This window comes from Amycolatopsis sp. NPDC049159 (assembly GCF_040648295.1).
GTDB lineage: Bacteria > Actinomycetota > Actinomycetes > Mycobacteriales > Pseudonocardiaceae > Amycolatopsis > Amycolatopsis pretoriensis_A.
The window spans coordinates 113260-225026 of record NZ_JBEZDL010000016.1; the positions used below are offsets into that span (position 1 = coordinate 113260).

Annotated in this window: 110 protein-coding genes and 2 tRNA genes (2 of these 112 only partly in view); 57 read left to right on the top strand and 55 right to left on the bottom strand. The window is 71.1% G+C overall.

Annotation, left to right across the window (positions count from 1 at the left end):
* The 3 genes from AB0B33_RS28115 to AB0B33_RS28125 form a co-directional block, all read left to right on the top strand.
* Nucleotides 1-61 carry the final stretch of an arginase family protein gene (locus tag AB0B33_RS28115; RefSeq protein WP_360777139.1) on the top strand. It extends 797 nt beyond the left edge of the window, so 61 of the gene's 858 nt are visible here — the last part of the coding sequence; its start codon lies off the left edge, out of view; it ends in the stop codon at nt 59-61.
* Nucleotides 58-720: a dienelactone hydrolase family protein gene (locus tag AB0B33_RS28120; protein WP_360777141.1), complete on the top strand. Its 663-nt coding sequence runs from the start codon at nt 58-60 to the stop codon at nt 718-720. Before AB0B33_RS28115 ends, AB0B33_RS28120 begins: the two co-directional genes overlap by 4 nt.
* An 82-nt stretch (nt 721-802) precedes the next feature.
* A complete protein-coding gene (locus AB0B33_RS28125) occupies nt 803-1264 on the top strand; it encodes a phage tail protein (RefSeq protein ID WP_360777143.1) in 462 nt (153 codons plus the stop codon).
* Nucleotides 1265-1270: 6 nt separating this feature from the next.
* Here AB0B33_RS28125 and AB0B33_RS28130 read toward each other — a convergent pair whose 3' ends face one another.
* The 4 genes from AB0B33_RS28130 to AB0B33_RS28145 form a co-directional block, all read right to left on the bottom strand.
* The gene (locus AB0B33_RS28130; RefSeq protein ID WP_360777145.1) at nt 1271-1798 is read right to left on the bottom strand and encodes a hypothetical protein; all 528 of its coding nucleotides are present in this window, start codon (nt 1796-1798) and stop codon (nt 1271-1273) included.
* 139 nt (nt 1799-1937) lie between these two features.
* A complete protein-coding gene (infA, locus tag AB0B33_RS28135; RefSeq protein ID WP_086862560.1) occupies nt 1938-2159 on the bottom strand; it encodes a translation initiation factor IF-1 in 222 nt (73 codons plus the stop codon).
* Nucleotides 2159-2905 (bottom strand): GNAT family N-acetyltransferase, encoded by a 747-nt coding sequence (locus AB0B33_RS28140; RefSeq protein WP_360777147.1) that lies wholly within the window; start codon nt 2903-2905, stop codon nt 2159-2161. Before AB0B33_RS28140 ends, infA begins: the two co-directional genes overlap by 1 nt.
* Nucleotides 2906-3086: 181 nt before the next feature.
* Nucleotides 3087-4481 (bottom strand): hypothetical protein, encoded by a 1395-nt coding sequence (locus tag AB0B33_RS28145; RefSeq protein WP_360777149.1) that lies wholly within the window; start codon nt 4479-4481, stop codon nt 3087-3089.
* A 122-nt stretch (nt 4482-4603) separates the two neighbouring features.
* On the opposite strand from AB0B33_RS28145, the gene AB0B33_RS28150 reads away from it, so the two are divergent.
* Genes AB0B33_RS28150 through AB0B33_RS28160 form a run of 3 tightly spaced genes read left to right on the top strand, consistent with a single transcriptional unit; the run spans nt 4604 to nt 6736 of the window.
* Nucleotides 4604-5224 carry a glyoxalase gene (locus AB0B33_RS28150; RefSeq protein ID WP_360777151.1) on the top strand — a complete coding sequence of 207 codons (621 nt, stop codon included), beginning with the start codon at nt 4604-4606 and terminating at the stop codon, nt 5222-5224.
* Between the two features lie 40 nt (nt 5225-5264).
* Nucleotides 5265-5903: a hypothetical protein gene (locus tag AB0B33_RS28155; protein WP_360777153.1), complete on the top strand. Its 639-nt coding sequence runs from the start codon at nt 5265-5267 to the stop codon at nt 5901-5903.
* Nucleotides 5904-5941: 38 nt separating this feature from the next.
* Nucleotides 5942-6736 (top strand): DNA-formamidopyrimidine glycosylase family protein, encoded by a 795-nt coding sequence (locus tag AB0B33_RS28160; RefSeq protein WP_360777155.1) that lies wholly within the window; start codon nt 5942-5944, stop codon nt 6734-6736.
* On the opposite strand, the gene AB0B33_RS28165 is transcribed toward AB0B33_RS28160, so the two are convergent.
* Nucleotides 6733-7215 carry a DinB family protein gene (locus AB0B33_RS28165; RefSeq protein ID WP_360777157.1) on the bottom strand — a complete coding sequence of 161 codons (483 nt, stop codon included), beginning with the start codon at nt 7213-7215 and terminating at the stop codon, nt 6733-6735. The two genes, AB0B33_RS28160 and AB0B33_RS28165, sit on opposite strands and share 4 nt — an antisense overlap.
* Nucleotides 7216-7303: 88 nt before the next feature.
* Here AB0B33_RS28165 and AB0B33_RS28170 point away from each other — a divergent pair, with 88 nt between their 5' ends.
* Complete coding sequence (locus AB0B33_RS28170; protein ID WP_247020003.1) at nt 7304-8098, top strand: PIG-L family deacetylase; 795 nt, start codon at nt 7304-7306, stop codon at nt 8096-8098.
* A 6-nt stretch (nt 8099-8104) separates the two neighbouring features.
* On the opposite strand, the gene AB0B33_RS28175 is transcribed toward AB0B33_RS28170, so the two are convergent.
* Nucleotides 8105-8503, bottom strand: a complete 399-nt coding sequence (locus tag AB0B33_RS28175) for a RidA family protein (RefSeq protein ID WP_360777159.1) — start codon at nt 8501-8503, stop codon at nt 8105-8107.
* 47 nt (nt 8504-8550) lie between these two features.
* On the opposite strand from AB0B33_RS28175, the gene mtnA reads away from it, so the two are divergent.
* The 3 genes from mtnA (at nt 8551) to AB0B33_RS28190 (ending at nt 11024) form a co-directional block, all read left to right on the top strand.
* Nucleotides 8551-9516, top strand: a complete 966-nt coding sequence (gene mtnA / locus AB0B33_RS28180; RefSeq protein WP_247019999.1) for an S-methyl-5-thioribose-1-phosphate isomerase — start codon at nt 8551-8553, stop codon at nt 9514-9516.
* 63 nt (nt 9517-9579) lie between these two features.
* Nucleotides 9580-10188 (top strand): TetR family transcriptional regulator, encoded by a 609-nt coding sequence (locus AB0B33_RS28185; protein ID WP_360777162.1) that lies wholly within the window; start codon nt 9580-9582, stop codon nt 10186-10188.
* A gap of 74 nt (nt 10189-10262) precedes the next feature.
* A complete protein-coding gene (locus AB0B33_RS28190) occupies nt 10263-11024 on the top strand; it encodes an alpha/beta hydrolase (RefSeq protein ID WP_360777164.1) in 762 nt (253 codons plus the stop codon).
* A gap of 67 nt (nt 11025-11091) precedes the next feature.
* On the opposite strand, the gene AB0B33_RS28195 is transcribed toward AB0B33_RS28190, so the two are convergent.
* Complete coding sequence (locus tag AB0B33_RS28195) at nt 11092-11307, bottom strand: ferredoxin (RefSeq protein WP_360777166.1); 216 nt, start codon at nt 11305-11307, stop codon at nt 11092-11094.
* A gap of 2 nt (nt 11308-11309) precedes the next feature.
* Nucleotides 11310-12500, bottom strand: a complete 1191-nt coding sequence (locus tag AB0B33_RS28200; protein WP_360777168.1) for a cytochrome P450 — start codon at nt 12498-12500, stop codon at nt 11310-11312.
* A gap of 175 nt (nt 12501-12675) precedes the next feature.
* On the opposite strand from AB0B33_RS28200, the gene AB0B33_RS28205 reads away from it, so the two are divergent.
* From AB0B33_RS28205 to AB0B33_RS28225, 5 genes are read left to right on the top strand one after another with little or no spacing between them, the layout of a single operon-like run.
* Entirely contained in the window at nt 12676-13185 is a 510-nt protein-coding gene (locus AB0B33_RS28205) for a PadR family transcriptional regulator (RefSeq protein WP_247019989.1), read from the top strand.
* A complete protein-coding gene (locus AB0B33_RS28210) occupies nt 13182-14396 on the top strand; it encodes a cytochrome P450 (protein WP_360777170.1) in 1215 nt (404 codons plus the stop codon). Before AB0B33_RS28205 ends, AB0B33_RS28210 begins: the two co-directional genes overlap by 4 nt.
* 4 nt (nt 14397-14400) lie before the next feature.
* Nucleotides 14401-14598 carry a ferredoxin gene (locus AB0B33_RS28215; protein ID WP_360777172.1) on the top strand — a complete coding sequence of 66 codons (198 nt, stop codon included), beginning with the start codon at nt 14401-14403 and terminating at the stop codon, nt 14596-14598.
* A gap of 43 nt (nt 14599-14641) precedes the next feature.
* Entirely contained in the window at nt 14642-15205 is a 564-nt protein-coding gene (locus AB0B33_RS28220; RefSeq protein WP_360777174.1) for a TetR family transcriptional regulator, read from the top strand.
* Nucleotides 15206-15235: 30 nt separating this feature from the next.
* Nucleotides 15236-16138 carry an aminoglycoside phosphotransferase family protein gene (locus tag AB0B33_RS28225; protein ID WP_360777176.1) on the top strand — a complete coding sequence of 301 codons (903 nt, stop codon included), beginning with the start codon at nt 15236-15238 and terminating at the stop codon, nt 16136-16138.
* On the opposite strand, the gene AB0B33_RS28230 is transcribed toward AB0B33_RS28225, so the two are convergent.
* A complete protein-coding gene (locus AB0B33_RS28230) occupies nt 16115-18850 on the bottom strand; it encodes an FAD-binding and (Fe-S)-binding domain-containing protein (RefSeq protein ID WP_360777178.1) in 2736 nt (911 codons plus the stop codon). The two genes, AB0B33_RS28225 and AB0B33_RS28230, sit on opposite strands and share 24 nt — an antisense overlap.
* 94 nt (nt 18851-18944) lie before the next feature.
* Between AB0B33_RS28230 and AB0B33_RS28235 the strand changes: the two genes are divergently transcribed.
* Nucleotides 18945-19757, top strand: coding sequence for a PHP domain-containing protein (locus tag AB0B33_RS28235; RefSeq protein ID WP_360777180.1), 813 nt, complete (start codon nt 18945-18947; stop codon nt 19755-19757).
* A 3-nt stretch (nt 19758-19760) separates the two neighbouring features.
* On the opposite strand, the gene AB0B33_RS28240 is transcribed toward AB0B33_RS28235, so the two are convergent.
* The gene (locus AB0B33_RS28240; RefSeq protein WP_360777182.1) at nt 19761-20795 is read right to left on the bottom strand and encodes a Glu/Leu/Phe/Val dehydrogenase dimerization domain-containing protein; all 1035 of its coding nucleotides are present in this window, start codon (nt 20793-20795) and stop codon (nt 19761-19763) included.
* Nucleotides 20796-20872: 77 nt separating this feature from the next.
* Here AB0B33_RS28240 and AB0B33_RS28245 point away from each other — a divergent pair, with 77 nt between their 5' ends.
* The 3 genes from AB0B33_RS28245 to AB0B33_RS28255 all read left to right on the top strand — a co-directional run bounded on the left by AB0B33_RS28245 (nt 20873) and on the right by AB0B33_RS28255 (nt 22333).
* Nucleotides 20873-21331, top strand: a complete 459-nt coding sequence (locus tag AB0B33_RS28245; RefSeq protein WP_360777184.1) for an Lrp/AsnC family transcriptional regulator — start codon at nt 20873-20875, stop codon at nt 21329-21331.
* Between the two features lie 137 nt (nt 21332-21468).
* Entirely contained in the window at nt 21469-21726 is a 258-nt protein-coding gene (locus AB0B33_RS28250; RefSeq protein ID WP_247019972.1) for a hypothetical protein, read from the top strand.
* 40 nt (nt 21727-21766) lie between these two features.
* Nucleotides 21767-22333, top strand: coding sequence for a GNAT family N-acetyltransferase (locus AB0B33_RS28255; protein ID WP_360777186.1), 567 nt, complete (start codon nt 21767-21769; stop codon nt 22331-22333).
* Nucleotides 22334-22415: 82 nt separating this feature from the next.
* On the opposite strand, the gene AB0B33_RS28260 is transcribed toward AB0B33_RS28255, so the two are convergent.
* Nucleotides 22416-23372 (bottom strand): NADPH:quinone oxidoreductase family protein, encoded by a 957-nt coding sequence (locus AB0B33_RS28260; RefSeq protein ID WP_247018269.1) that lies wholly within the window; start codon nt 23370-23372, stop codon nt 22416-22418.
* A 42-nt stretch (nt 23373-23414) separates the two neighbouring features.
* Here AB0B33_RS28260 and AB0B33_RS28265 point away from each other — a divergent pair, with 42 nt between their 5' ends.
* The gene (locus AB0B33_RS28265) at nt 23415-23948 is read left to right on the top strand and encodes a QsdR family transcriptional regulator (RefSeq protein ID WP_247018268.1); all 534 of its coding nucleotides are present in this window, start codon (nt 23415-23417) and stop codon (nt 23946-23948) included.
* On the opposite strand, the gene AB0B33_RS28270 is transcribed toward AB0B33_RS28265, so the two are convergent.
* Together AB0B33_RS28270 and rsmI are read right to left on the bottom strand one after the other, a co-directional pair.
* Nucleotides 23941-24156, bottom strand: coding sequence for a hypothetical protein (locus tag AB0B33_RS28270; protein ID WP_360777189.1), 216 nt, complete (start codon nt 24154-24156; stop codon nt 23941-23943). The two genes, AB0B33_RS28265 and AB0B33_RS28270, sit on opposite strands and share 8 nt — an antisense overlap.
* Entirely contained in the window at nt 24153-24992 is an 840-nt protein-coding gene (gene rsmI / locus AB0B33_RS28275; RefSeq protein WP_247025504.1) for a 16S rRNA (cytidine(1402)-2'-O)-methyltransferase, read from the bottom strand. Before rsmI ends, AB0B33_RS28270 begins: the two co-directional genes overlap by 4 nt.
* Nucleotides 24993-25072: 80 nt before the next feature.
* Here rsmI and AB0B33_RS28280 point away from each other — a divergent pair, with 80 nt between their 5' ends.
* Nucleotides 25073-26641 carry a phospholipid carrier-dependent glycosyltransferase gene (locus AB0B33_RS28280; RefSeq protein ID WP_247018264.1) on the top strand — a complete coding sequence of 523 codons (1569 nt, stop codon included), beginning with the start codon at nt 25073-25075 and terminating at the stop codon, nt 26639-26641.
* Here AB0B33_RS28280 and AB0B33_RS28285 read toward each other — a convergent pair whose 3' ends face one another.
* Nucleotides 26642-27355: a helix-turn-helix transcriptional regulator gene (locus AB0B33_RS28285; protein ID WP_360777359.1), complete on the bottom strand. Its 714-nt coding sequence runs from the start codon at nt 27353-27355 to the stop codon at nt 26642-26644.
* Between the two features lie 76 nt (nt 27356-27431).
* Between AB0B33_RS28285 and AB0B33_RS28290 the strand changes: the two genes are divergently transcribed.
* On the top strand, nt 27432-28001 hold the full coding sequence (locus AB0B33_RS28290) for a class I SAM-dependent methyltransferase (RefSeq protein WP_360777191.1): 570 nt from the start codon (nt 27432-27434) through the stop codon (nt 27999-28001).
* On the opposite strand, the gene AB0B33_RS28295 is transcribed toward AB0B33_RS28290, so the two are convergent.
* A complete protein-coding gene (locus tag AB0B33_RS28295) occupies nt 27998-29761 on the bottom strand; it encodes a serine/threonine-protein kinase (protein WP_360777193.1) in 1764 nt (587 codons plus the stop codon). The two genes, AB0B33_RS28290 and AB0B33_RS28295, sit on opposite strands and share 4 nt — an antisense overlap.
* Nucleotides 29762-29944: 183 nt before the next feature.
* Here AB0B33_RS28295 and AB0B33_RS28300 point away from each other — a divergent pair, with 183 nt between their 5' ends.
* Both AB0B33_RS28300 and AB0B33_RS28305 read left to right on the top strand, forming a co-directional pair.
* On the top strand, nt 29945-31816 hold the full coding sequence (locus tag AB0B33_RS28300) for a propionyl-CoA synthetase (protein WP_360777195.1): 1872 nt from the start codon (nt 29945-29947) through the stop codon (nt 31814-31816).
* 65 nt (nt 31817-31881) lie between these two features.
* The gene (locus tag AB0B33_RS28305) at nt 31882-33450 is read left to right on the top strand and encodes a beta-N-acetylhexosaminidase (RefSeq protein WP_360777197.1); all 1569 of its coding nucleotides are present in this window, start codon (nt 31882-31884) and stop codon (nt 33448-33450) included.
* Here the strand turns inward: AB0B33_RS28305 and AB0B33_RS28310 are convergent, their stop codons facing one another.
* Together AB0B33_RS28310 and AB0B33_RS28315 are read right to left on the bottom strand one after the other, a co-directional pair.
* Nucleotides 33451-34047, bottom strand: coding sequence for a TetR/AcrR family transcriptional regulator (locus tag AB0B33_RS28310; RefSeq protein WP_360777199.1), 597 nt, complete (start codon nt 34045-34047; stop codon nt 33451-33453). It lies immediately after the preceding gene.
* Complete coding sequence (locus AB0B33_RS28315) at nt 34037-34720, bottom strand: MOSC domain-containing protein (RefSeq protein WP_360777201.1); 684 nt, start codon at nt 34718-34720, stop codon at nt 34037-34039. The genes AB0B33_RS28310 and AB0B33_RS28315 overlap by 11 nt, the downstream gene beginning before the upstream one ends.
* 55 nt (nt 34721-34775) lie before the next feature.
* Between AB0B33_RS28315 and AB0B33_RS28320 the strand changes: the two genes are divergently transcribed.
* On the top strand, nt 34776-36134 hold the full coding sequence (locus tag AB0B33_RS28320; protein WP_360777203.1) for a M20 family metallopeptidase: 1359 nt from the start codon (nt 34776-34778) through the stop codon (nt 36132-36134).
* On the opposite strand, the gene AB0B33_RS28325 is transcribed toward AB0B33_RS28320, so the two are convergent.
* Together AB0B33_RS28325 and AB0B33_RS28330 are read right to left on the bottom strand one after the other, a co-directional pair.
* Nucleotides 36103-36471, bottom strand: a complete 369-nt coding sequence (locus tag AB0B33_RS28325; RefSeq protein WP_360777205.1) for a DUF779 domain-containing protein — start codon at nt 36469-36471, stop codon at nt 36103-36105. The genes AB0B33_RS28320 and AB0B33_RS28325 overlap by 32 nt on opposite strands.
* Nucleotides 36471-37994 (bottom strand): aldehyde dehydrogenase family protein, encoded by a 1524-nt coding sequence (locus tag AB0B33_RS28330; RefSeq protein WP_360777207.1) that lies wholly within the window; start codon nt 37992-37994, stop codon nt 36471-36473. Before AB0B33_RS28330 ends, AB0B33_RS28325 begins: the two co-directional genes overlap by 1 nt.
* A 113-nt stretch (nt 37995-38107) precedes the next feature.
* Between AB0B33_RS28330 and AB0B33_RS28335 the strand changes: the two genes are divergently transcribed.
* Entirely contained in the window at nt 38108-39586 is a 1479-nt protein-coding gene (locus tag AB0B33_RS28335; RefSeq protein WP_360777209.1) for a GAF domain-containing protein, read from the top strand.
* A 4-nt stretch (nt 39587-39590) separates the two neighbouring features.
* Here AB0B33_RS28335 and AB0B33_RS28340 read toward each other — a convergent pair whose 3' ends face one another.
* Nucleotides 39591-40568 (bottom strand): NAD(P)H-dependent oxidoreductase, encoded by a 978-nt coding sequence (locus AB0B33_RS28340; protein ID WP_360777211.1) that lies wholly within the window; start codon nt 40566-40568, stop codon nt 39591-39593.
* A gap of 97 nt (nt 40569-40665) precedes the next feature.
* On the opposite strand from AB0B33_RS28340, the gene sigJ reads away from it, so the two are divergent.
* From sigJ to AB0B33_RS28370, 6 genes are all read left to right on the top strand, one after another.
* Nucleotides 40666-41520 (top strand): RNA polymerase sigma factor SigJ, encoded by an 855-nt coding sequence (sigJ, locus tag AB0B33_RS28345; protein ID WP_360777213.1) that lies wholly within the window; start codon nt 40666-40668, stop codon nt 41518-41520.
* A 110-nt stretch (nt 41521-41630) separates the two neighbouring features.
* Complete coding sequence (locus AB0B33_RS28350; RefSeq protein ID WP_360777215.1) at nt 41631-42428, top strand: SGNH/GDSL hydrolase family protein; 798 nt, start codon at nt 41631-41633, stop codon at nt 42426-42428.
* On the top strand, nt 42407-42964 hold the full coding sequence (locus tag AB0B33_RS28355) for a TetR/AcrR family transcriptional regulator (protein ID WP_360777217.1): 558 nt from the start codon (nt 42407-42409) through the stop codon (nt 42962-42964). The genes AB0B33_RS28350 and AB0B33_RS28355 overlap by 22 nt, the downstream gene beginning before the upstream one ends.
* A gap of 431 nt (nt 42965-43395) precedes the next feature.
* Nucleotides 43396-44115, top strand: a complete 720-nt coding sequence (locus AB0B33_RS28360) for a DUF2786 domain-containing protein (protein ID WP_247018234.1) — start codon at nt 43396-43398, stop codon at nt 44113-44115.
* A 53-nt stretch (nt 44116-44168) separates the two neighbouring features.
* A complete protein-coding gene (locus AB0B33_RS28365) occupies nt 44169-44906 on the top strand; it encodes a Long-chain-fatty-acid--CoA ligase (RefSeq protein ID WP_360777219.1) in 738 nt (245 codons plus the stop codon).
* A 99-nt stretch (nt 44907-45005) separates the two neighbouring features.
* Nucleotides 45006-45914, top strand: coding sequence for a DMT family transporter (locus AB0B33_RS28370; RefSeq protein ID WP_360777221.1), 909 nt, complete (start codon nt 45006-45008; stop codon nt 45912-45914).
* Here the strand turns inward: AB0B33_RS28370 and AB0B33_RS28375 are convergent.
* Together AB0B33_RS28375 and AB0B33_RS28380 are read right to left on the bottom strand one after the other, a co-directional pair.
* Nucleotides 45857-47980, bottom strand: a complete 2124-nt coding sequence (locus AB0B33_RS28375; RefSeq protein ID WP_360777223.1) for an EAL domain-containing protein — start codon at nt 47978-47980, stop codon at nt 45857-45859. The two genes, AB0B33_RS28370 and AB0B33_RS28375, sit on opposite strands and share 58 nt — an antisense overlap.
* A 13-nt stretch (nt 47981-47993) precedes the next feature.
* A complete protein-coding gene (locus tag AB0B33_RS28380) occupies nt 47994-48758 on the bottom strand; it encodes an SAM-dependent methyltransferase (RefSeq protein WP_360777361.1) in 765 nt (254 codons plus the stop codon).
* Between the two features lie 232 nt (nt 48759-48990).
* Between AB0B33_RS28380 and AB0B33_RS28385 the strand changes: the two genes are divergently transcribed.
* Nucleotides 48991-50292, top strand: coding sequence for a cytochrome P450 (locus AB0B33_RS28385; RefSeq protein WP_360777225.1), 1302 nt, complete (start codon nt 48991-48993; stop codon nt 50290-50292).
* A 54-nt stretch (nt 50293-50346) separates the two neighbouring features.
* Nucleotides 50347-51288 (top strand): alpha/beta hydrolase, encoded by a 942-nt coding sequence (locus AB0B33_RS28390; protein WP_360777227.1) that lies wholly within the window; start codon nt 50347-50349, stop codon nt 51286-51288.
* Between the two features lie 78 nt (nt 51289-51366).
* On the opposite strand, the gene AB0B33_RS28395 is transcribed toward AB0B33_RS28390, so the two are convergent.
* The 5 genes from AB0B33_RS28395 to AB0B33_RS28415 all read right to left on the bottom strand — a co-directional run bounded on the left by AB0B33_RS28395 (nt 51367) and on the right by AB0B33_RS28415 (nt 55343).
* Nucleotides 51367-51439 (bottom strand) — tRNA-Ala (locus AB0B33_RS28395).
* Between the two features lie 54 nt (nt 51440-51493).
* Entirely contained in the window at nt 51494-52333 is an 840-nt protein-coding gene (gene glpR / locus AB0B33_RS28400) for a gephyrin-like molybdotransferase receptor GlpR (protein WP_360777229.1), read from the bottom strand.
* A gap of 162 nt (nt 52334-52495) precedes the next feature.
* Nucleotides 52496-53164: a GNAT family protein gene (locus AB0B33_RS28405; protein ID WP_360777231.1), complete on the bottom strand. Its 669-nt coding sequence runs from the start codon at nt 53162-53164 to the stop codon at nt 52496-52498.
* Nucleotides 53164-54441 (bottom strand): gephyrin-like molybdotransferase Glp, encoded by a 1278-nt coding sequence (gene glp, locus AB0B33_RS28410; protein WP_247018206.1) that lies wholly within the window; start codon nt 54439-54441, stop codon nt 53164-53166. The genes AB0B33_RS28405 and glp overlap by 1 nt, the downstream gene beginning before the upstream one ends.
* Nucleotides 54438-55343, bottom strand: coding sequence for a UTP--glucose-1-phosphate uridylyltransferase (locus tag AB0B33_RS28415; protein ID WP_247018204.1), 906 nt, complete (start codon nt 55341-55343; stop codon nt 54438-54440). The genes glp and AB0B33_RS28415 overlap by 4 nt, the downstream gene beginning before the upstream one ends.
* 24 nt (nt 55344-55367) lie before the next feature.
* Here AB0B33_RS28415 and AB0B33_RS28420 point away from each other — a divergent pair, with 24 nt between their 5' ends.
* The 4 genes from AB0B33_RS28420 to mscL all read left to right on the top strand — a co-directional run bounded on the left by AB0B33_RS28420 (nt 55368) and on the right by mscL (nt 57559).
* The gene (locus tag AB0B33_RS28420; RefSeq protein WP_360777233.1) at nt 55368-55958 is read left to right on the top strand and encodes a 5-formyltetrahydrofolate cyclo-ligase; all 591 of its coding nucleotides are present in this window, start codon (nt 55368-55370) and stop codon (nt 55956-55958) included.
* Between the two features lie 86 nt (nt 55959-56044).
* A complete protein-coding gene (locus AB0B33_RS28425; RefSeq protein WP_247018200.1) occupies nt 56045-56356 on the top strand; it encodes an FmdB family zinc ribbon protein in 312 nt (103 codons plus the stop codon).
* 131 nt (nt 56357-56487) lie between these two features.
* Nucleotides 56488-57114 (top strand): SAF domain-containing protein, encoded by a 627-nt coding sequence (locus AB0B33_RS28430; RefSeq protein WP_360777235.1) that lies wholly within the window; start codon nt 56488-56490, stop codon nt 57112-57114.
* A 31-nt stretch (nt 57115-57145) separates the two neighbouring features.
* Nucleotides 57146-57559, top strand: a complete 414-nt coding sequence (gene mscL, locus AB0B33_RS28435; protein ID WP_086678717.1) for a large-conductance mechanosensitive channel protein MscL — start codon at nt 57146-57148, stop codon at nt 57557-57559.
* 6 nt (nt 57560-57565) lie between these two features.
* Here the strand turns inward: mscL and AB0B33_RS28440 are convergent, their stop codons facing one another.
* Nucleotides 57566-57739, bottom strand: a complete 174-nt coding sequence (locus tag AB0B33_RS28440; RefSeq protein ID WP_247018196.1) for a hypothetical protein — start codon at nt 57737-57739, stop codon at nt 57566-57568.
* 75 nt (nt 57740-57814) lie between these two features.
* Nucleotides 57815-58315, bottom strand: a complete 501-nt coding sequence (locus AB0B33_RS28445) for a MogA/MoaB family molybdenum cofactor biosynthesis protein (RefSeq protein WP_086861534.1) — start codon at nt 58313-58315, stop codon at nt 57815-57817.
* A 123-nt stretch (nt 58316-58438) separates the two neighbouring features.
* On the opposite strand from AB0B33_RS28445, the gene AB0B33_RS28450 reads away from it, so the two are divergent.
* The 3 genes from AB0B33_RS28450 to AB0B33_RS28460 all read left to right on the top strand — a co-directional run bounded on the left by AB0B33_RS28450 (nt 58439) and on the right by AB0B33_RS28460 (nt 60113).
* Nucleotides 58439-59500, top strand: coding sequence for an NAD-dependent epimerase/dehydratase family protein (locus AB0B33_RS28450; RefSeq protein WP_360777238.1), 1062 nt, complete (start codon nt 58439-58441; stop codon nt 59498-59500).
* A gap of 113 nt (nt 59501-59613) precedes the next feature.
* Nucleotides 59614-59856, top strand: coding sequence for a type II toxin-antitoxin system prevent-host-death family antitoxin (locus AB0B33_RS28455; RefSeq protein WP_229907886.1), 243 nt, complete (start codon nt 59614-59616; stop codon nt 59854-59856).
* Nucleotides 59853-60113: a Txe/YoeB family addiction module toxin gene (locus AB0B33_RS28460; protein WP_360777240.1), complete on the top strand. Its 261-nt coding sequence runs from the start codon at nt 59853-59855 to the stop codon at nt 60111-60113. The genes AB0B33_RS28455 and AB0B33_RS28460 overlap by 4 nt, the downstream gene beginning before the upstream one ends.
* Before the next feature lies 1 nt (nt 60114).
* Here AB0B33_RS28460 and AB0B33_RS28465 read toward each other — a convergent pair whose 3' ends face one another.
* The 3 genes from AB0B33_RS28465 to AB0B33_RS28475 are packed head-to-tail and all read right to left on the bottom strand — an operon-like array spanning nt 60115 to nt 63273.
* Complete coding sequence (locus tag AB0B33_RS28465) at nt 60115-61164, bottom strand: HAMP domain-containing sensor histidine kinase (protein WP_247018190.1); 1050 nt, start codon at nt 61162-61164, stop codon at nt 60115-60117.
* Nucleotides 61161-61862, bottom strand: a complete 702-nt coding sequence (locus AB0B33_RS28470) for a response regulator transcription factor (RefSeq protein WP_360777243.1) — start codon at nt 61860-61862, stop codon at nt 61161-61163. The genes AB0B33_RS28465 and AB0B33_RS28470 overlap by 4 nt, the downstream gene beginning before the upstream one ends.
* A 10-nt stretch (nt 61863-61872) precedes the next feature.
* Nucleotides 61873-63273, bottom strand: a complete 1401-nt coding sequence (locus tag AB0B33_RS28475; RefSeq protein ID WP_360777245.1) for a hypothetical protein — start codon at nt 63271-63273, stop codon at nt 61873-61875.
* Between the two features lie 159 nt (nt 63274-63432).
* On the opposite strand from AB0B33_RS28475, the gene AB0B33_RS28480 reads away from it, so the two are divergent.
* The 5 genes from AB0B33_RS28480 to AB0B33_RS28500 are packed head-to-tail and all read left to right on the top strand — an operon-like array spanning nt 63433 to nt 67169.
* Nucleotides 63433-64077, top strand: coding sequence for a glycosyltransferase family 2 protein (locus AB0B33_RS28480; RefSeq protein ID WP_247025501.1), 645 nt, complete (start codon nt 63433-63435; stop codon nt 64075-64077).
* Nucleotides 64074-64754, top strand: a complete 681-nt coding sequence (locus AB0B33_RS28485) for a DUF2064 domain-containing protein (RefSeq protein ID WP_360777247.1) — start codon at nt 64074-64076, stop codon at nt 64752-64754. The genes AB0B33_RS28480 and AB0B33_RS28485 overlap by 4 nt, the downstream gene beginning before the upstream one ends.
* Nucleotides 64754-65380, top strand: a complete 627-nt coding sequence (locus tag AB0B33_RS28490) for a class I SAM-dependent methyltransferase (RefSeq protein WP_247018183.1) — start codon at nt 64754-64756, stop codon at nt 65378-65380. The genes AB0B33_RS28485 and AB0B33_RS28490 overlap by 1 nt, the downstream gene beginning before the upstream one ends.
* Complete coding sequence (locus tag AB0B33_RS28495) at nt 65377-66498, top strand: molybdopterin-dependent oxidoreductase (RefSeq protein ID WP_360777249.1); 1122 nt, start codon at nt 65377-65379, stop codon at nt 66496-66498. The genes AB0B33_RS28490 and AB0B33_RS28495 overlap by 4 nt, the downstream gene beginning before the upstream one ends.
* Complete coding sequence (locus AB0B33_RS28500) at nt 66495-67169, top strand: hypothetical protein (protein ID WP_360777251.1); 675 nt, start codon at nt 66495-66497, stop codon at nt 67167-67169. Before AB0B33_RS28495 ends, AB0B33_RS28500 begins: the two co-directional genes overlap by 4 nt.
* Before the next feature lie 455 nt (nt 67170-67624).
* Here the strand turns inward: AB0B33_RS28500 and AB0B33_RS28505 are convergent, their stop codons facing one another.
* The 7 genes from AB0B33_RS28505 to AB0B33_RS28535 form a co-directional block, all read right to left on the bottom strand.
* Nucleotides 67625-69043: a trypsin-like peptidase domain-containing protein gene (locus tag AB0B33_RS28505; RefSeq protein ID WP_247018177.1), complete on the bottom strand. Its 1419-nt coding sequence runs from the start codon at nt 69041-69043 to the stop codon at nt 67625-67627.
* 73 nt (nt 69044-69116) lie between these two features.
* Entirely contained in the window at nt 69117-70199 is a 1083-nt protein-coding gene (gene galT, locus AB0B33_RS28510; RefSeq protein ID WP_360777253.1) for a galactose-1-phosphate uridylyltransferase, read from the bottom strand.
* The gene (locus AB0B33_RS28515) at nt 70196-70996 is read right to left on the bottom strand and encodes a DeoR/GlpR family DNA-binding transcription regulator (RefSeq protein ID WP_247018173.1); all 801 of its coding nucleotides are present in this window, start codon (nt 70994-70996) and stop codon (nt 70196-70198) included. Before AB0B33_RS28515 ends, galT begins: the two co-directional genes overlap by 4 nt.
* Before the next feature lie 107 nt (nt 70997-71103).
* Nucleotides 71104-72513, bottom strand: a complete 1410-nt coding sequence (locus tag AB0B33_RS28520) for a HAMP domain-containing sensor histidine kinase (protein ID WP_360777255.1) — start codon at nt 72511-72513, stop codon at nt 71104-71106.
* The gene (locus AB0B33_RS28525) at nt 72510-73202 is read right to left on the bottom strand and encodes a response regulator transcription factor (protein ID WP_247018169.1); all 693 of its coding nucleotides are present in this window, start codon (nt 73200-73202) and stop codon (nt 72510-72512) included. The genes AB0B33_RS28520 and AB0B33_RS28525 overlap by 4 nt, the downstream gene beginning before the upstream one ends.
* 67 nt (nt 73203-73269) lie before the next feature.
* The gene (locus tag AB0B33_RS28530) at nt 73270-73878 is read right to left on the bottom strand and encodes a TRIC cation channel family protein (protein ID WP_360777257.1); all 609 of its coding nucleotides are present in this window, start codon (nt 73876-73878) and stop codon (nt 73270-73272) included.
* Between the two features lie 4 nt (nt 73879-73882).
* Complete coding sequence (locus AB0B33_RS28535; protein ID WP_003087851.1) at nt 73883-74536, bottom strand: response regulator transcription factor; 654 nt, start codon at nt 74534-74536, stop codon at nt 73883-73885.
* A gap of 274 nt (nt 74537-74810) precedes the next feature.
* Between AB0B33_RS28535 and AB0B33_RS28540 the strand changes: the two genes are divergently transcribed.
* From AB0B33_RS28540 to AB0B33_RS28555, 4 genes are all read left to right on the top strand, one after another.
* Nucleotides 74811-74883, top strand: a tRNA-Arg gene (locus AB0B33_RS28540).
* A 253-nt stretch (nt 74884-75136) separates the two neighbouring features.
* A complete protein-coding gene (locus tag AB0B33_RS28545) occupies nt 75137-75970 on the top strand; it encodes a hypothetical protein (RefSeq protein WP_360777259.1) in 834 nt (277 codons plus the stop codon).
* A 2-nt stretch (nt 75971-75972) separates the two neighbouring features.
* Nucleotides 75973-78993, top strand: coding sequence for an AAA family ATPase (locus tag AB0B33_RS28550; RefSeq protein WP_360777261.1), 3021 nt, complete (start codon nt 75973-75975; stop codon nt 78991-78993).
* Nucleotides 78990-83885 (top strand): hypothetical protein, encoded by a 4896-nt coding sequence (locus AB0B33_RS28555; protein WP_360777263.1) that lies wholly within the window; start codon nt 78990-78992, stop codon nt 83883-83885. Before AB0B33_RS28550 ends, AB0B33_RS28555 begins: the two co-directional genes overlap by 4 nt.
* Before the next feature lie 289 nt (nt 83886-84174).
* Here the strand turns inward: AB0B33_RS28555 and AB0B33_RS28560 are convergent, their stop codons facing one another.
* Genes AB0B33_RS28560 through AB0B33_RS28575 form a run of 4 tightly spaced genes read right to left on the bottom strand, consistent with a single transcriptional unit; the run spans nt 84175 to nt 90562 of the window.
* Nucleotides 84175-86694, bottom strand: a complete 2520-nt coding sequence (locus AB0B33_RS28560) for a DUF262 domain-containing protein (protein WP_360777265.1) — start codon at nt 86692-86694, stop codon at nt 84175-84177.
* Nucleotides 86695-86721: 27 nt separating this feature from the next.
* Nucleotides 86722-88971 carry an SNF2-related protein gene (locus tag AB0B33_RS28565; RefSeq protein WP_360777267.1) on the bottom strand — a complete coding sequence of 750 codons (2250 nt, stop codon included), beginning with the start codon at nt 88969-88971 and terminating at the stop codon, nt 86722-86724.
* A gap of 13 nt (nt 88972-88984) precedes the next feature.
* On the bottom strand, nt 88985-89929 hold the full coding sequence (locus AB0B33_RS28570; protein ID WP_360777269.1) for a hypothetical protein: 945 nt from the start codon (nt 89927-89929) through the stop codon (nt 88985-88987).
* A 39-nt stretch (nt 89930-89968) separates the two neighbouring features.
* On the bottom strand, nt 89969-90562 hold the full coding sequence (locus AB0B33_RS28575; protein WP_247018160.1) for a hypothetical protein: 594 nt from the start codon (nt 90560-90562) through the stop codon (nt 89969-89971).
* Nucleotides 90563-90710: 148 nt separating this feature from the next.
* Between AB0B33_RS28575 and AB0B33_RS28580 the strand changes: the two genes are divergently transcribed.
* Nucleotides 90711-93602, top strand: coding sequence for a tetratricopeptide repeat protein (locus AB0B33_RS28580; protein WP_360777271.1), 2892 nt, complete (start codon nt 90711-90713; stop codon nt 93600-93602).
* 46 nt (nt 93603-93648) lie between these two features.
* Here the strand turns inward: AB0B33_RS28580 and AB0B33_RS28585 are convergent, their stop codons facing one another.
* Together AB0B33_RS28585 and AB0B33_RS28590 are read right to left on the bottom strand one after the other, a co-directional pair.
* Nucleotides 93649-93831 carry a hypothetical protein gene (locus tag AB0B33_RS28585; RefSeq protein WP_360777273.1) on the bottom strand — a complete coding sequence of 61 codons (183 nt, stop codon included), beginning with the start codon at nt 93829-93831 and terminating at the stop codon, nt 93649-93651.
* Between the two features lie 90 nt (nt 93832-93921).
* Entirely contained in the window at nt 93922-95172 is a 1251-nt protein-coding gene (locus AB0B33_RS28590) for an MFS transporter (RefSeq protein WP_360777275.1), read from the bottom strand.
* A gap of 83 nt (nt 95173-95255) precedes the next feature.
* Between AB0B33_RS28590 and AB0B33_RS28595 the strand changes: the two genes are divergently transcribed.
* Nucleotides 95256-96104: a LysR family transcriptional regulator gene (locus tag AB0B33_RS28595; RefSeq protein ID WP_360777277.1), complete on the top strand. Its 849-nt coding sequence runs from the start codon at nt 95256-95258 to the stop codon at nt 96102-96104.
* Here AB0B33_RS28595 and AB0B33_RS28600 read toward each other — a convergent pair.
* Nucleotides 96094-97299: an amidohydrolase family protein gene (locus tag AB0B33_RS28600; RefSeq protein ID WP_360777279.1), complete on the bottom strand. Its 1206-nt coding sequence runs from the start codon at nt 97297-97299 to the stop codon at nt 96094-96096. The genes AB0B33_RS28595 and AB0B33_RS28600 overlap by 11 nt on opposite strands.
* Nucleotides 97300-97313: 14 nt before the next feature.
* Nucleotides 97314-97829, bottom strand: a complete 516-nt coding sequence (locus AB0B33_RS28605) for a heme-binding protein (RefSeq protein ID WP_360777281.1) — start codon at nt 97827-97829, stop codon at nt 97314-97316.
* A 155-nt stretch (nt 97830-97984) separates the two neighbouring features.
* Here AB0B33_RS28605 and AB0B33_RS28610 point away from each other — a divergent pair, with 155 nt between their 5' ends.
* A complete protein-coding gene (locus AB0B33_RS28610) occupies nt 97985-99085 on the top strand; it encodes a sensor histidine kinase (protein WP_360777283.1) in 1101 nt (366 codons plus the stop codon).
* On the top strand, nt 99082-99705 hold the full coding sequence (locus AB0B33_RS28615; RefSeq protein ID WP_360777285.1) for a response regulator transcription factor: 624 nt from the start codon (nt 99082-99084) through the stop codon (nt 99703-99705). Before AB0B33_RS28610 ends, AB0B33_RS28615 begins: the two co-directional genes overlap by 4 nt.
* Here AB0B33_RS28615 and AB0B33_RS28620 read toward each other — a convergent pair whose 3' ends face one another.
* Complete coding sequence (locus AB0B33_RS28620) at nt 99706-100701, bottom strand: aldo/keto reductase (protein WP_360777287.1); 996 nt, start codon at nt 100699-100701, stop codon at nt 99706-99708.
* 47 nt (nt 100702-100748) lie between these two features.
* Between AB0B33_RS28620 and AB0B33_RS28625 the strand changes: the two genes are divergently transcribed.
* Together AB0B33_RS28625 and AB0B33_RS28630 are read left to right on the top strand one after the other, a co-directional pair.
* Entirely contained in the window at nt 100749-102065 is a 1317-nt protein-coding gene (locus AB0B33_RS28625; RefSeq protein ID WP_360777289.1) for a PLP-dependent aminotransferase family protein, read from the top strand.
* A gap of 103 nt (nt 102066-102168) precedes the next feature.
* Complete coding sequence (locus AB0B33_RS28630; RefSeq protein WP_360777291.1) at nt 102169-105414, top strand: GH92 family glycosyl hydrolase; 3246 nt, start codon at nt 102169-102171, stop codon at nt 105412-105414.
* Here the strand turns inward: AB0B33_RS28630 and AB0B33_RS28635 are convergent.
* The 5 genes from AB0B33_RS28635 to AB0B33_RS28655 all read right to left on the bottom strand — a co-directional run bounded on the left by AB0B33_RS28635 (nt 105401) and on the right by AB0B33_RS28655 (nt 110351).
* Entirely contained in the window at nt 105401-106330 is a 930-nt protein-coding gene (locus AB0B33_RS28635) for an RNA polymerase subunit sigma-70 (RefSeq protein ID WP_360777293.1), read from the bottom strand. The two genes, AB0B33_RS28630 and AB0B33_RS28635, sit on opposite strands and share 14 nt — an antisense overlap.
* A gap of 2 nt (nt 106331-106332) precedes the next feature.
* Nucleotides 106333-106578 (bottom strand): hypothetical protein, encoded by a 246-nt coding sequence (locus AB0B33_RS28640; protein ID WP_360777295.1) that lies wholly within the window; start codon nt 106576-106578, stop codon nt 106333-106335.
* Nucleotides 106579-106785: 207 nt separating this feature from the next.
* Entirely contained in the window at nt 106786-107844 is a 1059-nt protein-coding gene (locus AB0B33_RS28645) for a glycosyltransferase (protein ID WP_360777363.1), read from the bottom strand.
* An 87-nt stretch (nt 107845-107931) separates the two neighbouring features.
* Nucleotides 107932-109413 (bottom strand): serine/threonine-protein kinase, encoded by a 1482-nt coding sequence (locus tag AB0B33_RS28650; protein ID WP_360777297.1) that lies wholly within the window; start codon nt 109411-109413, stop codon nt 107932-107934.
* A 137-nt stretch (nt 109414-109550) separates the two neighbouring features.
* Nucleotides 109551-110351 (bottom strand): inositol monophosphatase family protein, encoded by an 801-nt coding sequence (locus tag AB0B33_RS28655; protein WP_360777299.1) that lies wholly within the window; start codon nt 110349-110351, stop codon nt 109551-109553.
* Nucleotides 110352-110380: 29 nt separating this feature from the next.
* On the opposite strand from AB0B33_RS28655, the gene AB0B33_RS28660 reads away from it, so the two are divergent.
* Entirely contained in the window at nt 110381-111079 is a 699-nt protein-coding gene (locus AB0B33_RS28660; RefSeq protein WP_360777301.1) for a creatininase family protein, read from the top strand.
* On the opposite strand, the gene ribA is transcribed toward AB0B33_RS28660, so the two are convergent.
* Nucleotides 111068-111718, bottom strand: coding sequence for a GTP cyclohydrolase II (gene ribA / locus AB0B33_RS28665; RefSeq protein ID WP_360777303.1), 651 nt, complete (start codon nt 111716-111718; stop codon nt 111068-111070). The two genes, AB0B33_RS28660 and ribA, sit on opposite strands and share 12 nt — an antisense overlap.
* Nucleotides 111715-111767 carry the 3' end of a lysylphosphatidylglycerol synthase transmembrane domain-containing protein gene (locus AB0B33_RS28670; protein WP_360777305.1) on the bottom strand. Its footprint extends 967 nt past the window's final position, so the window shows 53 of its 1020 coding nt (coding positions 968-1020); its start codon lies beyond the right edge, outside the window — the gene reads right to left on this strand; its stop codon occupies nt 111715-111717. Before AB0B33_RS28670 ends, ribA begins: the two co-directional genes overlap by 4 nt.

The following is a 111767-nucleotide window of genomic DNA, read 5'->3' on the forward strand; positions in this document are numbered from 1 at the left end:
CGACCCGGACGGTCACCAGGCCGCCCTGGTCGCCGACATCCTGGAAAGGGCGTTGCGATGACCGACCTCCCGATCTGGCACCCGCCATCCGGCCGCGGCCCGGGCCTGGTGCTGGTCCAGGAGATCTTCGGCCTGGACGACTACCTGCGCTCGGTGGCATCGGAGCTCGCGGCGGCCGGGTACGTGGTGGCGATCCCGGAACTGTTCCGGCGGTTCGCCCCGGGCTGGTCGTCGACGCACGACGAAGCGGGCGTGGCGGCATCGATGGAGGTCGCGGCGTCGTTCGACCCGGAGCTGGGCCTGGCGGACGTGCTGGAGACGATGGCCCACCTCCGTTCCCGGCCGGCGGTGACCGGCGGCGTCGGCGTACTGGGCTTTTGCCTGGGCGGTTCGCTGGCGTTCGCGGCGGCGGCCGAAGGCGACCCGGACACGGCGGTGTCGTTCTACGGCTCGACGGTGGCGTCGTCGATCGGGGACCTGCCCCGGGTGACGTGCCCGATCCAGTTCCACTTCGGCGGGAAGGACCCGTACATCCCCCGCACGGACGTGGCTGTCGTCGAGTCCGCGGTGGCCGCGCACGAGGGCGCGGAGATCCACGTGCAGGAGGAGGCCGGGCACGCGTTCCACAACCACGTGGCCCCGATGTTCCACCACCCCGAGGCGGCGGCCCGGGCGTGGGAGCTGACGACGCAGTTCTTGCGGCGCACGTTGCCGGCGTGACCGACCGCCGGACCGGGTGACGACAGCCGGCTCGCGCGTGGACTACCTTCGTCACCAGCCGCTGCCCCCGGAGGAGCCCACCATGCCCGAAGCCGTCGACTTCACCACCGTCTCGACCACCGGCCTGGAGTCGTCCCCGGTCGCGGCCGCCCTCGCCGGCCTGCGCGCGAACGAGGCCCGCTACTTCAAGAACAAGTACGACCACGTGTTCACGGTGTCCCCCGCGGGCGAGGTGCCGTCCACGGTCGAGTGGGTGCACCGGATCCTGTCGAAGGAGCGCGAGATCGTCGTCTCGTCCCCGGCCCTGGAGGCGACCGAGTTCGAGGTCGAGGGCATCCGGATGGCGTACGTGTTCTACGAGAGCGGGTTGTCGATCAACGTGATGTACACCCTCGAGGACGGCGGGAAGCGAGCGGTGGGTTTCAAGCTGTCGGAGGGGATGGAGGTGCCGGCGGAGCTCGCGGCGTTCAAGTTCGCCCGCCAGAAGTCCAAGCTGGCGGGAACGATCCGCGGATCGTACTTCGTGATCAAGAAGGAGTACTGACGGCCGTCAGCAGCGGCAAAGACCGTTGTCCCCGACGGCGATCCCGCACCCGTCGCAGTAGTCGATCTTGACGGCCGGCGCCGGGCTCGGCGCCGGCCGGGCCACCGGCTGACGACGCGGCTTGCCGCGGACCGGCTTGATCTCCTTCCGCAGTGCGGAGATCGCCGCGGCCGTGACGCCGACGTAGCCCGCCTCCTCGACCGCTTCCCGCCAATGGCGGTTGCTCGCGTTCGGGTGGGTCCGCAGCCACCGGGCGGCGAACGTGCGCCACGGCTCCTTCGCCGCGGGGGCTCGCCGCCGGTGTCCCGAGCTGCTCCGGGCCGGCCGCCCGGCCTGGTTCTTCGCCTTCGACGCTTGACTCACCTCGGCGACCGGCCGGGCCGGGCGCGCCTTCCGCCGGGAACCGCGGACCGTCCACTCCCGCTGCGGCGCCTCACCGAGGACGAACGGATCAGGCACGTCGTCGTCGGGCCCGAAGTTCGGGTTCGCGCCACGCCGTTGCGTGCTGGAGAGGTACCAGTCGTCGATGCTCACTGCGCCCGCCCTTCGCCCGTGGCCTGTGCTGGCTGGTGTCGTGCGAGTGCCCCGATCCGCTACAGGCCGGTGGTCAACTGTTATCTCCGCGGGACGGGGGTCGTCGCCGGGGCGCGGGCCCCGGCGACGACCGCAGGGACTAGTTCCGGTACCTGAACAGGATCCGCCCGCGGTTCAGGTCGTACGGGCTCAGCTCCACCAGCACCCGGTCGAACGGCAGGATCTTGATGTAGTTCTTCCGGATCTTCCCGCTGATGTGCGCGAGCACCTTGTGCCCGTTCTCCAGCTCCACGCGGAAAGTCGCGTCACGAAGGCACTCCAGCACCGTGCCCTCGACTTCGATCCCTCCCTTGCCGCCCATCAGCGCACCACCAGCTCGACGGTGCTGCCCATCCGGCGCGCCCCGAAGCCCTGGACCAACGCGATCGCCGTCGCATTGCCCTCGTCGACTTCGAACGAAACGGACTCGATTCCCCGGCGGTGCAAGGAATCCAGCACATGGGTCAGCAAGGAGCGTCCGATCCCCCGACGCTGATGATCGGCACGGACCGCGATCAACCCGATCCGGGTCTGACGCCGCACCGGGCCCAACCGGACCAAGCCTACGTAGTGCCCGGCTTCCGAAGCCACCACGTACTTCGCCAAGTCCAGGACAGCGGGACGCGGCAACACCTCGGCGGGCATGGAAGACCACCCTGCCGAAGCCTCGACCTCGGCGCGGACGACGTCGTCGAGAGAACGCAGCAGATCCTGGTCCGCCGCGGGCCCGATCGTCACCCCAGGCGGAACAGTCGCCGGGGCAGTGGCCACGACGTACTCGAACTCACGCCGCCGGGTCTTGAAACCGGCGCGCTCCCAGCAGGACTTCAACCCGTCGTCGGCCTCGTCGACCACAGTGTACAGCGGACGGGGCAACGCCGGCAGCATCGCCGACGCGAGCCGCGCGAAGTCGTCGGTGTGCCACGTGTCGATGCTCAGGAACAGGCGCCCGTCGGGGCGCCGGGACGCTTCGGCCCGGCCGACCACGCGGTCGGCAGACAGTGCGTGCCAGTGGTGTTCCGCCACCCGCGTGATGACCGCAGCGGGCTCGGAATGCGGAGAATCCATGGAAAAGCCTTTCGGGAGTGCTTACTCACAGCGCTCCCGGCGGCTCCTGCGTCAGCCGCCAGACCGTGACAACGAGGGGAGCACCCACGACGATCCAACGTTCACGGGTACCACCTCCTCGGGCAAGATCACGGTTCGACGGCAAGCTACCAAACCCCTGGCGAAGCCGTCCAACGGTTTATCACGGGTGCTCGTTCAGCCACCTCGTCGCCGTGCCGATCGGGTCGTGGCCGGCGAAGCCTTCGAGCTTCTTGGCGTGGCGGCGCAGGGACTCCGTGATCTCGGCCTCCGTGCGGCCGTGGCGGTCGGCCGCGATCTGCAGGTGGGCCGCGCTCTCCTTGACCTCCCAGGCGAGGTCGGACATCAGGTTGCCGGCCAGCGCCGCCAGTTCCTGCCACGCCGGGAACGGGCCGTCCGTCGTGTCGGAGACGCCGAGGTCGCTCGGCCGGTACCAGGCCGCGCCGCACATCGAACCCCAGTAGACGAGGTCCGCGCCCTCGTTGATCTGCTTTTCGATCTGCGGCAGCGTGTCGGTGGCGAGGAAGTGCAGCACCTCCAGGTCGACCTTGATCCCGCTGACGTCGACCGCTTCGAGCAGAGCCGGCTTCGGCATCGCGAACGACTTCGACCGCCGCGTGACGGTGTCCATGCCGTCCTTGATCTTGCCCTTGATGTCGTCCTCGCAGCCGCGGATCGTGCGCGCGAGCGTCTTCAACGCTTCCCCCGCGCTCGCGATCACCTTCTCCGGGGTGCCGCCGGCGAACTCGACCGGCTGCTTGTTCGGCTCGTCGCCCGCGTGGAGCAGCGTTTCCAGCGCCGGGAGCGCCGCGCCGACGCCGGCCAGGATCGGCTGTGCCGGGGTCGGGAACGCCGCCGCGAGGGCGAACAACGCCGTGATCGTGCCGAGGTCGGCGACGGCCGAGCCGCGGTCCTTCATGGCCGCGTGCATCTTGTCGGCGATGGCGTGGACGTCCTCGCGCGCCTTCGCCCAGATCTCCTTCTCGCCGCACAACGTCACGCCGGCCAGCAGCGCGACGGCGTACTGGCCGTGGAGCACCGTCGGCAGCGGGGTGCAGAAGTTCTGGTCGAACGCGAAGATCGTGGCGCCGCGCATGTTTTCGCCGCCGATCTTCTCCTGCAGGTAGCCGACGGTGTCGAGCGCGGCGTTGCCGACCGAGCTGACCCGGTCGGCGGCGCTCGTCAGCGACACGTACCAGGCGGCGTCGCGGACCTGATCGAGGTAGGCGTCGAAGTCCGCCGGGTCCGGGATGGACCGCCACGGGCGGAACAGGTCCCGGATCGTCGTCTCGAAGTACCCGTAGACCTGCGAACCCGCGTTCGGGCCGGAGCCGTGGTCGAGGCCGTCGGCGTACCCGGGCAGGCCGCCGCTCAGGACCTGGCCGCCCGAGGTCCGGGAAGGACGGCCCGGCGGCGTGATCTCGGCGCCGTTGGTGGCCGGCCACTGCTCGTAGTTGCCGTGGATGTTGCGCTGCCAGCCGCGCGAGGTCATGAAGAACTCGATCGCCTCGTCGATGATCCGTTCGACCGTCTCGTCCAGCTGTTCCGCGAACCCCATCGCCGTCCTCTCCGTGCCGTGCCAGGTCGGGTGGACCACGCGCGACTGGGCCGAACGGTTTAGCGCGGACCGGTCAGGAATCGAGAAGCGCCGGTCACGGGGGCGGACCTAGCGTTACCGGCATGACGAACATCGACACCATCACCCTCGAGGTGGCCGACCCCGCCGCCGCCGAACGCTTCCACACCGCCGCCTTCGGGCCGGCCCTCCCCCTGCGCTTCCGCGCCGGCCAGGAGTCGTCCACCGGCTTCCGCGGCTTCACGCTCTCCCTGGTCGTCGCCCAGCCCGCGGACGTCGATTCCCTGGTCGGCACGGCCCTCGAGGCCGGCGCGACGACGCTCAAGGCGCCCGCGAAGTCCATGTGGGGTTACGGCTCGGTCGTACAGGCCCCGGACGGGACGATCTGGAAGATCGCGACGTCGGCGAAGAAGAACACGGGCCCGGCCACCCGCGAGTTCGGCCCGGTCGTGCTCCTGCTGGGCGTCGCCGACGTGGCGGCGAGCAAGAAGTTCTACAGCGACCACGGCTTCCCGGTCGGCAAGAGCTTCGGGCGCGTGTACGTGGAGTTCGACACCGGCGAGAGCCCGGTCAAGCTGGCGCTGTACCGGCGCAAGGCGCTGGCGAAGGACGCGGGCGTCTCCCCGGAGGGAACGGGCTCGCACCGCATCGCGGTCGGGGGCGCGGCGTTCACCGACCCGGACGGCTTCGCGTGGGAGACGACCGCCGCGGCCGAGCTGTCCTGAACCGTGTAATGAGCGGAGCCGGAAACCCGACTACCTGCTCATGCCCCACGTTGCTCTGCCCGGCGAACCCGAGGCCATCCTGGTCGACCCGCAGCGGTGGGCGGCCCGGCTCCCACCCGGCGCGTGGCCGGAAGACTTCGCGCTCGACGGCCAGGTCCGGCGTGCCGACGTGTTCGCACTCGCGGATCGCTGGCGGGCGCTGGACGTTCCGACCCTGCAGTTCACGGCCGGGGTACTGGCGTGGGGCCACGGGATCCGCGGCTACGGACCCCACCGGACCAGCCGGGTCCTGGAGCAGCCGGGCGCGGCCGAACGCCTGGAAGCGGCGCTGGCCGGACTCCGGGCGGACGTCACCCCGGACGTGCTGCTCGACAGCTACGAACGGTTCGGCACCACCGCGAAGGTCCGCGGCCTCGGGGCGGCGTTCTTCACGAAGCTTCTCTACTTCGCCGGGTACCGCCGCGGCGAAGGGGGCGTCCAGCCGCTGATCCTCGACCGGGTCGTGGCGAGGCGCCTGCCCGGGGAAGCGGGCCCGGCCGGGAAGTACACCACGGCGTGGTGGAGCAGCACCTGGTCGGACTACCTGCGCTGGGCCGCCGAGCAGGCCCGGCGCCCGGAGTACGGCAACGAACCGGATCGCGTCGAGATGGCCCTGTTCACCGGTGTCTGGACGGCCTGACTTCTGCGAACCCCCGCCGCAGTCGGCAGACTGGGGCGATGCCGGAACTGCCCGAAGTGGAACTCGCCCGTCAAGTCCTCGCCGGGGCGCTCGGGCGGAAGATCCGGGAGGTCGACGACCACGACGACTGGGTCTGCCGTCCGCACACGCCCGGGGACATCCGGAGCGCGCTGCGGGGCGGCAAGCTCACCGAAGCGCACCGGCGGGGAAAAACCCTGTGGTGTGAAACCGAAAACAGCCGCGGGAAACCCGGCCCCACGCTCGGCCTGCACCTCGGGATGGCCGGGCAGCTGCGGTTCGGCGACGAGAGCGGGCCGCCCCGGCGGCGGCGTGATCGCGACGAGAAGCCCGAGTGGTTCCGGTTCGCGATCACCTTCGCCGACGGCGAACAGCTGCGGCTCTTCGACACCCGGCGGCTCAGCCGGGTGCGGCTCGATCCCGATCTCGACGCGCTCGGGCCGGACGCCGGGGAGATCTCGCGCCCGGACTTCCGGGAGCGCGTCGGGCGGGGGCGGGCGCCGCTCAAGGCCCGGCTGCTGGACCAGTCCGTCGTCGCCGGGATCGGGAACCTGCTGGCCGACGAGACCCTCTGGCAAGCCGCGCTGAGCCCGGCACGACCGGTCAACGACCTGGACGACGACGAGCTCACCGGCCTCCACAAGGCGCTGCGGAAGGCGTTGCGCGCCGCGATCAAGCACGGTGGCGTGCACACCGGCGAGATCATCGGCCACCGCCGGGCCGGCGACCACTGCCCGCGGTGCGGTGCCGAAATGGCGCACGGCACCGTCGGCGGCCGCTCGACCTGGTGGTGTTCGAAGGAACAGGCCGGCTAACGCGGCCCCAGCCCGGTGCGGCCGTCGAGCAGCTCGCGCGCCGCGTCGAGGTGGCCCGCGTGCCGCGCCGTCTCCTCGATGACGTGGAGCACCACCCCGCGCAGGTCGGTGATCTCCTCGCCGAGCGAACCCGGGTGGCGCGCCCGCGGCGGCGTCGGCAACGGCGTCGCCGCGAACACCTCGTCGGACCGGCGGCACTGCTCGCGGTAGAACGCGAAAACGGCCTCCGGACGCCGTGGCGTGGTCAGCGGCCGGTGGTCGTCCGGCCAGGGCAGGGGATCCGCCGAGCCGGTGACGATCTCCTGGAACCAGTGCCGCTCGGCGTACCCCAGGTGCTCCACCATGCCGAGCGACGTCCAGCCGGACGGCAGGACCGGCCTCGTCAGCTCCTCCTCCCCGAGCCCGTCGAGGATCGCCAGAACGCTTTCGCGCTGCGCCCGCAGGAACGCCAGCAGCGTGCTCTTCTCGTCGTCGGTCACGGGCACGGACGCTAGCGGCACCCACCGACAAAAACCGGCGCACGGCGGCGAGCGGAATTTGTCGGACCCTTTCGGTAGCGTCGCAGTCATGGCAACACTGGTCACCTTCCACGCCCACCCGGACGACGAGTGCCTCCGCACCGCGGGCGTCATGCGCAAAGCCGTCGAGGACGGGCACCGGGTCGTGCTCGTCGTCGCCACCAAGGGCGAAGTCGGCGAGGTCCCCGACGGCTTCCTCGCCGAGGGCGAAAAACTCGAGGACCGGCGGGTCCAGGAGGCGCACGCGGCCGCGGCGATCCTCGGCGTCGAACGCGTCGAGTTCCTGGGCTACCGCGACTCCGGGATGATGGGCGAACCGACGAACGACGACCCGTCGTGCTTCTGGCGTGCCGACGTCGAAAAGGCGGCCGAGCAGCTCGCGGCGATCCTGCGCGAGGAATCGGCCGACGTCCTGACGGTCTACGACGACAACGGCGATTACGGCCACCCGGACCACATCCAGGTCCACCGCGTCGGCATGCGCGCGGCCGAGCTGGCCGGCACCGGCCGCGTCTTCCAGGCGACGTTCAACCGCGAATTCATGCAACGCGGCTTCGAAGCGGCGGTCGAGCAGGGCCTGATGCCGCCGGAGGCGGCCCCGAAACCGCCGGAGAACGTCGAGTTCGGCAAACCGGAAGCGGAAATCACGGCGGCGGTCGACGTGGCGAAGTACTCGTCGGTCAAGCGGGCGGCGATGCGGGCGCACCCCAGTCAGATCAGCGAGGAGATGTTCATGCTGGCGATGCCGGACGACGCCTTCGCGTTCGCCTTCGGCACGGAGTGGTTCATCCGGTGGGGGCAGGGGCCGGGGATCACGGAAACGGACCTGATGGCCGGACTCTGACCACTTTCACGCGAGCGCGGCCGTCACGTCCAGTTCCACCAGCTGGCCCGGGAACCCCAGCTGGGCGACACCCAGCAAGGTGCTCGCCGAGCTGAACGCCTCGCCGATCGAGGACGCCGTCAGCCGCGCCCACACCGCCGAGAGCGTCTCGCGGTCGGTGGTCACCACGTAGATCACCGTGCGGACCACGTCGGCCGGTCCGGCGCCGGCGAACGCCAGCGCGGCCGCCGTGTTGGCGGCCACCTGGTCGGTCTGGGCGAGCACGCCGCCCTCGACCACCGAGCCGTCGGCGGTGAGCGGGCACTGGCCGGCCAGGTGGACCGTGCGCGTCGCCGTGGTCACCGTCACGTGGTGGTAGCCCGGCGGCGTGTGCAGGCCGGGCGGGTTCTGCCGTTCAATGGTCACCACCGCATCTTCACCAGTGCGGCAACCGGATTTCGCGGGAGGGTCTCGTGCGCAGGACGATCGACTGGGCCGACGGCGCCGTCGTCATCATCGACCAGACGGCGCTGCCCGGGGACTACCGGCTGCTCGAGCTGCGGACGGTCGGTGAACTCGTCGACGCCGTCAAGCGGCTCGCCGTCCGCGGGGCGCCCGCGCTCGGCGCCGCCGGGGCACTCGGGGTCGCGCTGGCCGCCCGGCTGGGTGGTGACGTCGAGGCGGACGCCGAGCTGATCGCGCACGCGCGCCCGACCGCGGTCAACCTCGCCTGGGGCGTCCGGCGGGCGCTCGCCAAGCTCGACCAGGGCGCGGACGCCGTCCTCGCCGAGGCGCTGGCCCTGCTGACCGAGGACGAAGAGCTCAACAAGACGGCTTCCGCGCACGCCGCCGAGATCGTGCTCGCGGAGTGCCCGCGCCGGCCGTTGCGGCTGCTGAGCCACTGCAACGCGGGGCGCCTCGCGACCGTCGGCTGGGGCAGCGCGCTCGGCGTCGTCTGGCACCTGCACGAACGCGGGCTCGTCGAAGAGGTCCTGGTCGACGAGACGCGTCCGCTGCTCCAAGGCGCCCGGCTGACGGCGTGGGAGCTGGCGCAGGCCGGCGTCCCCCACCGCGTCCAGCCCGACTCGGCGGCCGCGGCCGCCATGGCGCGCGGGATGGTCGACTGCGTACTGGTCGGCGCCGACCGGATCGCGACGAACGGCGACGTCGCCAACAAGATCGGCACCTACGGCCTGGCGATCGCCGCCCGGCACCACGGCGTCCCGTTCGTCGTGGTCGCGCCTTCGTCCACTGTGGACGAGCAGCTGGCGGACGGCGCGGGCATCGCGATCGAAGAACGCGATGCCCGCGAACTCACCGAATACGCCGGAACCCCGGTCACGCCACCGGGCACCGAGGTGTTCAACCCCGCCTTCGACGTCACCCCGTTCGACCTGATCACGGCCGTGGTGACCGAGCGGGGGCGCCTGGCACCCTAGGTCGCGTCCCGGCGGACCGTGGCACACTTCGTCGATCACGACGTCAGTCAGGGAGCACGACGCATGACCGAGCGGCCGACCAGGCGAACGCAGGAGCAACGACGCGCCGAGACCGAGCGGCGCGTGCTGGACGCGGCGATGGCGCTCATCGCGCGCAGCGGGTCCCGCGCCGTCACGCTCGCCGAGGTCGGGGAAGCCGCCGGCTACAGCCGCGGCATCGTCTACCACCACTTCGGCAGCCGGGAACGGCTGCTGGAAGCCTTGCTCGACGAGACGCAGCGGTTCGACGTCCCCGACTACCGGGGGGACGGCCTGGACCACTTGGCGCGGATCGTCGAGGCGTACCTGCGCAACGTCGTGCGGCGGACGCCGTCGGCGCGCGCGTTCCTGCAGCTGTGGGGCGAGGCGATCGCGGCCGACCCCGTGCTGGCCCCGCTGTTCGCCCGCCGGGACAGCGACTTCCGGCAGCTCCTGGCGGACGTGGTCCGCCAGGGCGTCGCCGACGGGTCCGTCCGGCCCGACGCGAACCCGGCTGCCGCCGCCGTACTGGTCGTCGCGCTGGTCCGCGGGACCGGGCTGCAGCTCATCGCCCGGCCCCCGGTGCGCAACGTCCCCGCTCTCATCCGGGAGGCGACGCGCTCGGTACGCGCGGCCTTCGCCGTCGCGCCGTAACTTCCAGCCGCGCTCGCCCCACCGGCCGCTGCTACACTTACTTGCAGACATGCACGCAAGTGAGGAGTGGAGAGATGACTGTTCCCCTGGTGCTCGTGCACGGAAATCCGGAGAACTCCGGCGTGTGGGGACCGCTGATCGCCGCACTCGGCCGGGACGACGCGGTGACACTGTCCCCGCCCGGCTTCGGGGTGCCCGCGCCGGACGGCTTCTCCGCCACCGTCGAGGGCTACCGCGAATGGCTGGCCGCCCGGCTGGAGCAGTTCCGGGAGCCCGTCGATCTCGTCGGCCACGATTGGGGCGGCGCGCACGTCGCCGGAATCGCGATGACCCGGCCGGACCTGATCCGCAGCTGGGCATCGGACGCGCTCGGCCTCTTCGACCCGGGCTACGTCTGGCACCCGCGGGCCCAGGTGTGGCAGCAGGAAGGAGCCGGCGAGACCTCGGTGAAAGAGATCTTCGGAGGCACGTTCGAGCAGCGGCTGGCGGTCGTCACCGCGCTCGGGATGACCGGCCCGTACGCGGAACGCGTGGCCGCCGGGATGGACGACGGCATGGGGCGGGCGGTGCTCTCGCTCCTGCGGTCGGCCGCCCAGCCGGTGATGGCCGACGCGGGGCGCGGCCTACCGAAGGCGCGGCAGCGGCCCGGCCTGGCCTTGATCGCCCTCGAGGACGTCGACCAGGCCAGCGGAACGCCCGCGCAGCACCGGGCCGCGGGCGAGGCCGCCGGCGCCGAGATCGCCGAACTCCCCGGCACCGGGCACTGGTGGCCGGTGACCGACCCGCACCCGGTGGCGCGCGCCCTGGCCGCGTTCTGGTCCCGGTTGGCGGGTTAGGCCGGCGAGTGCCGCGAGGTCTCCGCCGGGTCGTCGAGCCACCCACCGGAGACCTCGCCGGCCGGCCCTAGGGCCGCGGGCCGATCTCGCGGCCGCCGTCGGTCACCGTGATGGCCATCGCCGGGCATGAGTCCGCCGCGTCGAGCACCGTTTCGTCGCCGTCGACCGACGACGTCAGCGTGTGCGCGACAGCCCCTTCGAGCGCGAACACCTCCGGCATCAGGGCGGCGCACATGCCCGACCCGATGCAGGTCTGTTCGTCGATCTGCACGTCCCAGCTCATCGTCACCATCCGATCGGCATCGACCGCGGTCCGCGGACGAGCATCTGCGTCTTCCACACGATATCGCCGGCCAGGTGCAGGCCCGGCATCTCGGTGACCAACGCGCGCAGCGCCTCCTGCAGTTCGAGCCGCGCGAGGGGCGCGCCGAGGCAGTGGTGGACGCCGTGACCGAAGCCGAGGTGGTGGTTGTCCCCGCGGTCGAAGCGCAGTTCCTCGGCGTCTTCGAACTGCAGGCCGTCGCGGTTGGCCGCGCCGACCGCGACCAGCACCGGCTCGCCGGCGCGCACGAGCACCCCGCCGACCTCGACGTCTTCGGTGGCGTAACGGGCGAAGCCGGCGCCCGCGCCGAGCGGGACGAACCGCAGCAGCTCCTCGACGGCGGCCGGGATCAGGTCCGGCTCGGCGACCAGCCGCTCCCAGTGCTCGTGCTGGTCCTGCAGCGCGTAGACGAAGTTGGGGATCTGGCTCGCGGTCGTCTCGTGCCCGGCGACGAGGATGCCGACGCAGAGGTCGACGAGCTCCAGCTCGGTCAGCCGGTCGCGGACGTCGCGGGCCTCGATGAGCGCGGTCATCAGGTCGTCCTGCGGCGCCGCGCGGTGCTCGGCGATCAGGCCACGCATGTAGTCGCGCAGCTCTTCGCGGTTGCGCTCGAACTCCTCGGGCGTGAGCCCGCTGGTGGACAGCGCGGCGTCGCTCCACACGCGGAACTTCGGCCGGTCGGCGACCGGGACGCCGAGCAGCTCGCAGATCACCGCGACCGGGATGGGCAGCGCGTAGGCGTCGACGAGGTCGGCGGGCGCACCGGCCGCCTTCATGTCCGCGATCAGCTCCGAAGCCAGCGAAGCGACGCGCGGCCGCAGCAGTTCGACGCGGCGCATGGTGAACGCCTTCGCGACCAGCGTCCGCAGCCGCGTGTGGTCCGGCGGGTCCATCTGCAGGATCCCGCCGTCCCGCTGCACCGGCATGCGCCGCGGCGCGTCCTTCTCCTTCTCCATCGCGCGCGAAAACCGCCGGTCGCCCAGCACGAGCCGGGCGTCGGCGTACCGGGTGGCCAGCCACGCCGGCTCCCCGTAGGTCATCTTCACCCGGACCATGCCTTCGCCTGCCCGAGCGGCCGCGTAGGCCTCGTTGAGGTCGAGGCCCGCCTCCTCGTTGAAGGGGTACGAGAGCGGCTCGGTGTGGGTGACTGTCATGCGGAACCCCCGTGCTCCAGGTTTGTAAGCAGCTGCTTACAACGCTACACAGGACAAGGGCTCACGTCGAGCGCCGATCCGGGTACGAACAGTCACCACGGCAACGGAAAGTTTCCGCCCACCTGTCACCGTGAGCCATTGCCGGGTCACCAAGGACTAGGTTACGGTGACCTAGGTGTGGATCGAGATCCTCCTGCTGTCGAAGCTGGCCCGCGAACCGATGCACGGCTATGAACTGCGCAAAGCCGTGGAGTCCTCGACCGGGCACACCTTGTCGAACAACTCGCTGTACCCCACGCTTCGGCGCTTCGTCGACGCGGGCGCCGTGAGCCGCAGTGCCGAGGAGCAGGAGGCCAAGCCGCCGCGGCACGTCTACACCGTCACCGATGTCGGGCGGGAGCTGCTGCACGACATGCTGGCGGACTTCCCGCCCGAGCTGGCGCTCAGCCAGGAGGAATTCCTGGCGCGCGTCGGCAACTTCGGGTGGCTGCGCCCGGAAGAACGGGCGCGGGTGCTCGAAGTCCGGGAACGGGCGCTGACCGCCGAGCACCGGCGGCTGACCGAGCTCGCCGCCGGGCAGGCCGATCCGTGGAGCCGGGCCGCGCTGCGGCACGTGCTCGGGCGGTTCGACGCCGAACTCCGCTGGCTTTCCGACCTGAACCGCGACCCCAGGAGCGACGCATGACCACCACCGAACAGACGCCTCGGCTCCCCTTCTCCCGCGGCAACGCGCTCGAGATCGCGCCGGACTACGAAGCGTTGCGACGGCAGGCGCCGGTGAGCCGCGTGCTCACCCCGGCGGGTGATCCGGCGTGGCTCATCACCTCGTACGAGGAGGCCAAGGAAGTCTTCCGCGACAAACGCTTCGGGCGGTCGCACCCGGCGCCGGAGCAGGCGTCGCGGATCTCCTACGCCGCCGTGCAGGACGGCCCGAGCGGGGACTTCGAAAGCGAGGAGCGCGAGCACAAGCGGATGCGCCGGATGCTCGCGCCCGCCTTTTCCGCGCCGCGCATGCGTGCCCTCGGCGACCGGATCGCCGAGCTGACCGACCGCTGCCTCGACGACCTGCAGGCCGCGCGCGACGCCGATCCCGGCGCGCCGGTCGACCTCACCGACTTCCTCGCGTTCCCCTTGCCCGTGCTGGTGATCTGCGAGCTGCTCGGCGTCCCCTACGAGGACCGCGAGAAGTTCCGCGGCCTGTCCGAGCGGATCGCCATGATGGACGGCGGCGAAGACGCCCAGGCCGCGATGACCGAGTTCAAGGCCTACATGACGGAACTGGCCGAGGCCAAGCGCGCGGACCCGCAGCCCGACGTCATCTCCGACATGGTCGCCGTGCAGGCCGACGACCCGACGTTCACCGACGACGACCTCGCGCGGATGGGAGCCGGGCTGCTGTTCGCCGGCCACGAGACGACGTCGACGCGGATCGCGATGGGCACGCTGTTCCTGCTCACCGACACCGCCCGCCGCGACCGGTTCGCCGCCGACCCCGAGGGCCAGGTGGCGCAGACCGTCGAGGAGATCCTGCGGCTCACCGCCACCAGCGGCACCGGCCTGCTGCGCTACGCGCACGAGGACGTCGAGGTCGCGGGCACCCGGATCACCCGCGGCGACGCCGTCCTCATCTCCAGCGACGCGGCCAACCGCGACGAGGCCGTGTTCGCCGACCCCGACGAGTTCGACCCGGACCGGACGCCGAACGTGCACCTCGCCTTCGGCACCGGCGCCCACGTCTGCATCGGCGCCAACCTGGCCCGCACCGAGCTGCGCACGGTGTTCCCGAAGCTGTTCCGGCGCTTCCCGGGCCTGCGGCTCGCGGTCGGGATCGACGACATCCCGGTCCGCACCAACCGCGTCGCCGGCGGCGTCGACCGCGTCCCCGTGGAGTGGTGAGCCGATGAAGATCACCGCCGACACCGCCAGCTGTGTCGCTTCCGGGCAGTGCGTGCTGCTCGCGCCGGGCACGTTCGACCAGGACGAGGAGACGGGCACGGTCGTCCTCCTCACCGGGGAACCGGCGGCGGGCGAGGAGGAGGCGGTCCGCCAGGCCGAGCTGACCTGCCCGGCCGCCGCGATCCGCCTCACCGGCTCGTAAGGGCGGGCGCACGCGCGTCCGGTTTGCCGGTTAGCCTGCACCGGTGAGCGAACAGCCCGGCCGGAAGCGGGACGCGGCCGCGACGCGGCTGGCGCTGCTGGACGCCGCCGCGAAGCTGTTCGCCGAGCGCGGGTTCGACCGGACGACCGTGCGGGACATCGCCAAGCAGGCCGGGGTCAACCAGTCGCTGCTCTTCCGGTACTTCGGCAGCAAGGAAGCGCTGTTCGAGGCGGTCATCGCGCGCAACGGGCGCGAACAGCTGGCCGCCACGCCGCCCGAGCGGCTCTTCAGCGCTTCCTTGCTCAGCATGCTGGCGCCGGAGGGCGCGCGGAACCGGACGCTGGAAACGTACTTGCGCTCGTCGGGCAGCGACGGCGTCGCGGCCGCGATCCGGCAGGAGATCGGCGAGGAGTACGCCCGCGTGCTGGCCACGCTGACCGACGCGCCGGACGCCGAGCTGCGCGCCGACCTCGCGCTCGCCTGGCTGATGGGCATCGCGCTGGTCCGCGAGATCTCCGGCAAGGAGCCGCTGGCCAGCGCCGACCCCGAGGAGGTCTGCCGCCTCGTGCTCACCGCGACGCGCACGCTGCTGGAGCGCAGCGAATAACCGCTGGACACCCGCCCTACCGTCGGGATCATGGTGCCCTTCCCGCCCGCGACGACCGAGGCCGGGTTCGCGGCGCTCACCCGCGCCGGCCTGCTGCCCGCGGTCACCGGCCTGCTGGGCCGCGACGACGTCGTGCCGTTCACCGAGGGCTCGCTGCCGGTCTACGCCGTCGGCGACGACCTGGTCCTCAAGCTGTACCCGCCGCTGTACCGCGACGAGCTCACCACCGAACGCACGTCGCTCGAAGTGCTGCACGGCCGTTTGCCGACGCCGGCGCTGAAGGACGCGGGCGAGCACGACGGCTGGGGCTGGCTGCTGATGGAACGCCTGCCCGGACAGACGCTCAAGCAAGCCTGGCCCGCACTGTCCACTGAGGACAGGCGGCGGCTGATGCCCGAACTGGGCGAGCTGCTGGCCACGCTGCACGCGCTCGACGACCCGCGACTGGCCGCGCTCCCGCCGGCCGGCTGGACCGCGTTCGTCGCCGGACAACGCGAAAAGGCCGTCGCCCACCACCGCCGGACCGGGCTGGACGAGACGTGGGTGGCGCAGGTCCCGGCGTTCCTCGACGCCGTCGACCTCGGGACGCCGCCGGTCGTGCCGCTGCACACGGAGTTCATGCGCGACCACGTCATGCTCGACGGTGGCCGCATCACCGGCCTGTTCGACTTCGAACCCGCGATGCGCGGCGCCGCGGAGTACGACTTCGTGGCGGTGGGCCTGTTCGTGACGAGCGGCGACGGCGACCTCCTGCACCGGTTCCTCGACGGCTACGGTCAGCAGGTCGATCCCCGCCGTTGCCTGGCGTACGCGCTGCTGCACGTCTACAGCAACTTCCCTTGGTACTTCAGGGAAATGCCCGCACCCCCGGCACCTACGCTGAACGCACTGGCGACGACCTGGTGGGGCTCAGGGCAAGGCGCGCCGCAGTAGCTCGGCCAGGTGGACCGGACGGCGGCCCGACTCCTGCTCGATCTGCGTCCGGCAGCTGAAGCCGTCCGACACCACCACCGTCTCCGGGGAAGCCGCGCGGATGGCGGGCAACATCCGGTCCTCCGCCACCGCTTTGGACACGTCGTAGTGGCCGCGCTCGAAGCCGAAGTTGCCCGCCAGGCCGCAGCACCCCGAGTCCAGTGTCGTGTTGCGGACGCCCGCCGCCGCGAGGGCCGACTCGTCGGGGCCGAAGCCCAGTACCGCGTGCTGGTGGCAGTGCACCTGCGTGATCGCGTCCACGTCCAGCGCCGCGAACGGGATCGGCGCCCGCTCCAGCAGCTCCGCGAAGGTGAACGTGCGGGACGCCAGCAAGGAGGCCCGCTCGTCACCCGGCATGAGCGCCGGGAGGTCGCCGCGGAACAGCGCCGTGCAGCTCGGTTCCAGGCCGGCCACCTCGTAGCCGTCCGCCAGGTAGGGCGCGAGCACGTCCAGGGTCCGGTCCAGCACGCGCCGGGCGACGCCGAGCTGGCCCGTCGACACCCACGTCAGTCCACAACAGACTCCGCGGTCGGGGAGCACGACGTCGTAGCCCGCCGCGGTGAGCACCTCGTACGCGGCGTCGAGCACCGACGGCGTCAGGTAGTTGTTGAACGAGTCCGGCCACAGCACCACCCGGCGCTCGCCCGAGGCGCGGCGGCGCAGATCGGCCCGCGACCGGGTGAACGGCGAAGGCGCGAACGACGGCAGATCGCGTTCCGCCGCGATCCCGCCGAGCCGTTTCACCAGGCCCGCCAAGCGGGAGCGCCCGACGAAGTTGGCCAGCCGCGGTGCCCGCGCGCTGAGCCGCAGCCACATCGGGAGCCAGCCCATCGAGTAGTGCGACGCCGGGCGCAGCCGCCGCCGGTAGTGCTGGTGCAGGAACTCCGCCTTGTACGTCGCCATGTCGACGTCGACCGGGCAGTCCGACAGGCATCCCTTGCAGGACAGGCACAAATCGAGGGCATCGTGCACTTCGGACGATCGCCAGCCGTCCTTGATCACTTCGCCGTTGATCATCTCGGCGAGCAGGTGCGCGCGCCCGCGCGTCGAGTGCTGCTCCTCGCGGGTGGCCCGGTAGCTCGGGCACATCACGCCGCCACCGCTGGTGTTGCGGCACTTCCCGACGCCGACGCAGCGCCGCATCGCCTGCCCGAAACTCCCCCGGTCCTCGGGGTAGCCGAGGAACACGGCGTCCTCGATGGCCGGTGCCGCCGAGCGCACGCGCAGGTCCGCGTCGATCGCCCGGGGCGCCACCAGGATACCGGGGTTCATCCGCCCGGCCGGGTCGAAGATTCCCTTGAACCGCGCGAAGACGTCCATCATCTCGGGGCTGTACATCCGGGACAGCAGCTCCGACCGCGCCTGGCCGTCGCCGTGCTCACCGGACAGCGAACCGCCGTGCGCCGCGACGAGGTCCGCGGCCTCTTCCAGGAACCGCCGGAAGTCCGCCACGCCGGAAGCCGAGAGCAGGTCGAAGTCGAGCCGCAGGTGCAAGCAGCCTTCGCCGTAGTGGCCGTACACGACGCTGCGACGCCCGTGCGCCCGCATGAGCTCCTTGAACTCGCGCAGGTACGCGCCGAGCCGCTCGGGCGGGACGGCGGCGTCCTCCCAGCCCGGCCACGCTTCCGAACCGTCGGCGAGCCGCGTCGCGAGCCCGGCGCCCTCCTCGCGGATCCGCCACAGCCCCCGCTGCGCGGCCGGGTCGTCCACGATCGCGAAGCCCGTCAGATCGAGGGACGCCGCCAAGGCTCGTGCCCGCGAAGCCGGGTCGTCCCCGGCCAGCTCGACGAACAGCCACGCCCCACCCGGCGGCAGGTCGGCGGCGCGGCCCGGCAGCATCGCGACCAGCTCGGCGTCCACGCCTTCGACGGTCAGCGGCGACCACGGCAGGATCGCCGGCACCGCGTCAGCCGCCGCGATGTCGGACGGGAAACCCAGCACCGCCAGCACTTTCCGGTCCGGGAGCTCGGCGAGGGACACGGTCGCTTCGAGGATCGTCACGCACGTGCCCTCGCTCCCGACGAGCGCCTTGGCGACGTCGAAGCCGTTCTCCGGCAACAGGTGTTCGAGCCCGTAGCCGGAAACGCGGCGCGGCCACGTCGAGAGTTCCTTGCGCAGCAACGCCAGGTTGTCGCGCACCAAAGCCCGCAGCTCGTCGAAGATCCGGCCTTCGGTGGGCTCGTCCGGCCCGACCCGCAGCCGCGTGCCGTCGTAGAGCAGCACCTCCAGCGAGCGGACGACGTCGACCGTGCGCCCCCACGCCACCGAGTGCGAACCGCACGCGTTGTTGCCGATCATCCCACCGATCGTGCAGCGGCTGTGCGTCGACGGGTCCGGCCCGAACCGCAGCCCGTGCGGCGCCGCGACCGCCTGCAGGTCGTCGAGCACGGTCCCGGGCAGCACCCGCGCGAGCCGGGTGTCCGGGTCCAGCGAGAGCACCCCGCCGAGGTGGCGGGACGCGTCGATGACCAGCCCGGGCCCGCACGCGTTCCCGGCGACGCTCGTGCCGCCGCCGCGCGCGATCACCGGCAGGTCCCGGGCGCGGGCTTCGGCGACCGCGGCGACGACGTCGTCGACGGACTCCGGCAGGACCACGCCGCGCGGCACGTGGCGGTAGTTGGACGCGTCGGTCGTGTAGAGCGCGAGCGTGGCGGCGTCGGTGAGGATCTCCACACCCCCATTCAAGTCGACCGGGCGCCCGCGTACCTCTCCAGCGGGGTATGTCGGGAGCCACACCGGGTGCGACGGCTGTGAGATCCTCCGCCGGGTGACGATCGACCTGCACGCGCACAGCACGGCGTCCGACGGGACGACACCGCCGTCGGAGCTCCCCCGGCTCGCCGCCGAAGCCGGACTGACGGTACTCGCGCTCACCGACCACGACACCTTCGCGGGGCTGGCCGCGGCGTCCGCTGCTTCGGACATCGAGCTGATCCCCGGCGTCGAGATCTCGTGCCGGCTCGACGACGCCGAGGTGCACCTGCTGGGGCTGTTCGTCGATCCCGGGCACGCGGGACTGGCCGCCGAGCTGGAGCTGATCCGCACCGACCGCGACCGGCGCGGGGTGCGGATGGTCGAGCGATGCCGGGAGCTGGGCGCGCCGATCACCCTTTCGCAAGTGAAGGAGATCGCCGCGGGCGCGCCGCTCGGCCGGCCGCACATCGCCGCGGCGCTGGCCGCCGTGGGCATCACCGACGCCTTCACCCCGGAGTGGATCGCCGACGGCGGCCGCGCGGACGTGCCCAAGCACGTCCTGGCCACGGCGGACGCGATCGGGCTGGTCCGGGCAGCCGGGGGTGTCGCGGTGCTCGCCCACCCGCGGTCGGTCAAGCGGCGGGCCGAGGTCTCCGACACGCAGCTGGCCACGCTGGCCGAGGCCGGGCTCGCCGGGATCGAGGTCGACCACCCGGAGCAGCCACCGGAGGTCGGCGCGCGACTCCGGGAAGTGGCCGCGGACCTGGGGTTGCTCACGACGGGGTCGAGCGACTTCCACGGCGACCGCAAGCCGGTCCGCCTCGGCGACTTCACGACATCACCCGAGGTGTTCGCGACGCTGCGGGAGGCTGCCGGAAGGCCGTGAACTTCAGGGAGTACGTGGCGCCGCACCAGAAGTGAGCCGTCGCCCGGCCAGCGCGGCCGCCTCGTGCAGCGGGGTGGTCGCGTTGGCGTCGGCGGCCTTCAGGAGATCGGTGACGGTCTGCTCGATCGTCTCGACGCGGGCGAGCGCGGCCTCGTGGTCCAAGCCCTCCGCCTCGCGCGAGAGTGTGTACAGGATCCCGCCGGCGCTCGCGACGTAGTCGGGGATCCACCGCACGCCGCGGGCGGCGAGGTCGTCGGCCACGGTGCCGGCGGTGAGCTGGTTGTTGGCCGGCCCGACGACGAGCGGCGTGTCGAGCCGGGCGACCGTCTCGGGGCTGAGCACGCCGCCGACCGCCGCCGGGATCAGCACGTCGGCGGTCAGGGTGAGCGCTTTCCCGGGTTCGGTCCAGGTCAGGCCGCTCTTCTCGGCGTCGGCGCGCTTCGCGGGGTCGATGTCGGAGACGACGACGTCGGCGCCGGCCGCGTGCAGGCTCGCCGCGAGGTGCGCGCCCACGGAGCCGTAGCCGCTGATCACCACCCGGCGTCCCGTCACGTCCGCCGTGCCGAGGGCGGCCCGCAGCGCCGCGAGCACGCCGACGGCGGTCGGGCCGCTGGAGGAACCGGTTCCGCCGGCGGACTCGGGCGTGCAGAACGCGTACGGCGAGGCCTCGCGCAGCACCAGCATGTCGGCCGGGCCGGTGCCGACGTCCGGGCCGGCCCGGTACGCGCCGCCGAACTCGGCGATCAGGTCGGCGTGGTCGAGCAGGACGTCCCGGCGCTCCCCGGGCGAAAGGACCCGCCCGGGCTCCGGCGCGATGACGCTCTTGCCGCCGCCGAACGCGAGCCCGGCGACGGCGCACTTCGCCGTCATGGCCTCCGACAGCCGCAGGACGTCGCCGACGGCTTCTTCGATCGTGGGGTAGGGCTTGAAGCGGCAGCCGCCGACGGCGGGGCCGAGCGCGGTCGAGTGGATCGCGACCATGGTGGTGATGCCGGATCGACGGCCACGCCGGGCGAGGAGGTGCTCATGTGCGGTCATGGCAGCCGAAGTTAGAGTGATCGTCGGCGGTGCGGCGGTCGTACCGAACGAAATTCGGTCCCGACGAGGAGGTCACGGTGCTCGACGAACTTGATTCGGCGATCGTGCGGCACCTGCAGGAAGACGCGCGGCAGACCAACCGGGACATCGCCCGCAAGGTCGGCATCGCGCCCTCGACGTGCCTCGAACGCATCCGGCTGCTGCGCGAACGCGGCGTGATCCGCGGCTACCACGCCGACATCGACCTGGCGAGCCTCAACCGCGGCGTCCGGGCGCTGGTCACGGCGCAGGTGCGGCCGCTGAGCCGGGTGGTCATCGACTCCTTCCAGCGGTCGATCGCCGAACTGCCGGAAGTGCTCTCCGTGTACGTGACCGCGGGCAGTGACGATTTCCTGATCGAAGTCACCACGCCGGACATCGACGCGTTGCACGCTTTCCTCACCGACCGGCTGGCGCTGCGCCGGGAGATCGTGGGGTTCCGCACGTCGATCGTTTTCCGCCACCTGCGCAAGACGACGCTTGAACCGCTCGCTTAGGGGTATCCGGGGATCACCCGGAAAAGCGCGACACGCCACCCCTACGTGAACCCCTGAAATACCCGGGTTCGCACGCTCAGAGGCGGAAACTGTCGGTGGTGAGGCGTCTAATGAGCGAGACGGAAGGAGGCACCGCCATGATCACCGAATTGAACCATCGTGAGCGGGCCACGTTGAGAGCCGTGGCCGGGGGCCGCGCCGAAATCAGCTGCAGCTGCGAGCCCGACCTCTTCATCGACGGCCTGAGCTGCTGCGACCAGTCCACCGTGCACCGGCTCGCCCGGCTCGGGATGATCGCCCCGGCCCACCCGGGCAAGTGCGGCGAGCGCGTCCCCGCCCTGCTGACCGAGGCCGGCTCGCAGGCGCTGGGCGAAGTCCTCGCCATCGCCGCGTAATTTCGTTGCCACGCACTGGGGTCACTGCCAGCATCACCCGATGCACGTATTCCTCGAAACCGAGCGGCTGATCCTCCGCCGGTTCACCGAGAACGACGCGGACGCGCTCTTCGAGCTCTACGACGACGCGGACGTGATGAAGTACCTCAATGGGGGCCTGCCGGCCGACCGCACGGAGATCGTCACCCTCGATCTCCCCGCGTTCCTCGGTTACTACGAGCGTTTCCCCGGTTACGGGTTCTGGGCGGCCATCGAGAAGCGGACCGGCGATTTCCTGGGGTGGTTCCATTTCCGCCCGCGTCCGCAGGACCCGCCCGACGAGCCGGAGCTGGGGTACCGGCTGCACCGCAAGGCCTGGGGGCGGGGCTACGGCACCGAAGGCTCGGCGGCGCTGCTCGCGAAGGGGTTCACCGAACTGGGGGTCACCCGCGTGACGGCGTTCACCATGACGGTGAACCAGCGGTCGCGGCGCGTGATGGAGAAGCTGGGGATGACGTTCGTCCGCACGTACTTCGAGGAGTTCCCCGAGCACGAGCGCGCCCCGGGCAGCGAGCACGGCGAAGTCGAGTACGCCATCACCCGCGAGCAGTGGTCCAGCCGGTCGTGAGTGTTCAGGACGGTTAGAACCGCCCTGAACACTCACGAGCCGGTGGCGAGCGGGCGGTGGGAACCGCCCTGAACACTCACGACTACTTGCCGGGGTCGAGCAGGAGCTTGCCGACGGTCTTGCGGGAGCGCAGGGCCTCGTGCGCGGCGCGGGCGTCCGCCAGCGCGTACTCGCCGCCCGGGATGGCCTTGAGCCGGCCCGCCAGCACGAGGTCGAAGAGGTCGTTCAGCGCGGTGCCGAAGACGTTGCCGGGCAGCCGGAAGACGTGCGGCAGCCACATGCCGCTGATGGTCGTGCTGTGGCCGAGGACGTTGCGCAGCTCGACCGGCTTCGGGCTTTCGCGCCCGGCCATGCCGTAGAACGCGAGCCTGCCGAACGGCGCCAGCGCGGCGATGCTCTGGTCGGTGGTGGTCCCGCCGACCATGTCGAGCACGACGTCGACGCGGCGGCCGCCGTTCGCTTCGATCAGCGCGGCGGTCATGTCCCCGGCGCGCGAGTCGATCGCGACGTCGGCGCCCAGCTCCAGCGCGAGGGCGCGCTTCTCCTCGCTGCTGGCGGTGGCGATCACGCGGCCCGCGCCCCAGGCCTTGGCGAGCTGCACGGCGATGGTCCCGACCCCGCCGGCGGCGGCGTGCACGACGACCGACTCGCCCTTCTCGAGGTGGGCGTTGCGGCGCAGCAGGACCCACGCGGTGGTGCCCTGGACCAGCATGGACAGCGCGGTGAGGTCGTCGACGCCGTCGGGCACCGGGAAGGTCGTGCCCTCGGGCGCGACGGCCCGCTCGGCGTACCCGCCCCCGCCGTTCAGCAGGGCGACGACGCGCTTGCCGTCGTGGGTCCCGACCACTTCACCGCCGGGGACGAGGGGCAGCTTCGACGGCGCGAGGTAGCTGTTTTCGGCCTGGTGGGTGTCGGCGTAGTTGACGCCGACGCGATCGACGGCGATCAGCACCTCGCCGGGCCCGGCCACCGGGTCGGGCAGCTCGACCGGCGTGAGCACCTCGGGTCCGCCGAACTCGGTCACCTGCACTGCGCGCATGTCGTGTTCCCTCTCCGTCGTGGCTGTGAGACATTCTGGCATATGTCTCAGGAGTTCGAGCGGGCACGCGAGTGGTTCCTGGCCGGCCGCCGGGTCGACATGGGCGAGCTGGCGGAGGACCGGTCCATCAGCCGCGCCACCCTGCACCGCCGGGTGGGCTCCCGCGACCGGCTGCTCGGCGAGATCCTGTGGTCGCTGTCGGCGGCGTCGATCGCCCGGCTGTGGCCGTCCTGCGTGGGCCGCGGCGCGGCGGGGGTGGCGGACTTCGTGAGCGGTTACGTCGGGTTCGCGAACGACTCCCCGCCGTTCCGCGACTTCCTGCGCCGCGAGCCGGAACGCGCACTGCGGCTGCTGACGACCCGCGCGAGCGTCTGCCAGCAGCGGACGACGGCGAAACTGGTGGAGCTGCTGTCGGGCGAGGTCTCGGCGGGGCGGCTCGTCCCGCCGCTGCCGGTCCCGGACCTGGCCTACCTGCTGGTGCGGATCGGCGAGTCGTTCGTGTACACGGACGTGATCACCGGCGACGCCCCCGACGCGGCGAAGGCGCACGCCGCGGTGACGGCGCTCCTCACCTGAGCCCGGCCGCCTCGGCCCGCGAAGCGCGTGCTTCCGCCGCGGCCCACTCCCGGTCTTCGGCGAAGAGCAGGAGAGGGGCCAGCGCTTCGAGCGCTTCCGCGATCGCCACCCGCCAGGCCGCGAAGGCCGCGGTGCCGAGTTCTTCACCGGGCTTCGCGGCCCGCACCCGCCGAAGCTCCCTCAGCGCGGCGCGCAACTCCGGCGTCACTCGGCCTTCCGCGCCGCCAGCACGGCGTCGTAAAGCTCCTTTTTGGACACGCCCGTCGCTTCGGCGACCTCGGCCGCCGCGGTCTTCAAGCGCTCGCCCGCCGCGACGCGGGACTGGACCTCCGGCACCAGGTCCGCCACCGAAAACTCCCGCGGCGCGGCACCGGCGAGCACCACCGTGATCTCCCCGCGCACCCCGTCGGCCGCCCAGGCGGCCAGCTCGGGGAGCGTCCCCCGCTTCACCTCTTCGTACGTCTTCGTCAGCTCCCGGCACACCGCGGCCCGCCGCGTGCCGCCCAGCACCGAAGCCGCGTCCGCCAGCAAGGACGCCAGCCGGTGCGGGGACTCGAAGAACACCGCCGTCCGCGGCTCGTCGCGCAACGACGTCAGCCACCGGGTCCGCTCGCCGGGCTTGCGCGGCGCGAACCCCTCGAAGCAGAACCGGTCGCACGGCAAACCGGACAAAGCGAGCGCCGTGGTCACCGCGGACGGCCCGGGCAGGCACGTCACCGGCAGGTCCTCCGCGACGCACGCCGCCACCAACCGGAAGCCCGGATCGGACACACTGGGCATACCGGCGTCGGTCACGAGCACGACCGTCTCGCCCGCGCGTAACGATTCGATCAGCTTCGGCAGCCGCGCCGTCTCGACGTCTTCGTAGAAGCTCACCACCCGGCCGCGCGGGGAGACCTCCAGCGCGGACGCCAGCGACTTCAGCCGCCGGGTGTCCTCCGCCGCGATGACGTCGGCTTCCGCCAGTGCTTCCGCCAGTCGGGGCGAGGCGTCGCCGACGTCGCCGAGCGGGGTCGCGGCGAGCACGAGACGACCGGGAAGCAGCGAGGGACTCACCCGGCCAGCCTAGGCTGATCAGCGGATCCGGACGACGGACGCCCTGTCCCGCCCGTAGGATCGCCCCCGTGACCGCCGTGCTGACCCGTCCCGACGACGAAAGCGTCCGGCCGGACCCGGTCGAGGCGCTCCGGCCGCCGACCGACCGCGAAGTGACCCTGCTCGGCCGCGGCATGCCGACCGACCGGCTGCGCGGCTGGATCGTCACCCTCGTGCTGACCGTGATCGGCGGCATCGTCCGGCTGCAGAACCTCGGCGTGCCGACCGACAAGGGCAGCCCGGTCTTCGACGAGAAGCACTACGTGCCGCAGGCGTGGCAGGTGCTGCGCAACGGCGGTTACGAGGACAACTACGGCTACGAGCTGGTCGTCCACCCGCCGCTGGCGAAGCAGCTGATCGCGATCGGCGAATGGCTGTTCGGCTACAACGGCTGGGGCTGGCGGATCATGCCCGCGCTGGCCGGGACGCTGATCATCCTGCTCACCATCCGGATCGCGCGCCGGCTCACGCGCTCGACGCTGCTCGGCGCCATCGCCGGCATCCTCGTGATCAGCGACGGCGTGCTCCACCTGCAGTCGCGCATGGGCATGCTGGACATCTTCATCGCGCTGTTCGTGCTCGCCGCGTTCGCCTGCGTGCTCGCCGACCGCGACCAGGTGCGCGAGCGGCTCGCGACGGCCGTGCGCGAAGGCTGGGTCAACGAGTCCGTGTGGGGGCCGAAACTCGGCTTCCGCTGGTGGCGGTTCGCGGCCGGCCTGATGATCGGGCTCACCTTCGGCGTCAAGTGGTCGGCGCTGTACTACATCGTCGCGTTCGGGCTGCTCACCGTGTTCTTCGACGTCGCGGCGCGGCGCGCGGCCGGCGTCGAACGGCCGTGGCTGGGCACGATCCGCCGGGACGTGCTGCCCGCGCTGTGGGCGATCCTGGTCATCCCGTTCCTCATGTACTTCGCCGCGTTCTGGGCGTGGTTCGCCAGCGAGACCGCCACCGACCGGCACTACACGGAGATCAAGGACATCGCGCCGGGCGCCTTCGCGTGGGTGCCGCCGGCGCTGCGCTCGCTCGGCGACTACACGGCGAACGTCCTGCACTTCCACGAAACGCTGGTCACGCCCAAGGACAACCCGCACCCGTGGGAGTCGAAGCCGTGGACGTGGCCGATGGGCCTGCGCCCGATGCTCTACAGCTACAACGGCGAAGCCACCGGCTGCGGCGAGTCCCGCTGCATCAGCGCGACGATGCTGATCGGCACGCCCGCCATGTGGTGGGCGGCGATCCCGATGCTCGGCTGGGCGGCCTGGCGCTCGATCTTCCGCGCGGACTGGCGCTACGCGGCCGTGCTCGTCGGCTACCTCGGCGGCTACGTCTTCTGGTACACCAACATCGACCGCCAGATGTACTTCTTCTACGCGACGCCGCTGGCCGCGTTCCTGGTGCTGGGCCTGACGTTGTGCCTCGGCCAGATCCTGGGCAGCGCCCGGCGCGGCTTCGAGAGACGCGGGACCGGCCTGCTCGTGGTGTCGCTGTACGTCGGTCTGGTGGTGGCGAACTTCGCCTGGCTGTGGCCGATCCTGAACGGCATCGCGATCACGAACGGCCAGTGGGAAGCCGAACGCTGGCTGCCCTCCTGGCGGTAGCTAGCCCGCGAAGTAGGCCACCGGCGTGACCCCGACGGCGCGCCGGAACGCCGCCACGAACGCGCTCGCCGAGCTGTAGCCCACGCGGTGGGCCACCGTCGCCAGCGGCGTGCCCGCGGCCAGCAGCGGCAGCGACGCCCGCAGCCGCACCTGCGTGCGCCACGTCCCGAACGGCATCCGGCCTTCGCGGGCGAACGCCCGCGCCAGCGTCCGCTCCGACGCGCCGACCGCCCGGCCGAACTCGGCGAGCGTGCGGGGATCGGCCGGGTTCGCGAGCAGGACCCGCTCGACGTCTCGGGCGCGCGGGTCGGTCAGCGGCGGTACCGCGATCGGCACCACGTCGAGCGGCTCCAGCAGGTCGAACGCCACCGCTTCGGCACGCACCCGGGCGGCCGGCGCGACACCGGCGCCGGTCAGGTACTCCAGGAGCTCGCGCAGCAGGGGCCGGACGACGACCACCCGCGGCTCCGGCCACGACACCGGCGACAGCGCGGGGTCGGCGTAGATGCCCCGCAGCGCTGCCCGGCCGAGCGCGCCGGTGCGGTGCCGGACGCCCGCGGGCATCCACAGCGCGCGCGTCGGCGGCAGCACCCAGCCCGCGTCCCCGGACTTGACCGCGACGACCCCGCGCGCCGACCAGACCAGCTGGTGCACGGGGTGTTCGTGCCAGGGGAACCAGGTGCCGGCGGGCAGGTCGAACTCGCCGAGCAGCATCGCTTGACCGGTTGACGACATCACCTGGCACGCTATCGGCTTCCGGCCACGCCCGCGCCGAAATAGCGTCGGACGCATGCCGATGAACCTGATCCACCGGAAGATCTGCAGCTCGGAGAAGTGGGCCGCGACCGTCGAGGAGCGCCTGACGCCCTGGCTGGCGGACCGCGATCTCGGCGACGACGTGCTCGAGATCGGTCCCGGCTTCGGCGCCACGACAAGGGTGCTGCTCGAGGCCGTCCCGAAGCTGACCGTGCTGGAGATCGACCCCGCGTCGACCGAGCTGCTGCGCGCGAAGTTCGGCGACCGCGCCGAGGTCGTCGAGGGCAGCGGCGCCGAAATGCCGTTCGAGGACGGCCGCTTTTCGGCGGTGGTGTGCTTCACGATGCTGCACCACGTGCCGACCGCCGAGCTGCAGGACGCGATCTTCGCCGAAGCGGCCCGGGTCCTGCGCCCGGGCGGCACCTACTGCGGCAGCGACGGCCAGCTCAACCTCAGGTTCCGCCTGCTGCACGTCGGCGACACGATGAACGTCGTCGACGCGGCGACGTTCCCGGCCCGCCTCGAGAAGGCGGGCTTCGAACAGGTCGACGTCCGGCTGGAGCCGAAGCAGCTCGTGCTCTTCGAAGCGGTGAAGCCTGGCTAGCGGCGGGGCACCTGGCCACCCGGCTGCCGCGGCACCACGCGGGTCACCGGGCCGTCCGCGGACTTGCCCGCGCGGGACAGCCAGCCCTCGACCTCGCGGCGCACCGAGGTCAACGTCGGACGACGCCGCGGCTCGGGGTCCAACGAAGCCGCCAGCAGGCGCGCGTGCGCGCTCCGCTGAGGCAGCCGCGACACCGGCTCCGCACGGGCCGCCGCCATCAACGCCGCCATCGGGGTCTCGCGCGTGCCGCGCGGAGGCTGGCCGGAGAGCGCGTAGCTGATCGTCGCCGCCAGCTGCCACGCGTCGGACGCCGGGGACGCCGCCGAGCCCATGGCCTGCTCCGGGGCGACGAAGTCGGGCGTGCCGATCATCATCCCGGTGGCCGTCATCTTCGAATCGCCCTGGCTGCGCGCGATGCCGAAGTCGATCAGGTGGGCCAGGCCGCTCGGGTCCAGCACGATGTTCGACGGCTTGATGTCGCGGTGCAGGACGCCCTTCTCGTGCGCCGCGGCGAGCGCGCCCGCCATCGTCGCCCACAGGCGGCCGGCGGCGACGTCGTCCAGCGGGCCCTGGCCGTCGACCAGCTCGGCCAGCGGACGGCCTTCGAGGTATTCCATGACCAGCGCGAGGCCGTCCGGTTCCTCGGCCAGGTCGTACACCTTGACGCAGTTCGGGTGGCTGACCACGGCCAGCGCGCGGGCCTCGCGCTGCATGCGCTCGGCGGTGTCGCGGTCCGGCGCGTGCGCGATCTTCAGCGCGACCGTGCGGTTCAGCTGCGTGTCGACGGCCTGCCAGACCGTGCCGAAGCCACCCGCGCCGAGCTGCTTGACGCGCCGGTAGCGGCTGCCGCCGGCGTTGCGGGAGCCGGGCGGCGGCGGGATCGGCCCGGGGGCCGCGGCCAGCGCGCCCGCCATCGGCGGCGGTTCCGGTGCCGACGCCAGCGCCGTCTTCGGGTACGGCTTGTTGACCGGCGGCGGCGGTGGCGGCGGCGGGGTCGGCCGGGGCTGCATCTGGGACGGCGACGGGGGCGGCGGCCGGTACGGCTCGGGTTCACGGCGCGGCGGCGCGTCCGAGCGGTTGATCACCGACCACGGCGGTGGCCCGACCATCGCGACCGGGATCAGGCCCAGCACGCTGAACGGCAGGAAGCCGAGCCAGAAGTGCAGCGCGGTGTTCGCCTCCATGCCGACGCTGAACGCGAGCATCGCGGCGAACGGGATCCAGAAGAACCGGGACGGCCACTTCGGGCCGCGGCGGAAAGCGGTGCGGCCCTGCAGCATCACGAACAGCAGCGAGCCGGCGGGCAGCAGGATGAACGCGGCCACGTACACGAAGGTCGGCAAGGCCGCGTTGTTCTTGTAGAACAGCACCTCGTAGACGTTCGGGCCGCCGCCCAGGTACTCCTTCTGCGTGTCCACCCAGCAGGAGCCGCTCGCCAGCGTCGCGGCCTCCGCGCGCGGCAGCCCGGACTTCGTGCCCGCCCGCTCGGCGCGGAAGACACCCGAGATGCCGTTGGACAGCAGCCACGGCAGGATCAGCGCGCTGACCAGGCCGATCGCCCCGAACACCGACAACGTCGTGGCGTCGTAGCGGTTGCCGGTGCCCTTGCGGATGATCGACACCGCCAGCGCGCCGATCGGCGGGAGCAGCGCGACGAGCGCGCCGGCCGCACTCGTGGCCCAGACCCAGTCGCCGGGGCAGAAGCCCGGGCCGAACAAGGAATGGGCTAGCGAGAGCAACGCGCTCGCGAGTCCGTTCACCGCCGGATCCCCTCACTGTCCGTGTTCACTTCTCACCGTCTCGCGGCATTTCCCCGCGGTCCAGCTTAGGACGCAGCCGGCGGCCGTGGGGTTGCCGGGTCTTCAGCGTGCCTGGAATCCGGCGGGCTCGCCGCTCGCGCGCCATGATGGGGTCCGGCGGACGTTCGACGCGAAGGAGCGGCAATGGGCGCGTACTCCGAGGCCTACCGGCACAGCCTGCGGGACCCGGAAGCGTTCTGGCTGGCCGCGGCCGGTGCGATCAGCTGGACGAAGCCCCCGGCCCGGGCCCTCGACGAGTCGGACCCGCCCTTCTTCCGGTGGTTCCCGGACGCCGAGCTGAACACCTCGTACAACGCGCTGGACCGGCACGTCGAGGCCGGGCGCGGGGGCCAGGCCGCACTGATCTGGGACTCTCCCGTGACCGGACGGCAACGCACCTACACCTACGAAGAGCTCCGCGACACGGTCGCGCGGTTCGCCGGCGCGCTCAGCTCCCTGGGGGTCACCAAGGGTGACCGCGTCATCGTCTACCTGCCGATGGTGCCGGAGGCGGCGATCGCGATGCTGGCCTGCGCGCGGATCGGCGCGGTGCACTCGGTGGTCTTCGGCGGGTTCGCGCCCAAGGAGCTGGCCGCGCGGATCGAGGACGCGAAGCCGAAGGTGATCCTGGCGGCGTCCTGCGGCATCGAGCCGACGCGGGTGGTCGAGTACCAGCCGATCATCCGGGCCGCGCTCGAGCTGACCGAGCACCAGCCGGACCACGTCGTCGTGCTGCAGCGCGAGCAGGCCCCGGCGACGCTCGAAGGGCGCGAGCGGGACTGGCGCGAGCTGGCCGCGGGCGCGGACCCGGTCGATCCGGTGCCGGTCGCGGCCACCGATCCGCTGTACATCCTCTACACGTCCGGCACGACCGGGAAGCCGAAGGGCGTCGTGCGCGACACCGGCGGCCACGCGGTCGCGCTCGCCTACTCGATGGACGCGGTCTACGACGTCCACGCCGGCGACGTCTGGTGGACGGCGTCCGACGTCGGCTGGGTCGTCGGGCACTCCTACATCGTCTACGCGCCGCTGCTCGTCGGCGCCACGACGGTGGTGTACGAGGGCAAGCCGGTCGGCACGCCGGACGCGGGGGCGTTCTGGCGGGTCATCGCCGAACACGGCGTCCAGGCGCTGTTCACCGCGCCGACCGCGTTGCGGGCCGTCAAGAAGGTCGACCCGGACGCGCGCGAGCTGGAGAAGTACGACCTGAAGGCGTTCAAGACGCTGTTCATGGCCGGCGAGCGGCTCGACCCGGAGACCCTCCACTGGGCGCACGAGAAGCTCGGCGTGCCGGTGATCGACCACTGGTGGCAGACCGAGACCGGCTGGCCGATCGCCGCGAACCCGCGCGGCCTCGAGCCGATGGCCGTCAAGCCGGGGTCGGCGACCAAGCCGGTGCCCGGCTGGAACGTCCGGATCCTCGACCAGGCGGGCGAGGAGCTGCCGCCCGGCCGCGAAGGCGCCATCACGGTGCGGCTGCCGCTGCCGCCCGGCTCGCTGCCGACGCTGTGGGGCGACGACGAGCGCTACCGCGAGGCCTACCTCTCCCGCTACGAGGGCCACTACCTGACCGGCGACTCCGGCTACGTCGACGAAGACGGCTACCTGTTCGTCATGGGCCGCACCGACGACGTCATCAACGTCGCCGGCCACCGGCTGTCGACCGGGTCGATGGAGGCGGTGCTCGCCGCGCACCCCGCGGTCGCCGAGTGCGCCGTGATCGGCGTCGCCGACCAGCTCAAGGGCCAGCTGCCCCGCGGGTTCGTCGTGTTGAAGGCGGGCGCGGACATCCCCGAGGAGCAGCTGCGCGACGAGCTCGTGGCCATGGTCCGCCGGGACATCGGGCCGGTCGCCGCGTTCCGCGATGTGTCCATTGTGGACGCGTTGCCGAAGACGCGGTCGGGCAAGATCCTGCGCAAGACCATGCGCGCGATCGCCGACGGCCGCGACGAAGCCGTGCCGTCGACGATCGAGGACCCGAGCGTGCTGGACGCCATCCGGCAGGCCCTTCGTTAAGGATAGTTCCAAATGCTCCGGCTGGTCTGTACCTTTGGGAGCAGTCCCCGACCGGAGGTGCACTGATGCGCTTGTCCAGAGCCGTCTTGACCGCGGCGATCGTGAGTCTCACGGCGGCCGGCCTGCCCGCCTCCGCGGCGGCGGCTTCCCCCGCCGCACCGGAACGCAGCGTGACCGACGTCGTCCCGGCGCCTGTGTCCGCGAAGGCCGACCCGCGCGGCGACTTCCGGCTCACGCCGTTCACCGTGATCACGGCCGACCGCGGCGCCGGCCAGGTCGCGGACTACCTGCGCGGCCTGCTCCGCCCGGCCACCGGCTACCCGCTGCCGGTCGTACCGCACAGCGTGGGCCTGCCCGCGATCTCGCTGAAGCTGGGCCGCGACGCGCGGATCGGCACCGAGGGTTACGAACTGAAGGTCGCGCGCGACGGCGTCACCCTGAAGGCGAACACCGCCGACGGGCTCTTCGACGGCGTCCAGTCGCTGCGGCAGCTGCTGCCCTCGGCGATCGACGCGAAACGCGTGCAGCACCGGACGTGGACCGTCGCCGGCGGCACGATCCTCGACTACCCGCGCTTCGCCGAGCGCGGCGCGATGCTCGACGTCGCCCGGCACTTCTTCAAACCGGACCAGGTCAAGCGGTACGTCGACCAGATCGCCCAGTACAAGGTCAACACCCTGCACCTGCACCTCGCGGACGACCAGGGCTGGCGCATCGAGATCAAGAGCTGGCCGAAGCTGGCGACGGTCGGCGGCAAGACGGCCGTCGACGGCGACCCGGGCGGCTACTACACGCAGGCGCAGTACCAGGACATCGTCGCGTACGCGGCTTCGCGGCACATCACGGTGATCCCGGAGATCGACATGCCGGGCCACACCAACGCGGCGCAGTCGACGTACGCCGAGCTGAACTGCGACGGCAAGGCCGTGCCGGTGCGCACGGACACCGAGGTCGGCTACAGCTCGCTGTGCATCTCCTCGCCGATCACGTACAAGTTCGTCGAAGACGTCGTCCGCGAGCTGGCGGCCATCACCCCCGGGCCGTACCTGCACATCGGCGGCGACGAGGCGCACTCCACTCCGCCCGCGGACTACATCGCGTTCGAGAAGAAGGTGCAGCCGATCGTCGCCGAGTACGGCAAGAAGGTCACCGGCTGGCACGAGATCGCGAAGTCGGACCCGCCCGCGTCGGCCGTCCCGCAGTACTGGGACTTCGGCGGCGACAACCCGAGCGTCGCGGCGGCCGCGGCGCGCGGCAGCAAGATCCTGATGTCGCCGGCGAACTACGCGTACCTGGACATGAAGTACGACGCTTCGACACCGCTCGGCCAGGACTGGGCCGCGCTGATCGAGGTTCGCGATGGGTACAACTGGGACCCGGCGTCGCTGGTGACCGGCGTCGGCGAGCACCAGATCGCGGGTGTCGAGGCGCCGCTGTGGACCGAGACGCTCCGCACCAGCGCCGACATCGAGTACATGGCGTTCCCGCGCCTGCCGGGCATCGCGGAGATCGGCTGGTCCCCGAAGTCGACGCACGACTGGGACGCCTACCGCGCGCGGCTGGCGAAGCAGTCCCCGCGCTGGGTCGCCCAGGGCATCAACTTCTACCGCTCCCCGCAGGTCGACTGGAAGTAGTTACGCGCCGGCCAGGCGGGCGCGGATCGCTCGCCTGGCCAGCTCGTACGCCTGCGTTCCACCGTTCAGCACCGCGTCGGCGTTGGCCGCGCGGCCCAGTGCGTGCAGCTCGAACGCCAGGACTTCCGCGTCCGCGTCCAAGTGACCGAGGGCGACTGCTTCGCGAGCTGACTCGCGGATGAACGCGGCGAACGAGCCGCTCGCCGCGGCCACCGCGTCGTGGACCCGGCCGGGCCGCGCGTCGAACTCCGCGCCGACGTTGAAGAAGAAGCACCCGCCCGGGAACACGCGCTTTTCCGAGTACTCCAGCCAGTTTTCGCAGATCGCCCGCAACCGCGGCAAGCCGGGCTCGGCCGAGAGCGACGGCGTGACCACGTACGAACGAAAGATCTCCAGCGCCGCCTCGATCGTCGCCAGCTGCAGCTCCTCCTTGGAGCCGAACAGCGCGAACACGCCGCTCTTGCTCAGCTCCAGTTCGGTGGCGAGCCGGCCGAGGGATAGCCCATCGAGGCCGTCGACCGACGCGACGTCCACCGCCCGGCGCAGCACCAGGCGGCGGGTCGCGTCGCCGCGGGCGATCCGGCCGTCAACCGGCACGCCGCGCCCGCCAGCGGTCCACAGTGGACTGGATGCCCGCGCTCCACGACACGGCCAGCTCGGGCGTCGCCAGCACGCGGTCGGCGAAGTCCAGCGCCGCCTCGACGCGCTCCGGCGGCAGCTGCCCGTAGTTCGCGAAGGAGATGACGTAGACCTCGGCGATCGTCGGCCCGGCCGCGCGCTCGACCAGCTCGACCGCCCCCGACGTCGGCACCGTGCCCGGCCGCAGCACGCGCAGGTACCAGCCGCTGCGCCCGGAGTCGATCATCGCCGGCGTGATGTCCTTGCGGCCGGTCTTCATGGCGAGCTTGTAGCACGGCGACCGCGGCTGCGAGACCTGCACGAGCGCGTCGCCCCAGGCCCAGACGTCCCCGATCCGCACGTCGTCCTCGGTGATCCCGGACAACGAAATGTTCTCGCCGAAGTCGGCCGTCTCGACCTCGAAGCCGTCTTCTCGCCAGGCCGCGTAGTGCTCGGCCGGGTAGACGTAGACGGCTTTGTCGGGGCCACCGTGCACGGTGAGGTCGGCCTGCCGGTCACCGTCGAGGTTCAGCTCGGTCAAGGTCAGCTCCGGCGCCGCGACCCGCGCCTTCGTGATCCCGCTCAGCACCGGCTGCTCCCGCCGGTGGCCCAGGACGCTCGGTTCCCCCACATACACGCCGTCGACGTTCATGCCCCCGAAGATAGCACGACCGTTCGTATAGTTTACCCCCTTTAGGCTGGCGGGCATGGATCTGCCCGGCAAGGCCCGCGCCCACGTCGACTCCGGTGCGCTCTTCACCGAACTGGCCCGGCTGGTCGCCTACCCCACGGTGAGCGACGCCCCCGAGGGCCGCGCCGCCGTCCAGGCGTACCTCGACGAGGTCCTGACCCCGGCGCTGACCGGCCTCGGCTGCGACGTCACCCAGCACGCCAACCCGGACCCGGCGGGCGGCCCGTTCCTCGTCGGGGTCCGCACGGAAGGAGAAGACCTGCCGACGCTGCTGTGCTATGGCCACGCCGACGTCGTCGGGGAAGCCGGGCAGTGGCGCGACGGGCTCGACCCGTGGACGCTCACCGCGGACGGCGACCGCTGGTACGGCCGCGGCACCGCGGACAACAAGGGCCAGCACCTGATCACCCTCACGGCGTTGCGGCTGGTGCTGGCCGAACGCGGGAAGCTCGGCTTCAACCTGAAGTTCCTCTTCGAGACCGGCGAAGAGATCGGCTCGCCCGGCCTCACGGAGTTCGCGGCCCAGGAGAAGGACCTGCTGAGCGCCGACGTCCTGATCGCCTCCGACGGCCCGCGCCTCGACGCGGCCACACCGACGCTGTTCCTCGGCGCCCGCGGCGGCATCCGGCTCACCCTCGACGCCGACCTGCGCCCGGACGCCCGCCACTCCGGCAACTGGGGCGGGATCCTGCGCAACCCGGCGACGACGCTCGCCGCCGCGATCGCGACCCTCGTCGACGGCCACGGCCGCATCCGGGTGCCCGGACTGCTGCCGCCGGAACTGCCGGACACCGTGCGCGCCGCACTGGCCGACGTGGTCGTCGACGCACCGGACGAGGGCTGGGGCGATCAACGGCTCACGCCCGCCGAGCGGCTCTACGGCTGGAACACCCTGGAGGTGCTGGCGCTCGACGCCGGGAACGCCGACCGCCCGGTCAACGCCATCCCCGGCCGCGCCCGCGCGGTGCTGCAGCTGCGGTACGTCGCGGGCACCGACGTCGACGGCGTCGCACCCGCCATCCGGAAACACTTCGCCGCGCACGGCTTTCCGATGCTCGACGTCCGAGCCGACGCGAGCTTCCTGGCCAGCCGCACGCCGGTGGACGACCCGTGGGTCGGCTGGGCCAAGTCCACTTTGGACGCGGTCGCGGAGAAGCCCGTCGCGCTCCTGCCCAACTTCGGCGGCGGCCTGCCCAACCACGTCTTCACCGACGTGCTCGGGCTGGCCACGCTGTGGCTGCCGCACTCCTACCCGGGCTGCCTGCAGCACGCGCCGGACGAGCACCTGCTCGCCCCGGTCGCCCGGGAAGGGCTGGTGCTCGCCACGGCGTTGTTCGACGCCTTCAGTTCAGCGCCGCGGACTCCTCGTCGGTGAGCAGCCGGGAGCGGATCAGGAAGCGCACGCCTTCGGGCGCCTCCAAGGAAAACCCGCTCCCGCGCCCGGGCACGACGTCGATCGTCAGGTGCGTGTGCTTCCAGTACTCGAACTGCGGCCCGGACATCCAGACCGGCACGTCCTCGATGCCTTCCACTTCCAGTGCACCGAGGTTGACGTCGGACTGCCCGGTCTTGAACTCACCCGCCGGGTAGCACATCGGGGCGCTGCCGTCGCAGCACCCGCCGGACTGGTGGAACATCACCGGCCCGTGGCGTGACACCAGCTGCCGCAGGAGGTCCGCGGCAGCCGGTGTCAGGTCGACGCGCTCGGTCATCAGAAGAACCCGAGCGCCTGGTCGGAGTAGGAGACGAGCATGTTCTTCGTCTGCTGGTAGTGGTCGAGCATCATCTTGTGGTTCTCGCGGCCGATGCCGGACGCCTTGTAGCCGCCGAAGGCCGCGTGCGCCGGGTAGGCGTGGTAGTTGTTCACCCAGACGCGGCCCGCCTGGATGTCGCGGCCGGCGCGGTAGGCGGTGTTGCCGTCGCGCGACCAGACACCGGCGCCGAGGCCGTACAGCGTGTCGTTGGCGATCTTGATGGCGTCGGCGTAGTCGTCGAACTTCGCCACGGACACGACCGGGCCGAAGATCTCCTCCTGGAAGATCCGCATCTTGTTGTCGCCGGCGAACACGGTCGGCTCGACGTAGAAGCCGCCGGAGAGCTCGCCGCCGAGGTCGCTGCGGGTGCCGCCGGTGAGGATCTCGGCACCCTCCTGCTTGCCGATGTCGATGTAGGACAGGATCTTCTCGAGCTGGTCGTTGGACGCCTGCGCGCCGATCATCGTCTCGGTGTCGAGCGGGTGGCCCTGCTTGATCTTGCGGACGCGCTCGACGCCGTCCCCGAGGAACCGGTCGTAGATGCCCGACTGGATCAGCGCCCGCGACGGGCAGGTGCAGACCTCGCCCTGGTTCAGCGCGAAGAGCGCGAAGCCCTCCTGCGCCTTGTTGTAGAAGTCGTCGTTCCGCGAAGCGACGTCGTCGAAGAAGATGTTCGGGCTCTTGCCGCCGAGCTCGACGGTCACCGGGATGATGTTTTCGCTGGCGTACTGCAGGATCAGCCGTCCGGTGGTGGTCTCGCCGGTGAAGGCGACCTTGCGCACGCGGTTGCTGGAGGCCAGCGGCTTGCCCGCCTCGACGCCGAAGCCGTTGACGATGTTGACCACGCCCGGCGGGATCAGGTCGCCGATGATCGAGAACAGCAGGTGGATCGACGCCGGGGTCTGCTCGGCCGGCTTGAGCACGATCGCGTTGCCCGCGGCCAGCGCCGGGGCGAGCTTCCAGACCGCCATCAGGATCGGGAAGTTCCACGGGATGATCTGCGCGACCACGCCCAGGGGCTCGTGGAAGTGGTAGGCGACGGTGTTCTCGTCGACCTGCGAGATGCCGCCCTCCTGGGCGCGCAGCGCGCCGGCGAAGTAGCGGAAGTGGTCGATGGCCAGCGGGATGTCGGCGGCGAGGGTCTCGCGGACCGCCTTGCCGTTCTCCCACGCCTCGGCGACGGCGATCGCCTCGAGGTTGCGCTCCATCCGGTCGGCGATCCTGAGCAGGACGTTCGCGCGTTCCTCCGGCGAGGTCCGGCCCCACGCCGGTGCGGCGCCGTGGGCGGCGTCGAGCGCCTTCTCGACGTCCTCGGCGTTACCGCGGGCGATCTCGCAGAACACCTTGCCGGTGACGGGCGTCGGGTTCTCGAAGTACTGGCCGCTCGCGGGCGGGACGTACTCGCCGCCGATGTAGTGGTCGTAGCGCGATTCGTAGCTGACGACGCTGCCTTCGGTGTTCGGTGCGGCGTACTGGACCATCTTCCCTGCCTCGTTGCTCGGAGTGACGGGTGACCTGGTGGCCGCCGAAGGTAGGTGCGGCAACGTTGCACGCGCGTTGCACCCCTGTGAGCTGGCTCTCTACGCTGGAGGACGTGGCAGAGGCGCCCGAACCGGAGCTGCTGCGCGACCCCGAGTCCTACGCGCGGCTACTGGAGCACGTCCGCGAGGCGGTGCTCCAGGGCGTTCCCGGGCCCCGGCCGCCGCGGTCGGTCGTCTCCGACTCCTGGAACCGCTCGCTCGCCGCCCGCGTCGACCCGGACGAGGGCGAAGCGCCGTTCGTCTACGACACCGGCGACCTCGCGGCCCTGCGGGAAGCCCACCCGCTGGCGCCGGTGCTGCCGGTGCTGCGGCAGATGCTGGTGAGCATCGCCGACGACGCCGAGCACGTGATGATCGTGACCGACGCCGACGGCCTGATCCTGTGGCGCGAGGGCGCGGCGGGCCAGCTGCTGCGCGGTGACCGCGTCGGCCTCACCGAGGGCACGCGGTGGAGCGAAGCCGCGATCGGCACGAACGCGATGGGCACCGCGCTGGCGACCGGCGACCCGGTGCAGATCTACTCCGCCGAGCACCTGGTCCGCCGCTACCACGCGTGGACGTGCGCGGCGGCGCCGGTGCGCGACCCCGAAACCGGCGTGCTGCTCGGCTCGATCGACGTCAGCGGGCCGTTGCGCACGGTGCACCCGGCCATGCTTTCGCTGGTCACGGCGACGGCGCAGCTCGCGGAAGGCCAGCTGCGCGCCCAGCTCGCGATCCGTGACGAGCAGCTGCGGCGGGTCAACATGCCGCACCTGGACGCGTTGCGCGGCCGCCCCGGCGCACTGCTTTCGGCCGGCGGCCGGGTGCTCGCCGCGCAGGCGTGCCTGCTGCCGTCCACTGTGGACGTGCGGCGCGGCGGCGGCACGGTGACCCTGCCCGACGGTCGCATCGCGACGGTGGAACCCTTGGCCGAGGGCTACCTGCTGCGGCTGTCGTCGCCGTCCACCGGTGGCGGGCCGCGGTCCCGGCTGTCGCTGGAGTACCTCGCGGACGGCGCGTTCTCAACCACTGTGGACGGTCGCGAGGTGCCACTGACGTTGCGGCACGCGGAAATCCTGACCCTGTTGAGCCTGCACCCGAACGGCCTCTCGGCGGAACGGCTGGCGCTGCAGCTCTACGGCGAGTCGGGCAACCCGGTCACGGTCCGCGCGGAGATCCACCGGCTGCGCTCCCAGCTGGGCGCGTCGGTGGTGCAGACGCGCCCGTACCGGCTGGCGGCGGACGTCGACGCCGACTTCACCCGCGCCCGCACGGCGTTGCGCACCGGCTCGCCCGCCGACGTCCTGCGTGCCTTCCGCGGTCCGCTGCTGCCGGACTCGGAAGCGCCGGCGATCCGCGAGGAGCGCGAATCCCTTACTGCGCAGGTGCGTCAGGTGGCGCTCAACAGCGGCGACGCGAGCGTGCTGTGGTCGTTCTGGGAAACCGCCTGCGGCGTCGACGACTTCGCGGTGCTCGACGCGCTGCTCAAGACGCTCCCCGCGGCCGATCCGCGGCGGGCCGCCGTGACGGCCCACCGCGCCCGGCTCGCTTGAGCCGTCAGGGTTCCAGGTCGGTCAGGCCGCGCCCGGTCGCCATGTCGAACGGCACGGACGCCTGGTCGTGGCCGATCACCCAGCCGTCGCCGGTGTCCCGGAAGACGAACGTGGCCCGGACCCACATGCCCGCGGTGGTGACGCCGTTCTTCAGCGTCCCGCTGACCCGGCCGAAGCCGTGCCCGACGGCGAGGTCTCCGCTCACCGCGACGGTCAGGTCGCGCAGTTCGTAGTCCACCTCCTCGAAGATCGTGAACACCTTCGCCCAGTTCTTCAGCTTCGCGTCGACGCCCACGTGCTGCAGCGGCGGCTCGACGTCGAACGACACGACGTCCGCGGCGTAGCTCCGCCGCAGCGCTTCGAGGTCCTTGCTCCGGAGGCCGTCGATCATCGCGTCGATGCGGCCACGGATCGCGGCCTCGGCGTCCCCGCGCCGCAGCGGGGCGAGCGCGGTGCTCCAGGCGACGACGTGGTCGAGCACCGTGTCCAGCGCGGTGAGCTGGTGCTCGCCCGGCGCGAAGGTGGCGCGGTCCGCGAACTCGGTCGCCAGCGGCAGCGTGACCTGCGGGGCCACGTCCGCCAGCTGCAGGGCCCCGCAGACCAGCCGCAGCTGCTCGACCGACCGGGCCCCGCCGACGCCGCCGTAGGAGACGAACCCGGCGGCCTTGGTGTTCCACTCGGGGTGCACGACGTCCATGGCGTTCTTGAGCACGCCGGGAACGGAGTGGTTGTACTCCGGCGTGACCAGCACGAACCCGTCGCACGCGGCGACGGTCGCGGCCCAGGCCCGGGTGCGTTCGTCGGAGTACTGCCCCGAGAATCCGGGCGGCTGCTCGAGGTGGGGCAGCGGGTGGTCGCGCAGGTCGATCAGCGTGAACCGGGCGTCGGTGCGCCGGCTCGCCCGCTCGTGGACCCACCGGGCCACCTGGTCCCCCACGCGGCCGGGCCGGGTGCTGCCCAGCACGATTCCGATCTCGATCATCGTTTTCCCCTGTTCGGTTCGGCTTCGAGGGGTACGACGAAGCAGGGCGGCGGGATGTCAGGCTGACGTTCGAAGGAGCTGCGTCGTCGGAGGGGACATGACGACACCCGTCGACGGCGAACGCCGTCACCTGCTCAACCTCGCCTACCGGCTGCTCGGCTCCCTGGCCGAAGCCGAGGACGCGGTGCAGGAGACCTACGTCCGCTGGTACGCGCTCTCGCCGGCCCGGCGCGACGCGATCTCCTCGCCCGGCGCGTGGCTGACGACGGTCGCCGGCCGGATCTGCCTGGACGTGCTGGGTTCCGCGCGTGCCCGGCGCGAACGGTACGTGGGCGAGTGGCTGCCCGAGCCCGTGCCGGACCAGGCCGACTCGGTCGCCGACCGGATCACCCTCGACGAGTCGGTCACCATGGCCTTCCTCGTGACGCTCGAAGCGATGACCCCGGCCCAGCGGGTCGCGCTCGTCCTCCACGACGTCTTCGGGTACGCGTTCACCGAGGTCGCGGCGATCACCGGCCGCACACCGGCGGCGTGCCGCGAACTGGCCTCGTCGGCCCGCCGCCGCGTCCGCGGGGCTCGCCCCGCGACCACCGCCACCGGGCACGCCGAGGTGATCAGGGACTTCAAGCAGGCGTGGGAAGCGGGCGACATCGACGCCTTGGTCGCCCTCCTCGACCCGGCCGCGACCTTGACGGCGGACGGCGGCGGCGTGGTCCGCGCCGCGCTGACCCCGATCGAAGGCGGCGAGCCGGTCGCGCGGTACGTGGCGGCGCTCGCCGCGGGCGGCCTGACGCTCGTGGAGCGCGCGGTCAACGGCCTCCCGGGCCTGCTCCTCCAGCGCGGCGACGACCTCGCGGCCGTGTACGCGTTCGACGTCGCCGACGGCCGGATCACGCGCATCTGGGCGATGCGCAACCCGGAGAAGCTCCGGCCCTGGACCACGTCTCGCTGACACGCTACCCGCGCCGGTGTTGCGGGCGCGTCCGGACCCGAAGTAGACACCGTCTACAGAAGTTTGATAGACAGTGTCCACAAGGTGAACCACGGGTTACGGAGATCGGGATGAGCCACCACCGTTTCGTCGTCCTCGGCGACAGCTGCGCCGAAGGTCTCGACGACCCGTACCCCGGGCAGGACCACTACCGCGGCTGGGCCGACTTCGTCGCCGCCCGGCTGGCGGCGGGCGAGCCGGACTTCCGCTACGCCAACCTCGCCGTGCGCGGACGGCGGCTCGACCAGATCGTGCCCGAGCAGGTCCCGGCCGCGACGCGGCTCGAGCCGGACCTGATCGCGCTCTTCGGCGGCGGCAACGACGTGATGAGCCGGGGCTGGGACGCGCGCACGGTCGCCCGCCGCGTCGACGCCGCGATCCGCGCGTGCACCGAAATCTCGCCCACCGTCGTCACGTTCACCCTCAGCGACATCTCCACCCGGATGCCGCTCGGGCAGCGGATGCGGCCGCGGATCGTCGCGCTCAACGAGGCCATCCGCGAAGCCGCCGTCAGTTACGGCGCGCTGCTCATCGACCTGTGGCCGGACCAGGCCGTCACCGACTCCCGCTACTTCGGCGCCGACCGGCTGCACCTGTCCGAGCTCGGGCACCGCCGGCTCGCCGCGTACGTCCTCGGCCGGCTCGGGCTCGAGTACGACCCCGGCTGGCTGGCGCCGCTGCCGGGCACCGCGGCCGCGGGAAACTGGCGTGCCGACCTGCATTGGCTGTTACGCGAGGTGCTGCCGGTCGCCGTGACGCGCACGCGCAACCGGCTGATCGGCCGCCAGCCGGGCGACGGCTTCCTGCCGAAGCGCCCGGACCTGCTCCCCATGACGAGGGACGAAGCGTGGGCACCCGGCAACGCCTGATCGACACCGCGTCCGAGCTGCTGGCCGGCGAAGGCGTCGACGCGGTGACGCTGCGCGGGATCGCGAAGGCCGCCGGCGTTTCGCACGGCGCGCCGCTGCGGCACTTCTCCGGCCGCGCCGAGCTGCTGTCCGCCGTCGCGACCCGCGGGTACGCCGACCTGCTCGCCCGCCGGGAGACGCTGCCGGAGAACTCCCCGCGCGAGCGGCTCACCGCGGCCTGCCACAGCTACCTCGACTTCGCGCTGACCAACCCGGCGATGTTCGAGCTGATGTTCCGCCGCGACCTGGTCGACGCGGACGACCCGGCGCTCTCGGCGGCGGCGAGCGCGGTGTTCGACACGTTCGCCGTGCTGGTGGCGGCGGTCCCGACACCGGTCGCGCGCTCGGGCGCCGACCTGCGGCTGGTGGCGGCGTCGCTGTGGGCGGCACTGCACGGCCTCGCCCAGCTGTGGCTGTGGGGCGGCCTGGCGGGGGCGAGTTTCGCACCCTCCCCGGAGGCGGCGCTGGCCGTCACGCTCGACGCCTACCTGGGCTGAGGAGCGCGCCGAGGTCCTGCCGAACGGCGAGCACGGCCGGCAGCGAGCGGAGGCCGAGTTCGCGGTTGCCCCAGCGCCCCAGACCGTGCGCGGTGCTGCGCCGCGGTGTCCCGCTGGTAGCCCCAGTCCGGCCGGCGCGGGCGCACGCACACTTCGGTGAACCCGGCGATCTCCCCGGTCCCCTTGTGAACCGCGGCGCAGCCCGGGCGCCCACCTCACCACCCGGTAGCCCACCGGGACGGTCACGCCCCAGCGCGACCGCTCGGCTTCGGCGACGACCAGGACCTGACGCACGATCGTCCGCACCCGGCGAACGCGACGAGCTCGTCACCGCCGTACGCCACCCTGCGCCGCCTCCCCATCCCGGGCGGTCCGCGACACGCTGTGACCCGGTGCACGCGCCCGAACACCTGATCGAATACCCTCCCACCATGACCGAGTCAGACCCGCAGCTCGAGCGCATCCGCAAGCTGCTGGCGAAGGCCGAGGACCCGGCGGTCACCGAGGCGGAAGCCGAGGCGTACAACCGGAAGGCCGCCGAGCTGGTCGCGCGGTACGGGATCGACCAGGCGATGCTCGCCGCGTCCGGTGCCACCGCCGACGAGATCGGCACGCTCAAGATCCCGATGAACGACCCGTACAGCCGGGACAAGGCGAGCCTGCTCACCTCGGTCGCGTACCCGCTGCGCTGCCGGACGCTGCTGCACCGCTACGGCCAGAAGGTCGAGAGCGTCACGGTGTTCGGCTACCACTCCGACCTCGGCCGCGTGGAGCTGCTGTTCACCAGCCTCCTGCTGCAGGCGAGCACCCAGCTCACCCGCGTCCGGCCGGACGGCTTCTTCCCCGGCGAGTCGCTGGCCGCCTACCGCCGCACGTGGCTGCACGGCTTCGCGCGCGCGGTCCACGAGCGGCTCACCCACGCCGAATCGGAAGCCGTCCGCACGGCGGTCCCCGGCGAGCGGTCGGCGGAGCTGGTCGTCCGCGACCGCGCGCAGATGGTGCAGCACGCGTTCGACTCCCAGTACGGCGACCTGCGCTCGGCCGCGCCCCGGCGGCTGTCCGGCAGCGGCTACCTCGACGGCCACGACGCCGGCACGAAGGCGAACCTCGACCCGTCGGCGTTGACCCGGCGGCAGAAGGCGTTGCGCTGACCGTCGCCCGGATGCCGCTATCCCGGCGGTGATCTTTCCGTTTCACTGGGCCCATGCGCGTTGTCGATCTCGCCGAGCGCCCCGACCTGCTCGACGCCGCCCTGAACCTCGGCGACGTCGGCGGCCAGTTCATCTACCAGGGCGCGAGCGGCCGGATGATCACCGGCGAGCGGTTCCTGCGCCTGTGGCCGCGGTACTTCCTGATCGCGTTGGACAACGACGGCACACCGATGGCCCGCGCCCTTTCGGTCCCCTTGGCCTACCCGGCCCCGGACCGCACGGAGCTGCCGGACCACGGCTGGGACCAGGCGATCGAGTGGGCCGCCCAGGACGTGCTGGACGGCCGCGAGCCGAACGCGTTGTGCGCGCTGGAAGTCGTGATCGCCCCGCACCTGCGCGGCACCGGCCTGTCGGCGCCGATGCTCAAGGCGTTGAAGGCGAGGGCCGCGGAAACGGGGCTGCGCAAGCTGATCGTGTCGGTGCGCCCGATCGGCAAGGAGGCCGAACCCGGCGTCCCGATGCCGGAGTACGCGGCGCGGCGCCGTCCCGACGGCCTGCTCGCCGACCGCTGGCTGCGCACCCACGAACGCCTCGGCGCGCGCGTGGTGAAGGTCTGCCCGTTCGCGGTCACCCTGGCCGGCTCGCTGGCCGACTGGCGCGCCTGGACGGGCGTGAAACTCCAGGAGGGCGAGAACTTCATCCCGGGCGGCATCGCCCCGGTGTTCGCATCGATCGCCCACGACACGGCGACGTACGTCGAGCCGAACGTGTGGCTGGAACACCCGATGTGATTTCGGGGATCACCCGCGCCCAACGCTGTAGCATCCCTTAACGATCCGTCCAGGACTTTTCACTTGTCCTGACGGTTCCGCTTCGGCACCGTGGAGCACGTGACTGGTTGGGTGCGCATCGCGGTACTGGCTCTGCTGTGGGGCTCGGGGTTCCTCTGGATCAAGCTGGCGTTGACCGGGTTGAGCCCCGTCCACCTCACGTTGATCCGCTGCGCGCTCGGCGCGCTGACGCTGCTGGCGCTGGCTTTCGCGGCCCGCCAGCGGCTTCCGCGCGACCGCGGCACGTGGGGACGGCTGATCGTCGCCGCCTTCTTCTGCAACGCGCTGCCGTTCGCGCTGTTCGGCATCGGGGAACGCACGGTGGACTCCGGCGTCGCCGGGGTCATGAACGCCACGACCCCGTTGTGGTCGCTCCTGATCGGCGTCGCGCTGGGCACGGAACGACGGCTCGGCCCGGCGCGCCTGCTCGGGCTGGCCCTGGGTTTCGCCGGCGTCGTGGTGATCTTCGCGCCGTGGGACCAGGAGGGCCTGCTGAGCACGGGCGCCCTCGCCCTGCTCGCGGCCGGCCTCAGCTACGCGATCGCGTTCGCTTACATGGCACGGAAACTCCCGCAGAACGGCGCCCCGCTCGCGCTCTCGGCCGCCCAGCTGACGACGGCCACCGCGTTGACGGCGCTCGCCCTGCCGGTCGCCGGGACCGCGCCGGAGGTGAACCTCACGGCGCTCGCCGCGGTCACGATCCTCGGCGTCTTCGGCACCGGGATCACGTTCTACCTCAACTACCGCGTGATCGCGGACGAAGGCCCGACCGCCGCCGCCACGGTCGGCTACCTGCTCCCGGTCGTGTCGATCGGCCTCGGCACGCTCTTCCTCGGCGAACCGCTGACCCCGCGGGTGGTCGGTGGCATGGTGATCGTCCTCTTCGCCGTCGGCCTCACCCGGTGGCGGGCTCAGGTGCCGGCGAACTGCCCGGCGAGCTCGGCGGCCGGTTCGGCGACCCCGAAGTAGTCGCCCGTCGCCAGCTCGGCGCCGGCCGAGTGCCACCAGCTCGCCTGGTCCTCGGTGTGGATGCCGTCGACGACGAGCGTCGCGCCGACCTGGCGGACCAGCGGCACCAGCGCGCCGAGGAACGTCGAGTCCGACCACGCCTGCCATTCGGCGAGCCGCCGGTCGACGCGCACGATGTCGACCGGCAGGTCCTGCACGGCCCGCAGGTCGTCGGGCCCGAGCCCGAAGTCGTCGAGCATCACGTGCACGCCGAGGTCGGCGAGCGCGGTGACGTTCTCGATCACCCCCGACACCGGCAGCGCGCCCACCGGCACGCCGAGCATCAGCTGCTCCGGCGGCAGGCCGGTGTCGGCCAGCAGCCGCGTCACGCGTGTGCCGAGCGCGTCGTCCGACACCTGGTGCCCGGTCAGGCCGGCGACCATCGGCAGCCCGAACCCCGCGCGCTGCCGCCACCACTCGCCCTGGCGGCCCGCCGCGTGCAGCATCCAGTCGCCGAGCGGCAGCACCAGCCCGGTCGACTCGGCGAGCTCCGCGCACTGTTCGTGCGCCGGCACCGGTTCCGCCGGCCGGTCCCAGTGCAGGCGGGCCTCGACACCGGCCACCCCGCCGTCGGCCAGCCGCGCCATCGGCCGGTACCGGACGCTGATCTCGCCGTGCTCCCAGGCCCCGGCCATGCCGACGGCCAGCTTCTGCGTCCGCCGGTCTTCGGCGTCGGCCTCCCGGTCGAACATCTTCCACTGGCCGCGCCGCCGCGCCTTGGCCCGCCGGAGCGTCTGGTCCGCCGCGCGCAGCAGCTCCACCGGGTCGATGCCCTTCGACGGCCGGTGCACCACGCCCGCGCTGGCCGACAGCGCGAGCCCGTGCCCGTCGACGAAGAACGGCTCGGCGAGCTCGTCGTTGATGGCGCGCACGATCGTGCCGATGTCCGGTGTCGTCGCCGTGTTCTCGACCAGGATGCCGAACTCGTCGCTGTGGAACCGCGCGATCATCGCGTTCTCCCCGGCCATCACCGCCTTCAGCCGCTGCGCGAAGTGCATCAGCAGCTGCTCGCCGATCCGGCGGCCGAGGCTGTTGCAGACCATCCCGAACGCGTCGAGGTCGACGTGGAACAGCGTCACGCCGTACACCGGGTCGGCGCGCCGCAGCGCCGTCTCCAGGTGGGTGCCGAAGTACTGCCGGTTCGGCAGCCCGGTGAGGACGTCGTGGAGGGCCTGGCGGCTCAGTTCCCCTTGCAGCAGCATCAGTTCGGTGCCGTCCTCGACCACGACGACGAAGTGCCCCGGCCGGTCCTCGGCGTCGCGCAGCAGGGACGCGGTGAGCGAGATGCGGGCGACGTCGCCGTCCTTGCGCAGCAGCCGTTGCGACTGCCGGACCCGCTCCTTGCCGCTCTCGAGCAGCGCCACCATCGCCTCGCGCAGGACGCCGACGGTTTCGGGGTGGACGACGTCGTACAGCACGGACCCGGTCAGCTCGCCGGGCTGGTGCCCGAGCATCTCGGCCAGCGCCGCGTTCGCACGCACGATCCGGCCGTCCAGGGCGACCAGCGCGATGCCGCTCGCCGACGAGGTCACCACCTCTTCGAAGCGCCTTTCGCTTTCCTTGAGGTGCCACTGGGCGTCCCGCACCGCCTTGAGCAGCGAGAGGTGCATGATCTCCTGCTGGTCGAGGACGCTGCGCTCGTGCGCGAGCAGGAACCCGCACGAGAGCGCGCCCAGCGTCAGCGCGATCCGTTCGGCCAAGCGGTCCACCGCCTGGAGTTCAGGCAGGCCGGGCAGGCCCTTCGCGAGGACGTCGAGCGTGCACCGCAGCCCGGGCTCGCCGACGTAGCCGAGGCCGACCAGCCGCCCGCCGATCCGCTCGGCGGGCGCGGTGTCCGCGGTCGTGGCGCGCAGGCAGTCGCACAACGTGCCGAGCACGCCGCGCAGCTCGGCGTCGAGTTCTTCGCGGCTCAGCGAAACGACGGTGACGCCGCTGAGCAGGTACGCCCATTTCCGGGCGAGCAGGGACCGCCCGCGGTCCGGGTCGGGAACCGCGGGCCGGTCCGGCTGGGAGTCGAGCATCGGCATGGAACGCGTCCGATCAGTTCTTCCGGCCGATTCCGGCGTAGACCAGCATGTTCATCTCGGCGGCGGCGGAGATGTCCGCCGGCCCGGCCGGCCGCCATTCCCCGCAGCCGACCAATCCGGGTTCGACGATTTCGAAACCCGCGAAGAGCTCGGAGACTTCGGCGTGCGTCCGCAGGTTCACTTGATCGGGGCTCCGGCTTTCCTTGATCGCCTCCGTCGCCTCTCCGAGGTTTTCGCCCTGGTGATCACCGGTGACGTGGGTGATGGCGAGAAAACTGCCGGGCGCGAGCACCGCGCCGTAGCGCGCGAGGAGTTCGAGCGGGCCGGATTCGTCGGGAACCCAGTGCAGCATCAAGAGCATCAGCAGCCCGATCGGTTTTTCGAAATCGAGCAGAGCACGCACCTGTGGCGCATCGAAAATTTTCTCCGGATCTCGCATGTCTGCGTGTACTATCGCTGCACGATCGTTGCCGACGAGCATCAATTCGCTGTGCGCGACCGCCACCGGGTCGCGGTCGACGTACACCACGCGGCAGTCCGGGTCCTGCGCCTGCGCGACTTCGTGCACGTTCGCCACGGTCGGGATCCCCGAGCCGATGTCGAGGAACTGCCGGATCCCTTGCGCCGTCATGAACCGCACCGCGCGCCCGAGGAACGCGCGATTCACGCGCGCGGCGTCCCGCAGGCCGGGCATCGCGCGTTCGATCTGCTCGCCCACCGCGCGATCGACGGCGAAGTGGTGCCCGCCGCCCAACATGAAGTCGTACGTGCGCGCCATGCTCGGCACGGAGATATCGACACCCGGCGGTACCCATTCCGGTGATCGGGTCACGAAGAACACCTTCTCAGTCTGTCGGCCGGAAAGAGCTTAGCGATTTCTGCGGATTCGTCCACTGCGCCATATGCGTGAGCCCGCGCCACCCGATCGGGCACTGTACCGTTCGACCGGACGCGCCTACCGTAGGCCGTCTCCTTGGGAAATCCACACAATGGCGCAACGAGGAGTCCACATGACCGTCCCGGTCGCCCCGGGCCGGTGGCCTTTTCTCGGGCACACCCCGGCACTGCTGAGGCAACGCTTCGCATTCACCAGTTCATTGCACGAGCGCGGCGAGATCGTGAAACTCTACCTCGGTCCGGCCCCCACCTACTTCGTCACGAGCCCGCGGCTGGCACACGAAGTGCTGGTCACGGCCGGTCCGAAGTTCCGCAAGGGCGCCATGTTCGACAAGTTCCGGCCGTTCGTCGGAAATGGCTTGGTGCTTTCGAACGGTGACTTCCACCGGCACCAGCGACGGCTGATGCAGCCGGCGTTCCACCGCGACCGCTTGATCGCCTACACGGAGATCATGCGGCGCGCGGCGGCCGATCTCGCCGATTCCTGGCGGGCCGGCGAAGTCCGGAAGATCGACGAGGACATGCAGCGCGTCGCGGTGACGATCGTCGGCGAGGCGCTGTTCTCCACGGAACTGGGAAAAGAGGCGATCGCCGAGGCGCGGAGATCCATTTACCTGATCATCCAGCAGGGAATGATTCGCGCGTTGTCGCCGAAGTTCGTCGAAAAGCTGCCGGTTCCCGGGAACCGCCGGTTCGACGAAGCGATCACGCGGATGCAGGCGATCGTGCTGGCGGTGATCCGCGAGTGGCGGACCGAGGGCACCGACCACGGCGACCTGCTGTCGACGTTGCTGCTGGCCGGCATGACCGACGAGCAGGCGCGGGACGAGGTGCTCACGCTGCTCACCGCGGGCATCGAGACGAGCGCGCTGGCGCTGGCCTGGACGTTCCACGAGCTCGGCAGGCACCCCGAAGTGGAGGCGCGGGTGCACGCGGAGCTCGACGAGGTGCTGGGCGGCCGACCGGTGACCGCCGAGAACCTCGGGCAGCTGACCTACCTCCGCCAGGTGGTCGACGAGGTGCTGCGCCTGTACCCGCTGTGGATGCTGATGCGCCGCACCCTCGAGGAGGTCGACCTCGGCGACGTCCGGCTCCCGGAAGGCGCCGAGGTGATCGTCAGCCCCCACGCCCTGCACCACGACCCGGCGTCGTTCCCCGACCCGGCCCGCTTCGACCCCGGCCGCTGGGCCCCGGAACGCACCGCCGAACTGCCGAAGGGCGCGTTCATCCCGTTCGGCGCGGGCAATCGCCAGTGCATCGGAAACCGCTTCGCCCAGAACGAAATCGTCATCACGGTGGCCACGGTGGCCGCGCACTGGCGGCTGGTCCCGCTCCCGAACCACCCCGTGCGCGTCAAGTTCACCTCGGCCGCCTACCCGGACAGCCTGCCGATGACGGCTGTCCCCCGTCACTAGCTGGAGGTCGTACCCCCCGTGCTCCGCTTACGTGTTTGTGCTGCGGTTTTCCTGATGATGACTCTCCTCCCGGCCCCCGCCCGAGCGGCCACGACGACGTGCGAGGACCTGAACGTCCCGGTGACGGTGGCCCTCCTCCCCCAGACGATGCACGGCCGCCTGTGCACCCCACCGGGCGCGACGACGGTGGTGGTCCTGATCCCGGGCGGTACGTACAACGCGTCCTATTGGGACATCGGCTACACCCCGGAGACCCGTTCGTTCCGCCTGGCGATGAACAACGCGGGCGTCGCGACCCTGGCTCTGGACCGCCTAGGCACGGGAGCGAGTTCGAAGCCCCTGAGCGCCCTCCTGAGCGCGACGGTCCAGGCAACGGCGGCCCACCAGGTGATCCAGTCGGTGCGCCCCCGCTTCCCGAAGGTGATCATCGGCGGCCACTCGATCGGCTCGGCGATGGCCATGATCGAGGCCGGCCGCTACCACGATGTGGACGGCGTCCTGGTGACGGGAATGACCCACCGGATGAACCTGATCACGGTGATCCCGGTGCTGGCCAACATGATCCCGGCCCCATTGGACCCGGCGGTCCCGGGCCGCGACGCGGCCTACCTGACGACGAGCCCCGGCACCCGCTACACGGCCTTCCACACCCCAGGCCCCCTCGACCCGGCGGCCATCGCGTACGACGAGTCCACAAAGGACGTGTTCGCGACGACGGAGGCGGTGGACAGCCTGACGCTGACGACGGTGGTGACACCGGCTTCACAGCAGATCACGGTCCCGGTGCTGCTGGTGGTGGGCAACGACCCCCACTTCTGCGGAACCCTGGGCAGCGACTGCACATCCCCGGAAGCGCTGAGGGCATCGGAAGCCCCCTACTTCGGCGGCCCCCTGCAGACGTACATCCTGAACGGCTACGGCCACGCGATCAACTACGCCCCCAACGCCCCGACGTACTTCGGTGTGGTGACGAGCTGGCTGAAGACGCTGTCATGACGACGTCGGGCGGGTTGTGCGACTCCGAAGTCGCACACAAAAAGGCCCGCACCTGTGAGGTGCGGGCCTTTCAGATTGTGGAGCTGAGGGGAATCGAACCCCTGACCTTCTCGATGCGAACGAGACGCGCTACCAACTGCGCTACAGCCCCTTGGTTGTGCTCGTAGAGCTTAGCAGTGCCCCACGAGCACCCCACGCAGGGGGGTCACTCTCCCACCGCACGCCGATAAGGCCCGGTCCCAGGCTCATCGAGCTCCTCGAACGCCGGGTCCTCATCATCGAGATCGACCACCACGGCACTACGCCGGATCCGCGACGTAGGCGAAGGACGACGCTCGACGACCTCCCGGCGAACCGGCTCGACCACCTCGACGTCCTCGGCGTGGTCCTCCTCCTCGACCGGAGCGGACTCCTCCACCGAAGCACGCCGAGGCGCACGAGTGCTGTTGAAGCGAGCGAGCCGACGCTGCCGGATCTCTTCCTCGATGCGCACCTGCCGGCGCAGGTACACGAGGTACCCGACGAGCACGACGTCGACGATCGCGTGGCCCCACCAGACCAGCGGCACGAGGAAGCCGGCGACCGCGGCCGTCGCGACCGCGATCACGAGCAGGATGACGACGACCCGCTGCCGGAAGCCGTACTTCGCCCGCGCCGCGATCTCGGCCGCTTCGGGGTCGAAGCCGCCCCGGCCCGGGCGGTAGCCCGGCCGGTCGCGTTCAGCGCGAGAGGCGCGCGACTCGCGCTTCGGCTGCGGAAGCGGCTCGGGGTCGGGCTCCGGATCCTCGAAGTCGTCCTCGAGTTCGAGGTCCGCTTCCAGCTCCGCGAGGTCGTCCTCGACCGACGGCCGGGTCTTCTCGGGACTGTCGGACATGGCGAATTCCTCCCGGTCTTCGTTGCGTCCACCACCACCACTGCGCACGACCCTGGCCGCCATCGCGGAGTCGGTCGTCCTCGCGACCTGCTGCCGCTTGCGCGCGACCATGGGCACGAGAACGACGAGCCATGCCGCGGCGAGCGCGACGATGATCACCGAGCTGGGCATCTCCCGTCACCTCCCCCGATCCTTCACCTGAAATCACGCTAGTCACAGGAGTAACAGATCGGACGGAGGCTCGCCGGGTTGGATCACGGAAATGCCTCACCGGATTAGGTGAATCTCACAGCATGTGGTAACGCGGCTACCGACCCAGGTGGGTAATCACGGTCAGGCGTAGTCGGCTCGACCCGCCGCGACCAGCCGGGACACCAGCCCGGGCCCGGTCTCTTCCCGCGTCACGGCGAAGCAGTAGTGGTCCCGCCAGGCCCCGGCGACGTCGAGGTAGCGCTCGAACAGCCCCTCCTGCCGGTACCCGGCTTTGGTGAGAACCCGCAGGCTGGCGGCGTTTTCCGGCCGCACGGTGGCCTCCAGCCGGTGCAGGCCGGCCGGGCCGAAGGCGTGGTCGGTGACGAGGGCGACGGCGGCCGTCGCGACCCCGCCGCGGACCACGTCGGACGACACCCAGTAGCCGATCCAGGCGGACCGTAGCGACGCCCGGATGACGTTACCCACAGTGATCTGTCCCGCGAGTCGCCCGTCCAGGGTGATCGTGAACGGCAGGCACTGACCACGCCGAGCGAGCGAACGCAGCGCCGCCCACTGCGATGGCCATGACCAGAAGGCGTTGCGTTCCGGCCACGGGCCGACGCCGGTCGGCTCCCACATCTCGAGGTGTGCCCGGTCCCGGAGCCGGATCCGGCTCCACTCGCCCGCGTCGCGCAGCCGGACCGGCCGGATCGCGACCACGCCGGCGGGCACCCGCAGCGGGCCGAGCCGCGCCGGCCAGCCCGGGTGCCTGCTCTCGACCGGGTAGGACACGCCGGACACGGAGTTCATCAGGCCCGTTGCGCCAGGAAGGTGACCTGGACCTGCTCGCCGGCGGCGACTTCCGTCAGCTCTTCCGGCACGTTGATCAGGCAGTTCGCCTCGGCCAGCGACGCGAGCAGGTGCGCCCCGGACTGGCCGAGCGGCTGGACCAGGTACTCGCCGTTGGCCTCGTCGCGCAGCAGCTGGCCGCGCAGGAAGCCGCGCCGGTCCTCGGTCGACGTGATCGGCGACAGCAGCCGCGCGCCGACGATCCGCCGGTGCGGGTTGCGGGTCCCGCGCGCCGCCCGGATCAGCGGTCGCACCAGCACCTCGAACACCACGAGCGCGCTCATCGGGTTGCCCGGCAGCAGGAACGTCGGCACCGAATCGGGGCCGAGCCTGCCGAACCCCTGCACCGAGCCGGGGTGCATCGCGACGCGGGTCAGGTCGATCCGGCCGAGGTCGGACAGCGCGGCGTGGACCTCGTCGCCCGTGGTGCCTCCGGCGCCGCCGGCGACCACCACGATCTCCGACATCAGGAGCCGTCCCTCGACGATCTCCCGCAGCCGCTTCGGCTCGCTGGGCACGATGCCGACCCGGCTGACCTCGGCGCCCGCGTCCCGGGCGGCCGCGGCCAGCGCGTAGGAGTTGACGTCGTAGACCTGCCCGACCGACGGCGTCCGGTCGATGTCGACCAGCTCGTCGCCGACCGACACGATCGAGACGCGCGGCCGCGGGTAGACCAGCACCTTCGCGCGGCCGACCGCGGCGAGCAGGCCGACCTGCGCCGAGCCGATGGTGTCGCCGTTGCGCACCGCGACGTCGCCGATCTGGACGTCCTCACCGGCCCGCCGCACGTACCCGGCCGAGGGCACCGAGCGGTGCACGGTGACCTTGGCCTGGTGCCCGTCGGTGTAGGCGAGCGGGACGACGGCGTCGGCGAGCGTCGGCAGCGGCGCGCCGGTGTCGACGCGCACGGCCTGGCCGGGCTGCAGGCGCCGCGGCTGGCGCGAGCCCGCCGCGATCTCCCCGACCACCGGCAGCTGCACCGGCTCCTGCCCGGCCGTGCGCACGTCGACGCTGCGCACGGCGTACCCGTCGATCGCGGCCTGGTCGAACCCGGGCAGCGCGTGCTCGGCGACGACCTCCTCGGCGCAGAGCAGGCCCTGGGCCTCGGAGATCGCCACCCGCACCGGCCGGGGCCGGACGGCGGCGTCCAGCGTCATGGAGATCTGCGCGTCGACCGAGCGGAACTCGGCCTCCTCCTCGGCCACTTCGGGCCGTGCCGCGTCGAGGGATTCCGTCATGGGCGATCTGTCCCGATCCGTTCCGTCAGCCACGCCCGTAAAGATGGACCGTACTCGGGCGTTTCAAGCGCGAAATCGACCGCGGCGCGCAGGAAACCACCCGGATTCCCCAGGTCGTGGCGTCCGCCGCGGTGGACGACGACGTGCACCGGGTGTCCTTCGGCGATCAGCAGCGCCACGGCGTCGGTCAGCTGCAGCTCGCCGCCGCTGCCCGGCGTGATCCGCTTCAGCGCGTCGAAGATCGCCCGGTCGAGCAGGTAGCGCCCGGCCGCGGCGTACGTCGACGGCGCGTCCTCCGGCTTCGGCTTCTCGACCATCCCGTGCACGCGCTTGACGTCTTCGTCGTCGGTGTCGCTGACGTCGAACACGCCGTACGGGGAGATCTCGGCCTTCGGGATGTCGAACGCGCAGAGCACGCTGCCGCCGTGTTCGGCGCGGACCGCGCTCATCCGCTCGAGCACGCCGGTCGGCAGCACGAGGTCGTCCGGGAGCAGCACGGCGACGGCCTCGTCGTCGGGCGTCAGGTTCGGCTCGGCCTGCGCGACGGCGTGGCCGAGGCCGAGGGCCTGCTCCTGGATGGCGGTCTCGACGGCGAGCAGCGCGGGCCCGCGGCGGACCTTCTCGAGCAGCTCGTCCTTGCCCTTGGCCTTGAGGTTCTCCTCCAGTTCGGGCTGCGTCTCGAAGTACTTGACGACGGCTTCCTTGCCTGGCGAAGTGACGATGACCAGGCGTTCCGCTCCGGCGGCGGCGGCCTCGGCCGCGACCAGCTCGATGCCCGGTGTGTCGACCACGGGCAGCAGTTCCTTGGGCACGGCCTTCGTCGCCGGGAGGAACCGTGTCCCGAGCCCGGCGGCAGGCACGATGGCGGTTCTGAACGTCTGGGTGGTTGCGGCGCCCGTCATGGGCGCAAAGCCTAACGTGAGGTCATGCACGCGCTGGGCAATGAGCACCTGAGCAAAGCGGAGTGGCGCGACCGGCTGAAGCGCGCACGGGCGGACCAGACCGCCGAATCGCACGCCACCGAGGCGTCGGCCCTGGTCAACGCGGTGTCGAAGGTCACATCCGGCACGGTGTGCGCGTACCTCCCGTTCGGGACCGAACCGGGCACGGCGGCGCTCGCCGACGCGCTGGCCGCCGGGGGCGCGCGCGTGCTGCTGCCGGTCATCCAGCCGGAACCCGGCCCGCTCGAGTGGGCCGAGTACACCGGCGAAGCCGATCTCGTGCCCAGCCGGTTCCGCGGGATCCGCGAACCGGGCGGAAAACGCCTGGGTGTCGAGGCCGTGCGGGCGGCGGAGCTGATCTTGGTGCCCGCACTGGCCGTGGATCGCCGGGGCGTCCGGCTCGGCCGCGGCGCCGGTCACTACGATCGTTCGCTGGTGTTCGCCGAGGCCGGCGCGACGCTGCTGGCGGTCGTCCGGGACGCGGAACTGGTCGACCGGCTGCCCGGGGAGCCCCACGACGTGCGGATGACCGGGGCCTTGACCCCGGGTCGAGGCGTGGTCGAGCTGCCGATGTGAGCAACCTGGAATTGCTTTAGGGGAATGTCTTCAAGCACAATCGGGTTGGCACTCTGGTCGGATGAGTGCCAGCAAAGGAGCCGTCAGTGCCTACGTACCAGTACGCCTGCAAAGAATGCGACCACCGGTTCGAAGCCGTGCAGTCGTTCTCGGACCCGAGCCTGACCGTTTGCCCGCAGTGCTCCGGCACGCTGCGCAAGGTCTTCAGCTCGGTCGGCGTCGTCTTCAAGGGGAGCGGGTTCTACCGCACGGACTCGCGCGACTCGGCGAAGTCGAGCACCGCCGCGACGCCGGCGAAGTCCGAGACCAAGACGGAGTCGAAGTCCGAGTCGAAGTCGGACACGAGCTCGACATCCTCCTCCTCGGGTACGACGAAAACCGCTGCCGCGGCTTCCTGAGCCACGGAGTTGTCCACAGCACCCCGGTTGTCCACAGGTGCCGGACGAGGCCCTTCCGGCGGCCCGTCCGGCTTCCCTAACGTCGATCCGGTGCGGCAAGCCGTCGCACCCGATCCGACCGAGGGGGCACCGTGGACGCACTGGCGAGGTTCCACCCACCCGACTTGTCCCGGCTGCGAGGCCGGCGGACGCGGCTGATCCGCCGCTGGCTCGCCGCCTGCCTGCTGCTGGCCGGTGCGCTGCTCTTCCTGCACCCCGGTTCCGCGCGGGGTGCGCCGACGAACCCGACCGTCGTCGCGGCGCACGACCTGCCCGCCGGCGCGGCCCTGCGTGCCGCCGACGTCCGGCTGGCCTTCCTCCCCGACGACGCCCGTCCCTCGGGCGCGCTGAGCTCCCTCGACCTCGTCGACGGGCGCTCGTCGGCGGGTGCCGTCCGCGCCGGCGAGCCGCTGACCGACGTCCGGCTGGCCCCCATCCCCGCACCGGGTGATCCGGGCACCGCGACCGTGCCGGTCCGGCTGGCCGACGCCGCCGTCGCCGAGCTGCTGACACCGGGAAGCCGCGTGGACGTCGTCGCGGCGCCGGAGCCCGGCGTACCCGCTTCCGTGCTGGCCGAGGGGGCCACGATAGTGACGATCGGGCACCAGGAGCCGTCCGCGGCGAAGGGGCCCTTGGTCTTGCTGAGGCTGCCGGAGGCGAGCGCGACGAGGGTGGCGGCGATTTCACTGGAGCGTCCGGTAACGGTTACTCTCCGCTAGCCCCCCACCAGCCCGTTCTCGAGGAGAGCAAGTGTTCAAGGGTTTCAAAGACTTCCTGATGCGCGGCAACGTCGTCGACCTCGCCGTCGCGGTGGTCATCGGCTCGGCGTTCACGGCGATCGTCACGGCGTTCACCAACGGCCTCATCAAGCCGCTGATCAGCACGATCGGCGGCACGGACGCCGCGAAGGGCCTCGGCTACCAGATCTTCGACAACAACGAGGCCACGTTCCTGGACTTCGGCGGCGTGATCAACGCGGCGATCAACTTCGTGCTGGTCGCGGCGGTGGTCTACTTCGTGATCGTGCTGCCGGTGAAGCACGTCCAGGAGCGGCGCAAGCGCGGCCAGGAGCCGGGCCCGTCCGAGCCCACCGACGTCGAGCTGCTCATCGAGATCCGCGACCTGCTGCGTGCCCAGGCCCAGCGCGACAACGGCCGCGACTGAGCCCGCTCAGCGATCGTGGTGCGGTGGCCGGTTCTCCCGGTACCAGTCGTCCGGGAGACCGGTGCGCCGCTCGGGATCGCGCTCGTCGGAAGTCGTCTCGGGCAGGACGTCCCCGAAGATCTCGTCGACCCGGCGGCGCCGCTCGCTGCTGGTCTGGGGTTCCCGCTGTTCTCCCGGCATGGCCCCAGTGTCCCACGAAGCGTTGATTGACAACTCCAGAGCGAACCCCGAGCGGCAGGCCCGCTCACCTGTGGATCAGACCTCTTCGAGGCCCGAAAGCTCGTCGATCACGTGCGGAACGAGCGAGGTCAGCGTCGCCATCCCGTCGCGCACCGCGGACCGCGACCCGGCCAGGTTGACCACGAGGGTGCTCCCCGAAACTCCGGCGAGCCCCCGCGAGATCCCGGCGTCGACCGCGCCGGCGGCGAGGCCGGACGCGCGGATCGCCTCGCTGATCCCCGGGATCGGGCGGTCGAGCACACCGGCGGTGGCGTCGGGCGTCCGGTCGCGCGGCAGCACCCCGGTGCCGCCGACGGTGATCACCAGGTCGGCGCCGCCGATCACGGCCGTGTTGAGCGCGTTGCGGATACCAGTGGTCTCGGCGTCGACGACCACCACACCGTCGACGATGAAGCCCGCTTCTTCGAGCAGCTCCGTGACGAGCGGGCCGCTGGTGTCCTCGTGCTCGCCGTGCGCCACGCGATCGTCCACGATGACCACGAGGGCCCGGCCCAGCCGTTGTGCACTCCGTTCCATGGCGCCCACCGTAGTCGGTTTCGGCCGTCCGGCGGCGGGAGGTGCCGGGTGAGTTCTGACGATCCGGTGACGTGGCCGCGCAGCCCTCGGCAAGGCCCCGTGCGGCCGCCTAGCGTGACCGGTGTGCGCGTACTGGTCACCGGCGGAGCCGGGTTCATCGGGTCACACATCGCCGACTTGCTCGCCGACGGCGGTGACGACGTCGTGGTGCTCGACAACCTGCTCCCGACGGCGCACGGCTCCCGCACGCCACCGGCGTACACCGGCAGGCACCGGTTCCTGCGCGGCGACGTCACCGACATCGAGATCGTCGCGGAACTGCTCGACGGCGCCGACGCGGTGTGCCACCAGGCGGCGGTGGTCGGGCACGGCATCGATCCGTCGGACGCGCCTTCGTACGCCCTGCACAACGACTACGGCACGGCGGTGCTGCTGGCCGCGATGCACGCGGCGGACGTGCGGAAGCTGGTGCTGGCGTCGTCGATGGTGGTCTACGGCGAAGGCCGCTACGCCTGCCCGGACCACGGCGTGGTGCCACCGTCGCCGCGCCGCGCGTCCGATGTGGACGCCGGCCGCTTCGAGCCGCGGTGCCCGTCCTGCGACACCGAGCTGGCGTGGCAGCTGGTGCCCGAGGACGCCCCGCTGAACCCCCGCAGCACGTACGCGGCGACGAAGCTCGCACAGGAGCACCTGGCCGGCGCCTGGGCCCGGCAAACGGGTGGCAGTGTCTGGGCGATGCGCTACCACAACGTCTACGGCCCGCGGATGCCGCAGAACACCCCGTACGCGGGGGTGGCGTCGCTGTTCCGGTCGTCACTGGTGCGCGGCGAGGCCCCGCGGGTCCTCGAGGACGGCGGTCAGCAGCGCGACTTCGTCCACGTCCACGACGTCGCCAGGGCGAACGTCCTGGCACTCAGGACACCCGGCCCGGAAGCCGACCTCACCCCGCTGAACATCTGCTCCGGCACCCCGCACACGGTCGGCGAACTGGCGGTGGAGCTGGCCCGCGCATGCGACGGCCCGGCCCCCCAGGTGGTCGGCGGCGCCCGCGCGGCCGACGTCCGCCACGTGGTGGCCGACCCCGCCCGCGCCCGCGAACTGCTGGGCTTCACCGCGGAAATCGGCTTCGAGAAGGGCATGACGGACTTCGCCACGGCGGAGCTGCGCGACCCGGTGTCTCCCTAGAGCCGGGCCAGGCGGGCCTTCGCGCCACGCATGGCCCAGATCACCCTTGCCAGCCCTCCCCTCATCGACGTACAGTATTCTGTACGTCGAAGGGAGGAGTGTCTGTGAAGACCATGAGCTACTCCGAGTCTCGCGCGAAGTACGCCGAGACGCTCGACTCCGTGGTCAACGACCGCGAAGAGGTCGTGATCACTCGCGCCGGGCACGAACCGGTCGTGATTGTTTCCCTTGACGACTACCAGTCGCTCAAGGAAACCGCCTATCTGCTTCGCAGCCCTGAGAACGCGCGACGTTTGATCACGGCAATCGAGCGGCTGGAGTCCGGCGGCGGGACACAGCACGAACTTGTGGAATGAAGCTGGTTTGGGACGAGCTCGCTCGGCATGACTACCTCTGGTGGCAGACCGAAGACCGGAAGGTTCTCAAGCGCATCAACGAACTGCTCGAGGATGTCCAGCGGAACGGCAACGAGGGTCTCGGCAAACCTGAACCCCTGAAGCACGGCTTCCAGGGTTACTGGTCACGCCGGATCACAGACGAGCACCGGCTCGTCCACAAGATTGCCGAAGACGAGATTCGCATCGCGGCCTGTCGCTATCACTACGGGAAGTAGTTCAGGACATCGCCAGCGGCAGCCGCACCTCGAACCGGCACCCCGGGCCGTGGTTGTGGACGCCGATCTTCCCACGGTGCGCCTCGACCAGGCCCTTGGTGATGGCCAGCCCGAGCCCGCCGCCGCTGGTCGTCCCGCCGCGTTCCGGTGTCCGTGCCTGCGTCCCGCGGAAAGCGACGTCGAATACGCGGGTGATCTCGTCGTCCGGGATGCCGCCGCACGAGTCGTCGACGGCGAGCAGGGCTTCGTCGCCGTCGACGCCGATCTGCACCGCGACCGTGCCGTCGGGTGGGGTGTGCCGGATCGCGTTGGAGACCAGGTTCCGCACGATCCGGGCCAGTTCCGGGTCGCTGCCGGTCACGACCGGCCAGGTCGAGGCGTTGGCGAGCACCCGCACGCGCTTCTGCTCGGCGACCGGGGACTGGGCGGCGACGGCGTCGCTGACGACGTCCCGCAGCGGCACCGCGGACATGGTGAGTTCGAGCGCGCCCGCCGTGATCCGGGAGAGTTCGAACAGGTCGCCGACCATCGCGGACAGCCGGGTGGTCTCGCCGGTGATCCGCTGGGCGTAGTCGGCGACCTCGTCGCGTTCGGACACCACGCCGTCGGCCAGCGCCTCGGCCATCGCCTGGATGCCGGCCAGCGGGCTGCGCAGGTCGTGGCTGATCCAGGCGACGAGCTCGCGGCGGGACGCCTCGGCCGCGCGTTCGCGATCGCGCGCTTCCCGCTCCCACACGCTGCGGCGTGCGACGGCCCGGCCGAAGGCGATCGCCGCGGGCACCGTGACCAGCGCGACGAGCAGGCAGACCAGCAGCATCGTGGTCAGCGCCGGGGTGAACATGAACCCGCTGATGCCGAGCACGCCGACCAGCGTGGCGACCACCGGGATCAGCACCAGCACGGTGAGCGTGGTGGCGAGCGAGCCGCGGCGTAGCACGTAGAGCACCACTCCGCCCAGCACGGCCACCGGGAGCGCGAAGAGCAACGCGACCGGCAGGATGTGCCAGATGTGAGCGACGATCTCGTCGAAGGACTCACCGGGTTCGATCACGGTTGCTCCCGGTCGTAGCGGTAGCCGACACCCCACACGGTCGCCACCCGGGCCGGCTTGGCCGGGTCGCGCTCGATCTTTTCGCGCAACCGTCGCACGTGGACGGTCACCGTGGACTGGTCGCCGAAGTCCCAGCCCCACACCTTCTCGAGCAGGTCCGCGCGCGAGTAGGCGACGCCGGGGTGGGCGAGGAAGAACGCCAGCAGGTCGAACTCCCGGGTGGTGAGCGGCAGTTCGCGGCCGGCGAGCGTCGCGGTGCGCGCGCTCATCTGCAGGCGCAGGTCGCCGTCCGCCAGTTCCGCGGCGGCCGGTTGCGGGCGCGGCATCCGCGCGCGGCGCAGCACGGAGGCGACGCGGAGGGCGAGTTCCTTGGGGCTGAACGGTTTCGTCACGTAGTCGTCGGCGCCGAGCTGGAGCCCGGCGATCCGGTTCTCCTCCTCGCCGAGCGCGGTGAGCATGACGATCGGCACCTGGCTGACCTGGCGCAGCCGCTTGCACACCTCGAGGCCGTTGATCCCCGGCATCATGACGTCGAGGACGACGAGGTCGGGCTCGTGGGCGGCGAACTTGGCCAGCCCTTCGGCGCCGTCGCCGGCCTGGTCGACGGTGAACCCGGCCACCTCCAGGTAGCGGCGGACGACGTCGCGGACCGTCTCGTCGTCGTCGACCACGAGCACCCGCCCGGCCTGATCGTTCATCACGTCTCCCTCACCAGCCGGTCAGCAGCAGGTGGTTGACCGCCAGGGCCGTCGCCGCCTGCGCGGCCAGCCACCACCGGCGTCCGGGCCGCGGCAGCAACGCCGTCAAGGGCAGCAACCACACCCCGAACGGTAGCCAGATCCGTTCCGTCTCCGCTTTCGACAGGCCCGAAACGTCGGCGAAGACGATGGTGAGCAGGGCGGCGAGCCCGAGGAGCAGCACCGGATCGGCGAGCAGGGCGCGACTGGGCCGCGCCCCCGCCAAGCCCCGCCGCAGCGCGGCGATCACCGCGGGGCCGAGGGCGGCGGACACCGCGGCCAGGTCCGCCCACACCCAGTACGAATAGGGCCGGACCAGCGCGACGCCCTGGTAGTAGCGCTCGACGACCAGGTGGTAGCCGTCGAGCCACCAGAAGCCCGCCCAGGCGAAGACGCCGACGACCGCCAGCGCGCCCGCGATCGCCAGGGCCGCCGCCCGCCACTGCCTGCCGAGGATGGCAACGGCCACCGCGAGCACGCCGAGCAGCACCAGGCCGTAGGAAAGGAAGATGCCGAAGCCGAGCAGGAGTCCCGCGGCCACGCCGACCGGAGCGGCGTACCGGCGGCCGCCGGTGAACCCGCGTGCGGACAACGCGAGCAGCGCCAGCCCGGTGGCGGTCACCCCGGCGAACATGCCGTCCGCGGACACGCCGATCCACACCGCGCCGGGCGTGAGGACGGCGAACGGCAGCATCGCGCGGGCGGCGTCGGCCCGGCCGAGCAGGGCGACCGTCGCGGGCACGGCGACCGCGACGAGGCTGCCGACGAGCACGACGGCCGTGGCCGCCCACGCGCCGCCGTGCAAGCCGATCCGGTCCAGCCAGACGAACACGAGCGTCGCGCCCGGCGGGTGGCCGGAGACGTGCGTCGTCCACGAATTCGGCTGGAAGTCGAGGATGCGGGAGGAGAACTCGCGCAGCATCCGGGGGATGTCGGTGATCCCGGGGACCTCGTGGAGGTACTCCTGCGGGATGGTGAGGTGTCCCGCGAACCCGCGTTGCCAGCCGTCGACCATGGTCAGCGAGAAGATCCAGGCGAGCGAAGCCAGGTAGCCCGCGGCCAGCGCGCGGCGCCGCGGCAGGCGGTCCGCCAGTGCCGGGCCCTGGAGCACCACGACCACGGCGATCAGCACGGCGAACACCGAGCCCGGGCCGACGTGCGGCAGCCAGTCGGCGAACAGCGGCGGCGACGAGACGAAGATGATCACGCCGGAGTTCGGCCGGTTGTAGTACAGGCCGACCGTGGTCGCTGCGGCGACGAGCGCCACCGCCGCCGCGACGGCGAGGAGGTCGGCGCGGCGCCCGGAGGCCGGGGCTTCGGGTTCACGGGCAGGAGGCTCGGCGAGCCGGGCTGCCGAATTCGGCTCACTCATCGCCGCCCAGCCTAAGTCAGCCGGCGGCCGTCCGCGTTCTCGCGACGGCATCCGTAACGACGCGGTAAGAAGTCGTCACACGTCATGATTCAGTAAGGGGCGCAAGGCTTTTGCGCGGTCCATCCTGGACTTACGGTCGGCGCCGTGACTGACTCAGGAGTGGACGTCGTCCTCCCTTGCCTCGACGAAGCCGGCGCGCTGCCCGGCGTACTGGCCGGCCTGCCCACGGGCTACCGCGCGATCGTGGTCGACAACGGTTCCGCCGACGGCTCGCCCGAAGTGGCGGCCTCGCTCGGCGCGAAGGTCGTCCACGAACCGCGCCGCGGCTACGGCGCGGCCGTGCACGCGGGCCTGGAAGCCGCCACCGCGGACATCGTGTGCTTCGCCGACGCCGACGGATCCCTCGACCTCGGCGACCTGCCGCGGCTGGTGACCGCGGTCCGCGACGGCGCCGACCTCGCTGTCGGCCGCCGGGTGCCGACCGGCCCCGGGGTGTGGCCGTGGCACGCGAGGGCGGGCAACGTCGTGCTGGCGCTGTTGCTGCGCACCCGCGGGCTGCCGGTGCGGGACATCGCGCCCCTGCGCGCCGCGGACCGGCGAGCGCTGCTCGGGCTCGACGTCACGGACCGGGCGTTCGGCTATCCCCTGGAGCTGCTGATCAAGGCGCAGCGCGCCGACTGGCGGGTGCGCGAGTTCGACGTCCGCTACGGCGAACGCGCCAAGGGCACCAAGTCGAAGGTCTCCGGTTCGGTGCGGGGCACGCTGCGCGCGGTCCGCGACTTCGGGCGGGTGCTGGCCCGATGACACCGTTCGTCCTGCTGGTCGTGGCCAAGGCGCCCGTGCCGGGCCTCGCCAAGACCCGGCTCTGCCCGCCGGCGACACCGGCCCAGTCGGCGGAGATCGCCGCGGCGGCGCTGCTCGACACCCTCGACGCCGTCTGCGCGGTGCCCGGCGCCGCTCCCGTCGTCGCGATGACCGGCGACCTCGGCGCCGCCGCCCGGGCCGCCGAAATCGGCCTGGCGCTGCGGCGCGCCACCGTCATCCCGCAGCGGGGCTGGGACTTCGGCGCCCGGCTGGCCAACGCGCACGCCGACGTCGCCGCGGTGCACGCCGGCCTGCCCGTCCTGCAGATCGGCATGGACACGCCGCAGGTCACGCCGGAGTCCCTCGCCGCCGCCATCGCCCCGATCCGGCACGGCGGCCGCGACTCGGTGCTCGGCCCGGCCGCGGATGGCGGCTGGTGGGCGCTGGGCCTGGCCGACCCCCGGCACGCGCAAGTCCTCGCGGGCGTCCCGATGTCCCGTGACGACACCGGTGAACGCACGTTGCGCGCGCTCGGCGAATGCGGCCTGCGGCCGGCGAAGGCCGCCCTGCTGTCCGATGTGGACACCATGGCGGACGCTCGTGCGGTCGCGGCGGCGTGCCCGGCCGGCCGGTTCGCCCGCGCCGTCGCGGCCGTCGGCGGACGGGCGGTCGCGTGATGCCGGCCCTCGCCGGGCACGAGTTCGACCTCGGCCTGCTCGGCCACCGCTGCTGGCTGGAGCTGACGACCGGCGAGCGGATCGAGCTGCCGGTCGAACGCTGGACAGAGCCATCCGAAGGCGACGACGTCCTGCTCGACGCCTGCGCCGGCCCGACCATCGACCTCGGCTGCGGTCCGGGCCGGCTCACCGCGGCGCTGGCGAGCCGCGGGGTCGTCGCGCTGGGCGTGGACAGCTCGCGCACGGCGGTCGGCCTCACCCGTCGTCGCGGCGGGATGGCGTTGCACCGCAACGTGTTCGACCGTCTACCCGGCGAAGGCCGGTGGCGCCACGCCCTGCTCGCCGACGGCAACATCGGCATCGGCGGCGACCCGGCGACCCTGCTGCGGCGCACGGCGCGACTGCTCGCTCCCGGCGGCGACGTCCTCGTCGAATTGGAGCCGCCGGGCCACGGCCTGCGCCACGAGCGCGTCCGGCTGCGCCCGGGTCACGCCGACGTCGCCTGGTTCACCTGGGCCTGGGTCGGCGTCGACGCGATCGCCGCAGTCGCCGTCCGTGCCGGGCTGCGCGTCGACTGGACCACCCGCCACGGCCACCGCTGGTTCGCGCGATTGGAGCGACCGTGAAACTGCCGATCCCGAAGGAAGAACAGTTCCGGGCGCCGGCGCACGACGAGCGCGTGACGTCGAAGATCGGCCTGGCGCTCGCGATCACGTTCACGACGTGCTTCGTGACCGGGCTGATCAGCCACCTGATCCAGCACCCGCCGGGCTGGTTCTGGTGGCCCAGCCGCCCGGTCGGGCTCTACCGCGTCACGCAGGGGTTGCACGTGATCTCCGGCGTGGCGTCGATCCCGTTGCTGCTGGCGAAGTTGTGGAGCGTCTACCCGAAGCTGTTCGGCAGGCCGCTCGTCCGCTCGCTGCCGCACGCACTGGAGCGGCTGTCGATCCTGGTGCTCTCGGGGGCGGCGTTCTTCGAGCTGACGACCGGGTTGCTGAACGTGGCGCAGAACTACCCGTGGGGCTTCTACTTCCCGCAGGTGCACTACGCGGTGGCGTGGCTGGCGATCGGGTCGATCCTGGTGCACGTCGCGGTGAAGCTGCCGATCATCCGCCGCGCCCTGACCCGGACCACCACCGAGGAACCGCCGTCACCGCCCGGCGGCCTCTCCCGGCGCGGCTTCCTCCTCACCACCGGCCTGGCGACGGGCACCGCGGTCGTCGCCACCGCGGGCGCGACGGTCCCGTTCCTGCGCGGCGTTTCCGGCCTGGCCTGGAAGACGAGCAAAGGAACGCAGAACCTCCCGGTGAACCGCACCGCGGCGGCCGCGGGCATCAGGTGGTCTCCGACCTGGCGCCTCTCGGTGGTGACCCCACGCGGCACGACGACGTTCTCCCTCGACGAGCTGCGCGCCCTGCCGCAAGCGACGGCGGAACTCCCGATCGCGTGCGTGGAGGGCTGGAGCCAATCGGCCACCTGGCGCGGCATTTCCCTGCCCACGCTCCTGAAAGCCACCGGCGCCGCGCCCGGCACGGCGGTCCGAGTGTCCTCGATGGAGCATTCCGGGCTGTACAACGTCAGCACCCTCCCCGGCGAACACACGGCCGACGACCTGACGCTGCTGGCCTTGGAGCTGAACGGCGAGGTCCTCGACATCGACCACGGCTTCCCGTGCCGGATCATCGCCCCGAACCGCCCGGGCGTGCTGCAGACGAAGTGGGTCACGAAGCTGGAGGCACTGTGAAGACCGCCCGAGCCCTCCTCGCGCTACCGGGTCTCGCGGCCTTGGCGTGGGGCGTGGTGCTGTTCGCCGAGTACGCGCTCCCGATCCGCCCGGACGTAATCGCAACGGCCGGCTGGATAGTCGGCGGCCCCCTCCTCAACGACGGCGTGGTCGCGCCGTTGACGGCGGTGCTCGGCTTCGTGCTGAGCCGGATCGTGCCGCACCCGTGGAAAGCCCCGGTGGTAGCGGGCACGGTGATCACCGGAGTCCTGGCGATCGTGGCGTTCCCGCTGCTCTGGCGCCCCTACGGAACCCCACCCATGCCCGGCCTCCACGACGGCGACCCAGCCCTGGGCCTGGCCCTCACGGTGGCAGCAGTCTGGCTCGTAGTGGTCGCGACCGCCCTCGCCATCCGCGCTCGCCGCCCGGCAAGGCCCGCCACCTCGACGGCCACCCCAGCCACCCATGGCGACCCACCGCCGGCGAGCCCCGCCACCTCTCCTGGCAGGCCGCCCGAAGTGCCCCGCGCGGCCGAGCACCCCACCACGCCCGGCACGCCACCCGCACCGCCGGCCAGCCCTGCCGTCCCACCCGAGAAGGCGATCAACCCGCCCGGCACGCCAGCCGGGCCGAGCGAACACCCCGGCGCATCGGCCAGCCCGTCCGCCGCACCGGCCGATCCTCCCGGCTGATCGACCACTTCGCCGGCACCCCGGCCAAGCCCCTCAGCGGCCCGGCCACCCCTCGGGAGGGCACCAGCCCCGCCTGGCACGCCAGCCGCGCCAGGCGAACAACCTCGGCCCGTCCGAGAAGGCGACCAACCGGCCCAGCACGCCCACCACCCCGGCCGAGCAGCCCGGCACGCCAGCCACGTCCTCCGGCACCCCGGCCAGGCCCTTCAACGGCCCGGCCACCCAGCCCGGAACGACGCTCAGGCCGTCTGGCACACCAGCCGCGCCAAGCGAACACCCCAGCGCGCCGGGCACCCCGCCCGACCACCGCGCCTGACCCCGGCACAAATGCGGCCACGCGCGACCGGCATGAGATGCCTGGGTCGCGCGTGGCCTTGGGGGTCCGGCCCCGGGGTTCGGGGGTCGAGCCGAAGTTGGTCTCGGCCGCGCCAGGGCGGCCGAGCGTCTGGAAGGGATCAGTTGGCCGGGACCGGCTGGCCGCCGAGGGTCACCTCGACCGTGCGGCCGCCCGCGAGGGTGAAGGTCGCCTTCTCGTCCGGGGCGCGGGTGCGGACCGCCGCGACCAGCGTGTCGGCCGAGTCGATGGTGCGGTCGTCGATCTTCGTGACGACGTCACCTTCCTTGAGGCCGGCCTTCTCCGCCGGGCTGCCCGCGGTGATCGCGCCGAGCTGGGCGCCGCCCTGCGGGGCGTCCTTGACCTGGGCGCCGATGTAGGTCTGCACCGCCTGGCCGGTCTTGATGATCGTGTCCGCGGTGCGGCGGGCCTGGTCGATCGGGATGGCGAAGCCGATGCCGACGTTGCCGCCCTCGGACGCGCCCTGGCCCTGGCCGCCCTGTCCGGACTGCGGGCTGTAGATCGCCGAGTTGATCCCGATGACCTGCCCGGCCATGTTCGCCAGCGGGCCGCCCGAGTTGCCCGGGTTGATCGCCGCGTCGGTCTGGACGGCGTCCATCACCGTCGTCTGGTCGCCGCTGCTGCCGCCCGCGCGCACGGGGCGGTGCAGCGAGCTGACGATGCCCGAGGTGACCGTGCCGGCCAGCTCGAACGGCGAGCCGATGGCGACGACCGACTGGCCGACCCGCAGGTCGTCGGAGCGGCCGAGCTCCACCGGGGTCAGGTTGTTCACGCCGGTGACCTTGACGACCGCGATGTCGGTCGTCGGGTCGCGGCCGATGACCTTGGCCGGGGCCTTGCGGCCGTCCTGGAACACGGCCTGGATCTGTCCGCCGTTCGCGGCCACCTCGACGACGTGGTTGTTGGTCAGGATGTAGCCGTCGGTGCTGATGACGAACCCGGAGCCCTCGCCGGCCCCCTGCTGCCCGCTCACCTGCAGCTCGACGACGCTCGGCGACAGCTTCTGCGCCACGGACTCGACCGAGCCGGCCGGCGCGTTGCCCGTCTGCTGGGCCGGCTTCGGCGCGTCGAGCGCGTTGCTGGACGGGCCGGACGTGCCGCCGGTCAGGTAGCCGACCGCGCCGCCGGCGATGCCGCCGACCAGCAGCGCGACCAGCGCGACGCCGGCGAGCAGCTTCCCGCCGGACCGCTTCGGCTGCGCCGGGGCGGGCGTGGGGTAGGCGGACGTACCGGGCTGCGCGTACGGGTTCGCCGGTGGGTAGACGCTCTGCTGGGTCTGGCCGGGCGGCACCTGCGCACCCGGGGCGGACCAGGGGTTCGTGTTCTGCGCGCCGTACGACGGATCGGCCCCGGTCACCGCGTGGTAGGACGGCTCCGAGTACTGCGGCGCACCGCCGGACTCGGGCTTGGCCTGCTCACCGTACGGGCTCCCCGCCCAACCGCCCTGAGCGACCTGCTGGCCGGTCTCGGGCTGCCGCGGCGTCGCGGGGTCGTGCGTGCTGGGGTCGTTCTCGGTCATGTCATCACCTTGCGGGACGGTCCTGAGAGGTTCCTGAGCCGAACCTGTGCATCGGAGATGAGTATGGCCGGGATCAGCCCGCCGCGCGGAGCCGTTCCGCGATCTGCTCGGGCGTTGCGTCGTTGATCCAGACCGCCATGCCCGATTCGGACCCCGCCAGGTACTTCAGTTTGTCCTTCGCGCGCAGCACGGAGAACAGTTCCAGGTGGAGCCAGCCGAGTTCGCGGTCCTGGCGCACCGGCGCCTGGTGCCACGCCGCGATGTACGGCAGCGGCCGGTCGTACAGCGCGTCGCAGCGGCGCAGCACGTCCAGGTAGACGTCGGCGAAGTCGTCGCGCTCGGCGTCGGTCAGCGCGGGGATGTCCGCGACCTGCCGGTGCGGCACCACGTGCACCTCGACCGGCCAGCGGGCCGCCGGCGGCACGTACGCCGTCCAGTGCTCGCCGGACGCCACCACGCGCGCGCCGGACTTCTGTTCGGCGGCCAGCACGTCACCGAGCACCGGGCGCCCGTGCTCGGCCTGGTAGGCGCGGGCCACGTCGATCATCCGCGCGGTCTTCGGCGTGACGAACGGGTAGCCGTAGATCTGCCCGTGCGGGTGCGACAGCGTGACGCCGATTTCCTCACCGCGGTTCTCGAACGGGAAAACCTGTTCGACACCGGGCACTCCGGACAGCGCGGTCGTGCGGTCGGCCCAGGCGTCCACCACGGCCCGCACCTGCTTCGCGCTCAGCTTCGCGAACGAACCGTCGTGGTCGCTGGTGAAACAGACGACCTCGCAGCGCCCGCGGCCAGGCGCCACCGGCACCAGCCCGAGACCATCCACAGTGGACGGTTCACCGATGACGTCTTCGGCGAAGGACGGGAAGCGGTTCTCGAAGACGACGACGTCGTAGTCGCTTTCAGGGATCTCGCTCGGCTTGCCGGGCTTGCTCGGGCACAACGGGCACAGGTCCGCCGGCGGCTTGTAGGTCCGCGTCTGCCGGTGCGCGGCCATCGCGACCCATTCGCCGGTCAGCGGGTCCCGCCGGATCTCCGACGCGGCCGAAACCGGCGGCAGGTCACGGGTGTCCTCGGCGACGCGGTCGGGCGCGCCGGGCTGGTCGAAGTAGATGATCTCCCGGCCGTCGGCCAGGTGTCGTACCGTGCGCTTCACGCTTCTTGGGCCTCGTCCGTCTCCGCCGTCTCGGCGATCATGAGTTCTCCCGCCCGTTCGGCGAGCGTTTCCTTGGCCTCGTCCGGGATCCCGTCATCGGTGACGACGACGTCGGCCTCGTCCAGGTCGGCGATCGTGGAGATCCCGACGGTGCCCCACTTGGTGTGGTCGGCGAGCACGACCAGCTTGCGCCCGGCTTCGACCAGCGCGCGGTCGGTCTCGCTCTCGGTGAGGTTCGGCGTCGTGAACCCCGCCCCCTCGGCCATCCCGTGCACGCCGAGGAAGACGACGTCGAGGTGCAGCGACCGCAGGCTGTGCACGGCGACCGGCCCGACCAGCGCGTCCGACGGCGTCCGGACCCCGCCGGTGAGCACGACGGTGCGATCGGGCTGCGTCGAGCCGCGGAGCACGTCGGCGACCTGGATCGAGTTGGTCACGATGGTGAGCCCGGGAATGGCGTCGAGCGCTCGCGCCAGCGTCCACGTCGTGGTGCCGGCGGAGATGCCGATCGCGGTGCCGGGCCGCACGAGCGTCGCGGCGAGCTCGGCGATGGCTTCCTTCTGCGCGCGCTGGCGCACGGACTTCGCTTCGAACCCGGGTTCGTCGGTGCTCTTGCCGACGATCGAGGTGGCGCCGCCGTAGACCTTCTCGACCAGCCCGCGCCCGGCGAGCACGTCGAGGTCGCGGCGCACCGTCATGTCGGACACGCCCAGCCTGGTCACGAGGTCGCTGACCCGGACCGCGCCGGTCCGGCGTGCCTCTTCCAGGATCACCGCCTGTCGCTGACGCGCCAGCACCGTTCAACTCCGTCCCCGCCGAACACCAAGGCTTCAACCACACAAAATCCTACACGATTCAACACAGGATCTGGTGGTGAGCCACGGGTGAACTTTGGAGTCGCTGGTCAGCCGGGCGCCCCCGGCAGCCGAATCGTCATCAACGCGCCGCCCTCCGGCGCTTGCGAGGCGTACACCGCGCCGCCGTGGCGCTCCGCCGCGTGCTTCACGATCGCCAGGCCGAGCCCCGAGCCGGGCAGCGTTCGCGCCTCCGACGAGCGGTAGAAGCGGTCGAACACCTTGGGCAGGTCCTCCTCGGCGATGCCCGGTCCGGCGTCGGCCACCTCGACGACCGCCGTGCCGTCGCCGAGCGGGTACAGCCGCACCCAGACCGTCGACCCCGGCGGCGAGAACTTCACCGCGTTGTCGAGCAGGTTCAGCACCGCGCGCTCGATCGAGCTGTTGTCGCCGGTGAGCACCCACGGCTGCAGCGAGACGTCGAAGTTGATCTCGCCCGCGCGCCGCCGCGCCCGGTCGAGCGCCCGCTCGACGACGTCCAGCAGCTCGACGCGTTCGAAGCGCTCGCGCGGCTCGTCCTGGCGAGCGAGCTCGACGAGGTCGCCGATGAGCTGCGTCAGCTCGTCGAGCTGGCCGCTGATGTCCGCGACGATGTCGATCCGGTCCGCGTCCGGCAGCGGCGGCGCGCCCGGCTTGCTCGCGGCGAGCAGCAGCTCGAGGTTGGTGCGCAGCGACGTCAGCGGTGTCCGCAGCTCGTGGCCGGCGTCCGCGACGAGCTGGCGCTGGCGTGCCTGGGAGTCCGCGACCGTGCCGAGCATCGTGTTGAAGCTCGTGGTGAGGCGCGCGAGCTCGTCGTCCCCGCTGACCGGGATCGGCCGCAGGTCGCCGGTCTTGGCGACGCGCTCGGCCGCCAGGGTCAGCCGGTCGACCGGGCGCAGGCCGGTGCGCGCGACCGCGGTGCCCGCCGCGGCGGCGACCAGGATGCCGGCGCCGCCGATGAGGAACAGCACCAGCGCGAGCTCGTTCAGCGTGCGCTTGGTCGGCCCCATCGACTGCGCGAGCACGATGGCCTCGCCGTGCCCGGTCGGCAGCGCGACCACGCGGCTGTCGGTGCGGAAGTCGGTCCGCATCGACTCGGGCGAGTCGCCGTTCGCGACGGCCAGCTCCTCCTGGCCGAACGGCGGCGCCGAGCTCGACAGCGGGTAGGTCATCACGGCGTGCTGGACGTCCGGAGCCGCGTTGAGCTGCCCGATCTGCAGGTCGGCGCTGGCGAGGAACGCGCCGGGGACCTGCCGCAGCTCGGTCTGCACCTGCGGCGAGTCGGCGGCGGCCTGCGCGCGCGCCATCAAGCTGTCGTCGAGCTGCTGGTAGAGGTTGCTGCGGACGACCATGTACGCGCCGATCGACACCAGCGCGACGGCACCGGCGACACAGGCGGCGGCCAGCAGCGTCACCCGGCCGCGCAGGGAGAACCGGCGCGTCCCCCAGCGCGTGCCCCGGGGGTCGCCGGGCTCGGTCACGGCGGGGTTTCCCTCAGGACGTACCCCACCCCCCGCACCGTGTGGATCAGCCTCGGCTCCCCCTCGGCCTCCGTCTTGCGGCGCAAGTAGCCGACGTAGACCTCCAGCGCGTTGCCCGACGTCGGGAAGTCGTAACCCCATACTTCCTCCAGGATCCGGCCACGCGTGAGGACGTGCTTCGGGTAGGAAAGGAACAGTTCCAGCAGGGCGAACTCGGTCCGGGTCAGGCTGATCTCCCGCCCGCCGCGGCGGACCTCCCGCGTACCCGGGTCGAGGGTCAGATCCGCGAAGGACAGCATCTCCGAGGCCTGCCCGTTCCGCTCCTCCGGCGAAGCGCGGCGCAGCAGCGCCCGCAGCCGGGCGAGCAGCTCTTCGAGCGCGAACGGCTTCGGCAGGTAGTCGTCGGCGCCGGCGTCCAGGCCGGACACGCGGTCGGAGACGGTGTCGCGCGCGGTCAGCACGAGGATCGGCAGGTCGTCGCCGGTGCTGCGCAGGCGGCGGGCCACTTCGAGGCCGTCCAGCCGCGGCATCATGACGTCGAGGACCATGGCGTCCGGCCGGTCGGCGATGATCGCCTCCAGCGCCTGCGCACCGTCGCTGGCCAGCTGGACCTGGTAACCGTTGAACTCCAGGGACCGCCGAAGCGACTCACGGACGGCGCGGTCGTCGTCCACCACAAGGATGCGCATGGCGACAGTTTTACTCAGCGTGCTGAGACTCGCCTAAGAACACACACAGAACTGACAAAGAGAATGCTCACTCCGGTGCCCGCGCGACGGGGGCGTTCCAGTGCCGCCAGAGCGCGATCATCCGCACAGCGACCACAGCGGCGGCCGAAACGACGGTCACCGGCCCGGCCGGCAGTCGCAGAGCGTGACCGGCAGCGACGAGCACCGACCCGGCCAGCGCGGCCACGGCGTAGATCTCTTTCCGCAGGACGAGCGGTATTTCCCGGAGCAGGAGGTCCCGGACGGCCCCGCCCCCGATCCCGGTCGTCATCCCGATCAGGCACGCGGCGTACACGGTCGCGCCGGCGTCGATGGCGATGGTCGTCCCGGCGGTGGCGAAGACGCCGAGCCCGAGCGCGTCCGCGAGCAGAACGCCCCGCCGCAGCCGCGCGACCTGCGGGTGGAAGGCGAAGACGACGAGCGCGGTCCCGGCGCAGATGGCGAGGTAGGGCCAGTTCCGCAACGTCGTCGGCGGGTGGATGCCGAGCAGCACGTCCCGGATGACCCCACCCCCGAGCGCGGTGGTGAGCCCGACCACGACGACCCCGAAGACGTCGAGCCGCGCCCGCACGGCGGCGAGCGCCCCGGACGCGGCGAAGGCGACGAGCCCGACGAACTCCAGCGCCGTGAGCAGCATGGGTCTACTGGTCGAGCAGCCCACCGCGGTAGGCCAGCAGCGCGGCCTGCACCCGGTTCGCGGCCCCGATCTTGGAGAGCACGGCGGAGACGTACCCCTTGACGGTGGCTTCGGACAGGTGGAGCCGCCCCCCGATCTCGGCGTTGCTCAGCCCTTGGCCGATCAGCGCGACGACTTCACGTTCCCGTTCGGACAGCGAGGCGAGGAGCTTCCGCGCAGGCTGAGCGGCACGTTGTTCGTCCCGATGCGACTGGACCATCCGAGCGGCGACGCCGGGATCGAGGACGGCACCCCCTCGCGCGAGGTCCCGGACCGCCCGGAGGAGCGCCGCGGGATCGATGTCCTTGAGCAAGAAGCCGTTGGCCCCGAGCCGCAGCGCAAGGCTGACGTACTCGTCGATGTCGAAGGTGGTCAGCATGGCCACGGTGGGCGGATCGGGGAGCGCGAGGATGGCCCTGAGCGCGCGAATGCCGTCGTCAGGGGCCCGCATCTTGATGTCGAGCAGGGCAACGTCCGGGTGATATCGACGGGCGACCTCGACCGCGGATCTGCCGTCGGAGGCTTCGCCCACGATCTCGATGTCCTGGGCCCCGGACATCATCGCGCGCAGCCCCGAGCGCACCAGTTCCTCGTCGTCGGCGAACATGAGCTTGATCAACGAAGCCCTCCGCAACAGCCAGTAGGAGGCGGCTCCCCGCGTCCCGTTAACGAAGGTTACCTACTGTTGTTCAGCAGTTCGAAACCAGACACGACCAGGTGACCGACTGGTCCGTCCAGGTCAGGTGGGGTGGGCTGTCCGGCGGGGTGTAAGCGAGCTGTCGGCTGCGGGTAAGAACCACTCACCTGGGTGACGACGTAGGTCGTGTTGCTCCATCCGTGCCCCTGCTCTCGCAGGCCGCCCGGGCAAGCTAAGCTTGCGACGGCAGCAGCAGGCCCTCGTAGCTCAGGGGATAGAGCACCGCTCTCCTAAAGCGGGTGTCGCAGGTTCGAATCCTGCCGGGGGCACACCTCGGCGAGGTATGCCTGCGGAATTCCTAGGCATGCCTCGACCGTGGCACCCCAGGGGGAGTCGTGGCGATGCGCGGCCTGCCCAAGAACAGTTCTTTGATGGGAGCGTGCGGCTTCCATCGCGCTTGGGCTGGACGAAGGGCACGTGCTGACCGGTTGTGGCGACGTGACCTGTAACGCTGACGTTCGTTTCGCGACATAGGTGTCGGTAGACCTGTACCTCAACTTGGTGCCGACTCAAGGCGGAGTGATGGCTGACGTTGTCGCTATTCATGGAATCTTCATGAATCACAGCTCTCGACGAGATATGGAAACCAAGTGGCGCAACGCGATGATCCGCGGATTGCACAACGCTCGTTTTCCCGGCGCGGATTCTCTCACTTTCGAGTGCGCTTTCTACGGACACCTATACAACGATGGAAAATCGGTTGGTGATCGTACTTATCAAGCGGCTGACCTTGAGTCCGGACTGGAGCAGGAGCTCTTTATCGCCATTGCCGAAGCGACTGATGCGAACGATGAAGAAATCCATCGCGAAGGTGACTCGAAGTTGTGGCTGCCAAACCCGATTCAACGCGCGGTTCGCCGGATCGAACGACACAAGATCCTCGATGGAGTTTCCTCAAAGGTCATCGGCTTGGTGAAGCAGGTCGGCCGTTATTTCAAGGACGACGATTTTGCGGAAGCCGTGCGCGAGGAGCTGACACAGGCGATGTCGGAGATTCCTCGGGTACTGGTCGCGCACTCACTCGGCAGCATCATCGCGTACGACTGGCTGAGACGGCAGGAGCAGGCAGCCGTGCCCACACTGATCACCATCGGCTCGCCGCTGGGGTTCCGAGGCGTCCGTCGCGCACTGGACCCGCTGATGGACACCTCGCCCGCGGCGTGGCCCAAGGTCGAGACCTGGATCAACGTCGCCGCCGACGAGGACGCCGTCGCCATCGTGAAGAAGCTTGACGGTCTCTACGGCGGTCCGGTTGACGACCGGCTCGCGCACAACACCCGCATGGCCGCGCACAGTGCCGTGAAGTACTTGGAGAACGTCCACACGTCCAATGCGCTAAAAGCCGCCCTGGGCTGACCATGGCACACGGATACTTCTGTATATCTGCGGTCTCGTCTTACGTTCGCGAGGGAAACTTCCGCGGTCCCGAATTCAAGAACCTCACGCTGGTCCCGCACGAGGCCGAGACTGCTCGTCGAGCCTTTGTCGAATGTGGCCTTGTTGAGCGCCTTGTCGCGTCAAGTGGCGAGCTGAGTCATGAACAGCTTTGCCATCACCTCGACGAATGGGGTGACGCGTACGATGCGGATGATCCACCGGAGACTGGCTCCACAGTCGTCCTGTACGTTACCGGGCACGGCTTTGTCGACGAAACGGGTGTCTGGAGGCTGGTCCCTCCCGTCGTTGGACGCAACTCGCCCCGTCATTGGCTGAAGCCCGAGGAGCTGCTGGAACCGCTCCTGGGCCGCAAAGACGTAAAACAGGTACTTCTCATCCTCGACGCCTGCTTTGCACAGGACGGTGTCACGGAAGCAGTGGCGAAGTCGTGGAAGATAGCTCCCTCGCTGGGGTCGACGACCGACCTGTGGGTGATCGCCGCTGCTCGTCGGGAGGACGAGGCGCAGGAGATGGTGTTCATCTCGGCGTTCGTGGAGGCACTTCGCACTTGCGCGAAGCGGGAGATGGGCTGGCGCCACATCGATCCGTCGATCGTCACGGACATGGCGGCGGCGCTGCTGCGGGAACAGGGCGCGAAGCAGGTGCCGTGGGTGGCCGCCGGTTACCGGGCCGGTGGCTGCGAAGCACTTCCCAATCCAGAGTGGATGCCGCCTGACCCGCCCACGTGGATCGAACCGAGGTGGAGCGCGCAGTCCCGTGGGGTTAGCACGCCCACCGAGCCCGGCTACTACTTCACCGGTCGTGGCGCGGTTCTCCGGGACCTGTCGGATCATCTGGAGGGCAAGGGCGACGGCCGACCAGTACTGCTGGCCGGAGATGCGGGTGCGGGCAAAACCGCTGTGCTCGCAAGACTGTTGACGACCGCGACCGCGGACCAGCGACGAGCACTGCCGCTCGTGGCGCGTCGTGGGTTCCTGCCGGACAGCGATGCCGGCATGATCGCGGTGGACCTCGCTGGCATCGACGCCCAAGCAGCGCTCAGGGAACTCTCCCGGCTCTCCGGCTTTCCGGTTCCCGACGTGCCGCGTGACGCGGGGCCGCTCCGGCTGCTGCTCGACAACGTGGACCTGTCGGTCGATCCCACAGAGATGATCAGCATGCTGGTACAGCCGCTGGCGACTCTGAGCACGGTTCGGCTCGTCGTCACGAGCAGTCCGGTGTTCGCGCCCACCCTCGCCGAGTTTCGCCGCGTCGATCTGCGCGAGAGCGAGGCCGATATCGAGGCCTTCCTGCGCAAGCGGCTCCACTACGGCGGCGTGGCCGCGACCGAGCTCGGCGCCCTCGTGCGGTACTGCGCGGGCAACTTCTCCGCGGCGGTCAACGCCGTTGGCACGCTGCTCCGGGAGTCGAGAGCGGGCGGCTCATTGGGGGACGCCCAGCGGGAGGCCGCGCGCACAGCCCATCGTCACCTCGACCACCTGTGCCGAGCCACCATGGTCCGCGCCGGTCTCACTTCGCGTGATGCGGCTGACCTCGTCGCGTCCTTGTCCGCCGCCTGCTCGTATTCACCTGATGGCTGGTTGACGACGTCTCTCTGGGCGACAGTGGCTCGCCATGTGAACGGTGCGTCACACACCGAAGCCGAAGTGGAAGCCTGTGGCCGAGCGGCGTCTGCGTTCTTGACATCGAGAGAAGCGGAAGGCGGAGGACGCTCGTGGCGGCCGCGGTACGAGCACGAGCAGCTCGGTTCCGACCCGACCCCGGACGAAGTGGTTGAGTACCTGCTCGCCGAGCTTCGCGATCCAGAAAGCCCTTCGTGGACCGCGGACGTCGGTGCGCTGGCGATCCTGCTCGGCGCGGCGGCGCATGCGAACGGCCGGTTCGAAGCGTTGCTGGATGACGCACAACTACTACTGGCGGCCCCGGTGCCGCTGGTGAACCGTGCGTTGAGGGCAGTGCGAGCACGTGTCGACGGGAGGCGGCGAATCGCCGCATGGGTGATCCCAGCCGCCGGCTCATTGCCCGAGCGTGCGTTTCTTCTTGGCCTTCGTGCGAGGAGGAACGGCTTGGCGAAGCTCGCCGAGAGCGCCGCGAGAATGGCGCCGCCGGTTATGTGGGCAGTCCGCACGCCGTCCCAGACGACGCGGATGGCGCTCGCCGGAGGTCCTGCCGATTCGACCATCGTGACTGCGCACGACGATGGTTCTGTCAGGTGGTGGGACAGTTCGGAAGGGACCGAGTCGGGCTCCTGGGCGGGAACGGGCGTGGCCGTCGTCGACTTGGCCGCGGCGCACACGGCGGAAGGACTGGTGACGGTGGCCGTCACGGATGACCGGCGAGTTCGCTGCTGGGGGCCCGACACAGAGGACTCGCCACGCCTCCTCAGCGGGGCGACCTCGACGGCGGTTCACGCCAGCGGCTTGGTCGCACTCGTCGACGACCGCGACGTCCGACTCATCGACGTGGTGACAGACCGTCCTGACAGGAATTTCGCTCTCGCGGAACCAGTGGACTGCGCAGGTATCGGCGGCGCGCCCGCGAGCCCGTTGCTCTGGCTGGTGGATCGTGGTGGCCGTGTGTGGCAGTCGGACCCGATGGCGGATCGTCAGCCCGCGGTCAGGAGTCTCGGCCTGCCGCCGTTGTTGATGGCAGTGTCACCCGACAGCGGAACCTCGCTCGTCGTCGACGTTCACAGCGGCCTCACCTGGATCGCTCAGGCGTCCGCCACGGTGCAAATGAAGGTCACTGGGATCGACGTAGCCGCCCTCACGGATCGGTTGTTGGTCGTAGGTGGCGGTGGTGGCGGCATCGAGGGGTGGTTCGCGTTTGTCGAGCCGGCCGAAGGCGGTCCGCGAACGCGCTGGCCGTTGGACGGACCTCCGGTGGGTCTTGCGCTGGCCGGAAATTCCGTCGTGGTCGCCACCGCTGCAGGCCTGGCGGCCATCAACTTTCCCGCAGAGACGGAAGCAGGTGGGTCATGACTGAGTGGCCAGGCACGGCGAGCCGGGATCTCACCCTGGCCTACCTCGCGATGTTGACCGCGGTTGCGACTGGCCCCGGACCCGTTGATCCGGCACGGATCGCGGTGTTCGGCAAAGAAGGTCTGGTCGCGATCCTGGACGAACTTCGCCGGGGCGAGCGGTTCCTCGGCATCCCCGAGTGGTTGGTAAGCACCGGCGAGTCCGGACTGCAGCTGATCCTGGACGCGGCGACCGCAGTGGACGAGGACACGACCGGATCAGTGCCCGCGGAGCTCGCCCGCCTGCTCGGAGCCGAGATGATCGACGATCTTCTGAGCCTATACACAGGGCTGGAAGCGTCCGGCAGCGAGGTGATACCGTCAACGCCCACCGTCGTCCTAGCGACGGAGACTGGTCAGTACCTGGCCACGTCGCTGTGGCCGAGTAGCGCTCCGGTCGCCCAACACTCGTGGTTCCAAAGCATTACGACGGACCACACGGCCGCCGTTCGTGAGGCCTTGTCCCCGTTCGAGTCCTTGGCGTCCAGCGAGATCCAGTCCGATTTCGACGCGGGTCACGTCTGGCCGCCGCAAGTACCTGGTCGGCCCGTGCTCGATCTGCAGCACGCATTGGCCGCGTTGGCTCACGTGGCAGAGATCCAGGTACCCGCGGGTTTGCTCGCTGTCGGCGACAGCTGCGACGACGGGGCGTTTCACGCGCTGACCGAGACGGAAGCCGCCGCCTGCGCCGCGGCCGTGGCCCACCTCTCCTGCGATCTCCTGATGCCCACCGCCGAAGGGTGGACGCTCGCCCGAGCAAATGGGACGACGTCGACGGTCGCGGACTCAGCACGTGGCCTGGACACCGCTGCCAAACTCGTCTGGGGCGAGGAATGGGCATCGTGGAAACGGGAACAGCACCGTTCCGAACTGGCGCTGCTGGGTTGGGTTCCCACCTCCTGGAGAGATGCTCCACCGAACCAGCTCGTTCCCGACACCGACGTCAGTCAGGTCGGGGCCCTGTTCACGATGTTCCACGAAGGGCGCAAGTTCGCGGTCCTCGGCGGGACGAGGAGCAGCGGCAAGAGCGCGATCGTGCGTCGGTTCGCCGTCCGTCTCGACAAGCAACGACGGTCGCCATTGGTGCAGGTCATCGCGAGCGTCACCGGTGAGTTGCCCAGCTCGCAGGTCGCGCTCAGGGGTTGCAAGCACGCGCTCGCCCTGGAGGAGCCCCAACCTGGGCAACGCCGGGTGCTCGTCCTGGAAGACCTGCGACCCGTCGGCAGCGGTGACGTCGACAGCCTCCTGCCGCGGTTGTCCGAGCAGTTGGGAGTGTCAGTTCTCGCCGTTCTCCGGTACGACCCGAACTCCAACGAGGAGTGGCAGACAGATCATCTGAACGTGGTCACCGCCGCGGTTGGCCGACCGGGTCTGCGCGAGTTCGTGAGGCAGCTGTGTGAAGCACATCCTGTCTTGAACAAAGACGCCGGCCTGGCAGAGCTGAAGCGACCACACGCCACCCGGGACGTCCACCGGCTGATTCAGATCATGCTGGGCGCCCCGGCGGACCAGAACAACGCCGAGCCTGAACAAGATTCCGCCTTGGCCACGTGGTTCCGTTCACTGGATGACGCAGGTCGATCCGCAGTGGCGACGATCGCGGCGTGCAGCCTCGCAAACGGTGCTGTCGGGTCCTCGGTGATCGAGGTGCTCGCGAAGGAGGACCTGGCTCGCCTCGGGATTCAGCCCAATGCGGACGGTACGCGGTGGTTCGTCGCGAGCCCGGACGACTGCAGGGCCGTGCTCGTCGCACACCAGGACTCCCAGGCAGCAGAGGGCGCTCCGGAGCAGTCACGTCGGCGCACGGCCATTCTGCTCGACGCGACGATGGTCGACCTCCTCCTCCCGTACTTGCTGGAGCGGTGCAGGGCGGGCTCCGCCGAGGTCTTGCCCTACCTGAAGGGGAGCAGGCTGTACCGCAACGCCTTGTGCGCCATGCTGGTGCGCCGGGCGTGGGCTGAAGGCGCGCTGGGCCAGTGGATCCAGCAGTCACCTCCCGCACGCATCGCCGAGCTGCTGGTCTCCCTCAACGTGTGGCTCGGCACCGAAGTCTTCAGACGGGCCATCACCACGATGGTGGATCGCATCGAGGCGCAAGCGGAAATGTCCAGTCTTCAAGACACGCTCTTCGTCTTGCGCTGCCTGCGTGACAACCTGTCCGAGATCACGCCCCGGTGGCGCTCGATCAGCAGCTGGATCCAGGATCAGGTCAGCGCCATGTTGACGGCGGATTCCGGCAGCCCTAACGAGCGCTTCGCGGTGTTACACCAGGTCGAAAGGTTCCGCGACCCAGCGTTGCAGGAGGTGATCGCCGACAGGGCAATCGAGGTTTTACCAGGTCTGGATCCCGCTCGCGCGGATGACTACAACATCGTCCGGAGCGTGTGCGGGCTGCAGAACCGTGCTCAGCGCACACTCGGGTGGCAGCAGTGGACCATTCCCGTCGACCAGGAGGAAGTTGTCCAGGGCCTGCTCACCGGAGAGCCTCCGGAGACCGCGGGCCTGCGCACCGTGGTCGCCTGGCTCAGCCTGCGGCGCTACTTCAAGCAAACCACATGGGAAGAACTGCTTGACACCCACGAGGAGAGATTCGCCCCGGCGATGCGGTACACGACGCCGCAGGAGTTCAGCACGACGCTGGACGAGTTGCACGCCTTCGGCCCCGCCTACTCATTTGCCTTGCTCATGCGAGCTTTCCGGCGTGACGCCCGGCGACGCGTGCAAGAAGTCAACATGTTCGCCGAGGCCATCCGGAAAATGCTGCGGGACTCCTCGCCGATCGAGGCCGCAAACCTCATCAGCAGCGTCTACAATTCGCACTCGAGCTGCGCGCGCGATCTTCTCTATGCCAGACCGGGTGTGCCGGACAAGAAGCTCGCGAGCCTGCTGGCCGCGAGGGTGAACAGCATGATGGACACCAAGGGTGCCGGAATGCTGTTGTCCTCCGCCCACATCGTCGACGACATGTACGTCGTCGACTCCCTGGGTTTCGCTCACTGCTTCGGTGAACTGCTGGGGCAGGAGAACGCGCTGAAGTTGTTGCGCGAGGATCCACGGTTGTCACTGAAGTACTACCTGCTCAAAGGGCTCTGGGATGCCCAGGTGCCGTTCCGGCGAGACTGCCTCGCGGCCGCCAGGGACGTCGTCGTGGAGGCCGTCACGACCGGGCGCAAATCCTGGGGACCGAGATTGGCGCTCCAGATCGGCGCCGACGCGGACATGGGGCAGGAATTCCTGCTGGACCTCCGGGAACACGTGGAGCTGAAACACGTCCTCGCCGGCATGGAGCCCTACGCGTCACCAGAAGCTCAGGCGGAGTTCCACCGACTCGGCCGTGCTCTGTACCCGGAAGCCGCAGACCGCTACCTGAACGGGTTCCAGGTCGATGCGTTTCTCGCACAGCTGGCCGGCGCGACACCCACCTACGCGGTCGAGTGCTGCCGGCAGGCGGCGAGAACCCTGGCAGATGCCGACTACCACGACGGCGGCAGGGACATCGTCGTGGCAGCCGACCGCGTGCTGGACGAGCAGGACGCTTGGGCGAACAGGCTGGCTCGCACGAGGACCGGGGAGCAACTTGCCCAAACTCTCAACATCCTGATGGACATCGATCATCAGACCGCTCGCGCGGCGGTCGCCGCGATGGGTCACCGCGTCCGGGATGAGGACGAGAAGAGTGAGTCGAGCCTCCTGCTCTGGAAGGCACGACACGCGATCCTCGACTCCCCGACGGCAACGACGAGCTTGTTGAAGTCGCTGGAGCTGGCCGATTCAGGTCTCGGAAACCTCATCTACAAGCACCTGATGCGGGACAACACGCTGTCGAACGTTTTCACCTTCGAGCTGAAGCTGATCCAGTCCGCTCGCGCGCAGTTCGTGGCGGCGAGCCAGCTCTCGTTCGTCGGTGTGCGGCCAGGGCAGGAGAAGACCGAGTGGATGACACAGGTTTTCAACGCCAAGTTGGGCTTCGTGCCAATTCTGGGCAATCCCCAGGTTCTGACGGACCTCATCAAGATGCTGGCGATCTGGCGCGAGAGCTGGGGAGACCGTGCGGTCCGCGCGATCGATCATGGGAAAGTCCTTGCCAGACTGCGACTCGCCTTGGCCCGCGATGTGGCGCCTGCCATCGAACTGGCGGCACTCGCCTACGAGTTCGGTGACTCCGCCGGCAGCACCGCGATCATCGACGCCCTGTTCGAGATCGACCCGGCCCGAATCGTGCGTGAAGCAGATCTTCGCAAGGCGTGCACGCTGATGAACGTGGCTCGCTCGCAGGGCCGTCCGCAGGTTGCCGAGCTCGCGGCGGCGATCGACGACGCGATCGATTTAAGGTTGGACCAAGCCGTTGTGCTGGACGAGCAGCGACAGTGGATGGAGATCGGCCACGCTTGTCACGCGCTCACCGACGCTCAATTTCCGGTGACCGCGGCGAACGCACCGCACACGGCACCGAACATGGCGCACCACGCGGCAGTGGTGTGGGGCTTACACGGTCTGCCGACCTCGTCCTGGCGGCGGCGTTTCCTCGACATCGCGGCCGGACGCCAGTTCAGACGTCAGCCACACGACAACCTCTCGAGATTCAGCGGTCTTGCCACCGCCGTCCAACTCGGTCGGCCGGAGGCGTTCGGCCAGTTCGCCGATCCTTCCACGATTGGGCATTTGTCCTTTCGTCAGCTTCGCGTCCTGCACGAACTAGCCGAGTCGCAGCCGGCTTTGGCTGCTCTGCTGGCACCGTGCGAACCCGGGATCCTCACCAGACTCGCTGAGCCCACCGCCCGCGTCGACTGGGACGCGCGTTGCCTGAACAGGTCCCTCGAAAGGCTGCGGAGAGAAGGAGAAGCAACCTTGTGAGGCCGGGCTGCAGACTGCGGGCCAACCCGTCCGCGGATTCCGCCACCTCGCGTGCCAGTTCTCCAGCTCTGGTCGCGACTGAGCAGACCTCGGGACGACGCCAAGCGTTTGCTTGGTCCGCGACAGACGGTGGTCATCTGCGACGAAGTGCAACGGCACCACCGAAACGGCGACAGAGCGCCACCTGACCAACTCAAGATGAAACTGGCCCGCACAACCAAGTAGTCAACTCAAAACCGCTGGTCAGCCCCCTTCCCATCTTTGGTCTCCCGCCGGGCACCTCTCATGACTATCGCAGCACGGCGTTGCGGGTGAGCTCGTGAAACCAAGCCAGGACCTCGACGACGGCCTGCCGGTCAGCTGGGTCCGCCAGCAACTGAAGCGGAAACCCCGGACGGTGCTCGAGCTTTGTCTCCGGCAGGTCGACCCCCTCGATTCTGTTCAGCCGTTGCCGGAGTTCTTCGCGGCGGCTGCGTTCGTTGAAGGGTGGGCGGATGCTGAGGTGCTCGAACACCACCTCGAACTTGCCACTTGGGTAGAGAGCCACGGGCCAGATGTTGCCTCCCGGTTCCGACTTGTCCCGGGACATGAGGAAGCAGGAGGTCTCCTGGCCGGTTCCGTACTCCAGCTGACCACCCATCTCCGTCCACGCGTTGATCACCTCGACCACGGCGCGGGCGAGGTCCGGGCCCTGCTGCTCGACGAGCTGCGAGCGGAACCGGTCGCGCAACCGGGCGTCCTGACCCGGTGCGATTTCCGGTACCCAGTCCGGGATCTCCGCTCCGCGCAGGATCGCGAGCCGCTTCGTGGTGAAGCGCCGTTCCGGGTCCGCCTGGCCCTGTGGGTTGAAGGACAGGCCTTCCGTTTCGAGCAACGCGCGTGGGTCGTCGGTTCGTGACGGGTCCGGCCAGGCGAAGTTCGGCGATACCTTGCCGTCCGACTGCAGCACGCGGTGCGCGTTCGGGGCGGCCGTCGTCGCCAGCCGCTGTCCGACGGGGACCGGGTGGCTGCCGATCAACGCCGCTAGATCGCCGTAGGTTGTCCACGAGCCGGCCGGGAGGGCTGCGAGGGTCTGGTCGATCACGTCCCACGCTGGGCCGGACGGTTCGGCCACGCGCTCAGCCGGGGCCGGCCAGGTGGCGATCACTCGCTCGGCCAGTGCGTCGGCGCGGGCGTGGATCTGAGGACGGCTCCACCGTTCCTGCTCGGCGATCTCCTGGTTCATGCGCACCCCGCTGGCCGCCAACAGCGGACGCTTGACGGCAAAGGAACTGTTGCTCAGCTTGGCGTTGTACCCGGTGAGGGTGAGGTTTCCCAGCGTGTGCACCAAAGCCTCGTGCACCTGCCCGAACTCTTCGCCGGCCTCCAGGTCTTCGCCCAGCGCTTGCTGCCAGTCACTGGTGGGCGTCTGCGGAAGCACATGCTCGATGGTGAGCTCGGAAAGGTCCACCGGCTCCTTGCTGGCATATGTTTCTTCCAGCCAACGCAGCACGAGCGAGCGTTGACGGGGACGGCCGTTCAGGTAGTACGGAACCGACTGGATCGCCTTCCGGAGTTCCTGGTTCGTCGCGTAGTACTTGCGGCCGGTCGAGAGGTAGCGGTGCAACGCTTGGTCGACCGGCAGGTCACCGTCCATTTCGGTGACGATCGAGAGCAGGACGCGGTTGATGCTGGCTGTCGCGCGGCCGATCAGGAGACGGCGGACGAAGTAGCTCTCCAGGTAGAGCATCGCCGTGGCGATCTGCTCCGAAGCGGCCGAGCCGCTCTCTCGCCGGTCGAGCAGGTGGAGCAGTACCGGATAGACGGTCGTCGTGCCCCACGCGTGTAGCCGGGCGAGCCGTTCCCGGACCGCGGCGTCGGGCTCGAGGGCCGGATCGAGGATCCTGCGCAGCAGCTGCCCGAGCCGGCAGAACCGCGCCACCTCCTTTTCGATCTCCTCCTCGGTGCGCATCGGGTCGAGACGTCGCTGCTGACAGGCGTAGGTGTCGGTCTGCTTGATCCGCGGATCGCCCTGCACGAGATCGAGCCAGAACAGCAGTTCGAGCTGGTCGCGGTCGAGGTGTTGCTGGAGCGGCAGCCACAGCGCCTGGTAGACGGCCTCACCCTTGGTCGGCAACCGCATGAACAGGTAGTTCCGCAGGAGGTCGGCTTGACTCAAGCTCAATCCCCTGTTGTTCAGCGACTCGAAGATCCGGTGTGGGTTGTCGCCTCGCTGGGCGGTCACCGAGACCAGCGCCAGCCCCGATATGACGGCGTCCTCGATCCGCTCGATGTCCTCGGGGTCTTCCGGGTCGTCCGCCGCGGCCAGCTTCGAAGCGAAGTACCGGTACGCCGAGCCGATCGGGTCAGTTCCTCCCGCGTGCGGCGCTGAATCGAGACACGCCTGGTAGGCGGGCCGGTCCGCCTGCGTGGGAACCAGTTTGAGCCGCTGCTGCTCGCGCTTCCACCTGTTGATGAGGTACTGCTGGTCAATGCGCTCCCGGTGCTCCGCGCCTTCTTCCTTGGCACGGTGGTCGCGAATCGCGCAGAGCAGGATCGACAGCGTGGTCAGCCGCTGCTGACCATCGATCACCAGGAACTCCTGCACGCCGGTGGGACCGTTGGCCGGGCTGGGCGCGAGCACCACGGAGCCGATGAAGTGGGTCAGCTCCGGGTCCTCGGCACGATCGGCGGCGAGCTGGGTGATGTCTTCCCAAAGCCGTTCGTGCTGTGCGCTCTTCCAGGAGTACGTCCGCTGGTACAGCGGAACCTGGTACTGCTTGGAACCCTCCAAGAGCTCCTGCAGCGTTGTCTCGCGGGCCGCGACCAAGTTCCTGTCCCCTCTCGATCGTCTTCGTCAGGTGATGCCGAGCCGGTGCTGCTCGGCCAGGACGATGCGCTGCTTCAGAGGTACCGCATCGTCATCGAGGACGGCAGGCCGGTGCTCACTCGCGTCGACGGACCGGCTGTCGGCGTCCTTGGCGTCACTCTTGCGGGCGAATTCTGCGAACAGCAGGCTCTTCTGCTCCTGGATCTCCCGCATCCGCTCGTCGACACTGCCCTTGGCCAGCAACCGGTGCACCTGCACCTTGCGGATCTGCCCCATCCGGAAGGCACGGGCGATCGCTTGTTCTTCCGTGCTCGGCTTCCACTGGGGCTCTGCGATGATCACCACCGAAGCGGCCTGGATGTTCAGCCCGACGCCACCGGCCTCGATCTGGCTGAGCAGCACGGCGTGCCCCTCGTGGCGGGTGAAGTCGTCGACGAGGTGCTGCCGCGCCGGCGGGGACACCGATCCGGTCAGCCGCCCGATCACCGAATCACCGAGCTTCTCCTCGATCGTGGTCAGGACGTCGAGGAAGTTGGAAAACACCACTACCTTGTAGCCGTCTTCACGAGCCTCGTCGACGATCTCGGCGAGCCGCTCGAGCTTGGCGGCTCCGGGGGCGCGGAAGGCCGCCTGGCGCATCTGCATCAGGTTGCGCGATCGGACGCTCGCCGCGTAGACGGCTTCATCGTCGGCGGTCAGCCGCACCCAATCCTCGACTTCGATCTTGTCGGGCAGCTCGGTGAGGACGTCCTCTTGGTTCCGGCGCAGGTACACCGGTGCGACAGCGCGGCGGAACCGCCGAGCGCCGGCGAGAGCGTCGGTCGCGTCGATCCGGCGAGCGATCCCCGGGTGCAGGTAGCCGACGAGGTTCCGGAACTCCTCGACCCGGTTTTCCATGGGGGTACCGGTGAGGAACAGCGCCCGCTGGGCACGGCCGACCGCGGCGGCCACCCTCTGGGACCGCTGCGAGCTGGGGTTCTTGACGTAGTGCGCCTCGTCCACCACGAGCAAGGCGACACCGGCATCGGCCAAGCCGTTCAACCGGCCGAGCGTGGTGAACGTCGTGACGGCGATGCCACCGGTTCGCAACCAGCGCCGGACCGCCGAGTCCCGGTCGGCACCGTGCAGGCTGTGCGCCGCGAGACTGGTGTGCTTGGCGATCTCGTTGATCCAGTTGACCTGCACGCTCGCGGGGCACACGACGAGGAAGCGAGTCTGTCCCTTCGCCGCCATGTGGCCGATCATGGCCAGCGCCTGGACGGTCTTGCCGAGCCCCATTTCGTCACCCAGGATCGAGCGTTCCTGGTGGATGGCGTACTGCGCGCCGAAAACCTGGTAGCCGCGCAACGTGGTCTTGAGCAGGCTGGTGTCCAGCGGGACCGCAGTGATCTTCTGCCGCAGCTCCTCGGGGATGAAACCCTGCGCGGCCTCGGTTTCCTGCTCTTCACCGTGGCCACCGACGGTGGACAGCAACGCGTTGAGCGAGGCTGCGTCGTTCGCATACTCCTGCCAGAGCTGCGCGGGCGAATACGCATCAGGAGCGAGGGCACGCTGTTCTCGCTGCACCGCTGTCTGCAACGAAACGACTCGAGGGTCGGCGAGGATCGCGTCGAGCTGGGCCAAAGCGGCCAGCGCTGTTTGCCTCTTGGCGCGGCGGCGGAGAAACAGCGCGACGCGGCTGGTGGTGGGCTCGGCCTGCTCGACCAGCGGCGTCGTCTGCGTGGTGAACTGCTGAAGCGGCTTCTGCAACACCGCTCGCGCGCGGTCAGCGCGCCGGGTGGCCGCCAGAGTTCCGAGGAGCTCGGTCTGGCCGGGATCCTGGCGGTCCGGGTCGAAGCGGACCCGGGCTTCGCTTCGCACTTGCCGGGCGAGCCGGACCGCGGCCGATGAGACCTGCTGGGCCGTCTGCGGGCCGATTCCCGGGACGGCCTGCAGCTCGAACGGGCTCGCGGCCACGATGTCGGCGACCGTGCGGTAGCCCGCCTCGGCCAGTGCGTTGAGCCGGACCCCTTTGCCGGCGAGGTTCCGGAGGTCGGTGACCGGCCGGTCAGCCAATGCGTCCCTCGCTTGCCGCTCGGCGAGGGCACTCGTCTGACGGCGAGCGGTCTCGCGGAGCGCCTCCGGGGCGGACAGCAGGGCGGCAACCCGATCGGCGAAGGCGCGGACGTTGGCGAGTGTCGCCTTCGCCGGCGCGCCGATCTTGGCCTTGGCAGCGTCGACCGCGTTCGGGGCAGTCATGCGGAGATTGCTCTCGCGAGGCGGCGCACGACCACGCACCTTACGACAACCGTCACCCTCGATCTCCCGTTCCCTGTACTTGGTCGGTCCCCCACCGAGCCCCGTACGCCAGGCCTGGGGTCAGACGCTGGAAGCGCAGGTGGATCTCCCCCGACGGGTCGACCGCGTGCGGGCGACCGCGGTAGGCCGGGTCCGAGACGTCCCGCTGGAACGCTCCCTCCAGTACCCGGACCTCCGGCTGGCCGTCGAACCGCACCCGCAGGTCGAAGGACTCGCATGGCTGGCGCGGGACGCACACCATGTGCGGGTGCAACGCCGAAGGCGACGACAGCCGGAACAGCACCGACGACTCCCAGGACTCTCCTCGGGTCAACGGGCGAGGCAAGGCAAGGGCGAAGCCCCAGCGGTCCGACGCCTCCATCCCGCGGTCCACCAGACGTCCGCCGTAAAGCACCGTCGCCGAGACGTCGCGGCGGCCGGCCGGGAGGGAAACCGCCAGGTCCAGGGAGGTGAGACCGTCCCGATCGGCCACGATTCGACGTTGCTCGAGGACCAACGGCGCCCCCTGGTCCAGCACCAGGGACACCGAAAGGGACGCCGTGTGCCAGCTGTCCGCCGACGGGGCCGCCGCAGGCGACGATGAAGCCAGCTCCGCCAGGACCTCGATCGCCTCGTCCACGCGACGGCGGACCGTCCGCGGGTCTCGGTCCAGGAGGGAAGCCGCCCATCTGACCCGGTCCTGGTACAGCGGGTGGCGGGCCTCCGTCGAGATCGCGAAGGCCGCCAACGCCGCCACCCTCAGGTCCTCCGGAAGGTGCGAGGCCAGCGACGACAGCCGGCCTGAAACCTTCTCGCGGATCGCCACCATTCCGTCGCCCTCGGACACTGAGCACGCCGTCCTCAAAAAAGGCCCCACTCGGTCGTCCACGCGGCCCGCCAGGCCTCGGCCCTTGCGCAGCGTCTTCAGCTCCTGGATCAGCTCCGCGCGCTCCACCATCGTTCTCCTTCAGTGCGTCTCCATGGCGGGTCACCCCCTTCAGGACAGCGTGCGATCGCCCGGTGGACGAGAAGTGGACAGAACGTGCATCACCGCGGCGATCAGGGCCTTTCCCAGGCGGATGCCGTCGCGGCCCAGGTAGCAACGGAACGTGCCGATGCGGCTCAACGCCGCTTCGTCCGCGTCGCCCACGCCGTACGCCACCATTCGGGGGCGGTCGGCCCACGAAGGATCGGCGAGCGACGAGAAGGCCGCGGGCCAGGTCACCGGGTCCGTCGGCTGGCCGTCGGACAGGAAGAACACCAGGGGGCGGTGGACGTGGACGCGGTGGGCCGCCAGCGCCCGCGCGTCGGACTCGATCGCTGTGCGCAGGAATGTGAACACCGGGCCGAAGTCGGTACCGGCGGACGGGCCTGGTGGGGGGAGCTCGGCCAGCTCGTCCATCGGCAACAGGCTCTGGACCAGGGAAGGCGCCGCGCCGAAGCCGATCACGCTGCAGAGCACCCGGTCCAGCAACGACGCGTGGACCGCGCCGCGGAACTCGCGCAAGCCCGCGTTCAGCTCGTCGATGTGGTCGGCCATCGACAGCGAGACGTCGCACGCTATGTAACACGGCAACACGTCGGACCCCATATCCGTTTCTCCTTCACCCCTGATTCGACCGGGCGAAGCCTGGCAAGCGCGCGTGTACCGAACGTGCAAGAAATGCGGATTTTCGAAACCCTGACGGCCGATTGCGCGATGTCAAAAGAGGACAGCAAGCTGACAGCGGGGAGGCCGCGTGGAGTACCGGATGCTCGGCCCGTTGGAGGCGTGGCACGACGGCGCGCCGGTGCCGCTGGGTGACCAGCAGCAGCGGTTCGTCCTCGTCGTGCTGCTCCTGAACGCGAACAAGCCGGTGTCGAGCGCCCGCCTCGCCGAGATCGTCTGGACCGGCCGGGAAACCAAACCCACCCTGGTGCGCAGCTACGTCAAGCGGTTGCGCGACGTCGGCGTGGGCATCGAGACCACCCCGACCGGCTACCTCCTGCGCGTCGGCGACGAGGAGCTCGACACCGTCCGGTTCGACCGGCTGCGCGCCGAGACCGGGCGGGCCGACGACCCGCGGCGGAAGATCGAGCTGCTGCGGGAGGCCGTCGGGCTGTGGCGGGGGCGGTTCCTCGAGGACATCGACATCGACCGCGTCGGCGGGCCTGGGGTGGGGTTTCCCGAGGAGAGCCTTTCCGACGTCGTGGGCGACCTCGCCGAGCTGGAGCTGGACACCGGTGACCACCGCTCGGCGCGCGACCGGCTGCGGCCGCTCGTGCGGTCCGACCCGGCCAGCCAGAAGCACGCCGGGCTCCTCATGCGTGCCCTGCTCGCCGGTGGTGACCAGGTCGGCGCGCTGCGCGTCTTCCGCGGCACCCAGGCCGCGCTCGCCGAGCTGCGCATGGAACCCGGGCCCGTGCTGCGCAACCTCGCCGCGCGCGCCGAACACGGCGATCCGCCCAGCTCGCTGCCGTCGCGGCCCGGCGCGTTCACCGGGCGGGCCGGCGAGCTCGCCAAGATCGAGACGGCCGCCGTGACCGGCCGGAGCGCCGTCTGGGTCAGCGGGGCACCCGGCGTCGGCAAGACCGGACTCGCCATCGAAGCCGCGCACCGGCTGCGCGACCGGTTCCCGGACGGCCAGCTCCTCGCCCGGCTCAACGGGTTCACCCCCGGCGTGCCCGAGACCAGCGTCGGCGACGCGCTCACCGAGCTGCTCGTCGAACTCGGTGTGCCGGCCGAGCAGATCCCGGCCACCGTCGGCCGGAAGGTCACGCTCTACCAAACGACACTGTGGGGCACGCGCACGCTGGTCGTGCTGGACAACGCCGCGTCGGCCGAGCAGATCCGGCCGCTGCTGCCCGAAGCCGACGGCTGCCTCGCCATCGTCACCAGCCGGCGGATGGGCGATACCGGCGAGCCCGTCCGGCTGTCACCGCTGCCGGCGGACGAGGCCGCCGAGCTGTTCACCGCGCTGACCGACGCGGCGCGCGTACGCGGGCGGGCGGCCGAGGTCGCGCTGGTCGTCAAGCGCTGCGGGTACCTGCCGATGCCGATCCGCGTCGCCGCCGCGCTGTTCCGGCGCCACGACCGGTGGCCGCTGGAGCACCTGCTCCACCTGCTCGAAGAAGGTGGCCCGTGGGGTGAGGACGACGGCATCGCCGCTGTCCGGGTGTCCTACCAGCAGCTCGGCGAGCCGCAGCGCGCCATGTTCCGGCTGCTCGGCGGCCTGCCGGGCCCGGACGTCGACGTCGCCGGCGGCGCCGCGCTCGCGGGGTGCGACGTCACCGCGGCCCGGCTGCTGCTCGACGACCTGCACGAGGTCAGCCTGCTGGAGGAGGCGGCGCCGGAGCGGTACCAGATGCTGGACCCGCTCAAGGAGTTCGCCGCCGTCGAACCGGCGCCGCGGCAGGCGCTGGTGCGGCTGCTCGACTTCTACCTGGTCACGCTCGCGGCCGCGGTCGGTGCCGCATACCCGTTCGACCGGGCGCAGCTGCCGGCTTCGGACCGGTCCTGCCCGGTCACGCCAGCGTTCGCCGACGAAGCCGCCGGACTGCGCTGGATCGCCGCCGAACAGGTCAACCTCGTGGCCGCGATCCACTACGCCGCCCGGCACGACCTGCCCGAGCACACCTGGCGCCTCGCCGTGCTGCTGTGGCGCTACTTCAACACGACCAACCAGTTCGAGGACTGGATCGGCACGCTCGAACTCGCCTGGGAGACCGTGTCGGCCGACCCCGGCAACGACTACGGCCAGGCGCACGTGCTGCTCCGGCTGGCGACCGCGAACGACCGGCGCGGCAAGCTCGCGGAAGCACTCGAACTCGCCGCCCAGGCGCTGCCGAAGTGGCACCGCCTCGGTGACGCGCGGGGCGAAGCGGCAACGCTGTGCGCGCTCGCGATCCCCACGATGGAGCTGGGCAAGCACGAGCAGGCGATCGCCCACCTCGAGGCCGCGCTGGCGAAGTACGAGCTGAGTGAGGACCGGCGGGGCGAAGCCCACGCGCTGAGCATGCTCGGCTACCTCAACGAACTGCACGGCAACCTCGAAGTCGCGCTGGGCCAGCACGAAGCCGCGGCGCGGATGCTGCGGGAAATCGGGCACGTCCAAGGCATCGCGCACGCGCTCAACAACCTCGGTTCGGTGCAGGAGAACCTCGGGCTGCTCACCGAGGCGCTCGGCAGCTACACCGAAGCGCACGCGCACGCCGCCGAAGTCGGCGACCACTGCGTCGAGGCGTACGCGCTGAACAACATCGGCAACGTGCACCGCCAGCGCGGCAAGTTCACCGAAGCGGTGCGCTACCACGACAAGGCCAAGGAGGTCGCGGCCAACGTGCCGGACGCCGACCTGCGCACACAGCTCTACCTCGACCGCGGCGCGACGGCGCTCGCGCGGGGTGCGCACCGGGACGCGCTCTCCGCCGGCCGCGCGGCCTTGGACCTGGCCGTCGGCGACGGGAACCGCACCTATCAGGCCCGCGCTCACCGCGGGGTCGCGGAAACGCTGCACGCGATGGGCGCGCACGACGACGCCGTCACGCATTGGGACGCCGCCGTCGAAGCGTTCGCCGAACTCGGTTTGCCGGAAGCCGGTGAATTGCGATCCGATCGCGTTGATTGGGAATGCGCCTGCGCTTCGCGGTGAATGCGGCCCGGGCCGGCCGCCCCCGGCCCGGCCGGCCCGGCCTGCGTCAGCCGTGCCAGGGGTTGCCGTCGGTGCCCGCCGGCGGCGGGGTGGTGGTCGTGACCGGCGGCGGCGTGCTGCCGCCGCCGTCCGCGAACGCCGTGGTGGAGCCGATCAGCGGCGCCGCCGCGATGATGCAGAGGGCCAGCACGGGGCCACCGATTCTGGCCAGCTTTCTGGGCAAGGACATGACGAATCCCTCCTCGGGAATGGTTTTTTCAGGGGATTCCGGAGTGATTTCCGGCCCTGCAACCAGGATTCGTCAAGCAGTGTTAATCGACTAGGGGTTTCCCGTTTCACGCAAGAACAGGAAACAGGAAACACCACCGGCGAACAGCAGCGCCGCGGCGGCGGTCAGCGCGAACGCCGTCGAGGTTCCGGAGGCCAGCACACCGAGGACGGCGACCCCCAGGACGGCGCCGGTCTGGCGGGACGCGTTCAGGGCGCCGCCCGCGATCCCCGCCAGTTCCGCCGGCGCCGAACCGACCACCGCGGTCAGCAGGGACGGGATCGCCAGCGAGACGCCGAAGCCCAGTGCTGCCAAGGCGAGCACCGAGAGCGCTTCCGGGGGCGAGAACGCCTGGAGCAGCGTTCCCGATGCCATCAGGGAAAAGCCGGAAACCGCGGGGATGCGCGGGCCGATCCGGGCGACCAGGCGGCCGGTGAAGATCGGGTTGAACGCCGTCGGGACGGTCAGCGGGAGGAACGCCAAGCCGGTGGCCGACGGGGTGTAGCCGCGGGTTTGCTGGAAGTACAGCGACAGGACGAACAGGACGCCCGACAGGCCGAAGTTCACGATCGCGCCCGCCAGGAGGCCCCAGGAAACGAGCCGGCGCGGGAGCATCGCGTCCGGCCGGCGTTGCGCCCGGAGGAACACCAGTGCCGCCACGACGGCGGGCGCCAGGGCCCAGAAAACGCCTTCGACCAGGGCGTACGTCAATGTCGACAAAGAGACTATCGCGGCCAGCTGACTGGGCACGTCCATCCGCCCCGGCTTCGGCGGCATCGACGGCGCGGAGCGGGAAAGCGCCAGCGCGATCAGCGCCACCGGGACGTTGACGACGAAGATCGCGCGCCAGCCGAACGCCTCCGTCAGCACGCCGCCCAGCAGCGGGCCCGCCACCAGCCCCGTTCCGCTCACCGCCGCCCACACCCCCATCGCCCTGGCGCGCGCGGCCGGCACCGGGTACGCCGTCGCGATCAAGGACAGCGACGACGGCACCAGCAAAGCCCCCGCCACACCCAGCAGCGCGCGGAGGGCGATCAACAACGAGGGGGATGCCAACGCGGACAACCCCGACAGCACCGCGAAGGCGACCAAGCCGGTCAAGAACACCCGGCGGGCGCCGAAGCGGTCCGACCACGCGCCCGCCGTCAGCAGGAACGCCGCGAACGTCAGCGTGTAGCCGTTCGAAATCCATTGCTGGTCCGCCAGCGAAGGCGACAGCGCCGGGAGCGCCACCGTCACGATCGTCGTGTCCAGCATGACCAGGAAGTAACCCAGCGAAAGGCCGGTGAGGAGTCTTGCCACACCTCGAAGCCTGGACGCTCGGTGACACCGGTGGAAGCAGGGAGTTACGATAGGCGGTATCGGGAACTCCGATGGGGGATGCCATGGAACTGCGCCACCTGCGCACCTTCCGCGTGGTCGCGCGGACGCTCAACTTCACCCGCGCCGCCGCGGAACTGCACTACGCGCAGTCCAGCGTCACCGAGCAAATCCAGGCACTGGAAGCGGAACTCGGGTCGAAGCTGTTCGACCGCGGGCGGCAGCTGCGGCTCACGTCCGCCGGCGAACGTCTGATCGGGTACGCCGACCGGATGCTTTCCCTCGCCGAGGAAGCCAAGGCCGCGGTCGAGGAAAACCGCGGCGAGCCCGAAGGCGAACTGACCGTCGGCGCACTGGAAACCCTGTGCGCGCACTGGATCCCGGAGATTTTCACCGAGTACCGGGCCAAGTGGCCGCGCGTGCGGCTGACGCTGACCGAAGGCGGACGCGGCGAGCTGTACCAGGCCGTGCGTCAGTCCGAAGTGGACGTCTGCTTCACCTTCGGCAGCCCGCCGGCCGACCCCGCGTTCGCGAGCGAACGCCTCGGGGAAGAGCCACTCGTCGTCATCGTCCCACCCGGACACCCGTTGGCGGACAGGGAAAAGATCGAGCCCGGCGACCTCCGCGGGGTCGGTTTCCTCGCCACGCCGAAGGGGTGCGGCTTCCGGGAAATGCTGGACCGGATCGACGGGCCGGTCATCGAGACCGAAGTCGCCAGCATCGCCGCGCTCGGGCGGTGCGTGGCCGCCGGGATGGGGTGCGCACTGGTGCCCGCGCTCGCCGGCCGCGGTGACGCGGTCGCCGTACCCCTCGCCGGGGAGACGACCGCCGTCACCATGACCTGGCGCAAGCGCGACGAGCACAAGCCGAACGTCGCCGCGCTGCTCGCCACAGCCGGGCGCGTCAGGGCTTGAGCACCGCCAAGCCGTCGGCCACCACGACGCCGTCGTGCAGCACGGTCCGGTCGCGGCCGCGGTCCATCACCGCGCTGGTCGGCGTTTCGCCGTCGACCAGCACGAGGTCCGCGCGGTCGCCGACGGCCAGGCCCGGCCGGTCGTCGACGCCGGCCAGGCGCGGGACGTCGTGGCTCATGATCGACGCGCCGCCCAGCGTGGCGACCGCCAGCGCCAGCTCGATGTCCGCGTCGCGGCGGAAGCCGCGGGTGAACGCCAGCTGCCACGTGCGGTCCAGCAGGTCGCAGTTGCCGTACGGGCTCCAGTAGTCCCGCTGGCCGTCCTCGCCGAGCCCGATCCGCACGCCCGCGGAAACGAGGTCCAAAAGCGACAGCTGCCCGGCGGAAGACGGCGCCACCGTGGTCATCGCGATGTCGAGCTCGGCGAAGTCGTCGATCACCCGGCGGCTGACCGACTCGGAGATCGAGCCGAGGTCGTAGGCGTGGGACATCGTGACCTTGCCCCGCATGTCCAGCGCCCGCACGCGCTCGAGCACCAGGTCCGTCGAGAACAGGCCGAGGTGACCCGGCTCGTGCAGGTGGATGTCGATCTCCGCCTGGTGCTTCTCGGCCAGGCCGAACACGGCGTCCAGGTGGCCCTTGGGGTCACGGTCCACAGTGCACGGATCGATGCCGCCGATCACCGTCGCGCCGGAGCGCATCGCCGCGTCGAGGACGTCCAGGGTGCCCGGTTCGCGCAGGATGCCCGCCTGCGCGAACGCCATGACGTGCACCTCCGCCTGGTTCGCGAACTTCTCCCGCGCGGCCAGCACGGCGTCGAGCTTCTCCAGCCCGCAGTCGACGTCGACCTGCGCGTAGCTGCGCACCCGCGTGGTGCCGTTGGCGATCATCCGCTCCAGCGTGCCCGCCACCCGCTCGGGCAGCGGGACCTCCGCCGTGCGCCAGTTCTCCCGGTCGTTCGTCATCATCGCCCAGACGCCCGGAGCGCCGGTGTGCGGCCGGAACGGCAGTCCGATCCGCGTCGAATCGAGGTGCACGTGGACGTCGCTGAACGCCGGGAACAGCAGGCGGCCGCGGCCTTCGACCGCACCGGGGACCGGCGCCGGGTCGTGCGGGCGGACCGCGGCGATCCGGTCGCCGTTCAGCTCGACGTCACTGCGTTCGCCGCCCCAGGGCCGGACATCTCGGATCCACATGGGAGCCACGCTAGTCACTTGCCGATGGCGTCCACGCCGGCCTGCGCGAACGACTCGTCCTGCGCGCCGGAGGGCGCACCCGCGACCCCGATCGCGGCGATCGGGGTGCTACCCGCGGTCACCGGGACGGCGCCGGCCAGGAACAGGGTGCCGTCGATGTCCTTCAGCGTCGGGGCCTGCTGGAGGCGGCCGACCAGCTCGGACGTCTTCGCGTTCCACGAGACCGCCGTGAACGCCTTCTGCTGCGCCGAGCTGTAGGACTGCGGGCCCGCGCCGTCGCCGCGCAGGGTGAGGACGGTGGTGCCGTCGCGGTCCACCACGGCGACCGACACGCGCTGGCCCGCCTTCGTGGCGGCGTCCAGCGCGGCTTGGGCGCCCTTCGTGGCGGCGGCGATCGACAGGTGCGAGGTCTGGATGACACCCTTCGGCGTGGCCGGGGCCGCGGTGGCCGAGACGGCACCGACGGTGGTGGCGCCGACGGCGGCCAGCCCGGCGACGGCGGCGGCGATGCGGGTGCGGGTCGAGATCACGGTCTGCTCCTCGGGTCGGGGTTCGATGGCTCCAGCTTCCGCCCGCCACCAGGTCCTTTTCGTCATCAAACCGATCGACACCGAGGTCATCCGTTCGGCTGATGCGCGGACATCGGGGCCGGTCGAGGCTGGTTCCGGAGCCGAAAGGAGCGAGCATGGACGGCATGAGCGGAGCCGACGCCGACACGCGGTGGCTCGCCGCGGTCATGCACTCGGCGTTCCTCCTGCTGGTGCTGGCTTCGGCGGTGCGGTTCCTGACCCGCCACGAAGGCACGCCCCTGCAGCCGTGGGTGATCGGGTTCACCGCGGCCCTGGTCGTCGCGTACGGCGCCGGCCTGTTCGTCGAGCGGCACCTCGTCTGGCTGACCGTCGTGCTGGCGCTCTGGATCGTCCTGGTGGTGCTCGCACCCAGCTTCGCCTGGTCGGCGATCCCGTTGCTGGTCACCGGCCTGCGGACGCTGCCGGCCGGGCAGGCCCTCGCGCTCGTCGGCGTGATCACGGCGCTGGTCGTCGTGTCGCAGAACCGGCTGGCCGACGGCTTCGACCCGAACCTGACCACCGTGCCGATCGCCATCGCCGCGGTCACCGCCGCGGTGATCACCTTCATGCGGCGGCAGGCCGAGCGGCTGCGTGAATCCGAGCGCCGCGCCGGCGTGCTGGCCGAGCGGCACCGCGTGTCCCGGGAGCTGCACGACGCCCTCGCGCAGGGCCTGTCCAGCCAGTCGATGCTGCTGCAGGCCGCCGACCAGGCCTGGGAGCGGCCCGAGCTGGCCCGTGAGCACCTGCGTGCCGCGCAGCGCATCGGCGCGGGCAACCTGTCCGAAGCCCGGCGGCTCGTGCAGGACCTCGCGCCCGCCGACCTCGCCGACGCCACGCTCGAGGCGGCGTTGCGCGCGGTGGCCGGCCGGGCCGGGCTGCCGGTCGACGTCCGCATCGACGGCGACGAGCGGCCGCTGCCGGAGCGCGTCCAGTCCACTGTGGTCCGGATCGCCCAGGGCGCGCTGGCCAACGCGCGCGAGCACGCCGAGGCCGGCCGCGTCGTGCTCACCCTCACCTACCTCGACGACCAGGTCGTGCTGGACGTCGCCGACGACGGGCGCGGGTTCACCGAGGCCTCGCCCCGAAGCGACCGGGGACACGGGCTGCCCGCCATGCGCGTCCGGGCCCGGCAGCTCGGTGGCAGGCTGACCGTGGAGTCCGCGCCCGGCCAGGGCACGGTGGTTTCGGCCGCGATCCCGGTGGAGGCAGCGCCATGACGATCAGGGTTCTGGTCTGCGACGACCACGCCGTCGTGCGCGCCGGGCTGCGCGCCCTGCTCGCCGGCGCCGACGGCATCGACGTCGTGGCCGAAACCGCGAGCGGGGAGGAAGCCGTCGCGACCGCCGCCGCCGTGCACCCCGACGTCGTCCTGATGGACATCCAGCTCGGCGCCGGCATCGACGGGATCGAGGCCACGCGCCGGATCCGGGGCACCCCCAGTGCGCCCCGGATCCTCGTGCTGACGACGTACGACACCGACGCCGACATCAGCCGCGCGATCGCCGCCGGCGCGACCGGCTACCTGCTGAAAGCCGGGTCCGCCAACGAGCTGTACGCGGCGATCGAGGCGGCCGCGGCCGGGCGCACCGCGGTGTCCCCGGTGGTCGCCGACCGGATGATGGCGCAGCTGCGCACGCCGCGGCCCACGTTGACCGCCCGTGAACGGGACATCCTCCGGCAGCTCGCCGACGGACTCGGCAACCGGGAGATCGCCCGCGCGCTGTTCATCAGCGAGGCGACGGTGAAGACGCACCTGAGCCGGATCTACGCGAAGCTCGAAGTGGACACCCGGTCCGGTGCCGTCGCCGTCGCCAAGGAACAGCGCCTGCTGGACTGATCAGGCGTTGTCCAAAAGGGACAGGTGCTCCTCGGGAAGGTCCAAAGTGAACGCCGGGGCGATCGACTCGTAGTGCTCCCAGGTTCGCGGGCCGATCAGCGGGATCACTCCCTTGTGGAGCAACCACGCCAGCGCCACCTGGTTGCCGGACGCGCCGAGCGCGGAGGCCACCTTCGCCACCGCGGCCAGCCGCGCTTCGGAGTCCGGACCGGCGTACGCGCGCCAGATCGGAGTGGACTCCCGGTAGGCCGCGTCGTCGTAGATCCCGCGCAGCAGGGCGGAATACGCGGCCAGGGAGACGTCCGGGTGCAGCGAAAGCCAGTCCAGGAGCTCCCCGCCCGCGATCGACGGGACGTCGGCGCCCGTCGGCCGCAGGTACGAGTGCTGGACCTGGACCGCGACCGGGGACGCCCAGCCGTTCGCCGCGGCCAAGGTGCGGATGCGTTCGAGCCGCCACGCGCGGACGTTGCTCCAGCCCGTGTACCGGACCTTGCCCGCGCGGACCAGACCGTCCAAAGCGGACAGGGTCTCCTCCAGCGGTTCGCGGCGGAGGTCGACGTGGACGTAGTACAGGTCGATGTGGTCCGTTCCCAAGCGCCGCAGGCTTTCCTCCACCGAACGCCGGATCACCGCGGCGCTCGCGCCTTCGTACGTCCGCTCCCGGGCTTCCCAGTCCGTCGTGCCGTCGGGGCGGGCGGCGGCGCGGGCCGCGGGCAGGTCCAGGGGTTGCGCGGAGACCTTCGTCGCCAGGAAGACCCGGTCCCGGCGGCCCTTCAGGAGCCGGCCGAGCAGGGCTTCGCTTTCGCCGCCGGTGCAAGACGGCCCGGCCCACCAGGCGTAGCAGTTCGCCGTGTCGAGGAAGTCGCCTCCGGCGTCGAGGTACGCGTCCAGGATGCGCGCCGACGCCGGTTCGCCGGTCGACGTGCCCATCGTCATGCAGCCCAGCGACACCTGGCTGACGTGCTGACCGGTCCGGCCCAGTTCCACCTTCTTCATGGAGACGAACCTAAAGGGGAATCGGTCCGGTACTACAGTCCAATGTCGTGGCCGGATCACAGACCAATTGGGGTGTCCTGCTGGAGCTGACCGGACCGGGGCCGAAGCACGAGCAGCTCGCGCGCGCCCTGCGCAAGGCGATCCGCGGGCTCGAAGACGGCGTCGCGGTACCGCCGAGCCGTCAGCTCGCCGCCGACCTCGGCTGCTCGCGGTGGGTCGTGACGCAGGCGTACGCGCAGCTCGTCGCCGAGGGGTACCTCGACGGGCGCACCGGCTCCGCCACCCGGGTCCGGCGGGTCGGGGACGCCGTCGCCGCCCAGCCGCCGGCCCGGCCGGCGCCGCCGCGGTACGACCTCGCTCCCGGGCTGCCCGACCTGCGGCACTTCCCGCGGCAGCGGTGGGCGGACGCCGTGCGCGAAGTGCTCACCACCGTGCCGCACACCGACTTCGGGCTGCCCGAGCCGGGCGGCCACCCCCGGTTGCGCAAAGTCCTGAGTGACTACCTGCGGCGGGTGCGCGGCGCCGAGACGGACGACGTCGTGATCTGCGGCGGTGTCACCGACGGCGTCACCCGTGTTTGCCGCGCCCTGCAAGAGAAGGGCGTCACGCGGCTGGCCGTCGAAGATCCCGGGTGGACGCGGTTGCACCGCGCCGCCGCGGCGACCGGGATGGCGATCGATCCGGTTCCGGTCGACGAGGAAGGCATCGAGGTCGGGCGGATCCCGGGCGGGACGCGGGCCGTGCTCGTCACGCCCGCGCACCAGTTCCCCACCGGTGTCGTGCTTTCACCCCGGCGGCGCGCCGAACTCCTCGCCTGGGCGCGGGAAGTCGACGGGCTCGTCCTCGAAGACGACTACGACGCCGAGTTCCGGTACGACCGGCGGCCGGTCGGCACGGTCCAGGGCACCGATCCGGGCCGGGTCGCGCTCTTCGGGTCCGTCAGCAAGACGCTCAGCCCGGCGCTCGGGCTCGGCTGGGCGGTCGTTCCTCCACAGTGGACTGTCGTGGGACACGCGCCGCCCGTCGTCGACCAGCTGGCGCTCGCCGGGTTCGTCGGGAGCGGCGGCTACGACCGGCACCTGCGGGCCGCGCGGCTGCGGTACCGCGCGCGGCGCGACCGGCTCGTCGAGGCGCTCGGGCCCGCCCGGCTCTCCGGTGCCGCGGCCGGCCTCCACCTCGTCCTGCACCTCGACCGGGACGCGGAAGCCGTCGCGCGGGCGGCGCGCGAGAACGGCGTGAAGGTGGCCGATCTCGACGACTACCGCGCCGCGCCCGGCGAGCCCGCGCTCGTCCTCGGTTACGGCAACCTCGCCGACAACGCTGTCGGCGAGGCCGCCCGGTTGCTGCGGCAAGCGGCCGGGTGAGGTCTTCCAAAAGCCGCATCCAGGTGGCAAGGTGGCTCACCGACCGCGGGCCTGACCGCCGGTCGACGTTTGACAACGTTGTCATCTCCTGGGAGGTGCGCCCATGTGGTCGCAGAGCAGACGGATCGCCGCCGCGGTGGCCGCGGGGGTGGTGGTCGTCGGCCTGGCCCCCGCCGCGGCGCAGGCGGCGCCCGCCCCGGCGGATCCGGTGAGCCTGGTCAACCCGTTCGTCGGCACGCAGAACTTCGGCAACACGTTCCCCGGCGCGAGCGCGCCCTTCGGTATGGTGCAGGTCAGCCCGGACACCGGCGGTCAGGGCGGCTACGACTACCTGCAGAACGCGATCTACGGCTTCAGCCAGACGCACCTGTCCGGCGTCGGCTGCGGCGTGATGGGCGAGCTGCCGATCATGCCGACCACCGGCGCCGTCGACAGCGTCGACAAGAACGCCTACAAGTCCGAGTACAGCCACGACGACGAGCACGCCGAGCCCGGCTACTACCGCGTCGGGCTGAAGAAGTACGGCGTGAACGCCGAGCTGACCGCGACCGCGCGCACCGGCTGGCAGCGCTACACGTTCCCCTCGACCGGGCAGGCGAACGTCCTGTTCAACACCGGCCAGGCCAACCAGTCCGTGAAGGACTCCGAAATCCACGTCGTCGGTGACCGGACGCTCGAAGGGCGGGTCAAAGCCGGCGGCTTCTGCGCCGGGCACGACGAGCACACCGTCTACTTCACCGCGACCTTCGACCGGCCGTTCAGCTCGTACGGCACCTGGCGCGACTCGACGCGCACGCCGGGCAGCCGCGACGCCGCGGGTACCGGCGGCAACGGCGCCTGGGCCAGCTTCGACGCGAGCACCGACCACGACGTCGTGCTCAAGGTCGGCCTGTCCTACACCGGTCTCGACGGCGCGCGGAAGAACCTCGCCGCGGAGACGTCGGACTACGACTTCGACGCCACCCGCGCCGCGCTGCACCAGCAGTGGGCCGACAAGCTCGGCGCGATCAAGATCGGCGGCGGCACGACCGACCGGCAGACGGCGTTCTACACCGCGCTCTACCACGCGCAGCTGCACCCGAACCTGGCCGGCGACACCGATGGCGCGTACACCGGCTTCGACGGCAAGGTGCACACCGCGAGCGGCTACACGCCCTACCAGAACTTCTCGCTGTGGGACACCTACCGGCCGCAGAACCAGCTGCTGGAGATGCTCGAGCCGCAGGTCGCGCGGGACGTCGCCCTGTCGGTCGTCGCCATCGGGCGTGACGGCGGGTGGCTGCCGCGCTGGGCGCTGGCCGAGAGCGAAACCAACATCATGACCGGCGACCCGGTGACGCCGTTCCTGGTCGAAGCGTGGTCGAAGGGCCTGCTCGCCGGGCACGAAGAAGAGGCGTACGCGCTGCTCAAGAAGAACGCGACGACCACGCCGCCCGCCGATTCGCCGTACAACGGCCGTTCCGGCGTCGGCTACTACAACGACCGCGGGTACATCCCGAGCGGTCTGGAGCTCGGCAAGGACTGCGCGGCCAAGGGCGGCGACAACGACTGCGAGCACCCGGCGTCGGCGACCATGGAGTACTCGGCGGCCGACGCGGCGCTGGCGTTGATGGCCCGCGGGCTCGGGCACAACGCCGACGCGAAGCTGTTCGCCGACCGCGGCCAGTGGTACCGCAACCTGTGGGACTCCTCGATCCAGCAGTTCCGGCCGCGCACCACCGAGGGCACGTTCCTCACGCCGTACAACCCGGTCGACGCCGACCACCAGTTCCACGAAGGCGGTGCCTACCAGTACCAGTGGCTCGTGCCGCAGGACCCGGCCGGGCTGGTCTCGCTGATGGGCGGGCGCACGACGACCGAGAAGCGCCTCGACTCGTTCTTCGCGTACGGCAACCTGCTTTCCGACCCGGCGGGGACGGCGCGGAAGGACTGGATCGCCAGCCCGTACGACTACTACGGCAAGGCGACCTACAACCCGAACAACGAACCCGACCTGCTCGCGCCCTACATGTACAACTGGGTCGGCGCGCCGGCGAAGACGGCGACCGTCGTCCGCGCGGCGATGACACTGTTCACCACCGGCCCGGACGGCATGACCGGCAACGACGACCTCGGCACGATGTCCGCCTGGTACGTCTTCTCCTCGCTCGGGCTGTACCCGACGATGAGCGGCGCGAACTTCCTCGCGGTGTCGAGCCCGCAGTTCGAGTCGGCGACCGTCCGGATCGGACAGTACGGGCGCACCCAGGGCGGCACGCTGACCGTGACCGCGCCGGGGGCTTCCGACGCGAACCGGTACATCCAGAGCGTGTCGTTGAACGGCCGCGACGTCCGGCAGACGTCGCTGGACTGGTCCGCGCTGGCGCACGGCGGGACGCTTTCGCACAAGCTCGGGTCCAAGCCGTCGTCGTGGGGCACGTCGCCGGGCGCGACGCCGCCTTCGGTGAACAACGCGGCCGGTGACCCGCGGCGGCACGTCGACGCGTCGCTGCGGCAGACGTCCGTGGTGATCCCGGCCGGGGCGGCGCAGCAGGTGCACCTCGACCTGGACGTGCTGGCCCAGAACCCGGCGCTGCAGCCGGTGACGGTTTCGGTGTCCGCGCCTCCGAAGTGGAAGGCCCAGGTCCAGCCGCTGCAGCTGATCTGGTCGGCGCGGCTGCCGGTGCAGAAGACCGCGCCGATCACGCTGACGGTCCCGGCCGGGACCGCGCCGGGGACGTACCCGGTGCAGGTCAAGGTGAACGGGCTGGGCGCGAACAGCGTCTCGCGCTCGGCGACGGTCGAGGTCCGGACGCCGTCGGTGTGCGCGTCTTCTGGCGCACAGTGCGCGGTGGACCTCTCCCGCGACCTCAACCACGACGGCACGGCGACGGTGGCGGCTTCGACGGAAGGCAACTTCGACGGCGGCGGCTGGAGCTACGACGCTTCCCTGCTCCCGCCGGCGGGCCCGGTCGTCTGGGACGGCGTGACCTACGCGGCTCCGGACGCTTCGGGGACTTCGCCCAACTTCGTGGAGGCTCGCGGGCAGTCGCTGTTGCTGCCGGCCGGTCAGCACGGCGCGTTGCGGCTCGTCGGGGCGTCGCACAACGGCCCGGTGTCGACGACGCTGACCGCGCACTACACGGACGGGACCAGCGCTGACCTGACGGCGACGTTCGGCGACTGGGCCGGGTCGGGGTCGCCGGTGGTGCTGGAGATGCCGCACCGGATCAAGGCCGGGAGCGGGGTGGACGGCCCGCCGGTGCGGCTGTTCGGGATTTCGGCCGCGCTGGACGGCGGGAAGACGGTGCAGTCGGTGAGCCTGCCGAACGACCCGAGGGTGGAGATCTACGCGCTCACCCTGGCGTGACGGTTCGGTTCGCCGGTGCGCCGGCGAACCGTTCCACCAGGTCAGGGAAGCCGAACACGGTGATCCGCGCGATGCCGCCCGTCCCCGGCGTCAGCACCGCCACGCCGAACGGTTCGCCGCGGTGCCAGGTGGCCGCCGCGGGGTGGCCGTTCGCTCGGGTCGGGGTCATCCGCCAGTCGCCCGGGGCGCCGATCACGTGGCGCAGGAAGGCCACGCACGTGCGTTTCCCCGCGAACCACGAGCGGGACGGGACCGGCTCGATCACCGCGTCCTCACGCAGGAGCTGCTCCAGCGCGGCCAGGTCCGAAGTCGTGAACGCGCTCATGTAGCGCTCCAGCAGGGCGACCTGCGCCGGCTCGGCCAGCGCGCCGCCCGGGGCGCCGGTGTCCAGCCGGGCGCGGGCTCGCTGGAGGGTGCTCTTCACCGCCGGGACGGTCGTGCCGAGCATCTCCGCGACCTCCGCCGCCGGGAAGGCCAGCACCTCGCGCAGGATCAGGACCGCGCGCTGCCGCGGCGGGAGGAGCTGGAGGCCGGCGATCAGAGCGAGGCGGACGCCGTCGCGGGCCACGGCGATGGCCGCCGGGTCCGCCGACTCCGGCGTGATCAGCGCGTCCGGGATCGGGCGGGGCCAGGCGTCACCCGGTTCGGCCGGGGTGGGCGGGGCGTCCGGGTCGGTGGCGGACGCACCGAGGCCGGACGGGAGCGGACGGCGGGCGCGTTGCTCCAGAGCCGTCAGGCAGGCGTTCGTCGCGATCCGGAACAGCCATGTCCGGACCGAGGCGCGGCCCTCGAAGCGGTCGTACGCCTTGAGCGCGCGGAGGTAGGTCTCCTGCACGACGTCCTCGGCCTCGTCGGGGGTGCCGAGCATGCGGTAGCAGTGGGCCAGCAGCTCCCGCCGGTAGGGCTCGAAATCCACGGTCACCTTTGTACCGACCGGTGGCGGGCGCGAAAGGAATCGGTCAGGACCGGATGTCGGGCGACTGCGGCGGCCGGTCCAGGCGGCGGAACTCGACCCACTGGCGGCTCGCGTCGGCCCACGTCACCCCCGCGGCGGTCGAAGAACTCCTGCAACCGCCCGCGGCTCAGCTCGGCCGTCGGGGTGCCGACGAGGTAGTAGTCCAGCTCGTCGCGGATCCGGTTGAGGTTGTAGCGGGTCTCCTCCATCAGCACCCACCGCGAACGCCAGTTGAAGAACGCCTCGAGCCCGTCGAGGCCGCGGTGAGCAGGAGAGCGGCCAGTCCATGTCGGCCGACACCAGGTCGCGGAAGCCCAGGAGCTGGTCGCGCAGCGGGCGGTCGGGGTCGCGGCCGACGACTTCGAGGAAGCCGCCCTCGAAATCGAGCATCGCGTCAGGGTTCAGCCGGGCAAGCCTCAGGCGACGATGCGAGGCTCCGAAGCCAGCCGCGAAAGCACGTGCGTCAACCGCCGTGCCGCCACGTCCCACTCCTCCAGCGCGCTCCCCCTGCCCAGCGCCGCCGTCCGGAGAGAGCGGCGGAGCTCCGGGTCCGCGTACCACCGGTGCAAAGCGTCTGCCAGCGAGAACGGGTCGTCCGGGTCCACCAGCAGGCCCGGGACCTCGCCGTCCGCGTCGACGCCCAGCGCGTCGTACACCCCGCCGACCTCCGTGGCCAGGACCGGGATGCCGCGGGCCAGTGCCTGGGCGACGTACATGCCGGACGTCGCCGCGCGGGCCGGGATGACCAGGAGGTCCGCTGCGTTGTACGCCGCCGCCAGGTCCACCGCGTCGCCGGCCAGGGTGATGCGGCCGCCCAAGCCGAGGCGCTCGATCGACCAGTGCAGCTCGTCCACGTACGCCGGGTCCGTGGCCAGTGAGCCCGCGAAGACGCACGACAGGGCCAGGTGGTCGACCTCGCCGAGGGCCTGGACCAGCAGGTCCTGGCCGTTCCGCCGGGTCACGTCGCCGACGCACAGCAGCCTGGACACGCCGTCGGCGCCCGCCGCCAGCGGGGCCGCGTCGGTGCCCGGCTTGGCGACGTACACGCGGCTCGGGTCCAGGTCGTGCCGGTCGATCAGCAGGCGGGCGAGCCACGGGCTGGTCGCGACGACCATCCCGGCCATCCGCAGCGTCTCGCGCTCGCACGCGTCCAGCTCCGCGGCGTGCGCCGGGTCGAGGCCGGGCTCGTCGGCCAGGGCCTGGTGGACCAGCACGGCCAGCCGCAGGCGGCGGGCGTGCGGGACGACGATCTCCGGTACGCCCGACGCGATCATGCCGTCGAGCAGCACCACCGTCCGGTCGGGCAGCGCCGCCAGCGAGCGCGCGAGCCGGCGTCTCGACGTCGCGTCGGGCTCCGGCCAGTTGCCCGCGATCGGCAGTTCGAGCACCGGCTGCCCGACGGCGGGCAGGTTCTGGCACATGCGCTTGTCGTACGTGTCGCTCCCCGGTGGGGCGGCCGGGAGGATGAACACCATCGGGTCGGCAGGCCTCATCGCTCAACCTCCAGCGTGGATCGACGGCGGGACGCCTCATCCGTCACACGCGGCCGGAGCCGGGAAGGTTCAGCTCTGGGCGTCGATCTTCCAGATGCCGCCTTCCTGGACCAACGTGAAGGTGTCGTTCTCGCCCTTGCCCCCGTCGTAGAGGACGTGCGCGGTGACCCGCCCGGGACTGATCTCCCGCACGCTGTCGGCCTTCACCGACTTGTACTGGCGCCAGAAGTTCTGGTACGTCGCCAGCGTCTGCCTGCGCGACGCCTTGAAGCGGTCCGTGAGCAGGTTCCACGCCTCCGCTGTGTTGTTCGGCAGCAACGCGTAGTACGCGCTGAGCGCGTCGGCCGCGGTCTTCGTCGACGCCACGCTCGAAACCGGCGTCGAGGTGGGCGGTGCCGACGTCGTGGGCGCCGTCGAAGGGGACGTCGGCGCCGGGGACGTCGGTGGCGGCGGCGTGACCGAAGCCGAGGCGGAAACGGACGGCGACGCCGGGGGCGCGGCGTTGTCCGTCGGCGGCTTCTGCCGCACGACCAGCAGGATCGCCACCACGACCGCGACGCACAGCAGCGCCGCGCCCGCCCCGACGGCGATCAGGCCCTTGCGCGCGCCCGGTGACACCGAGGCGACCTCGCCCGCGGGCACGGCGACCGCGGCGGGCGCGGGCGGCACCGGGGGCACCGCCGCCGGCTCGGCCTCGGGCAGCGTCGCCGCCAGCACCGACTCGCCGGGCTCGGCGTCCGGCAGCAGCGCGACGAGCTCCCGCTCGACCTCGTCCATCGACGGCCGCTCGGCCGGGTCGGAGGCGAGCATCCGCAGCAGCAGCGGCGTCAGCCTGCCCGCCTGCTCCGGCGGCTCGATCTCGCCGCTGGACGCCTTGTAGAGCAAGGCGATCGGGTTGTCGGCGGTGCCGTACGGCGGCTTCCCCTCGACCGCGGCGTAGAGCGTGGCGCCGAGGGAGAAGACGTCGGCGGCGAAGTCGGCGTCCTCGCCGCGGGCCACCTCGGGCGCGAGGTAGGCGGGCGTGCCGGCGATCTCGCCGGTCGCCGTCAGCTTGACGTCACCGATCGCGCGGGAGATCCCGAAGTCGGTGATCTTCGCCGTGCCGTCCTCGGAGACCAGGATGTTGGCCGGCTTCACGTCGCGGTGCACGACCCCGGCGCGGTGCGCGCCGGCCAGCGCGGAACTGATCTGCGCGCCGACGCGGATGGCGTCGTCGACCGACGTCGGCTCCTCGCGGATCAAGACCGCGAAACTCTTCGACGGCAGGTATTCCATGATCAACCACGGCCGGTCCTCCTCCTCGAGGACCGCGAACACGGTGATCGCGTGGGAATGCTGCAACCGGGCGGCGATCCGCGCCTCGCGCATCGCGCGGTTCTTCGCTTCTTGCGTGCGGTGCTCGTCGTGGTCGTGCGGCAGCAGGAGTTCCTTGATCGCCACGGTGCGGTCGAGCTTTTCGTCCTGGGCCCGCCACACCGTGCCCATCGCGCCGCCGCCGATCGGCTCGAGCAGCCGGTACCGATCGCGGATCCGGCGACTTTCCACGAGCATCCACCATTCTCCGAAGTGGCCGAGAGATCCGGTCAGCATGCCAGCCGTGGCGGCCCACCGGTACCAACCTAACCGAAAACCTTGGGCGGGCAGTGCAATCGCGCGCTGTGGCGCCGCCCACCCGGATACCCGCGATCCTAACGAACAACCCCGAACGCGCGATCAAGTGCGTCCACGATCTCCTTGCGCAGCCCGGCGCCGACGGCGATCGTCGCCACGGAACCGACCGTGTGCTCGCTGCCGTCGCGGTCGACGACGGCACCGCCGGCCTCGCGCACGAGCAGCACGCCGGCCATGGTGTCCCACGGGTTGTTGGACAGGATCAGTGCGGCGTCGAGCTTTCCGTCCGCCGTCCACGAGAGGTCGACCGCCGCGGTGCCCAGCATCCGGATCTTCTGCGCCCGCGCGCCGAGGTCGGTCAGCAGCGCCAGCCGCGCGCGGTTCTTCTCTTCGGCGAGTTCCCCGATCGCGAAGTCACCGACGGCGATCATCGCGTCGGACAGCTCCGTCGCCCGCGACGCGCCGATCCGCTCCCCGTTAGCGAAAGCACCTTCGCCGCGCGCGGCCGTGTACGTGACGCCGAGGTACGGCAGGGCGATCGCGGCGACCGTGCTGTGTTCGCCGTCCACGAGCGCCAGGGAAATGCCGCAGAGCGGAATCCCGCGGGCGAAGTTCGCGGTGCCGTCGATCGGGTCGAGGGCCCACCAGCGGCCGCCCTCGGCCCCGCTGCGGCCGCGCTCCTCGCCGAGGAAGCCGAGTTCGGGGGTTTCGGCGGCGAGGAACTCCCTCAGCACGTCCTCGACGGCGGTGTCGACGTCGGTCACCAGGTCGCGATCGCCTTTCGCGGAAACGGAAAAGGTCGGGCGCGACCGGACGATCCCGGTCGCCTTCGCCACGGCTTCGCGCGCGACGGCCAGCAGTGCGGCATGCTCGGTCATGCCACCCAACATAGAGAAGGGACGCGCCCATGACCGAGCTGTTCCCGCTCGCGACCACCACCGACGAGCAGGCGCGGCGGGCGTCGGTCGCGGTGCTGCCGATCGGCAGCTTCGAGCAGCACGGCGCACACCTCCCCCTGGCCACCGACGCGGTGATCGCGGCGACCCTCGCGAAGGCCGTCGCCGCCGCGTACCCGGTGTTCCACCTGCCTCCGATCACGATCTCCTGCTCGCACGAACACGCGGGGTGGGCCGGCACGGTGAGCATCTCGGCGCGCACGTTGCACGCCGTGGTCACCGACGTCGCCGAGTCGCTGAAGGCGTCCGGCGTGGACCGGCTCGTGCTGGTCAACGGGCACGGCGGCAACTACGTACTGTCCAATGTGGTCCAAGAGGCGGCGGGCGCGATGGCGTTGTTCCCCGGCGTCGCGGACTGGCAGGCCGCGCACACCGCGGCCGGCCTGCGGACGTCGCTGGACGACGACATGCACGCGGGCGAGCTGGAGACGTCGATCCTGCTGCACGCGCACCCGCACCTGGTCCGGCCGGGGTACGAGGAGGCCGACCACGTCACCGACCGGGAGCACCTGCTGACGCGCGGCCTGCGGGCGTACACGGAATCAGGAGTGGTCGGCCGTCCCTCGCTGGCGACGGCGGCGAAGGGACACGTCCTGCTGGACACGCTGGTCCGGCGCTTCGCCGGGGCGCTCGACGCGTTAGGCGCCTGAGAAGGCCTGGTCCAGGTGCGGGAGCAGGTGGGCCATCCGCTCGGCCTTCGTGCGGAGGTAGCGCAGGCTTTCCGGGTTCGGCGGAACCAGCAGCGGAACCTGCTCGCTGATCCGGATTCCGTAGCGCGTCAGCTGCTCGACCTTCTCCGGGTTGTTCGACAGCAGCCGCACCGACCGGACCCCCAGGTCCTGCAGGATGGCCGCCGCCGCGTGGTAGTCGCGGGCGTCGATCGGCAGGCCGAGCGCCACGTTCGCGTCGACCGTGTCGAGGCCTTCGTCCTGCAGCCGCATCGCCTTCAGCTTCGCGAGCAGGCCGATCCCGCGGCCCTCGTGGCCCTGGACGTAGACCAGTACGCCCGAGCCCTCCTCGACGATCCGGTCCAGCGCCGCCGCCAGCTGGTCGCCGCACTCGCAGTGCGTCGAGCCGAAGACGTCGCCGGTCAGGCACTCGCTGTGCACGCGGGTCAGCGTGCCGAGCTCGGTGATCTCGCCGTACACCAGCGCGACCTGTTCGGTGCCGGCCCGGTCGAGGTAGCCGACCGCGCGGAACGTCCCGTGCCGGGTCGGCAGCCGGGTCTCGACGACCCGTTCGACCACGGCCCGGTGCGGCACGTCCCCGACGACGTCGCTTGCGGTCATGATTTCAACCCCACTTCCGATTCGATCCCGGTGTCGGCCGCGGAGCGCG

Bases quoted from the DNA above. Each gene is read 5' to 3' on its own strand.
- AB0B33_RS28120 (WP_360777141.1), top strand. From the start codon at position 58: ATGACCGACCTCCCGATCTGGCACCCGCCATCCGGCCGCGGCCCGGGC.
- AB0B33_RS28470 (WP_360777243.1), bottom strand. From the start codon at position 61,862: ATGAACGATCAGGCCGGGCGGGTGCTCGTGGTCGACGACGACGAGACG.
- AB0B33_RS28155 (WP_360777153.1), top strand. From the start codon at position 5,265: ATGCCCCACGTTGCTCTGCCCGGCGAACCCGAGGCCATCCTGGTCGAC.
- AB0B33_RS28330 (WP_360777207.1), bottom strand. From the start codon at position 37,994: ATGGTCCAGTACGCCGCACCGAACACCGAAGGCAGCGTCGTCAGCTAC.
- AB0B33_RS28185 (WP_360777162.1), top strand. From the start codon at position 9,580: ATGACCGAGCGGCCGACCAGGCGAACGCAGGAGCAACGACGCGCCGAG.
- AB0B33_RS28210 (WP_360777170.1), top strand. From the start codon at position 13,182: ATGACCACCACCGAACAGACGCCTCGGCTCCCCTTCTCCCGCGGCAAC.
- AB0B33_RS28620 (WP_360777287.1), bottom strand. From the start codon at position 100,701: ATGAAGAAGGTGGAACTGGGCCGGACCGGTCAGCACGTCAGCCAGGTG.
- AB0B33_RS28570 (WP_360777269.1), bottom strand. From the start codon at position 89,929: ATGGTGGAGCGCGCGGAGCTGATCCAGGAGCTGAAGACGCTGCGCAAG.
- glp (WP_247018206.1), bottom strand. From the start codon at position 54,441: ATGACGGAATCCCTCGACGCGGCACGGCCCGAAGTGGCCGAGGAGGAG.
- AB0B33_RS28170 (WP_247020003.1), top strand. From the start codon at position 7,304: ATGGCAACACTGGTCACCTTCCACGCCCACCCGGACGACGAGTGCCTC.
- AB0B33_RS28455 (WP_229907886.1), top strand. From the start codon at position 59,614: ATGAGCTACTCCGAGTCTCGCGCGAAGTACGCCGAGACGCTCGACTCC.
- AB0B33_RS28440 (WP_247018196.1), bottom strand. From the start codon at position 57,739: ATGCCGGGAGAACAGCGGGAACCCCAGACCAGCAGCGAGCGGCGCCGC.
- AB0B33_RS28240 (WP_360777182.1), bottom strand. From the start codon at position 20,795: ATGACCGCACATGAGCACCTCCTCGCCCGGCGTGGCCGTCGATCCGGC.
- AB0B33_RS28460 (WP_360777240.1), top strand. From the start codon at position 59,853: ATGAAGCTGGTTTGGGACGAGCTCGCTCGGCATGACTACCTCTGGTGG.
- AB0B33_RS28340 (WP_360777211.1), bottom strand. From the start codon at position 40,568: ATGATCGAGATCGGAATCGTGCTGGGCAGCACCCGGCCCGGCCGCGTG.
- AB0B33_RS28300 (WP_360777195.1), top strand. From the start codon at position 29,945: ATGGGCGCGTACTCCGAGGCCTACCGGCACAGCCTGCGGGACCCGGAA.
- AB0B33_RS28655 (WP_360777299.1), bottom strand. From the start codon at position 110,351: ATGACCGAGCATGCCGCACTGCTGGCCGTCGCGCGCGAAGCCGTGGCG.
- AB0B33_RS28610 (WP_360777283.1), top strand. From the start codon at position 97,985: ATGGACGGCATGAGCGGAGCCGACGCCGACACGCGGTGGCTCGCCGCG.
- AB0B33_RS28645 (WP_360777363.1), bottom strand. From the start codon at position 107,844: ATGGTGTTCATCCTCCCGGCCGCCCCACCGGGGAGCGACACGTACGAC.
- AB0B33_RS28315 (WP_360777201.1), bottom strand. From the start codon at position 34,720: ATGAACGTCGACGGCGTGTATGTGGGGGAACCGAGCGTCCTGGGCCAC.
- AB0B33_RS28640 (WP_360777295.1), bottom strand. From the start codon at position 106,578: ATGGAGGAGACCCGCTACAACCTCAACCGGATCCGCGACGAGCTGGAC.
- AB0B33_RS28505 (WP_247018177.1), bottom strand. From the start codon at position 69,043: ATGACCGAGAACGACCCCAGCACGCACGACCCCGCGACGCCGCGGCAG.
- AB0B33_RS28445 (WP_086861534.1), bottom strand. From the start codon at position 58,315: ATGGAACGGAGTGCACAACGGCTGGGCCGGGCCCTCGTGGTCATCGTG.
- AB0B33_RS28595 (WP_360777277.1), top strand. From the start codon at position 95,256: ATGGAACTGCGCCACCTGCGCACCTTCCGCGTGGTCGCGCGGACGCTC.
- AB0B33_RS28375 (WP_360777223.1), bottom strand. From the start codon at position 47,980: ATGCCGATGCTCGACTCCCAGCCGGACCGGCCCGCGGTTCCCGACCCG.
- AB0B33_RS28600 (WP_360777279.1), bottom strand. From the start codon at position 97,299: ATGTGGATCCGAGATGTCCGGCCCTGGGGCGGCGAACGCAGTGACGTC.
- AB0B33_RS28530 (WP_360777257.1), bottom strand. From the start codon at position 73,878: ATGCTGCTCACGGCGCTGGAGTTCGTCGGGCTCGTCGCCTTCGCCGCG.
- AB0B33_RS28490 (WP_247018183.1), top strand. From the start codon at position 64,754: ATGCCGGCCCTCGCCGGGCACGAGTTCGACCTCGGCCTGCTCGGCCAC.
- AB0B33_RS28265 (WP_247018268.1), top strand. From the start codon at position 23,415: ATGTCTCAGGAGTTCGAGCGGGCACGCGAGTGGTTCCTGGCCGGCCGC.
- AB0B33_RS28525 (WP_247018169.1), bottom strand. From the start codon at position 73,202: ATGCGCATCCTTGTGGTGGACGACGACCGCGCCGTCCGTGAGTCGCTT.
- AB0B33_RS28405 (WP_360777231.1), bottom strand. From the start codon at position 53,164: ATGAACTCCGTGTCCGGCGTGTCCTACCCGGTCGAGAGCAGGCACCCG.
- AB0B33_RS28140 (WP_360777147.1), bottom strand. From the start codon at position 2,905: ATGGATTCTCCGCATTCCGAGCCCGCTGCGGTCATCACGCGGGTGGCG.
- AB0B33_RS28585 (WP_360777273.1), bottom strand. From the start codon at position 93,831: ATGTCCTTGCCCAGAAAGCTGGCCAGAATCGGTGGCCCCGTGCTGGCC.
- AB0B33_RS28360 (WP_247018234.1), top strand. From the start codon at position 43,396: ATGACCGAGTCAGACCCGCAGCTCGAGCGCATCCGCAAGCTGCTGGCG.
- AB0B33_RS28260 (WP_247018269.1), bottom strand. From the start codon at position 23,372: ATGCGCGCAGTGCAGGTGACCGAGTTCGGCGGACCCGAGGTGCTCACG.
- AB0B33_RS28555 (WP_360777263.1), top strand. From the start codon at position 78,990: ATGACTGAGTGGCCAGGCACGGCGAGCCGGGATCTCACCCTGGCCTAC.
- AB0B33_RS28660 (WP_360777301.1), top strand. From the start codon at position 110,381: ATGACCGAGCTGTTCCCGCTCGCGACCACCACCGACGAGCAGGCGCGG.
- AB0B33_RS28250 (WP_247019972.1), top strand. From the start codon at position 21,469: ATGATCACCGAATTGAACCATCGTGAGCGGGCCACGTTGAGAGCCGTG.
- AB0B33_RS28285 (WP_360777359.1), bottom strand. From the start codon at position 27,355: ATGCTGCTCGGCGAGTTCGACCTGCCCGCCGGCACCTGGTTCCCCTGG.
- infA (WP_086862560.1), bottom strand. From the start codon at position 2,159: ATGGGCGGCAAGGGAGGGATCGAAGTCGAGGGCACGGTGCTGGAGTGC.
- AB0B33_RS28320 (WP_360777203.1), top strand. From the start codon at position 34,776: ATGGATCTGCCCGGCAAGGCCCGCGCCCACGTCGACTCCGGTGCGCTC.
- sigJ (WP_360777213.1), top strand. From the start codon at position 40,666: ATGACGACACCCGTCGACGGCGAACGCCGTCACCTGCTCAACCTCGCC.
- AB0B33_RS28575 (WP_247018160.1), bottom strand. From the start codon at position 90,562: ATGGGGTCCGACGTGTTGCCGTGTTACATAGCGTGCGACGTCTCGCTG.
- AB0B33_RS28225 (WP_360777176.1), top strand. From the start codon at position 15,236: ATGGTGCCCTTCCCGCCCGCGACGACCGAGGCCGGGTTCGCGGCGCTC.
- AB0B33_RS28190 (WP_360777164.1), top strand. From the start codon at position 10,263: ATGACTGTTCCCCTGGTGCTCGTGCACGGAAATCCGGAGAACTCCGGC.
- AB0B33_RS28650 (WP_360777297.1), bottom strand. From the start codon at position 109,413: ATGCTCGTGGAAAGTCGCCGGATCCGCGATCGGTACCGGCTGCTCGAG.
- AB0B33_RS28385 (WP_360777225.1), top strand. From the start codon at position 48,991: ATGACCGTCCCGGTCGCCCCGGGCCGGTGGCCTTTTCTCGGGCACACC.
- AB0B33_RS28390 (WP_360777227.1), top strand. From the start codon at position 50,347: ATGATGACTCTCCTCCCGGCCCCCGCCCGAGCGGCCACGACGACGTGC.
- AB0B33_RS28615 (WP_360777285.1), top strand. From the start codon at position 99,082: ATGACGATCAGGGTTCTGGTCTGCGACGACCACGCCGTCGTGCGCGCC.
- AB0B33_RS28215 (WP_360777172.1), top strand. From the start codon at position 14,401: ATGAAGATCACCGCCGACACCGCCAGCTGTGTCGCTTCCGGGCAGTGC.
- AB0B33_RS28365 (WP_360777219.1), top strand. From the start codon at position 44,169: ATGCGCGTTGTCGATCTCGCCGAGCGCCCCGACCTGCTCGACGCCGCC.
- AB0B33_RS28195 (WP_360777166.1), bottom strand. From the start codon at position 11,307: ATGAGCTGGGACGTGCAGATCGACGAACAGACCTGCATCGGGTCGGGC.
- AB0B33_RS28160 (WP_360777155.1), top strand. From the start codon at position 5,942: ATGCCGGAACTGCCCGAAGTGGAACTCGCCCGTCAAGTCCTCGCCGGG.
- AB0B33_RS28145 (WP_360777149.1), bottom strand. From the start codon at position 4,481: ATGGGGTTCGCGGAACAGCTGGACGAGACGGTCGAACGGATCATCGAC.
- AB0B33_RS28200 (WP_360777168.1), bottom strand. From the start codon at position 12,500: ATGACAGTCACCCACACCGAGCCGCTCTCGTACCCCTTCAACGAGGAG.
- AB0B33_RS28255 (WP_360777186.1), top strand. From the start codon at position 21,767: ATGCACGTATTCCTCGAAACCGAGCGGCTGATCCTCCGCCGGTTCACC.
- AB0B33_RS28415 (WP_247018204.1), bottom strand. From the start codon at position 55,343: ATGACGGGCGCCGCAACCACCCAGACGTTCAGAACCGCCATCGTGCCT.
- AB0B33_RS28485 (WP_360777247.1), top strand. From the start codon at position 64,074: ATGACACCGTTCGTCCTGCTGGTCGTGGCCAAGGCGCCCGTGCCGGGC.
- AB0B33_RS28305 (WP_360777197.1), top strand. From the start codon at position 31,882: ATGCGCTTGTCCAGAGCCGTCTTGACCGCGGCGATCGTGAGTCTCACG.
- AB0B33_RS28545 (WP_360777259.1), top strand. From the start codon at position 75,137: ATGGCTGACGTTGTCGCTATTCATGGAATCTTCATGAATCACAGCTCT.
- AB0B33_RS28380 (WP_360777361.1), bottom strand. From the start codon at position 48,758: ATGGCGCGCACGTACGACTTCATGTTGGGCGGCGGGCACCACTTCGCC.
- AB0B33_RS28475 (WP_360777245.1), bottom strand. From the start codon at position 63,273: ATGAGTGAGCCGAATTCGGCAGCCCGGCTCGCCGAGCCTCCTGCCCGT.
- ribA (WP_360777303.1), bottom strand. From the start codon at position 111,718: ATGACCGCAAGCGACGTCGTCGGGGACGTGCCGCACCGGGCCGTGGTC.
- AB0B33_RS28630 (WP_360777291.1), top strand. From the start codon at position 102,169: ATGTGGTCGCAGAGCAGACGGATCGCCGCCGCGGTGGCCGCGGGGGTG.
- AB0B33_RS28125 (WP_360777143.1), top strand. From the start codon at position 803: ATGCCCGAAGCCGTCGACTTCACCACCGTCTCGACCACCGGCCTGGAG.
- AB0B33_RS28325 (WP_360777205.1), bottom strand. From the start codon at position 36,471: ATGACCGAGCGCGTCGACCTGACACCGGCTGCCGCGGACCTCCTGCGG.
- glpR (WP_360777229.1), bottom strand. From the start codon at position 52,333: ATGCCCAGCTCGGTGATCATCGTCGCGCTCGCCGCGGCATGGCTCGTC.
- AB0B33_RS28550 (WP_360777261.1), top strand. From the start codon at position 75,973: ATGGCACACGGATACTTCTGTATATCTGCGGTCTCGTCTTACGTTCGC.
- AB0B33_RS28420 (WP_360777233.1), top strand. From the start codon at position 55,368: ATGCACGCGCTGGGCAATGAGCACCTGAGCAAAGCGGAGTGGCGCGAC.
- AB0B33_RS28150 (WP_360777151.1), top strand. From the start codon at position 4,604: ATGACGAACATCGACACCATCACCCTCGAGGTGGCCGACCCCGCCGCC.
- AB0B33_RS28290 (WP_360777191.1), top strand. From the start codon at position 27,432: ATGCCGATGAACCTGATCCACCGGAAGATCTGCAGCTCGGAGAAGTGG.
- AB0B33_RS28350 (WP_360777215.1), top strand. From the start codon at position 41,631: ATGAGCCACCACCGTTTCGTCGTCCTCGGCGACAGCTGCGCCGAAGGT.